Origin of the sequence: Myxococcus qinghaiensis (assembly GCF_024198215.1) — a bacterium.
In the GTDB taxonomy this organism is placed as follows: domain Bacteria; phylum Myxococcota; class Myxococcia; order Myxococcales; family Myxococcaceae; genus Myxococcus; species Myxococcus qinghaiensis.
This window is the reverse complement of the sequence record NZ_JAKCFA010000006.1, coordinates 57,672-173,014: the sequence shown is the minus strand read 5'-3', so window position 1 is coordinate 173,014 and position 115,343 is coordinate 57,672. Positions and strand designations below refer to the sequence as shown.

At 69.7% G+C, this 115,343-nt stretch carries 87 protein-coding genes (1 of these 87 only partly in view); 42 read left to right on the top strand and 45 right to left on the bottom strand.

Annotated features, from left to right (window positions below; translation table 11 throughout):
• The first annotated feature begins 233 nt into the window (after positions 1-233).
• The gene (locus LZ199_RS12785; protein ID WP_253993954.1) at positions 234-1,223 is read left to right on the top strand and encodes an alpha/beta fold hydrolase; all 990 of its coding nucleotides are present in this window, start codon (positions 234-236) and stop codon (positions 1,221-1,223) included.
• 146 nt (positions 1,224-1,369) lie between these two features.
• On the opposite strand, the gene LZ199_RS12780 is transcribed toward LZ199_RS12785, so the two are convergent.
• Positions 1,370-4,195 (bottom strand): serine/threonine-protein kinase, encoded by a 2,826-nt coding sequence (locus LZ199_RS12780; RefSeq protein ID WP_253993953.1) that lies wholly within the window; start codon positions 4,193-4,195, stop codon positions 1,370-1,372.
• A 407-nt stretch (positions 4,196-4,602) separates the two neighbouring features.
• Between LZ199_RS12780 and LZ199_RS12775 the strand changes: the two genes are divergently transcribed.
• The 7 genes from LZ199_RS12775 (at position 4,603) to LZ199_RS12745 (ending at position 15,579) form a co-directional block, all read left to right on the top strand.
• Positions 4,603-5,790, top strand: a complete 1,188-nt coding sequence (locus LZ199_RS12775) for a hypothetical protein (RefSeq protein WP_253993952.1) — start codon at positions 4,603-4,605, stop codon at positions 5,788-5,790.
• A 165-nt stretch (positions 5,791-5,955) separates the two neighbouring features.
• Positions 5,956-7,959 (top strand): HEAT repeat domain-containing protein, encoded by a 2,004-nt coding sequence (locus LZ199_RS12770; protein ID WP_253993951.1) that lies wholly within the window; start codon positions 5,956-5,958, stop codon positions 7,957-7,959.
• A gap of 59 nt (positions 7,960-8,018) precedes the next feature.
• Positions 8,019-9,128: a Hint domain-containing protein gene (locus LZ199_RS12765; RefSeq protein ID WP_253993950.1), complete on the top strand. Its 1,110-nt coding sequence runs from the start codon at positions 8,019-8,021 to the stop codon at positions 9,126-9,128.
• Complete coding sequence (locus LZ199_RS12760) at positions 9,125-9,913, top strand: hypothetical protein (RefSeq protein WP_253993949.1); 789 nt, start codon at positions 9,125-9,127, stop codon at positions 9,911-9,913. Before LZ199_RS12765 ends, LZ199_RS12760 begins: the two co-directional genes overlap by 4 nt.
• 40 nt (positions 9,914-9,953) lie before the next feature.
• The gene (locus tag LZ199_RS12755) at positions 9,954-11,486 is read left to right on the top strand and encodes a S8 family serine peptidase (RefSeq protein ID WP_253993948.1); all 1,533 of its coding nucleotides are present in this window, start codon (positions 9,954-9,956) and stop codon (positions 11,484-11,486) included.
• A gap of 38 nt (positions 11,487-11,524) precedes the next feature.
• Positions 11,525-14,101 carry an RCC1 domain-containing protein gene (locus tag LZ199_RS12750; RefSeq protein ID WP_253993947.1) on the top strand — a complete coding sequence of 859 codons (2,577 nt, stop codon included), beginning with the start codon at positions 11,525-11,527 and terminating at the stop codon, positions 14,099-14,101.
• Between the two features lie 170 nt (positions 14,102-14,271).
• Entirely contained in the window at positions 14,272-15,579 is a 1,308-nt protein-coding gene (locus LZ199_RS12745) for a sigma 54-interacting transcriptional regulator (RefSeq protein ID WP_407667193.1), read from the top strand.
• A gap of 72 nt (positions 15,580-15,651) precedes the next feature.
• Here the strand turns inward: LZ199_RS12745 and LZ199_RS12740 are convergent, their stop codons facing one another.
• The 3 genes from LZ199_RS12740 to LZ199_RS12730 form a co-directional block, all read right to left on the bottom strand.
• The gene (locus LZ199_RS12740) at positions 15,652-17,796 is read right to left on the bottom strand and encodes a putative metal-binding motif-containing protein (protein ID WP_253993945.1); all 2,145 of its coding nucleotides are present in this window, start codon (positions 17,794-17,796) and stop codon (positions 15,652-15,654) included.
• Positions 17,793-18,614, bottom strand: coding sequence for a tetratricopeptide repeat protein (locus LZ199_RS12735; RefSeq protein ID WP_253993944.1), 822 nt, complete (start codon positions 18,612-18,614; stop codon positions 17,793-17,795). Before LZ199_RS12735 ends, LZ199_RS12740 begins: the two co-directional genes overlap by 4 nt.
• 127 nt (positions 18,615-18,741) lie before the next feature.
• On the bottom strand, positions 18,742-19,710 hold the full coding sequence (locus LZ199_RS12730; protein WP_253993943.1) for a helix-turn-helix transcriptional regulator: 969 nt from the start codon (positions 19,708-19,710) through the stop codon (positions 18,742-18,744).
• Positions 19,711-19,835: 125 nt separating this feature from the next.
• Between LZ199_RS12730 and LZ199_RS12725 the strand changes: the two genes are divergently transcribed.
• The 11 genes from LZ199_RS12725 to moaD all read left to right on the top strand — a co-directional run bounded on the left by LZ199_RS12725 (position 19,836) and on the right by moaD (position 30,943).
• Complete coding sequence (locus tag LZ199_RS12725; protein WP_253993942.1) at positions 19,836-20,795, top strand: SDR family oxidoreductase; 960 nt, start codon at positions 19,836-19,838, stop codon at positions 20,793-20,795.
• A 174-nt stretch (positions 20,796-20,969) separates the two neighbouring features.
• Complete coding sequence (gene uppS / locus LZ199_RS12720; RefSeq protein ID WP_253993941.1) at positions 20,970-21,761, top strand: polyprenyl diphosphate synthase; 792 nt, start codon at positions 20,970-20,972, stop codon at positions 21,759-21,761.
• Positions 21,758-22,588: a phosphatidate cytidylyltransferase gene (locus tag LZ199_RS12715; RefSeq protein ID WP_253993940.1), complete on the top strand. Its 831-nt coding sequence runs from the start codon at positions 21,758-21,760 to the stop codon at positions 22,586-22,588. The genes uppS and LZ199_RS12715 overlap by 4 nt, the downstream gene beginning before the upstream one ends.
• An 84-nt stretch (positions 22,589-22,672) precedes the next feature.
• On the top strand, positions 22,673-24,310 hold the full coding sequence (gene rseP, locus LZ199_RS12710; protein ID WP_253993939.1) for an RIP metalloprotease RseP: 1,638 nt from the start codon (positions 22,673-22,675) through the stop codon (positions 24,308-24,310).
• Between the two features lie 9 nt (positions 24,311-24,319).
• Entirely contained in the window at positions 24,320-24,802 is a 483-nt protein-coding gene (locus tag LZ199_RS12705; protein ID WP_253993938.1) for a septal ring lytic transglycosylase RlpA family protein, read from the top strand.
• A 9-nt stretch (positions 24,803-24,811) separates the two neighbouring features.
• Entirely contained in the window at positions 24,812-25,549 is a 738-nt protein-coding gene (tsaB, locus tag LZ199_RS12700) for a tRNA (adenosine(37)-N6)-threonylcarbamoyltransferase complex dimerization subunit type 1 TsaB (RefSeq protein ID WP_253993937.1), read from the top strand.
• Positions 25,550-25,593: 44 nt separating this feature from the next.
• A complete protein-coding gene (locus LZ199_RS12695; protein WP_253993936.1) occupies positions 25,594-26,625 on the top strand; it encodes an aspartate-semialdehyde dehydrogenase in 1,032 nt (343 codons plus the stop codon).
• Between the two features lie 126 nt (positions 26,626-26,751).
• A complete protein-coding gene (locus tag LZ199_RS12690) occupies positions 26,752-27,675 on the top strand; it encodes an MXAN_2561 family MXYO-CTERM-anchored protein (RefSeq protein ID WP_253993935.1) in 924 nt (307 codons plus the stop codon).
• Positions 27,672-28,400 (top strand): MXAN_2562 family outer membrane beta-barrel protein, encoded by a 729-nt coding sequence (locus tag LZ199_RS12685; protein ID WP_253993934.1) that lies wholly within the window; start codon positions 27,672-27,674, stop codon positions 28,398-28,400. Before LZ199_RS12690 ends, LZ199_RS12685 begins: the two co-directional genes overlap by 4 nt.
• A 6-nt stretch (positions 28,401-28,406) precedes the next feature.
• Positions 28,407-30,272 (top strand): PKD domain-containing protein, encoded by a 1,866-nt coding sequence (locus tag LZ199_RS12680; protein WP_253993933.1) that lies wholly within the window; start codon positions 28,407-28,409, stop codon positions 30,270-30,272.
• The gene (gene moaD, locus LZ199_RS46685) at positions 30,269-30,943 is read left to right on the top strand and encodes a molybdopterin converting factor subunit 1 (RefSeq protein WP_323389553.1); all 675 of its coding nucleotides are present in this window, start codon (positions 30,269-30,271) and stop codon (positions 30,941-30,943) included. Before LZ199_RS12680 ends, moaD begins: the two co-directional genes overlap by 4 nt.
• 4 nt (positions 30,944-30,947) lie before the next feature.
• Here the strand turns inward: moaD and LZ199_RS12665 are convergent, their stop codons facing one another.
• From LZ199_RS12665 to LZ199_RS12655, 3 genes are all read right to left on the bottom strand, one after another.
• On the bottom strand, positions 30,948-31,607 hold the full coding sequence (locus tag LZ199_RS12665; protein ID WP_253993932.1) for a hypothetical protein: 660 nt from the start codon (positions 31,605-31,607) through the stop codon (positions 30,948-30,950).
• Between the two features lie 133 nt (positions 31,608-31,740).
• Positions 31,741-33,762: a site-2 protease family protein gene (locus tag LZ199_RS12660; protein WP_253993931.1), complete on the bottom strand. Its 2,022-nt coding sequence runs from the start codon at positions 33,760-33,762 to the stop codon at positions 31,741-31,743.
• Positions 33,763-33,778: 16 nt separating this feature from the next.
• Positions 33,779-34,201 (bottom strand): NUDIX domain-containing protein, encoded by a 423-nt coding sequence (locus tag LZ199_RS12655; RefSeq protein WP_253993930.1) that lies wholly within the window; start codon positions 34,199-34,201, stop codon positions 33,779-33,781.
• 69 nt (positions 34,202-34,270) lie between these two features.
• Here LZ199_RS12655 and LZ199_RS12650 point away from each other — a divergent pair, with 69 nt between their 5' ends.
• The 3 genes from LZ199_RS12650 (at position 34,271) to LZ199_RS12640 (ending at position 38,412) form a co-directional block, all read left to right on the top strand.
• Positions 34,271-34,750, top strand: coding sequence for a hypothetical protein (locus LZ199_RS12650; protein WP_253993929.1), 480 nt, complete (start codon positions 34,271-34,273; stop codon positions 34,748-34,750).
• 67 nt (positions 34,751-34,817) lie between these two features.
• A complete protein-coding gene (gene acs / locus LZ199_RS12645; RefSeq protein WP_253993928.1) occupies positions 34,818-36,773 on the top strand; it encodes an acetate--CoA ligase in 1,956 nt (651 codons plus the stop codon).
• A 283-nt stretch (positions 36,774-37,056) separates the two neighbouring features.
• Positions 37,057-38,412, top strand: a complete 1,356-nt coding sequence (locus LZ199_RS12640) for an aminotransferase class I/II-fold pyridoxal phosphate-dependent enzyme (RefSeq protein WP_253993927.1) — start codon at positions 37,057-37,059, stop codon at positions 38,410-38,412.
• A 283-nt stretch (positions 38,413-38,695) separates the two neighbouring features.
• On the opposite strand, the gene LZ199_RS12635 is transcribed toward LZ199_RS12640, so the two are convergent.
• From LZ199_RS12635 to LZ199_RS12570, 14 genes are all read right to left on the bottom strand, one after another.
• Positions 38,696-39,325 (bottom strand): histidine phosphatase family protein, encoded by a 630-nt coding sequence (locus tag LZ199_RS12635; RefSeq protein WP_253993926.1) that lies wholly within the window; start codon positions 39,323-39,325, stop codon positions 38,696-38,698.
• A gap of 62 nt (positions 39,326-39,387) precedes the next feature.
• Complete coding sequence (locus LZ199_RS12630; protein ID WP_253993925.1) at positions 39,388-40,023, bottom strand: hypothetical protein; 636 nt, start codon at positions 40,021-40,023, stop codon at positions 39,388-39,390.
• The gene (locus LZ199_RS12625) at positions 40,020-40,904 is read right to left on the bottom strand and encodes a ribonuclease HII (RefSeq protein WP_253993924.1); all 885 of its coding nucleotides are present in this window, start codon (positions 40,902-40,904) and stop codon (positions 40,020-40,022) included. The genes LZ199_RS12630 and LZ199_RS12625 overlap by 4 nt, the downstream gene beginning before the upstream one ends.
• Positions 40,905-41,174: 270 nt before the next feature.
• Positions 41,175-41,558, bottom strand: a complete 384-nt coding sequence (locus tag LZ199_RS12620) for a carboxypeptidase-like regulatory domain-containing protein (protein ID WP_253993923.1) — start codon at positions 41,556-41,558, stop codon at positions 41,175-41,177.
• Positions 41,559-41,601: 43 nt separating this feature from the next.
• Positions 41,602-43,056: a B-box zinc finger protein gene (locus tag LZ199_RS12615; RefSeq protein ID WP_253993922.1), complete on the bottom strand. Its 1,455-nt coding sequence runs from the start codon at positions 43,054-43,056 to the stop codon at positions 41,602-41,604.
• A gap of 12 nt (positions 43,057-43,068) precedes the next feature.
• On the bottom strand, positions 43,069-44,838 hold the full coding sequence (locus LZ199_RS12610; RefSeq protein WP_253993921.1) for a M61 family metallopeptidase: 1,770 nt from the start codon (positions 44,836-44,838) through the stop codon (positions 43,069-43,071).
• 24 nt (positions 44,839-44,862) lie between these two features.
• Positions 44,863-46,410, bottom strand: coding sequence for an RsmB/NOP family class I SAM-dependent RNA methyltransferase (locus LZ199_RS12605; RefSeq protein ID WP_253993920.1), 1,548 nt, complete (start codon positions 46,408-46,410; stop codon positions 44,863-44,865).
• A 132-nt stretch (positions 46,411-46,542) separates the two neighbouring features.
• Positions 46,543-48,186, bottom strand: coding sequence for a metallophosphoesterase (locus tag LZ199_RS12600; protein WP_253993919.1), 1,644 nt, complete (start codon positions 48,184-48,186; stop codon positions 46,543-46,545).
• A 129-nt stretch (positions 48,187-48,315) separates the two neighbouring features.
• Positions 48,316-49,101 carry a hypothetical protein gene (locus LZ199_RS12595; protein ID WP_253993918.1) on the bottom strand — a complete coding sequence of 262 codons (786 nt, stop codon included), beginning with the start codon at positions 49,099-49,101 and terminating at the stop codon, positions 48,316-48,318.
• The gene (locus tag LZ199_RS12590; RefSeq protein WP_253993917.1) at positions 49,098-49,805 is read right to left on the bottom strand and encodes a DUF4956 domain-containing protein; all 708 of its coding nucleotides are present in this window, start codon (positions 49,803-49,805) and stop codon (positions 49,098-49,100) included. Before LZ199_RS12590 ends, LZ199_RS12595 begins: the two co-directional genes overlap by 4 nt.
• A 12-nt stretch (positions 49,806-49,817) precedes the next feature.
• The gene (gene tmk / locus LZ199_RS12585) at positions 49,818-51,533 is read right to left on the bottom strand and encodes a dTMP kinase (RefSeq protein ID WP_253993916.1); all 1,716 of its coding nucleotides are present in this window, start codon (positions 51,531-51,533) and stop codon (positions 49,818-49,820) included.
• A gap of 6 nt (positions 51,534-51,539) precedes the next feature.
• Positions 51,540-52,253, bottom strand: coding sequence for a VTC domain-containing protein (locus tag LZ199_RS12580; protein WP_253993915.1), 714 nt, complete (start codon positions 52,251-52,253; stop codon positions 51,540-51,542).
• Between the two features lie 15 nt (positions 52,254-52,268).
• Positions 52,269-53,600 (bottom strand): hypothetical protein, encoded by a 1,332-nt coding sequence (locus LZ199_RS12575; protein ID WP_253993914.1) that lies wholly within the window; start codon positions 53,598-53,600, stop codon positions 52,269-52,271.
• A gap of 214 nt (positions 53,601-53,814) precedes the next feature.
• Positions 53,815-54,255 (bottom strand): hypothetical protein, encoded by a 441-nt coding sequence (locus LZ199_RS12570; RefSeq protein ID WP_253993913.1) that lies wholly within the window; start codon positions 54,253-54,255, stop codon positions 53,815-53,817.
• 292 nt (positions 54,256-54,547) lie between these two features.
• Between LZ199_RS12570 and LZ199_RS12565 the strand changes: the two genes are divergently transcribed.
• Positions 54,548-56,857: a serine/threonine protein kinase gene (locus tag LZ199_RS12565; protein WP_253993912.1), complete on the top strand. Its 2,310-nt coding sequence runs from the start codon at positions 54,548-54,550 to the stop codon at positions 56,855-56,857.
• A 16-nt stretch (positions 56,858-56,873) separates the two neighbouring features.
• Here the strand turns inward: LZ199_RS12565 and LZ199_RS12560 are convergent, their stop codons facing one another.
• Both LZ199_RS12560 and moeB read right to left on the bottom strand, forming a co-directional pair.
• Positions 56,874-57,206 (bottom strand): rhodanese-like domain-containing protein, encoded by a 333-nt coding sequence (locus tag LZ199_RS12560; protein WP_253993911.1) that lies wholly within the window; start codon positions 57,204-57,206, stop codon positions 56,874-56,876.
• An 11-nt stretch (positions 57,207-57,217) separates the two neighbouring features.
• On the bottom strand, positions 57,218-58,378 hold the full coding sequence (gene moeB / locus LZ199_RS12555; protein WP_253993910.1) for a molybdopterin-synthase adenylyltransferase MoeB: 1,161 nt from the start codon (positions 58,376-58,378) through the stop codon (positions 57,218-57,220).
• Positions 58,379-58,511: 133 nt separating this feature from the next.
• Between moeB and LZ199_RS12550 the strand changes: the two genes are divergently transcribed.
• On the top strand, positions 58,512-58,901 hold the full coding sequence (locus LZ199_RS12550) for a HesB/IscA family protein (protein WP_253993909.1): 390 nt from the start codon (positions 58,512-58,514) through the stop codon (positions 58,899-58,901).
• Positions 58,902-58,982: 81 nt separating this feature from the next.
• On the opposite strand, the gene LZ199_RS12545 is transcribed toward LZ199_RS12550, so the two are convergent.
• Genes LZ199_RS12545 through LZ199_RS12535 form a run of 3 tightly spaced genes read right to left on the bottom strand, consistent with a single transcriptional unit; the run spans position 58,983 to position 61,153 of the window.
• The gene (locus LZ199_RS12545; RefSeq protein WP_253993908.1) at positions 58,983-59,501 is read right to left on the bottom strand and encodes an acyl-CoA thioesterase; all 519 of its coding nucleotides are present in this window, start codon (positions 59,499-59,501) and stop codon (positions 58,983-58,985) included.
• A gap of 51 nt (positions 59,502-59,552) precedes the next feature.
• Complete coding sequence (locus LZ199_RS12540) at positions 59,553-60,323, bottom strand: deoxynucleoside kinase (RefSeq protein WP_253993907.1); 771 nt, start codon at positions 60,321-60,323, stop codon at positions 59,553-59,555.
• Between the two features lie 11 nt (positions 60,324-60,334).
• Positions 60,335-61,153, bottom strand: a complete 819-nt coding sequence (locus LZ199_RS12535; protein WP_253993906.1) for a glycerophosphodiester phosphodiesterase — start codon at positions 61,151-61,153, stop codon at positions 60,335-60,337.
• Positions 61,154-61,305: 152 nt separating this feature from the next.
• On the opposite strand from LZ199_RS12535, the gene LZ199_RS12530 reads away from it, so the two are divergent.
• The 3 genes from LZ199_RS12530 (at position 61,306) to LZ199_RS12520 (ending at position 66,320) form a co-directional block, all read left to right on the top strand.
• Complete coding sequence (locus LZ199_RS12530; RefSeq protein WP_253993905.1) at positions 61,306-62,376, top strand: hypothetical protein; 1,071 nt, start codon at positions 61,306-61,308, stop codon at positions 62,374-62,376.
• A gap of 206 nt (positions 62,377-62,582) precedes the next feature.
• Positions 62,583-65,354, top strand: a complete 2,772-nt coding sequence (locus LZ199_RS12525; protein ID WP_253993904.1) for a serine/threonine-protein kinase — start codon at positions 62,583-62,585, stop codon at positions 65,352-65,354.
• Between the two features lie 156 nt (positions 65,355-65,510).
• A complete protein-coding gene (locus LZ199_RS12520) occupies positions 65,511-66,320 on the top strand; it encodes a hypothetical protein (protein WP_163868340.1) in 810 nt (269 codons plus the stop codon).
• A 30-nt stretch (positions 66,321-66,350) separates the two neighbouring features.
• On the opposite strand, the gene LZ199_RS12515 is transcribed toward LZ199_RS12520, so the two are convergent.
• Both LZ199_RS12515 and LZ199_RS12510 read right to left on the bottom strand, forming a co-directional pair.
• Positions 66,351-67,580: a hypothetical protein gene (locus LZ199_RS12515; RefSeq protein WP_253993903.1), complete on the bottom strand. Its 1,230-nt coding sequence runs from the start codon at positions 67,578-67,580 to the stop codon at positions 66,351-66,353.
• Between the two features lie 84 nt (positions 67,581-67,664).
• Positions 67,665-69,230, bottom strand: coding sequence for a hypothetical protein (locus tag LZ199_RS12510; protein ID WP_253993902.1), 1,566 nt, complete (start codon positions 69,228-69,230; stop codon positions 67,665-67,667).
• Between the two features lie 180 nt (positions 69,231-69,410).
• On the opposite strand from LZ199_RS12510, the gene LZ199_RS12505 reads away from it, so the two are divergent.
• The gene (locus LZ199_RS12505; protein ID WP_253993901.1) at positions 69,411-69,809 is read left to right on the top strand and encodes a metallothionein; all 399 of its coding nucleotides are present in this window, start codon (positions 69,411-69,413) and stop codon (positions 69,807-69,809) included.
• 1 nt (position 69,810) lies between these two features.
• Here the strand turns inward: LZ199_RS12505 and LZ199_RS12500 are convergent, their stop codons facing one another.
• From LZ199_RS12500 to nadA, 3 genes are all read right to left on the bottom strand, one after another.
• Positions 69,811-70,623 carry a class I SAM-dependent methyltransferase gene (locus LZ199_RS12500; protein WP_253993900.1) on the bottom strand — a complete coding sequence of 271 codons (813 nt, stop codon included), beginning with the start codon at positions 70,621-70,623 and terminating at the stop codon, positions 69,811-69,813.
• A 31-nt stretch (positions 70,624-70,654) separates the two neighbouring features.
• Positions 70,655-71,257 carry a zinc-ribbon domain-containing protein gene (locus tag LZ199_RS12495; RefSeq protein ID WP_253993899.1) on the bottom strand — a complete coding sequence of 201 codons (603 nt, stop codon included), beginning with the start codon at positions 71,255-71,257 and terminating at the stop codon, positions 70,655-70,657.
• 92 nt (positions 71,258-71,349) lie between these two features.
• Positions 71,350-72,282 (bottom strand): quinolinate synthase NadA, encoded by a 933-nt coding sequence (gene nadA, locus LZ199_RS12490; protein WP_253993898.1) that lies wholly within the window; start codon positions 72,280-72,282, stop codon positions 71,350-71,352.
• Between the two features lie 372 nt (positions 72,283-72,654).
• On the opposite strand from nadA, the gene LZ199_RS12485 reads away from it, so the two are divergent.
• The 4 genes from LZ199_RS12485 (at position 72,655) to LZ199_RS12470 (ending at position 80,357) form a co-directional block, all read left to right on the top strand.
• The gene (locus LZ199_RS12485) at positions 72,655-75,084 is read left to right on the top strand and encodes a PilZ domain-containing protein (protein ID WP_253993897.1); all 2,430 of its coding nucleotides are present in this window, start codon (positions 72,655-72,657) and stop codon (positions 75,082-75,084) included.
• Positions 75,081-75,869 (top strand): methyltransferase domain-containing protein, encoded by a 789-nt coding sequence (locus LZ199_RS12480; protein WP_253993896.1) that lies wholly within the window; start codon positions 75,081-75,083, stop codon positions 75,867-75,869. Before LZ199_RS12485 ends, LZ199_RS12480 begins: the two co-directional genes overlap by 4 nt.
• 68 nt (positions 75,870-75,937) lie before the next feature.
• Positions 75,938-78,802 (top strand): ATP-binding protein, encoded by a 2,865-nt coding sequence (locus LZ199_RS12475; RefSeq protein WP_253993895.1) that lies wholly within the window; start codon positions 75,938-75,940, stop codon positions 78,800-78,802.
• Between the two features lie 163 nt (positions 78,803-78,965).
• Positions 78,966-80,357 (top strand): peptide MFS transporter, encoded by a 1,392-nt coding sequence (locus LZ199_RS12470; protein ID WP_253993894.1) that lies wholly within the window; start codon positions 78,966-78,968, stop codon positions 80,355-80,357.
• 118 nt (positions 80,358-80,475) lie between these two features.
• On the opposite strand, the gene LZ199_RS12465 is transcribed toward LZ199_RS12470, so the two are convergent.
• Complete coding sequence (locus LZ199_RS12465) at positions 80,476-81,921, bottom strand: POT family MFS transporter (protein WP_253993893.1); 1,446 nt, start codon at positions 81,919-81,921, stop codon at positions 80,476-80,478.
• 470 nt (positions 81,922-82,391) lie between these two features.
• On the bottom strand, positions 82,392-85,292 hold the full coding sequence (gene uvrA, locus LZ199_RS12460; protein ID WP_253993892.1) for an excinuclease ABC subunit UvrA: 2,901 nt from the start codon (positions 85,290-85,292) through the stop codon (positions 82,392-82,394).
• Positions 85,293-85,470: 178 nt separating this feature from the next.
• On the opposite strand from uvrA, the gene LZ199_RS12455 reads away from it, so the two are divergent.
• Positions 85,471-86,376, top strand: coding sequence for a DMT family transporter (locus LZ199_RS12455; protein ID WP_253993891.1), 906 nt, complete (start codon positions 85,471-85,473; stop codon positions 86,374-86,376).
• A gap of 261 nt (positions 86,377-86,637) precedes the next feature.
• Positions 86,638-89,583 carry a choice-of-anchor D domain-containing protein gene (locus tag LZ199_RS12450; RefSeq protein ID WP_253993890.1) on the top strand — a complete coding sequence of 982 codons (2,946 nt, stop codon included), beginning with the start codon at positions 86,638-86,640 and terminating at the stop codon, positions 89,581-89,583.
• 612 nt (positions 89,584-90,195) lie between these two features.
• On the opposite strand, the gene LZ199_RS12445 is transcribed toward LZ199_RS12450, so the two are convergent.
• From LZ199_RS12445 to LZ199_RS12430, 4 genes are all read right to left on the bottom strand, one after another.
• On the bottom strand, positions 90,196-90,708 hold the full coding sequence (locus tag LZ199_RS12445; RefSeq protein WP_253993889.1) for a hypothetical protein: 513 nt from the start codon (positions 90,706-90,708) through the stop codon (positions 90,196-90,198).
• Positions 90,709-90,783: 75 nt separating this feature from the next.
• Positions 90,784-93,768: a serine/threonine-protein kinase gene (locus LZ199_RS12440; RefSeq protein ID WP_253993888.1), complete on the bottom strand. Its 2,985-nt coding sequence runs from the start codon at positions 93,766-93,768 to the stop codon at positions 90,784-90,786.
• Between the two features lie 4 nt (positions 93,769-93,772).
• Positions 93,773-94,552 carry a sigma-70 family RNA polymerase sigma factor gene (locus tag LZ199_RS12435; protein ID WP_253993887.1) on the bottom strand — a complete coding sequence of 260 codons (780 nt, stop codon included), beginning with the start codon at positions 94,550-94,552 and terminating at the stop codon, positions 93,773-93,775.
• A 99-nt stretch (positions 94,553-94,651) separates the two neighbouring features.
• Entirely contained in the window at positions 94,652-95,896 is a 1,245-nt protein-coding gene (locus tag LZ199_RS12430) for a C39 family peptidase (protein WP_253993886.1), read from the bottom strand.
• A gap of 470 nt (positions 95,897-96,366) precedes the next feature.
• Between LZ199_RS12430 and LZ199_RS12425 the strand changes: the two genes are divergently transcribed.
• Positions 96,367-97,284: a metallophosphoesterase family protein gene (locus LZ199_RS12425; RefSeq protein WP_253993885.1), complete on the top strand. Its 918-nt coding sequence runs from the start codon at positions 96,367-96,369 to the stop codon at positions 97,282-97,284.
• 6 nt (positions 97,285-97,290) lie between these two features.
• Here the strand turns inward: LZ199_RS12425 and LZ199_RS12420 are convergent, their stop codons facing one another.
• Positions 97,291-98,451, bottom strand: a complete 1,161-nt coding sequence (locus tag LZ199_RS12420) for a dienelactone hydrolase family protein (protein WP_253993884.1) — start codon at positions 98,449-98,451, stop codon at positions 97,291-97,293.
• 80 nt (positions 98,452-98,531) lie between these two features.
• Entirely contained in the window at positions 98,532-99,449 is a 918-nt protein-coding gene (locus LZ199_RS12415) for a phosphatase PAP2 family protein (protein WP_253993883.1), read from the bottom strand.
• Positions 99,450-99,571: 122 nt separating this feature from the next.
• On the opposite strand from LZ199_RS12415, the gene LZ199_RS12410 reads away from it, so the two are divergent.
• Together LZ199_RS12410 and LZ199_RS12405 are read left to right on the top strand one after the other, a co-directional pair.
• Positions 99,572-101,878, top strand: coding sequence for a thioredoxin domain-containing protein (locus LZ199_RS12410; RefSeq protein WP_253993882.1), 2,307 nt, complete (start codon positions 99,572-99,574; stop codon positions 101,876-101,878).
• A 3-nt stretch (positions 101,879-101,881) separates the two neighbouring features.
• Entirely contained in the window at positions 101,882-103,213 is a 1,332-nt protein-coding gene (locus LZ199_RS12405; RefSeq protein WP_253993881.1) for an FHA domain-containing protein, read from the top strand.
• 60 nt (positions 103,214-103,273) lie between these two features.
• Here LZ199_RS12405 and LZ199_RS12400 read toward each other — a convergent pair whose 3' ends face one another.
• Entirely contained in the window at positions 103,274-104,308 is a 1,035-nt protein-coding gene (locus LZ199_RS12400) for an SMP-30/gluconolactonase/LRE family protein (RefSeq protein ID WP_253993880.1), read from the bottom strand.
• 236 nt (positions 104,309-104,544) lie between these two features.
• Between LZ199_RS12400 and LZ199_RS12395 the strand changes: the two genes are divergently transcribed.
• Positions 104,545-105,498 (top strand): LysR family transcriptional regulator, encoded by a 954-nt coding sequence (locus tag LZ199_RS12395; protein ID WP_253993879.1) that lies wholly within the window; start codon positions 104,545-104,547, stop codon positions 105,496-105,498.
• Between the two features lie 83 nt (positions 105,499-105,581).
• Positions 105,582-106,400 (top strand): GNAT family N-acetyltransferase, encoded by an 819-nt coding sequence (locus tag LZ199_RS12390; RefSeq protein ID WP_253993878.1) that lies wholly within the window; start codon positions 105,582-105,584, stop codon positions 106,398-106,400.
• Between the two features lie 7 nt (positions 106,401-106,407).
• On the opposite strand, the gene LZ199_RS12385 is transcribed toward LZ199_RS12390, so the two are convergent.
• The 5 genes from LZ199_RS12385 to LZ199_RS12365 form a co-directional block, all read right to left on the bottom strand.
• A complete protein-coding gene (locus LZ199_RS12385; RefSeq protein ID WP_253993877.1) occupies positions 106,408-107,091 on the bottom strand; it encodes a hypothetical protein in 684 nt (227 codons plus the stop codon).
• 95 nt (positions 107,092-107,186) lie between these two features.
• Entirely contained in the window at positions 107,187-107,777 is a 591-nt protein-coding gene (locus LZ199_RS12380) for an imm11 family protein (protein ID WP_253993876.1), read from the bottom strand.
• A gap of 23 nt (positions 107,778-107,800) precedes the next feature.
• Positions 107,801-108,625, bottom strand: a complete 825-nt coding sequence (locus LZ199_RS12375) for an AHH domain-containing protein (RefSeq protein WP_253993875.1) — start codon at positions 108,623-108,625, stop codon at positions 107,801-107,803.
• Positions 108,626-108,644: 19 nt separating this feature from the next.
• Positions 108,645-111,101: a TIGR02270 family protein gene (locus LZ199_RS12370; protein ID WP_253993874.1), complete on the bottom strand. Its 2,457-nt coding sequence runs from the start codon at positions 111,099-111,101 to the stop codon at positions 108,645-108,647.
• A gap of 9 nt (positions 111,102-111,110) precedes the next feature.
• Entirely contained in the window at positions 111,111-111,581 is a 471-nt protein-coding gene (locus LZ199_RS12365; RefSeq protein ID WP_253993873.1) for a DUF4150 domain-containing protein, read from the bottom strand.
• 167 nt (positions 111,582-111,748) lie between these two features.
• Between LZ199_RS12365 and LZ199_RS12360 the strand changes: the two genes are divergently transcribed.
• From LZ199_RS12360 to LZ199_RS12350, 3 genes are all read left to right on the top strand, one after another.
• Complete coding sequence (locus LZ199_RS12360; protein ID WP_253993872.1) at positions 111,749-111,895, top strand: hypothetical protein; 147 nt, start codon at positions 111,749-111,751, stop codon at positions 111,893-111,895.
• A gap of 177 nt (positions 111,896-112,072) precedes the next feature.
• Complete coding sequence (locus LZ199_RS12355; RefSeq protein ID WP_253993871.1) at positions 112,073-115,312, top strand: PD-(D/E)XK nuclease family protein; 3,240 nt, start codon at positions 112,073-112,075, stop codon at positions 115,310-115,312.
• Positions 115,309-115,343: the beginning of a UvrD-helicase domain-containing protein gene (locus LZ199_RS12350; RefSeq protein WP_253993870.1), read on the top strand. The gene runs 3,637 nt beyond the window's last position; 35 of the gene's 3,672 nt are visible here — the first part of the coding sequence; its start codon is at positions 115,309-115,311; the stop codon falls past the right edge of the window. Before LZ199_RS12355 ends, LZ199_RS12350 begins: the two co-directional genes overlap by 4 nt.

Below are 115,343 nucleotides of genomic sequence, written 5' to 3'. Positions count from 1 at the left end.
AAGGCACTCGCCGCACTGTCGAGCGAACTCTCCCGCCTCATAGCTGTCATACGGGGGCGAGGTTCTCTGACAGGTCAGATACGCGACGTTGACCGTCCAGGAACATCCGGACTCACCGTACCAAATGTTGCTCGATGAGTAGCCGGCCGGGCAGCTCACCCAGATGGGGCGCGGCGAGCTGTTACCCAGGGGCTTCCCTGGTGGTCTCCGCATTCCTGTAGTTGAGTCAGTCGATGCGAAAACTCCTCCTCCTCTGCTTGCCGTTGTTCGCCTGTGTGACGACGAAGTCCGTCCCGGTCCCGGCTTCTGCCGACTCCAGCGCGTTGCATCAGGTGAAGCGGGTGAAGGTGGCCGAGGGGGTCGAGCTCGAACTGCTCGACTTCGGAGGCCAGGGACCCGCACTCGTCTTCCTGTCGGGCCTGGGCAACACGGGCCACGTGTTCGACACCTTCGCGCCGGAGTTCACCGCGGCCCATCACGTCTACGCCGTCACCCGCCGGGGGTTTGGCTCGTCGAACTGGCCCGAGCAGGGCTACGACACCGCCACCCTGGGCGAGGACGTCGTCCGGGTGCTGGAGGGGCTGGGAATCGCGAAGGCGTCATTCGTGGGCCACTCCGCCGCCGGGCCAGAGCTCACCTGGGTGGCAACCCATCACCCGGAGCGCGTGGAGAAGGTGGTCTACCTGGACGTGAGGACCAACGGTGACCTGCTGGCGGAGCTCCTTTCGGTTCTGCCCATGCCTCCTCCGAGCGAGCCCGCTCCCGAGGACGTGGCCTCACGCGCCGCGGTCGCCGCCGCGCTCGCGCGTGACGTCGGAGGAGCGTTCCCCACGCACGAGATCGACGAGGCGAACGAGTTCGATCCGAAGACCGGGCACTACCTGCGCGCCCGCAGGTGGCCGCACGCGGAGGAGCGGGTGATGAGGGGTTTCTCGAAGGTGGACTTCGCGGCCGTGACGGCGGCCGTGCTCTTCCTCTACGTGGATCAGCCTCGGTCCGGGCGGCCGGAGGACCTCCCAGGCTTCTCCCAAATGGACCTTCCCGTGCAGGAGAAGTTGAGGAACCTGAGCACCAGGGCGCTCCAGCGGGACGCCGAAATGCTGAGCGTGATGAGCATGCCGAACTGGAAGGGCATCAAGCTCGAGCACGCTCAGCACTACGTCTGGCTCACCAACCATGACGAGGTGCTGCGCGAGATGAAGACCTTCCTCGAGACATTTTGAAAGGGCGGCGAAGGCGCGCTGGATGAGCGCATCTCCTGTTTCCACACTTCGAGCAAGCGAACACGTCCAGCGCTTTCCGTCCTGCGTAGCAGCCTGGCGAGAGTCCAATCGTGGTGTGCCCTCCGGCTCGCGACAGGCGCCGTCGCTCAGGGCTTGAACGGGGCGTGCTGCTTCAGCCACTGGGAGGCCCGCTCTGCGTCCGCCTTTCGGCCCACGCCGCTCCAGTAGTCGCGGGCCTGGGTGGCCAGCTCGATGGCGCGCGCCCTGTCTCCGTGGGAGTCCCAGAGCGCGCGTGCCAGCGGGAATTGAACCCGCGCCCTCTCATTGATCAAGGTCAGCTTCAGGGCGCCCTCGAGGAAAGGCACGGCCTCGGCGGGCTTGCCCTCGGCCAGACAGAGCCGGCCCATCCCCAGCAGGGGCCACAGGCGCCCCAGGTCGTCCGGCGCCAGGACCTTGTCCTGAAAGGCCATGGCGCGCGTGAACTTCTCCCGCGCCTCCGCGTGGCGACCCAGCTCCACCAGCGCCTCGCCTTGGTCAGTGAGCGCCCAGGCGACGAGCGGGCTCTCGGGGCCCAGCAGCTTCAGGTTCAGCTCCAGCACGCGCGTGTAGGCCTCGAGCGCCTCCTCGGCCCTCCCCATGTCGCGGAGCACGTGGCCTCGCGCGCCGATCGAGTCGGCCACGGACGGATGCTCGGAGCCCAGCACCTTCTGCTTCAGCGCCAGGGCGCGCGCCTGGGCCTCGAGCGCCTCCTCGAACCGGCCCATCTCCTGGAGCGTGGTGCCAAGGTCTCTGAGGGACTCGGCCACCCGTGGGTGCTCCGGGCCCAACACCTTCTTCCTCAGCTCCAGCGAGAGGGTATGGGCCTCGAGCGCCTCGTCCACCCGGCCCATGCTCTGGAACAGCAGGCCCAGGTTGTGGAGCGTGGAGGCCACCTCCCAGTGCTCGGGGCCCCACACCTTCTTCCTCAGCGCCAGGGCGTGCTCGAACGCCTGCCGTGCCTGCTCGTGCTTGCCAACGGCCATGAGGATGGTGCCCTCGCTGTTGGAGGCGAAGGCGCGGATGCGGTCATCGTCCGCCAGCTCCACCATGCTCTGCGCCATGGGCACCATCTGCAGCGCGTCGTGCGGCCGCCTCAGGCGATTGCCCGTCACCCAGACCAGGGAGTTCGAGGCCTGGGCCAGCGTATAGGCGTCCCTGCCACGGGCCGCCACCTCCATGGACTCGCGCAGGCCTTCCACGGTGGCTCGGTAGTCGCCTGTCCCTTCTCTCATCCATGCCACGAGGTAGAGGATCTGCGCCTCCAGCGAAGCGTGGCCTGCCGCCTTCACCTGGGGGAGCAGGGAGTCCGCCAGCGCGAGCCCCTCCTGGACGCGGTGGGTATCCAGCAGCACCCGCAAGGAGTCGACCTGCTGCTGGAGCGCCTCCACCTTCCCGCGCACCACCGGGTCCTCCGGCGGTGGCACCGCGGCGGTGAGCGCCTTGGCGTCCTCGCAGTACTCCAGCGGCGGCAGGGCCTGCACCGCCTCCACCGCCTTGCTCACCAGGGGGGGGTCTGGACTCTGGGACAACAGCTCGGTGAGCGCGCGCAGCTGGCCGCGCCTGCGCTCCAGGCAGGCCTCCTCCAGCATCAGCAGCCCTGAGTTCTTCGGGCGCCCCTCCTGGCTCGCGCTCAGGCACAGCGCGGTGCGCTGCCTCACCCAGGCTCCCGCATAGGCCTCCAGCCCCTGCACCACCCGCTCGGCGGTGGCCCGAGCGTAGGGGGCCCCCGTGGCGACCAGCCCCTGCTCCAGCCGGGCCCTGACCGCCGCATCCCAGACTCCGCTCAGCCGCAGCTCCATGCGACCGCACACCTGCTCCTGCGGGCGAGCCCACACCCACAAGGCCAGCCCCGCCGCCGCCGCCACCGCGCCGACCAGGGCCCAGCGCGAGGGCCTCGCCCGCCGCTTCTTCTCCGGGTCGTCCGCCAGCGCGTGCAGCAGCGCCTTCATGGAGGAGGGACGCTTCGCCGAATCGGTGCTCAGCCCCTGGAGGAGCGTGCGCGTCACCCACGCGGGGACCTGGGAATCCTCCGGCGGCTCCACCCTGCCCGCGCGCTGAGCCGCGCGCAGTTCCGCCACGGTGTTGCCCTGGAAGGGGAGCTGGCCGTACAGCCCCTCATAGAGGGACACGCAGAAGGCATACAGGTCGCTGCGCGCGTCTCCCCGTTGGCCTCGGAACTGCTCGTCCGCCATGTAGCTCGGCGTCCCCATCCACTGGCTCGAGCGCGTGGTCAGCGGCGCGAGCGCCACGGCCGGCTGCGCGGGGAGGACTTGCGCGGGGACCTCGCGCGGCTCGTCCACCGAGGCGGACTCGAGCCAGGCCAGGCCGAAGTCCGTCACCCGTGCCCGCCCGTCCTGGCCCACCAGCACATTGTCCGGCTTGAAGTCATGGTGGATGAGGCCCGCTTCGTGGGCGGCGGCCAGCCCCTGTCCTGCTGCCAGGTACTGCGCCAGCACCTCGCTCCACGGGCGCCCCTGCTGCCAGCGGCGCAGCGTCTGCCCCTCCACATACTCCATGGCGATGAAGAGCGCGCCGTCCTCCAGGGTCCCCGCGTCGTACACCGCCACCACCTGGGGGTGGCTCAGGCGGGCCATCGCCTGCGCCTCGCGCACGAACCGGGCCTGCTCCTCGTCGCGGCGGCTCTCTCCTCCGCTCCAGGGGCGCAGCAGCTTGAGCGCCACGCGCCGATCCAGCCGCGCGTCATACACGCTCAGGACCACCCCCATGCTGCCCTGGCCCAGCGTGCCCAGCACCGTATAGCGACCCAGCAGCGTGTAGCCGGGCTCGAGGGGTGGAGCCTTCGTGGGCTCCCCTTCATAAGGCCAGGTGGTGGGCCCCCCGTCTTCGAGCCTGGGCAGTGGCTCCCCTTCGCGGGAAGGGACCTCCTCGGCATGCCCGCCGTCAGAGGCCTTCTCCCAATGCTCGTTCCTCATTGCCGCCTCTCCCCGTACATGCTGCCCCCTCCAGCCCGGTCGGCGGCGTGGCGCGGATACTACTGGATCCAGGCGCAGGGACCGATGACGGGTGGTACCTGTTGTTACCAGGGCGCGGCTTTGACACGCGAGAGACCCGTGCCTGGAGCCCGCTCCGCGGGGGCTCATCCACGCGTCCGCCGCGTTCAGGGCCGCTGGTGTGTCGAGGCGCTGGAAACGGGTGTGATCACGCCGAGGGCCCTCCCTGGGCACACGCGTTATCAGTGACAACACTTGTTACCAGGGCTCTGGAAGAAGCCAACCCCAGGAAATCAAAGGGCTCTGCGGAAATAGAGCCATCCCAGCGAGGGTGGCGCGCTGCGTGCACAAGGGCCGCGCGCCGTAACCATTCGCTGGAGAGGCTCACCATGATGAAGGCAGCATCCAAGGCCCTGGCAATCCTGGCGCTCACTGCGTCCACCTTCGCGTCCGCGCAGGATTACCAGGACACCACGCCGTATGTCGTCGACTCGGCGAAGTACCCGTACACGCTCTATCCGTCCAACACCCAGCTGGACGACAAGACTCCGTGGGAGACGCCGGTCCTCCCGTTCAACCCGAGCAGCACCTATACGCCGCCGGAGCAGGACGCCGTCGTCCAGGGCGAGTCGGTGCTGCTCAACGCGCCCGTCTATCTCGACATGAATGACGGCATGAGGCACCTGCAGTACGGCCAGGCCACCATTCCGGAGGCCGCCACGCAGAACGTGCCGCCGCCGACGGAGACGGTGCCGCCGCAGGAGCTGTCCGGGCTGCGCTCCGCGGAGCAGGGGGCGGCGCTCACCGGGCCCGTCACCAAGAGCTACCAGCGCACCGAGCAGTTCGGTAACAACATCTTCGGCGCTGGCTACAACGTCAGCGCGGCCATCACCGCGACGCCCGCCACCGGCACCACGGCGAAGAAGCAGGAGGCGCTCACCGAGGGCCGGGTCCACGGCACCGCCTTCAACATCCAGAAGGAGCTGGTGCGCGGTCGCGCCACCGTTTGCGGGCAGCAGGGCGGCTGCAACAGCGGCACCGCGGCGCTGTACGCCATGAGCGCGATGATCTGGAGCACCAGCCTCGCCGGCAACTTCGCGCCGACCCCCATCAACTGGAGCCGGTCCTTCTTCTCCGTGTCCAAGACGTTCATGGTCGGCCCCGTCCCGCTCACCGTGAAGGCCTCGCTGACGGGCGGCGTGACGATGCGCGTGAATGGCCAGGTGAACCCCCTGGTCGCCGCGCTCACCGGCGCCGCGGGCGGCTTCGCCAACGTGGTGGCCTCCGCCGCGGTGAACGTCGCCATCGCCAGCTTTGGCGTGACCGGCACCCTGCGGCTGATCAACGCCACGGTGGAGGCCCTGGCCAGCCTCGACTGGAACTTCTGCATGGCTTCCTGGAAGCTCAAGGCGACCCTCAACCTGAACGCGCTCTCGGGCACGCTGACGGGGTTCGTGAAGATCAAGCTCCTGTTCTTCAAGAAGACCTGGAACGTCACCATCGCGAACTGGTCCGGCATCGTGAGGAGCCTGGTCCTGTACAACGCCTCCGGCTCCATCTCGGCCTCGGGCTGCTAGCCGGGTTGACCCTGCCACCGCGCCGCCGCGCCCCGGAGGCGCTGGCCGCGCGCGGGGCGGGATGACCGGGCGCTGGCTCCTCGGCTGAGAAATCGGCCGAGGAGACCGTGCCCGCCCTTCCAACCAGAACTGAAGCGGCCAGGGCCGCTGACTCGGGAGTTTCCCATGCGGAAGTCGGGGAAGTCGGTGAACGTGGGCGGCAAGCCCTTCAGCAAGGTCCTCGGGGTGGGGCTCCCCCTCCTCCTCGTGAGCATGCTGGGGCTCTGGGCGGGGGCTTCCCGGTCCGCAGCGGTGGCCCCCTCGGAGACGTCGCGGTCCCCCCAGGCCGCTCCCGCGGTGGCGGGCCTGACGCAGCCCCAGGGCGTGTCTCCCAGTCCCTCAGCGGGGACGCGGGCGTGGATCCCCGGGGTGCTCTACCGCTACGCCCTGAACGCCGAGCAGAAGATCTCCTTCCGCCCCGCCCAGCCTGGCGCGCAGGTGCTGCCCGGCATGAGGTTCATCCTCCGGGGTGAGTGGACCGTGGGGGTCGTCTCCGCGGAGGCCGAGCGCGTCGACGCGCGGGTGAGCCTGCAGCTCTCCTCGCTGACGGTGGAGGTCGGCGACAATGGCCCTGTCGCCCCCGACGTCCAGCAAAACCTTGCCACGGCGTTGCAGGTCCCCTTCTTCCTCACGCACGACAAGAGCGGTCGGGTGACGCTCACGCACTTCGAGCAGGTGGCCGACCCGCTCGTGCGAGGCATCCTCCGGTCCATCGTGGCGAGCTCCCAGTTCGTCGTGGTCGGAGCGCCGGGCGCCACCTGGAAGGCGGAGGAGTTTGACACCACGGGGCGGTACAGCGCCGGGTACCAGCGCCTGGAGCCGAGCCGCTTCGAGAAGCGCAAGCTGTCCTACTCCCACGTGGCTTTTCCTCAGGGGCTCGAGCCGCTGGGCGGGCAGGTCCGCATCGACGTGAGCGCCCGAAGCACCTTCGCGCTGGCGCAGGACCTCTGGACGAGCTCGCTCGATGCCCAGGAGCGGGTGGAGGTGGAGGCGGGCCAGACCATGCCCCCCACCACCTATGAGTCCTCTCTGAGCCTGAGCCTGCTGGAGCGCCGCGTGGACCCGACGTTGATTGGCGCATTCGTGGCGCGCCGGGCCTGGCTGAGCTCCGCCGCCATGTCCGCCTTCCAGGGCATGGAGCAGGACCCGATGGATCAGTACCGCCAGGTGCTGGGCGGCAAGGACTTCGACACGCTGGTCAAGGAGCTGCGCGCGCTCCCGGGGGAGCCCACGGCTCGTGACGAGGTGCGCTCCATTTCCCTGGAGCGGCTGCGCGCGCTCTTCATGCTCCACCCCTCCGAGGCCGCGAAGGTCCCCGACATCATCCGCGCGGGCATGGATCCGCTCGCGGCCAGCCCCATGCTCGGCGCGCTCTCCGCGGCCAGCACCCGCGAGGCCATTCAGGCCCTGGCGGAGGTCACGGGTGATCGCTCCATCCCCCATGACATCCGCATGGACTCGGTGGCCGCGCTGGGCGTGGCGAAGGATCCCACGGCGGAGGGCCTCGAGGCCCTTCGCGGCGTGGCGGGCGAAGAGGACGGGATGCTGCGCGACACGGCCAGGCTGGCGCTCGGCAACGCCGCGGCCCAACTGACCGACACCGACCCCAAGGGCGCGGAGGACCTGGTTGGCGAGCTCACCCGTGACTACCGCTCCGCCTCCACCGCGGAGGCGCGGGCGGGGGCGCTCAACAGCCTGGGCAACACCCGCTCGCCGAGCGCGCTCGCCACGCTGGAGGACGCGCTCGGGTCGCAGGATCCCCGGGTGCGCCAGGCCGCGCTCAATGCGCTGCGCATCATCCAGGATCCTCGCGCTGACCAGCTCCTCGCCAGGCACCTGCTCAAGGATCCGGCCCCGGAGGTCCGCCAGGCCGCCGTCTTCGCCAGCAACTTCCGGCCCCTGGCGCCCCTGCTGCCCGCCCTGGCGCAGGCGCTGCGCATGGATCCCGCGGACGGGGTGAGGAACGAGGTGATCCACCTGCTGGGAGATCAGCGGGCCCTGGTGCCCGAGGCCCTGCCCTTGTTGGCCTGGGCCAGCCAGCACGACGCGAACCCGGACCTCCGGCGGGCGGCCGCGGTCTTCGTCAACACGCCCACGACGAGCAACTCCACTCCGCTCGCCTCTCCGTAACGAACACTCACCGGCTTCCCGCGCCGCATGGCGCGGCATGAACAAGCAAGGACATCCCGATGTCGCGAAAGATCTGGGGGGCCATGGCCCTGGTGGTGGTGGCGATGGTGTTGCCAGCACAGGTGCAGGCGCAGCCTCTCCTGCTGGGCCGATGCACCGTCGACAACCTGTCGACGAGTGACGCGGCGAAGCTGCGAGTCGAGTGGGCTCGCAAGTGCGCGCTGAACCAGAACGTCGGGCACCCGGGGGCCGCGTTCAACACGGGCCTGAGCTCCGCGAGCGGTGGGACGCTGAAGGACTATCTGGACTCGGACCTGAATCGAAACCCGGTGGGAGAGGGCTCGTTCGCGGGCTCGAACTTCCAGGTGAACAACGCGGCCATGTTCGCGCTCTATAACGCGGGCCCCACCTATCAGGCGCTGGACACCGACGGCTACCTGCAGTGGTCACGCGACTCGTGGCGGAGGAAGGGACGCCCGCTCTACCCCACGTTCGGCACGACGCCCGACATCGCCGATGAGGACAACCGCCAGCTCTTCCCTCACAACGAGCTGGCGAACTGCAGGCTCTACTTCGACAAGGAGAGCACCCAACCGGCCTTCACCGCCTTCCATGTGAACGGCTACTGCGAGTCGGCCTGCTACACCGCCGAGCAGAAGATCCTCTTCGCCGACGGCGACCTCCCCATCCGTGAGGCGATGGAGGCGCTGCGTGAGGATCTGATCACGCTGACGCCGGACTCCACGTTCGATGCTCTCCAGCTCCAACCGAACCTCACCTACAGCTACACGCGAGAGCTCCGGGACGCGGAGCACACGCTCTCCGTCATCACCGCCCGGTCTGGCGGTCAGCTCCGCCTCACCCTCGAGCACCCGGTCATCACCGGCGAGGGCCGCATCGTGCAGGCGCAGACCCTCAAGGTGGGCGACGCGCTGGTGAAGGCCGACGGCACCCTGGATCCCATCGTGGACATCCAGAAGGCCACCTTCTTCGGCAAGGTCTACAACCTCGCGCCGGTGACGACGGATCGGGTGTCCAACATCCTGGTGGCCCAGGGCTACCTGGTGGGCTCCGTGCGGTTCCAGAACGACGAGGTGGGCTACCTCAACCGCATCATCCTCTACCGGAGCATTCCCGCCGACGTGCTCCCCCAGGTGGAGAGCCCATGAAGCGCCCGCTCTACCCGTTCGTCATCGCGGGGCTCGCGGGGCTGGTGCTCATCGCCTCGGCGCTCGACGGCGCGGAGGACGCTGCCCCCGTGACGGCGGCTTTTGCGCAGGTCTCTCCCGCACCCACCCCGCTGGCTCGTGACACGGCGCCGGAGCCCACCCCCGCGCCTCGCCCGTCCCCCCTGTCCGCGGCACCGGCGGCAGCCCCGGGGGACGACGGGGAGCCCGGCGAGTTCACCACCACCACCGACCGGGTCAAGGCGGAGATCTTCAAGACGGAGCCGGAGCTGGCTCGGTTCGACTCCTTCCGCGAGCATGTCCTCCTCGACTCCAACGGCCGCGAGGACTACGAGGCGCTGCTCGCCGACACGCGGATGCATGAGCAGCTGCGCCGGGCGCTGAGCGCCTCGACGGAGGTCGAGGAGACGCTGGAGTCCAGCTTCAAGCGCCTGATGCAGATCGACTACCTGCGCGAGGCGCTGGCCTGGAGGCAGAACCCGGCGCGCGCGCAGCTGGTGTCCACGGTCGAGCGCATCATCCTGGAGGACTCGTTCACCGCGGAGCTGTCGCCGGGCGCCAGGCGCTCGATGGCCGCGACCCGGATGGAGCTCTTCGAAATCTTCGCGGCTCAAGAGCCCGAGAGAGCGGGTGCCCTGGTCGAGGCCGCGAAGGGGACGCCGCTCGAGAAGCTGGTGCGGCACTTCGCCGCGCGCAACCAGCGTCGACTCGTGAAGGAGCGGGAGCTGAGCGTTCATGCACAGGCGCGCCGTGGCGTGACGCCCTGATGGGCCGCGCCGCCAACTCATCGGTTGAAAGGGAGAGCAGATGCGAAGCGTGAAGAGCTTGAGCAGGTTTATCACCCTGGGCCTCGTCCTGGCCTCGGTGGGGGTGCTCGCCGCGCCGCCTCAGAAGTCAGGGCCGGGCCGGTTGATGCGGGCCGACAACCCCGTGACGGGCGAGTACCTGGTGGTGCTGAAAGAGAAGCCCGGGCGCGGTCTGTCGAGCATGGCGGCGAAGGCGGGCGCGCTGGCCAGGCAGTACAGCGCGCGCGTCCTCACCACCCACGAGACCGCCTTCCGTGGCTTCCTCGTCTCCGCCAGCGAGGAGCAGGCCCAGGCGCTCGCGGAGGATGCTCGGGTGGACTACGTCCTGGAGAATGGCATCGTCCAGCCCTCGGGCGTCCAGAGCCCCGCGGACTGGAACCTGGATCGGATAGACCAGGAGGCCCGCCCGCTGGACAACAGCTACCTGGCCGAGGACGCGACGGGCGTCAACGTCTACGTCATCGACTCGGGCCTCCGGGCATCACACCTGGAGTTCGAGGGGCGCGCCCAGGTCGTGTTCAACGCCGTCCCCAACCAGACCGGGGATGACGTCACCGGGCATGGCACCGCCGTCGCGGGGATCATCGGTGGCAAGACGCATGGCGTCGCCAAGAAGGTCAACCTTCGCGCGGTGAAGGCGTTCAACGAGTTCGGGACGACCGTGGATCGCCTGGTGACGGCGCTGGAGTGGGTGGCGAACAACGCCGTCACGCCGGCCATCGTCAACCTGAGCTTCACCGCCGCGAGCGAGATCCCGGCGATCGATGCCGCCGTGGATGTCGTCGCGATGAACCCCGGGCTCGTCGTGGTGATCGCCGCGGGCAACGCGAACATCGACGCCTGCGGCTGTTCGCCGGCCCGCCTCCAGCCGGATGCGGTCCACCCCTTCAGGACGCGCATCATCACGGTGGGCGCGATCGACGAGAGCCAGGCGCGCTGGGTGGGCGTCACCAACGCGTCCAACAAGGGCGAGTGTCTGGACCTCTGGGCTCCGGGCGCGAACCTCCGCTCCGTGAGCTCGACCAGTGACACAGACTCGACCTTCTTCCCGCTCGAGGGGACCTCCTTCGCCGCGCCACACGTGAGCGGCGTGGCGGCCGTCCTGCTGGCCAACGGCGTCGCTCCCGCCGACATCCCCGCGCGACTGATCAACGACGCGAGCGTGGGGCAGGTGGAGCTGGACTTCGGTGACACGAGCTCACCCAACCGGTTGTTGTACAAGCGCCCTCACGCCACGCCCCTTGTCAACGGCGCGGGCGTGAGCGTGTCCGACGTCACGGGCGGCCGGCGCAACTTCAAGCTGGACGTCCCCGCGGGCCGGCCCTCGGTGACGTTCTCCATCTCCGGGGGCACCGGGGACGCGGACCTCTACATCCGCCACGGCCAGTTCCCGGAGCTGCACGCCTACCAGTGCCGTCCGCTGCGCAAGGGCAACAACGAGACCTGCGTGGTGAACAACCCCGCGGGGGGCACCTGGCTCATCCAACTGGGAGCCTTCTCCACCTACACCACCACCTTGAAGGGCCAGTACTGATGAGGACCCAAGCGATGAAGAGCTGGAACGTGTTGTGGATGTCGACCCTTGCGCTCGTGGTGGCGTGTGGTGTTCCCGCCGGCGAGGACGTGAGCGTGTCGGACGTGACGCTGGCCACCCAGGAGTCGGCGCTGTGCGTGGGGGTGAGCTTCGACTCGCTCGAGGTGGAGGGGATGAGTTCCTTCGCGGGAGAGCTGGCGGGAGCAGGCTCCTGGGTGGTGGGCAACGGCGCCAACGCGGTGTACCTGGAGTACTCCGTGGACGGCGCGGACCACGGCTTCGATGAGCGCGTGGGAGAGCAGGGGGAGTGGTTCTTCAGCGAGGCCGCGGCCGGACTCGGCTGTGGGGTGCATTCCTTCGTGGTGAAGGCCTCCCCCATGGTCATCGACAGCAATGGCAACCGCTCCAAATGCGGCATCTCCCGGGAGGTGCTCCGCAACTTCGTCCAGTTCTGCCAGAGCGTGAACCCGGGCGTCTCCCACACGCTGGAGGTGAAGTCGGACGGCAACGTGTGGGCCTGGGGCTACAACTACTCTGGCCAGCTGGGCAATGGGCAGCGGACCCAGCGTAACGCGCCGACGCGGGTGAGGGGCTTGAGCCATGTCGTCTCCGCTTCGGCCGGAGCCGAGCACTCGGTGGCGGTGACAGAGGACGGGAGCGTGTGGACGTGGGGCTCCAACTATTACGGCCAGCTCGGAGACGGCACCACCACGATGCGCGCGGTGCCTGTGCAGGTGCCGGAGCTGAGCGACGTCGTCGCGGTGGCAGCCGCCGGCTCGCGGACGGTGGCGCTGAAGGCGGATGGGACCGTGTGGACCTGGGGGATCAACTCCTCAGGAGAGCTCGGGAATGGGACCACCACCAACAGCGTGTCCCCCATCCAGGTGCCCAACCTCAGCGGTGTCACCAGCATCGCCGCGGGCTTGTGGCACACGCTGGCGGTGAAGAAGGACGGAAGCGCCTGGAGCTGGGGGAACAACGCCTACGGACAGCTCGGGGACGGGACCACCCTCAACAGGTTGAGGCCCGTGCTGGTGGCGAGCCTCACCGGCGTCCGCGCGCTCTCCGGAGGCGTCGTCCACACGGTCGCCCTGAAGTGGGACGGCACTGCGTGGAGCTGGGGCTACAACAGCGCCGGTCAGCTGGGCAACGGGACGACCACCAACAGCTCCCTCCCGGTGCAGGTGGCAGTGCTCACCCAAGCCGTCGAGATTGACGCGGGCGGTTATCACACCCTGGCCAGGCGGCAGGATGGCACCTTGTATGCCTGGGGCGACAACTTCTACGGCGCGCTGGGCACCGGGAACACCACCAGCAGCTCCGTGCCGGTGCAGGTCCCGCTCGCGGGGGTGCGCACGTTCGGTGCGGGCTATTACTCCTCCGTGGCCGAGCGGAAGAAGGTGATCATCACCCAGGTGCACACCCTGTTTGCGTGGGGCTACAACGCCAACGGCGAGCTCGGTGATGGGACCACCACCCAGCGCTCCTCTCCCACGGCCGTCGTGGTCAGCGGGATCGCGAAGACCGCTGGCGGCAATGCTCACTCGGTGGCCCTGGGGCGCGGTGGAGCGGTATGGACCTGGGGCTCCAATGGCTATGGCCAGCTGGGCAACGGGACGACCACCTCCGTCGTCACACCCACGCAGCTCCCGGGCGTGAGCGGCGTCATCGACGTGGTGGCGGGGGTCAACCACACGGTGGCGCTGAGCTCGGAAGGCACCGTGGCCGCCTGGGGCTCCAATTCCTATGGCCAAATCGGCAACGGGACGAACGCCAACCAGCTCACACCGCAGTCCGTGCCGGAGCTGGACGGCGTCACCGCCATCGCCGCGGGCTCCACGCACACGGTGGCGCTGAAGGCGGACGGCACCGTGTGGACCTGGGGCTCCAACCTCTACGGCCAGCTCGGAGACGGGACCTTCACCCATCGCTCCTCGCCGGTGCAGGTGCCGTCCCTCGAGAATGTCGTCTCCATCTCCGCGGGCCACTTCCACACGGTGGCGGTGAAGGCGGATGGCACCCTGTGGGTCTGGGGCTACGGCGCCCTAGGGCAGTTGGGCCTCGGGACGACCACCAACCGCTCCGTGCCGGTGCAGGTCTCCGGACTCGGTCATGCCCTCGCCATCGCCGCGGGCGGTTACCACACGGTGGCGCTGCTCGCGAGCGGCCAGGTGTGGACCTGGGGTTCCAACTCCTCCGGCCAGCTCGGCGATGCGACGACCACCCAGCGCTCCTCGCCGGTGCAGGTTCCCGGGCTCAACAATGTCATCGCGCTCGCCGCGGGTAGTTACTCCACGGCGGTGTTGAAGCGGGACGGCACGGTGTGGGCCTTTGGCTACAACTACAACGGCCAGCTCGGAGATGGGACGACGACCTCGCGCAGCTCACCCACCGCGACGCTCCTGAGCTCTGTCGTGGACCTCTCCTCGGGCGGCAGCCACATGATGGGGCTGCGCAAGGACGCCTTCGTCCGGGCCTGCGGCTACAACGCCACCGGCCAGCTCGGCGACGGGACGACCACCCAGCGCCCGACGCCGGTGCTCGTGACGAACCTCCCAGGTGATGGGAGCATCACCTTCCCCGGGGGAGGTGGCGTCGGCCTGGTCAGTCCCTGAGGCTCCAACGGAGGGGCTCCTGGCTCGCCGTGCCGTCGAGCGAGCCAGGAGACGACCCTCGAAAAACTGGGAGTTCAGCTTGGAGGGTGTTTTCTTGGGTCGGCTCCGGGTGGTAGCGTCCCCCACTACCAGTGGTGCCGGCCCCGGATGACAAGAGCCCGTCGTCGATGATGAGCACGACCCCCGATCCGGAGGTCCTGCTGCCCATGCTTCGAAGGAAGCTGGTCATCCTGTCGGGGAGCGACGCCGGCCGCAGCTTCTCGCTCCAGGTCCGCAGCTACCGGCTGGGGACGGATCCGGCGTGTGACATCGTCCTGAACGACCGGACCGTCTCCCGGCAGCACTTGTCTCTGGAGGTGAGAGAGGATCGGGTGCTGGCGCGGGACCTGGGGTCTCGCAACGGCTCGTTCTGCGAGCGCATGCGCTTCCGGGAGCTGGAGCTGCGCATGGGCGCCATCGTCAGGCTGGGCGCCACCGAGCTGAAGGTCGTCCCCAAGGAGGTGCGCGAGCACATCATCCCGCTCTCGTCGGACACCCGGTTCGGGGCGCTGGTGGGGGGCAGCCGGAGGATGCGCGAGGTCTTCACGCTGCTGCAGCGGCTGGCGGCGGGGGACGCGGACGTCCTCATCCAAGGCGAGACGGGGACGGGCAAGGAGCTGTGCGCGGCGGGCATCCACGCGGCCAGCCCGCGCAGCCGGGGGCCGTTCAGCATCGTGGACGTCGCGGGCATCACCCCGTCGCTGGTGGAGTCCGAGCTCTTCGGCCACGTGAAGGGCGCGTTCACCGGAGCCCACTCGGAGCGGCCTGGGGCCTTCGAGCAGGCGGATGGAGGCACCGTCTTCCTGGACGAGGTGGGGGAGCTGCCGCTGGAAATCCAGCCGCGCCTGCTGCGAGTGCTGGAGGGGCGCCAGGTGAAGCGGGTGGGCGCCAACGAGTACCGCACCGTGAACGTGCGGGTGGTGGCGGCGACGCACAGGGACCTGGAGGCGGACGTCAAGGAGGGCCGGTTCCGCGAGGATCTGTTCCACCGGCTCGCGGTGCTGCGGGTGACGCTGCCGCCGCTGCGCGAGCGCCCCGAGGACATCCCGCTGCTGGTGGACACGATGCTGGAGCGGCTGGGCCGGCCGCCCAGCGCGCTGTCCGAGCAGACGCGGGCCTTGCTGGAGCAGTACCCGTGGCCCGGCAACGTGCGCGAGCTGCGCAACGTGGTCCAGCGCGTGGTGAACCTGGGAGAGCAGGCGCTGCCGGAGATGTCTGCCGCGGAGGGGGCGCGCTTCACCAGCGCCGAACTGGAGATGCCCTTCAAGGAGGCCAAGGAGCGCCTCATCGATGGCTTCGAGCGCGACTATCTCAAGAACCTGCTGGAGCGCTGCGGGGGCAACATCTCACGGGCCTCACGTGAAGCGGGCCTCGCGCGGCTCTATGTGCGCAAGCTGCTCAAGAAGTACGGGCTGCACGCGAGCAAGGATTCGGAGTGACGCAGGGAGCGCTGCTCGTCTGTGGCCGTGAGCCGCTCCGGCTCCCGGTGGACCCGAAGGGGGCCACGGGGCTCACTGTGGCCAGGAGGGCCAGTGGAGGATTCGGCCACTGTTGCCCACGACCCAGAGGTCATCGGGGCCGGTGCCTGTGATGTCGTTGAGGCGCGTTCCGCCCGTGGAATGGATCTGCTGCCAGGCAGCTCCATCGTAACGATAGATGTGTCCGCTCGCGCAGGTCGCATAGGCGGACGCCGCGCCAAAGGCGATGACCGAGGTCAGGTCATGCGTGTTGGGAAACGGCAGCCTGGTCCATTGTCCCAGGTGCCAACGCAGGACGGTGCCGGAGTCCCCCACGGCGAAGGCAACCCGCCCGTTCGCCACCCAGATTCCCCGGAGCGTGTCGAGGTCTGGTGCGACGTCCTCCACGGCCTCGGTCTGCCACCAACCGGTGTTCTGGTCGAAGCGATAGATGCGCGCGTCCGTCGCAGGACCTCCCGCGAGAAAGACGGTGTCCGCCGTCGCTCCATGCACGTCGTAGACATAGTGAAAGTTGTTGTCGACGTGGTTGTAGACTGGAGCCCCGACTTCGCTCCAAACGAAGCCCGCGCCTTCGTTCGAAGACAGGCTGGCGGTCGCGCCGTAGAGTGAGAGGTTGTTGTTGTGCCGCACTCCCACCATGCCGTAGACCCACAGGTCGTCGTCATGCCGCAGGGCGCAGGTCGAAGCCGCGGGATCTTGCCAGGCCTTCCTCCCATCGATGGAGCCAATCCACGCTCGGCCTGAGCCAGGGTCCGCCCAGACGCTGGTCCACGCCGACTCCGCCGCGCCGCAATTGATGCTCGAGAGGACGGTGAACGACACCTGCGCGGGGAGGAGTCGTGCCAGACGGTTGTCGGCGCCACCAACCCAGACGCCGCCCTGAACCCAGGAGGAGGCCGAGAGCCACGTCTGGCTGATGTTGCCCACCGTGTTTCCAGCCCACGTGGGACTCACTCCTCCCGGACACAGGCTCGTGCGTTCCTTCTGGCCGTCGCAGTCGTTGTCCAGGTCGTCGCATAGCTCGGGCGCGCCGGGGTAGGTCCGCGGGTTGCCGTCGTTGCAGTCCGTGTTGTTGGCGACGTAGAGGCCCTCGGGCTTCACACAGGACTGCACTGCGCCACTGGTGCTCCCGAAGCCGTCACCGTCCTCGTCCGGGGCCCAATACGTGGCCACCGATGACGTCACGCACTCCACCGCCGTCTGGAGCCCGTTGCACTGGTGGGTTCCCTGGCATTGGAACGAATCCGTGCATGCCGTGTAGAGCGTAGGGAAACCTTCGTTCAGTTCTCCGTCGCAGTTGTTGTCTACGGTGTCGCAGAGGTCGGTGAGCCCCGGGCGGATATTGGGGTTCGTGTCGTTGCAGTCATCCGGAGCCGCGTTGGTGTAGCCGGTGGGCGTGAGGCCGCAGACGGCGAGGGGCATGGAGTCCTTCTTCCCATGGCCGTCCTGGTCTTCGTCCCGATACACGTTCCTGCTGGGCGGGGTGTCGCAGTACTGGATGCTGTCCGTCAGGTTGCAGCGGAACACGCCAGCGCAGTCCACCGACGCCGTGCAGGCATGGCCCAACTGGAAGTGGACCGAGTCGCTGATGCCGTCGCAGTTGTCGTCCACCTCATTGCATCGCTCCACCACGCCAGGGTTGATGTCGGACCGGTCATCGCGACAATCCGTTCCACCCGCGCTCGTGGCGATGTAACCATCCTGGTCCTCATCCACGCCCTGGATGCGGAGCGTGAAGGGAACCACCTGCTCGTGGGTCACCGTAACGTTCGCGTTGATGCTGCTGATGAGGTGCCCCGTGCAACCTTCCGCGAAGGCACGGGCCTCCACCTGGAGGTTGGGTCCCCAGTTCTTGGACGGAAGCACGGCCACCCGAAGGGTGAGGCTGGTGGCGCCACTGCTTCCTGGGAGGTCCTCTCGCGAGAACTCCGTCGAGAAGGCCGCATCACTCGCGCCATTCCGCGCACTGACGCGAACACAGCCGGGGATGAAGCCCTCGAAGGACACGGTGAGGTTGACGCGTCGACAGGAGTAGTCGTCGCCCAGCACGGCATGGGCGGGGCCGCCCTCGAATACCCGCGCGAGGTCGAGCGACTCATCGCAGGCATACAGCTCGTCGAGGCTCGGCACGGTGCATGACGTGGCGAACAGCAGGCACAGGAGGGCAGGGCGCATCATGGATGCACTTCCTCGTTCTCGGGTGTGGAGCCGGTGAAGTAGGTGATGACCGCGCCCGCGACGGAGGTGACCGCCACACCGAACAGCACATTGGCGGCGAGGGCCTGACCCCGGGCCGAGTCCAGGTGCTTGTTCTGTGTGTCGACCACGGCGGATGCGCGGGCATCCTGGATGTTTCCCTGGGAGCGAAGTCCGAAGTAGCTCCCGACCCCGCCCGCCACGAGCCCCGCCCCCGCGAGGACCATCGAGATGGGGCGGAGCCGAGACCGCGAGTCGCTCGTGGGCTCCAGCCGCAGCTCCGTTGCCTCTGTGGGATGGAGCGGCACCAGGGCCAGCTCGGGGACCTCCTGGGCGGGTCGCTCCGGGCGATCCGAGAGAGAAACCTCCGTCTCCGGCGTGGCGACGGAAGCGGTGCCGTCCCCACCGCCAGGCTTGGTTTGCGCACGGGCCCTCGTCACCTCCTGGCGCACGTCCTCGAAGTCGCGTTGCACCTTGGGGGACACCTTCACGGGAAGCGAGGCCAGGGGACGCAACGTCAATCCCTGGCGAAAGGCCAGGAGGGACTTGGGTCGCTGGCCCAGGTCCGCCAGCACCAGTCCTTGGTAGATCAACGCGTCGGCTCGCTCGTCCTCTGTCTTCGCCAGGACCTTGGCATCCGCGAGCGCGAGCAATGCCTGTTCGTATTCCAGCTCCTCGTAGAGCCGTGCCGCGTCGCGCATCCGTCCCTGAAAGGCATCGGGCGCGGCGGCAATCAGCATCGCCCGCGAGACGACCGGCTGCGCCGTGGCCTCTCCAGCGAGGGCCAGTGTGAGACTCATCAGTGGGATGACACTGATAAGTCTTGGGAATGAGGGCTTATCCATGCTTGGCAACGATAGCATGAGTTCCTGTGAGAGGGCTGTGTCGACGCAAGGCCTTACGAGGGCGGGACCGCAGCGCATCCGTCTACGTGTGTGGATGCGCCGCGAGGACCCCTGTTGCCAAGACAACCATTCGGGTGCGCAGCGACGCTGGTTCCACCACCTCGAAGCCGCTCCCCACCTCGAAGAGCTGTCCCAGCGCGATGGACTCCCGCTCGAAGTCCACGACGACAGTCTTTCGCCCGTCCTCCACCGTCCCCGTGTCGAACCGTGGCGCGTCCGCGGGCGGACGAATCCGTCGCAAGGCCGCCTCCGCTTCGGTCGTCAGCCGCACCGTCACTTCATACTGGGCCCTTTTCTCCGCGAAGCGCGCGCACCACTCCCGCCAGAACGCGGGCAAGTCGAACCGCGCGGGCCGCTCGAAGGTCTCCTCTCGCGGTCTTGCTCCTTCGATTCGCGAGCCCCGGTACACCCGCACTCCCTTCTCCGTCCCGCCGACCAGGTACCAGCGGTCCGCCTTGAGCACGAGCGCGTATGGGTCCACCTGGCGCCGCCCGCGCTTCCCGTCGAAGTCCCGATACGTCAGCGACACCTTCCGGTTCAGCCACGCCGCCTCGCGCAGCACCTCCAGATAGGGCACCGACTCCCGCTCCGTGAACCAGCCTGACGCATCCACGTGCAGCCGCTGTCGCGCGTACTCCAGCGCGGGTTGCTGCAACGCCGGCAGCGCCGCCGCCAGCTTCACCAGCCCGCTGCTCAGCGGCGCGGACAGGCCCAGGTCGCCCAGTCCTCCCGGCGTGGCGCTCATCGCCGCCAGCGCCTGCAGCTCCGCGCGCGTCAGTCCCGTGAGCTGCGTCTTCCACCCTTCGAGCAGCGAGACGCCTCCCGCCGAGCCGCGCGTCGCGTACACCGGCACGCCGGACGCCGACAGCGCGTCGAGGTCCCGGTGGATGGTCCGCTCGGAGACCTGGAGCTCGCGCGCGAGCTGTCCCGCCGTCCGCTTCGGACGGGTCTGCAACAACATCATCAGGCTGACGAGTCGGTCGGCGCGCATGTCGGAAACCCCACCGTGCACTGTACGCGGGCCATCATGACAACAGGTGTCATGATTCCCTCCGTAGGGTGTTCCCATCACCGGCCAGTCCACACCCCACCACCGCCGGTCCGAGGAGAGACACCATGAAGAAGCCACTCGAAGGACGCATCGCCCTGGTCGCTGGAGCCACGCGGGGCGCGGGCAGGGGAATCGCCACGAGGCTCGGCGAGGCCGGTGCCACCGTGTACTGCACGGGCCGCAGCACGCGGGGCCGTCCCGCCTCCGGGTCAAAGCGCCCGGAGACCATCGAAGAGACCGCCGAGCAGGTCACCGCGCTGGGCGGACACGGCATCGCCATCCGGTGCGACCACACCGTCACCGAGGAGGTCGCCGCCCTGTGCGAGCGCATCCAGAAGGAGCAGGGGCGGCTCGACATCCTGGTGAACGACATCTGGGGCTGCGACAACATCTCCGACTTCGGCGTGCCCTTCTGGAAGCAGTCCCCTGACCACGCGCGCACCATGCTGGAGCGGGCCGTGCTCACCCACATCATCACCAGTCGCCACGCCGTGCCGCTCATGCTGGAGCAGGAGCGGGGCCTCGTCGTCGAAATCACCGACGGCGACCACTTCGGCTACCGGGGCAGCGTCAACTACGATGTCGTGAAGATGAGCGTCATCCGGCTGGCCTTCGCCATGTCACGTGACTTGCGCCGCACCCGCGTCACCGCGCTCGCCGTGACGCCCGGCTTCCTGCGCTCCGAGGAGATGCTGGAGAACTTCGGCGTCACCGAGGCCACCTGGCGCGACGGCGCGAAAGTGGAGCCCGACTTCATCGCCTCCGAGTCCCCGGCCTACGTCGGCCGCGCCGTCGCCGCGCTCGCCGCCGACCCGAACGTCGCCACCAAGGCCGGCGCCGTCCACAGCTCCTGGGCCCTGGCCCGCGAGTACGGCTTCACCGATTTGGACGGCTCCCAGCCCCACTGGGCCGACCACTTCGAGCGCACCTACCGCGCGCCCTACAGCGTCGCCAACGCCGCCGCCTACGCCTCGTGGCACAACAGCCCCATCGACATCGTCCGGCCCAACTGGCCCCTCGAGTGAGCCCCACGCCCCCGCACCCCGCCCGCACCGGCGAGCCCGCCCACCTGGGCCTACATGGCCCGGGAGTCCCGGGCCGCTCGCACCGGGCAGGCGACCGGCCAGGGGGCTCGGGCGACGGTTGGGCCACGCGCTCGTGGACGTGGCCCCTCGCCGCCGGTAGGGTGCGCGGCTCGAATGGAACGCCCCCTAGTGGTTTCCGCCCTCGAAAATCAGGTCAAGGCCCGGCCCGTGCCGCGCCACGTGGGCATCATCATGGATGGCAACGGTCGGTGGGCGGAGTCGCGGGGTCTGGACCGGCTGGAGGGCCACCGCGAGGGGAGCTCCAGTGTGCGCGAGGTGACCCGCACCGCCCGTCGCGTGGGCATCCAGGCTCTGACTCTCTACGCCTTTTCCTCACAGAACTGGGCCCGCCCCGCCGAAGAGGTCGCCGGGCTGATGGACCTCCTGCGCGACTACCTGGAGCGCGAGCGGGCTGAAATCCTCGACAACGGCATCCGCCTGAACGCGGTGGGTGACGTGGGGCGCCTGCCCCGGTTCGTTCGCGAGCCGCTGGACAGGCTCATCACCGATTCGGCGCACAACACCGGCATGGTGCTGTCGCTGGCGCTGTCCTACGGCGGCCGGGAGGAGATCCTCCACGCCGCCAGCCGGATGGCGGAGGCCATCTCCCGGGGCGAGCTGTTGGCGGACCGGGTGGAACAGGCCGACTTCGAGTCCTTCCTGTGGACGAACGGGCTGCCCCCGCTGGACCTGGTGGTGCGCACCAGCGGCGAGCAGCGCGTGTCCAACTTCCTGCTCTGGCAGATGGCGTACGCGGAACTGTGCTTCACCGACGCCCTCTGGCCGGACTTCCGCACCGACGAGTTTCTCCGCTGCGTGTCTCAGTACCAGCAGCGAGAGCGGCGCTTCGGTCTCACTTCCGCGCAGGTCAAGCGGGAGGACACCCCCCAGCGGGCCAAGGCGTGAACGACAAGAACAAGAACCTCGTCGTGCGCATCGTGACGGCGTTGACGCTGCTGCCGCTCGTGGTGTTGCTGCTCTTCCTCGGCGGTGTGTGGAGCGCGGGCCTGTTGGGCCTCGCCGCCGCGGCGTGCGTGGGCGAGTACTACCTCATCGTCCAGAAGCGGCTGAACGCCGCCGCCTGGGTGGGCATGGCCTTCGCCGCGGTGATGCCGTTCCTGCCGCTCAAGGACGCCGCGCGCACGGGAGAGACGGCCTTCTGGCTCACCGTCGTCTTCTCGTTCTTCGCGTGGATATTCCACCTGTTCAAGGGCCCGCTCGCGGAGGCCCCCACGCGCACGGCCCACCTGGTCAACGGCTTCCTCTACGGCGCCGTGGGCCTCACCGCCCTGTCCGCCCTGCGGCTGCTCCCGGACCATGGCCTCGCGTGGGTCATCTGCGCGCTGACGATTACGTGGGCCAACGACACCGCCGCCTACTTCTTCGGCCGCTTCATGGGGCGCCACAAGCTGTACCCCGAGGTGAGCCCGAACAAGACGTGGGAGGGCTTCTTCGGCGGCATGGTCGGCTCGGTGGGCGGCATGTTCATCGCCCGGGGGTTCTTCTTCCCCGTCTTCACCGTGTGGGACTGCGTGCTGCTGGGAATCGCCGGCGGCCTGCTCGGCCCCGTGGGCGACCTGTGCGAGTCCATGCTCAAGCGCGCCTATGGCGTGAAGGACTCGGGATTCCTGATTCCGGGACACGGCGGGGTGTTGGACCGCATCGACGCGCTGCTCTTCAACGCCCCCCTGGTGTTCGTCTACGTGCAGTTCGTGCGCGGCCTGTTGCCGTAGAATCGTGAGATTTCGCTCGCCCGCCTGGCTGGCGGGCCCGGATGTGCGTTGTCCGTCCGGGGGCTCACGATTACTGTTGCCGCCATGCCCTCACTTCAGAACCTGGGGTTCTTCATCCTCCTGCTTGGCGTGCTCGTGACAGTGCACGAGCTCGGCCATTTCCTCGTGGCGAAAGCCTGCGGGGTGAAGGTCCTCAAGTTCTCCATCGGCTTCGGGCCCAAGCTCATCGGCTTCGTGAAGGGCGAGACGGAGTATCAGATCGCCATCCTGCCCCTGGGCGGCTTCGTGAAGATGGCGGGGGACCTGCCCCATGAAGAGCTGAGCCCGGAGGAGGCCAAGCGCGGTTTTCTGGCCCAGCCCCCCTGGAAGCGCGGCCTCATCGTCCTGGCGGGGCCGGCCTTCAACCTCATCTTCCCCGTCATCGTCTATTTCTTCGTGTTCCTCGGCCCGCACCAGGCCACGTCCACCCTGGTGGGCTACGTGGAGCCCGGAATGCCCGCCGCCGCCGCCGGCATGCGCCCCGGAGACCGGGTGCTGTCCGTGGAGGGCGAGTCGGTGCGCACCTTCGACGACATGCGGGACACCTTCGTCGGGCGCTTCGAGCGGGCGATTCCCATCGTCGTGGAGCGCGACGGCCAGCCGGTGACGTTGACGGTGAAGCCCATCAAGAACACGGAGACGTCGCCCATCGACACGGTGGAGCGGGGCCTCATCGGTGTGCTGCCGCTGGCCAAGCCGCCGCTGGTGGGCGTGCCCCCGGGTTCCGTGGCGGAGACCGCGGGACTGCGCACGTTCGACCGCGTGCTGAGCGTCAACGGCGCCAGCGTCCCGGACGAGGCGCGGCTGTACCAGGAGCTGGGCCGGCACCCGGAGGGCGAGCCGCTCAAGGTCGTGGTGCGACGCATGGACACCGTGGCGGCGGGCGTGGTGCAGGGGCAGGTGGCCCGGGTGGTGGAGGTGACGGTGCCGCGTCAGCCCGGCGCGGGCCTGGCGGCGCTGGGCGCGGAGCCGGCGGACCAGTACGTGGCGATGGTGATGCCCGGCAGCGCGGCCGAGAAGGCCGGGCTCAAGCAGGGTGACCGCATCATCTCGCTCGACGGCGAGGCGCTCGCGTCCTTCCGGCTGCTGGAGGTGAAGCTCAGCGGCGCCGAGGCCAAGCCCTTCTCGCTGACGTGGCGGAGCGCGGACGGAGAGCACACGCAGACGATTTCGCAGGCGCCGCTGATGGTGGAGGACGCCATGGGGCAGCAGCTCTCCAAGCTGGCCCTGGGCGCGCGCGGCTGGACGCTGGTGGACGCGGATGTGGCCAAGGCGGACGAGGTGACGGTGCACCTGGGGCCCGCGGCGGCGCTGAAGCAGGCGGCCGTCGTCGTGCCGAAGATTGTCGGGCAGATGGTGAAGGTGCTCGGGGGGCTCATCACCCGCGACGTGCCGCTGAGCACGGTGGGCGGGCCCATCATGATGTACCAGCTGGCGGCCCGCAGCGCGGAGCAGGGGCTGGACTCCTTCCTCAACCTGATGGCCATCATCTCCATCAACCTGGGGGTGATGAACCTGTTGCCCATCCCCGTGCTGGACGGGTTCGCGCTGCTGTCCGCCGCGTGGGAGGGCATCCGCCGCCGCCCCATTCCGGTGCGCGTGCGCGAGGCCGCAAACATGGTGGGCCTGGCGCTGCTCATCCTGTTGATGCTCCTGGTCTTCACCAACGACATCACCCGCTAGAGAGGACCCATGCGCGCGAGCACCGTCGTCATCCTGCTGGCGCTGGGCCTTGCCACCGGCTGCGCGTCGCGCGCGGCGAAGCCGGACTCGCGCGAGGAGTCGAACCCCTCGCCGTCGTCTCCGGGCGTGACGAGGCGCGAGCAGATGCCGCGCTCCTACGTGGGCGAGGGGCTGGCCTCGTTCTACGGCCCGGGGCTGCACGGCCGTCCCACCGCGAGCGGGGAGCGCTTCAACCAGAACGAGCTGACGGCCGCGCACCGCAAGGAGCGCTTCGGTGCGTGCCTGCGCGTGGTGAACATGGAGAACGGCCGCTCCGTGCAGGTCCGCGTGAATGACCGGGGGCCGTACGTGGACGGGCGCATCATCGACGTCTCGAAGGCCGCCGCCTCCAAGCTGGGCATGTTGGACAAGGGCGTGGTGCGCGTGCGGCTGTATCGCTGCAAGGACGCCGTGTCGGAGATTCCCCGCGCAATGTGGGCCGCGCCGGTGTAGGGAGCGCCCATGTTCCTCGCGCTGGACACCTCCACGCTGACGATGTCGCTCGCCCTGGTGGAGCGCGGTCCGGACGGCGCCGTGCGCGCGGTGGAGCACTCCGTGGTGCGCCCGCCCGTGAAGCAGAGCGAGGCCCTGCCCGGTGTCGTCGGTGAGTTGCTGGCCCGTCATGGCCTCAAGCTGGCGGAGCTGGAGGGGCTCGTGGTGGGCCTGGGCCCCGGCTCCTTCACGGGGCTGCGCATCGGCCTGGCCACGGTGAAGTCGCTGGCGTACGCGACGGGCCTCAAGGTGGCCGGCGCGTCCTCGCTGGCGGCCGTGGCGCTGGAGGGCCCGGAGGACGTGCCGCTGTATTGCCTCGCGGTGGCGCGCAAGGACGACCTGTACCTGGGCGCCTACGTCCGGCGCGGCACCACCGTGGAGGCGCTGGAGCCGGAGACGGCCATGTCGCCCAAGGACGTGGCCGCGCGCATGGCCGAGGAGCCCCGGGCGGTGGCGCTGGGGCCGGCGTTGGTGGACTACCGCGCGGCGCTGGTGTCCCACGGCGTGGCGCCGGAGCGACTGCTTTCGGGGGCGGAGTTCCCCTCGGCGGTGGAGCTGACGCGGCTTGCGCGCATGCCGGAGACGTTCTCGCTGGAGGCGCTCTTCGCCATGGAGCCGCACTACGTGCGCGCCTCCGAGCCGGAGCGAAACCCCAAGTTCCCTCCGCTGCCGGGGCCGGTGCCCACGGCGCGGTTGAAGGACGACTGAAGCGTCCGGCGCTCACGCGCTCGGGCGATGCCAAAGGACGCGCGATGAAAGACGATTTCAAGATTGCCGTGGTGGGCGCCACGGGCGTGGTGGGCCGTGAGGTGTTGGCCGCGCTGCACGCGCGCGACGTGCCCGCGGAGCAGGTGCATGCCTTCGGCTCCGAGCGCTCGAAGGGCCTGTCGGTGGAGTACGGCGAGGACTCGCTGGACGTGGAGCGCGCCGTGCCCGAGGCCTTCCGGGGCATGGGCCTGGTGCTGCTGGCCACGCCCGCGGAGGCGTCCCGCACGCTGGCTCCGGCCGCGCAGGCCGCGGGCGCGTGGGTGGTGGATGTCAGCTCCGCCTTTCGCGGAGACGGCAACGTCCCGCTGGTGCTGCCGGGCTTCAACACGGAGCTGTTGGGCGCGACGATGAAGGGGCGCATGGTGTGCCTGCCCAGCGCGGTGACGACGGCCTCCGTGCACGTCATCGAGCCCTTGCGTCGGGCCTTCGGCGTGGTGCGCGCGCAGGTGACGGCGATGATGAGCGTGTCCAGCGCGGGCGTGCGCGGCGTGGCGGAGCTGGAGAAGCAGACCGCGGATTTGATGTCCGGGCGCGAGCCGGACCCGAGCGTCTTCCCGCACCGCGTGGGCTACAACCTGGTGCCGCAGGTGGGCGGCTTCATGGTGGGCTCTCCGTGGACGGAGGAGGAGGGCGGCTGGACGCTGGAGGCCGCGCGGCTGTTCGCGACGACGCGGGGGGATGCGCCCGTGCTCGCCGGCACCGCGGTGCAGGTGCCCAGCTTCTACGGCCACGGCCTCACCCTCAACGTGCAGCTCAAGAAGGCGGGCCCGGTGGAGCAGGTGCGCGCGGCCCTGAAGACGTCGCCCGCCCTCAAGGTGCTGGACACCCCCGGTGAGCGCATCTACCCCATGCCCATGCTCGTCACGTCGGACCCCACGGTGCACGTGGGCCGGGTGCGCGCCTTCCCCCAGGCCCCGGAGTGGGTGACGCTCTTCGCCGCCGTGGACAACGCCACCCGGGGCGCCGCCCTCAACCTGGTGGAGGCCGGCCTCAAGCTGGCTGAGCGCGCCGTCTGACAAATTGGCACAAGGGCCGCGGCCGTCCTGCCTGTTTGGCTCTCCAGGACGGCCCGCGAGGGCCAAAAGTAGGCATGCGGGAACGATTTGAGTGTGGCCTCCCGCTTGCTAGCCTGCGGTTTACCCATGCGCCTCACATTCGCCGTGCTCTTGCTCTTCGCGTCGACCGCCCTGGGGCAGACGGCCCCGGTCGTGAACTTCGCAGTCCCCGGCGCCTCCCAGGGCACCGAAATCGTTGTCTCCAAAGCCACCTGTGGCGACACAAGGACCGTCACCTGGTCGAGGACGGGGACTCTTCCGTGCAGCTCGCTCGTCTTCTGGCTGTCGTCGGACAGCAACTGTTCGGGGGATCCGGGAGATGGGGACCTGGTGCTCGATTCCGAGGAGGTGCCCCAAAACAACACGACGACCCTGTCCGGCACGCTCGAACTGAAGATGAGCGACGCGCTCGCCGCGACCCCCAACCTTTCTTGCGACACCCAGGCGACGAACAAGAGCTACAGGGTCTGTGCGTCGACGAAGAAGCAGGACTCGCTTCTGGCCTGTGACGATACGGCCTCCGGCGTCGGCACGCCGACCATCGTCTTCACCCTGGACCCGGTCGCTCCCCTGGCGCCAGCGGTTCCGACCGTGACGGGGCTGGACAGCGCGCTGAGCGTCAGTGTGACGGTGCCTGGTGACACGTCGCAGATGAAGGTGCAGGTGGTGGAGCTCGTGCAGAGCGGAGACGACGGCGGCACGCCCACCGCAGGCGCAGAGAAGGTGTCGAAGGTCCAGACCACCGATAACACGGTGTTCCGGATGGAAGGCTTGGAGAACGGCAAGCTGTACGGCGTGTTCGCCTATGCCATCGACAAGGCGGGCAATCAGAGCGATCCGTCGACCCTCGCGACCGGCGAGCCGATTCCGAGCAACGGGTTCTACGCGGCCTATCGCGAGGCGGGTGGTCAGGAGACGGGCGGGTGTGGAGCGGGCGGTGGTGGGCTCGCGCTGGGCGCGGTGGTGGCGGCCCTGGGGTTCTGGATGATGTCGAGGAGGAAGCTGTCATGAGTCGGGCATGGGCCGTGAGTGTGGCCATGATGGTCGCGGCGCTGCCGGCATGGGCGCAGGACGTCGGAGTGGTGTCGACCGAGCAGTTCGAGTCGCCTCGCAGCGGCGGCATCATCGTCCGTGTGGGCGGCTACAAGCCGTTGTTGGACGACGAGAAGGCGCTCAACGGGAAGACGCCGTTCAAGGACACGTTCGGTGATTCGTCACTCCTGCTCGTGGAGCTGGAGCTGCAGCGCTATTTCTACCAGGGCATCGGCACCGCGGGCGTGGGTGTGTCGGCCGGCTACGGAGAGAAGTACGCGGCGGCGAAGCTCGAGAGCGGAGTCGACGCGGCGGAGCAGACGGCGCTGAAGGTCGTGCCGCTCGGGCTCAACCTCTTCTACAAGTTCGACTACGCCGCCTTCGAGTGGGGAATCCCGCTGGTGCCGTACGGCAAGCTGGGCCTCATCTATTCGCCGTGGTGGGTGACGAAGGGCACCGACGACGAAGTGGTCGACGGCATCCCCGCCAAGGGCGGCAAGTGGGGCTGGGGCGCGACGGGCGGGGTGTCCTTCCTGCTGGACGTGCTGCAGCCGCGCTTCGCGCGCGACTTCGACTCCGGGCTGGGCATCAACCACAGCTACCTGTTCGCCGAGTACACCTACTCGGATGTGGACAATTTCGGCAAGCCGGGCTTCGTGCTCTCCAGCCGACGCTGGATGTTCGGACTCGCGCTGGACTATTAGCGGCGGATGCCGCTTTTTCCGCGCTCCTTCCGCCCGTTCGTCGCGCTCCTCCTCTTGATGGTCGCCGTGGGCCCCTGGGCCTCCGGTTGCCGGCGCGTCGTCCGGGCGGACCTGGGCGCGGACCGCACCGTGGAAGCGGGCGTGCCCGTGGAGCTGGGCTCGGGCGAGGCGGGGGCGCAGGCCCTCACCTGGGAGCCCGGTGACGGGACGCCCGCGTCGCAGGGCACGCGGCTGTCGCATGCCTTCGCGCGCGCGGGCACGTACACGGTTCGGGCGCTGCACGAGGGCCAGGAGGTCGGCACCGTGCGGCTCACCGTGGTGCCGCGTCCGCTGCTGCGCGCGGTGCCTTCGGATGCGCGCTCGCTCTTGTGGGTGCCCCGGCTGCAGGGAAACGTGGAGCCGCTGGTGGACTTCTACGAGCGGCTCGTCGGCCCCGACGACGCGGAGCAGGCGCTGCGGGAGGCTCCGCTGGTGTCGCTCGTGCTGAGCAGCCTGACCAACGGCTCCGGCAGCGTGGTGGACCCCGAGGAGGGCTTTGGCCTCTTCATGGTGCCCGCGTTCGACGGCGTGGTGGCGCTCCTGGGCGTGACGGAGCCCGAGGCGGCGCTGGCGGCGGTGGCGAAGGAGCTGGAGGGCGTGGGGCACGACGTGACTCCCACCGGGGACGGCGCCATGCGCGTGATGCCCCTGGACTCCAGCGCGGCGATGCTGCTATTCGTCGACCGGGGCTATCTGTACCTCGCGATTCCGGACAGCGCGGATGACGACGCGGAGCCCGAGCCGGGCGAGACGCTGGAGGTGCTGGCCCAGGCCGAGGAGGCTCCGGCGGTGGTGGGCGACGTGGAGGTGGCGCGCCGCGCGGTGAAGGGCCTGTCCGGCCCCGGGCTCTCCGAGGCCACGCTGCTGACGGAGCTGCGGCCGAAGGTGGCCGAGGGCAATGTCTACCTGTACTCGGGCGCGCTGCAGCGGGACGAGGAAGGGGAGGAGGCGGGGCCGGTGCGTGGGTTCTTCGCGTCGGTGACGGTGCAGCCGGAGCGCCTGTCGTTGGATGGCTTCCTGTCGTCCACGCGGCCGTTGTTGCAGGGCGCGGATGCTCCCGCGTCGGCGCTGCTTCGGGACAGCGCGCTGGGGCCGGTGGCCGCCGCGCAGCTCTCCGTGCCTCCGGAGGAGCTGGCGAAGCTGGTGTTCGGCGCGCCGGGTTCGCCGCACCGGGAGCGCACCGTGGAGCGCTGGCGCTCGCGGGGGCTGGACGCGGAGGCGCTCTTGAAGGCGCTGCGCGGCGACGTGGCCATGCTGGTGTACTTCGACGCGCCCGCGTTCCTGCGCAACTTCGTCCAGAAGCAGCGCCCGGAACCCAAGGGCACGCTGCTCATCGACGCGGGCCTCACGTCGGCGGAGCCGGTGCTGCGGCTGCTCGATGCGCGGCTGGAGGGCACGTCGCTGCGCTTCAGTGCGGAGAAGGTCCCCGGAGGCAAGGTCTACCGGACGATGATGCGGGGGTATCCCCTCGAGCTGAAGGTGGGGCCGGACCGGGCGACGCTCGTCGCGGGCGAGTCGCTGGACGGCCGGCCGCGTGGCGACGTGGGCCGTGCCCTGCGCGAGCGGCTGGGCGGTGAGGCGTTCGGCGCCGGGCACACGGCGGTGATGGCGGACCTGGGCCAGCTCCGCGCGGACCTGGACGCGCAGCAGTCCGTGCCCGGGGTGTCGCCGGAGCGGCTCGCGTCCGCCCAGGCGCTCGTCAAGGCGGTGCTGGAGGGCGTCACCCCGCTGGACTCGGCCTTCCTGGACTTCTCGCTCGCCGAAGGGGGCGCGCGGCTCAAGGGCGAGCTGCGGCTTCGCGAGGATGCGCGGACGGGACGAGGTTGGCAGTGAGTGCGGGGGGCAGCGTCACGGTGCTGTACTTCGCCGCCGCGCGTGAGCGGACGGGAAGGGCGCGTGAGTCCGTGGAGGTGCCCGAGGGCGCGACGGTGAAGGACGTGCTCGGGTTGCTCGCGACGGCGCATCCAGGGCTCGCGGTGCTGTTGCCGCACCTGCGCGTGGCGGTGGACCAGGAGTTCGTGAGCGCGGAGGCGCCGGTGCGCGCGGGCGCGGAGGTGGCGCTGATTCCTCCCGTGGCGGGTGGCTCGCCCGGACTGTTCCGGGTGGTGGACCGGCCGTTGCGGCTGGACGAGGTGGTGGAGGCGGTTGGCGGTGATTCGTACGGCGGGCTGGTGACGTTCAGCGGCTCCGTGCGCGACCAGACGAAGGGGCGGCGCGTGCTGCGGCTGGAGTACGAGGCCTACGCGCCCATGGCGGAGAAGAAGCTGGCGGAGATTGGCGCGGAGGCCACGGCGCAGTGGCCGGGCGTGCGGCTGGCGATTGTCCACCGCGTGGGCACGCTGGTGCCCGGAGAGCTGGCGGTGGTCATCGCCGCCGCGGCCCCGCATCGCAAGGAAGCGTTCCGGGGCTGTGAGCACGCGATTGAACGGCTCAAGCAGGACGTGCCCATCTGGAAGAAGGAGTTCTTCGAGGACGGCGAGGTCTGGGTCGGGCTGGGGCCCTGACGTCTCAGCGCGCGCGGAAGGTCGCGGGGATGTGGACCTCCGGGCCCGCGTCGGTCTGTTGCTGCGAGCGCTCCGTGTCGGTGATGGGGCGCATGGGCGTGTCGAGGCCCATCGCCTTGCGGCGCGCGGCTTCCTTGTCGGCGGCCTGTTGCAGCGCGCGCGCGTTGGATTCAGCGGCGCGTTCCGGCGTGGGGCCCGCGAGGAGGAAGCCCACGGGGAGGCTCAGGAAGAGCAGGGCGACGATGACCAGCCAGCCCATGTCCTTCCACTGGAGGGGGCCGACGCGCTCCTTCACGACGGAGCTCTGCACAATCAGGGACAGGTGGCCTTCCGTCAGCCGCAGCGTCATGCCGTCCGCGAGCGCCACCGAGGTCCGCCCCTGGTCCTGGACGCGCTGGTTGTCCGGCAGGGAGGTGAAGGCGTCGCCGCGTGCCTTGTGCTCCACGTGGACGTTGGGTGGCAGGTGGATGCGCCAACCGCGCGCGGTGCGCTCGGCCATGAGGAACGGCTCCTCCGGCAGCGTGAAGCCGTAGAGGGGCAGGGGCGCCTTTTCATCGGGCGCGGCAAGCACCTTCGCCTGCTCGGGCCCGTAGCTCCAGGCCTCGGCCAGGTTCTCTCCCCAGTACAGCTCGAAATACAGCCCGCCGTCCGCCTTGGTGCTCATCTCGCCTGCAAGCATATGCGTCCTGCCGCCTCTCGGCCGCGTCATCGGGTGCGGAAGCCCACCGGTGGACATGAAACGTCCGCCCGCCTGCCGGACAACCGAGGGAGGGTTGGGGTTCTCCCGGCCCGCCAGTTCACGGGGACGTAGGGGCGCTCGCTCCAGCCGGGCCCGTGGGGAGCGGGGCGCTCGGGGACGGTGTCGCGGGGGGCGTCGGACCCGCGGGCCCTGGAGATGTGGGGGCGCCTGTTCTCGGGGGAGACTCGGGCGCGGGTGCAGGGGCCGTCGTGCCGACGGCTGTCGATGCGGCAGGCGGGACATTCTTCCCACTCATCGCGGGGGCACTCGAGCCGCCAGGCGTGGCGGCGCCCGGAGCGTTCTGCCCCTGGGGGGCGGTGGTTCCAGGCGCCCCAGGTCCGCCCTTGGTGGTGGAGGGTGGATTCGTTTCGATTGTCGCGGGGGCACTCGGCCCACCTGGCGCGGTGATGGCGGGTGAGACGGAGCCTGTCGTTCCCGCGTCGGAGGAAGGAGTGGTTCCGCCGGCAGCGGGCATGAGGCCGCCCGGGCCCGAGGGACCGGCTGCACCGGTGGCAGCAGGCGCAACCACACCGGTCAAGGCTGTTCCACTTTCGCCAGTCGCAGCGGGCGCAACCGCTCCACTCACGCCAGTCATGGCAGGTGGAATGGGCGCACCCGTTCCGGCGACAGCAGGCGCAACCGCTCCACTCGCACCGGTGACACCTGATGGAATGGGCGCACCTGCTCCTGCGACGGCAGGCGCAACCGCTCCATTCGCGCCAGTCACAGCAGGCGGAACGGGCGCACCAGCTCCCGCGACAGCAGGCGCAACCGCTCCACTCGCGCCAGTCACAGCAGGTGCAACCGCTCCACTCGCACCGGTGACACCAGATGGAATGGGCGCACCTGCTCCTGCGACGGCAGGCGTGCCTGTTCCAGCGACCCCCGGCACCATCGGACCTCCAGGGCCCGCGACGACAGGTGCGGCGATTCCTCCGGTGCCAGGGGGTGACGTCGTCGAGCCCGTGACAGCAGGCGCGCCCGTCCCAGGGGTGGAGGGCGTTCCCGTCACCGGCGCCGTCGCCGTGGCGGACTGGGTGCCCCACCTGAAGCGCTCGGGCACCGCGCCTCGAATCTCCGCGGCGGCCACCGCGACGATGACCGCTGAAATCGCGAGGAAGCCCACCGTCTGCGCCACGGTCTCCACGCGCGGCGGCAGCTTCCGACCGCTCGCCACTTCAATCATCAGCAACAGCACCCGCCCACCATCCAACCCGGGCACCGGCAACAGCGTCAGCAACGCCAGCGCCATCGACGCGGCCACCAGGGCCCGCAGCACCGAGTCCACCCCCGAGGACGCCGCATCCGACGACTCCTGCCGCACCAGCGCCCCGGGCCCCGTCGGGCCTCCATGCGGCTGGCCGCCACGCACCAGCCGCGCGAACATCGCCACGCCTTCCGACGCGAGGTTCATCGTGTGGACGAACGCGTGGCCCAGCGCCTCGCCCGGCGCATGCGAGCGATAGACGTACTGCTGACTCACGCCGATGCGTCCCTCGCCGCGCTCATCCGCGCGGGGACGCACGCTCACCGTGCGCGACTCCCCGTGCCGGTTCACCCGCAGCTCCAGCGTGCGGCCCACGCCCACCGCCACCTTCTCCACGAACTCCGTCCAGGTGCGCAGCGGCTGCCCGTCCACCGTGTCGATGCGGTCGCCCGGAAGCAGCTGTGCTCGCGCCGCCTCCGAGCCGGGCCGCACCGTGCCCACCGTCAGCGGCACCACCACGTGCGTGCCGGACGTGTACAGCGCGAAGAGAACCCCCAACGCGAACAGGTAGTTGGCCAGCGGCCCCGCCAGGATGATGAGCGCGCGTCGCAGAGGCCCCATGGCCCGGAAGCTCACGGCCTCGTCCGCGTCCGCGCGGTGCGGATTCATCCCCTGGATGTGCACGGTGGCGCCCAGCGGCACCGCGCCCACGACGAACTGCGTCCCTCCCAGCCGGAAGGACGCCATCGGAGGGCCGAACCCGAAGACGAACCGAGGCACCCTCACGCCGAGCAGCCGCGCGGCGACCAGGTGCCCCAGCTCGTGCAGGGCCAACAGCGCCCCGAGGGCGAGCAGGACAAGTGCGTAGTGCATCCGGGACTGGCGCTCCCTACAACTTCCGCCGCTGTCCGGTCCGCTTGTACGCGCGGTAGTCGGAGAGGATGGTGCCGTGGTCGAAGCACAAGTCGGTCGGCAGCGCGTCCAGCGTGAAGGTGCGCGCCTCCGCGGCGTCATCCGAGCCCTGCGGCTCGCCCTCCGCCGTGCCGATGTAGACCGTGGAGAGCGTGTGCTTCCGAGGGTCTCTCTTCGGGTCCGAGTACGTGAAGAACTGCTCCACCAGCTTCACGTCGAGCCCCGTCTCTTCCTTCACCTCGCGAATGGCCGCTGCATCCAGCGGCTCGCCTTCGTCCACGAACCCGCCCGGCAGCGCCCAGCCGATGGGCTCATTCGCGCGACGGATGAGGACGATGCGTTCCCCGGGCAGCTCGATGATGCAGTCCACCGTGGGTGTGGGGTTGCGGTATTCGGGCATGGTCCCCACTCTAACCCGACCGCCACGTCCGTACTTCACTCGATGCGTCCGTGGAGTATGGTGCGCCCCGTGTCCACCGTGAGACGCTTCCGCCTGCTCCTGCCCGCCCTCCTCGTGAGCGCCATGTCGGGCTGTCTGCCCTTCAACCAGGACGGGGGGGAATACGAATTCACTCCCGTGGAGATCTTCCGCGACGAGTGCGGACTGTTCCCCGCCAACCAGGGCCAGTTCCACGGTGCCCTCCAAGTCACGGGGCGTGTCGTGCGCCTGGACTTCGGACTGCTCGACATGCAGCTCATCGGCTACTTCCTCGCCGAGGGCGACGACTTCGCCATCGATGGCACCATCGTGAATGCGTCGGCCAGGGTGCGGGGACAGGAGTGCCTGCTCGACGAGGCCAACATCCACATCGACGCCACGACGACGTGCGCGACGCGCTTCGACGGGGTGATGCGCGTGCGCTACGAGACGACACAGCGGCCCGCCGAGTGCGCCTGCGAGCTGTGGATGCGTTTTGAAGCCGTCAAGGAAGCGAAGCGCTGCGAATAGCGCGCTTGAGCCTGGGCTCGCGGGTTCCTAGAACAGAGGGGCTGTCGCCCACTCCGTGGAGGAGCCCATGGCTGAAACGCACCAACAGATTGACTCGGTCCTGACCGAGTCCCGCGTCTTCCCACCGCCCCAGGCGTTCTCCCAGCGCGCCCACTTGCGGAGCATGGAGGACTACCAGCGACTGTGGGACGAGGCCGCCAGCAATCCGGACAAGTACTGGGGAGAGCGCGCTCGCGAGGAGCTGTACTGGAAGGAGCCCTTCAAGACAGTCCTGGACTGGAAGCCGCCGCACGCGCGCTGGTTCGTCGAGGGGCGCACCAACCTGGCCTACAACTGCCTGGACCGGCACCTCGCCACGCGCCGCGACAAGCCCGCCATCCTCTTCGAGGGCGAGCCCGGAGACCGCCGCCGCATCACCTACGGAGAGCTGGCCACGCAGGTGAACCGGCTGGCCAACGGCCTCAAGTCGCTGGGCGTCAAGAGGGGTGACCGCGTGGGCATCTACCTGCCCATGGTGCCCGAGGCCGCGGTGGCGATGCTGGCGTGCGCACGCATCGGCGCGGTGCACTCGGTGGTGTTCGGCGGGTTCTCCACGGAGGCGCTCCAGGAGCGCATGAACGACGCGGGCGCCAAGGTGGTGCTCACCGCGGACGGCGGCTGGCGCAAGGGCGCGGTGGTGCCGCTGCTCAAGAACGTGGAAGGCGCGCTGAAGAACATGACCACCGTGGAGAAGGTGGTGGTGCTGCGGCGCACGGGCGACTCGCTGACGCTGAACGACCCGAAGCTGGTCGCGTGGGACGCGCTGGTGAAGGACCAGTCCGACACCTGCGAGCCGGAGTGGGTGGAGAGCGAGCACCCGCTGTTCATCCTCTACACCTCCGGCTCCACCGGGAAGCCCAAGGGCGTGCTGCACACCACCGCGGGCTATTCGGTGATGGCGTCGCTCACCACGCGCTGGGTGTTCGACCTGCGCGAGGAGGACGTCTACTGGTGCACCGCCGACGTGGGCTGGGTGACGGGGCACAGCTACGTCGTCTACGGGCCGCTGATGAACGGCGCGACGACGGTCATCTACGAGGGCGCGCCCACGCACCCCGGGCCGGAGCGGTTCTGGGACATCATCGAGCGCTACAAGGCCACCATCCTCTACACCGCGCCCACCGCCATCCGCGCCTTCATGCGCCTGGGCGACGAGCACCCGCGCAAGAAGGACCTGTCCTCGCTGCGCCTGTTGGGCAGCGTGGGCGAGCCCATCAACCCCGAGGCGTGGATGTGGTACCGCGACGTCATCGGCGGCGGACGCTGCCCCGTCGTGGACACGTGGTGGCAGACGGAGACGGGCTCCATCATGATTTCGCCGCTGCCCGGCGCCACGCCCACCAAGCCCGGCTCCGCCACGCTGCCCCTGCCGGGCATCCACGCCCAGATTCTGGACCGCGAGGGCAACGTGGTGCCCAAGGGGCAGGGCGGCCTGCTCTTCGTCACCCAGCCGTGGCCCTCCATGCTGCGCACCGTGTACGGCGACCCGGAGCGCTACGTGCGCACGTACTTCAGCGAGCTGCCCGGCAAGTACTTCACCGGCGACGGCGCGCGCACCGACGCGGACGGCTACTTCTGGCTGATGGGCCGCGTGGATGACGTCGTCAACGTGGCCGGCCACCGCCTGGGCACCGCCGAGGTGGAGAGCGCCCTCGTCTCGCACACCCGCGTGTCCGAGGCCGCCGTGGTGGGCCGCCCCGACGACTTGAAGGGCACCGCGCTGGTGGCCTTCGTCACGCTGAATCAGGGCCACGCGCCGTCCCCCGAGCTCAAGAAGGAGCTGGCCCAGCACGTCTCCAAGGAGATTGGCGCGATTGCCCGGCCGGATGAGATCCGCTTCGCGGAGGCGCTGCCCAAGACGCGCTCCGGGAAGATCATGCGCCGCCTGCTGCGCGACGTGGCCGCGGGCAAGAAGTCCTCCCAGGACACCACCACGCTCGAGGACCTCAACGTCCTCGCCTCGCTCCAGCAGAACGACGAATAGCCACACACCCGACGGGTAGGGTGGGGGCTCCCTCCGAGCCCCGCCCTCCTCGATGGGACGTGGGAACTCGGGTGTCATAAGGGGAACCACTCAGGTCGGACACCGTCTGGATTTCACTCGACGTGCGAAGTTGAACCCGCGCTCATAATCCGAAATATTCAGGTGTTGAGGAGTTGTTGACACTGGAAGTTTGCAGGGGCATTAAAGGCCGCGCTCGACCCCCCCCGAGCCGACGCCCCAGGTTCTCTTCCGCGTCGTCATCCCTCCCCCCTCGGATGTGTTCATGGATCTCCGCGATCAGCTCGACTCGCCGCTGTTCACCCATTTCATCGCCAATTACACGCACCCGACGGGGCCTGACCTGTTGGGTCGCACGGAGGCGTTCTTCGAGTGGCAGGAGTCGCGGCGGCGCAGTGGCTTGTGGCCGTACTCGCGGAGCCTGGAGGGGGCGCCCACGGCGGAGTGTGGCGTGCGCAGCGAGACAGGGGTTGCGCGGCAGGGGCTGAACTTCGGCTCGCAAGACTACCTGGCGCTGTCGACGCATCCGTCCGTGGTGGAGGCGGCGCACCGGGCCATCCGTGACTTCGGCGTGCACAGCGCGGGCTCCGGGATGTTCGGTGGCAACACGGCGCCGTCGCTGAAGCTGGAGCAGGCGCTCGCGGAGCACCTGGAGATGCCGCATGTGGCGCTGTTCGCGACGGGGTGGGGCGCGGGCTTCGGCGCCATCGCCGGGCTGGTGCGTCCGGAGGACCACGTGGTGCTGGACGCGCTGTCTCACGCCAGCCTCCAGCAGGGAGCGAATGCGGCGACGCAGAAGGTGAGCCGGGTGCCGCACCTGAACAACCGCGCGATGCGCCGCAAGCTCCAGGAGCTGCGCGCCACCGACACGGCCAACGGCATCCTCGTCGTCACCGAGGGCCTGTTCTCCATGGACTCGGACGTGCCTCGAATCGAGGAGCTCCAGGGCATCTGTCACGAGTTCGGCGCGACGCTGTTGGTAGACGTGGCGCACGACCTGGGCGCGCTGGGGCCTCGGGGGACGGGCAGCCTGGGCGCGCAGGGCCTGCTCGGGAAGGTGGACCTGGTGGTGGGCTCCTTCTCCAAGACGTTCTCGTCCAACGGTGGCTTCGTGGCGACGCGCTCGGCGGCGGTGCGCCAGTTCGTGCGCGTCATGGGTGGGCCGCACATCTTCTCCAACGCGCTGGTGCCCGTTCAGGCCGCGGTGGCGATGGAGTCGCTGCGCATCGTCCGCTCGGAGGAGGGGACGATGCTGCGCGCGAAGGCGATGGAGAACATCCTCGCGCTGCGCGCCGCGTTCGCCGAGCGCGGGGTGAAGTGTCTGGGCGAGCCGTCCAACGTGGTGCCGGTGCCGCTGGGCGACCCGAAGGTGGCGCGCGTCGCATCCAAGCTGGTGTTCGAGCGCGGCGTGTTCCCCAACCTGGTGGAGTACCCCGCGGTGCGCATCCGCGAGTCCCGCTTCCGCATGCAGGTGATGTCGTCGCACACCGTGGAGCAGATGAAGCAGGGCGCCGAGGTGGTGCTCACCGCCGTCGAAGAGGCGAAGGCACTGCTCGCCGCGCCTCAGCCGAGTCCGTTACGGGTGGCTCGCGCCGAGACCGGGAAGCGCGCCGAGGTCTGAGTCTCTCGCTCCGAGTCGGGCGGGTGTGCTGCGTTCGATGCACGCGCCGAGTCGGGCAAGCGCGCTGAGTTCGAGGCATGCGCCGCGTGGGCGGGTGTGCTGAGTTCGAGGCATGTGCCGAGTCGGGAGGGTGTGCTGAGTTCACGGCACGCGCCGAGTCCGGCATGCGCGCTGAGCTCTGATGCCCGCGTGCCGAGTCGGGCGGGTGTGCTGATTCTGAATCGCGCGCGCCGGGTGTCGAGGTGCGCGGCTTCGTGCGGCCCCACGAAGCCAGACGTGACGCTCAGGTGTCGTCGAGGCTGTCGTAGCGCAGGTGCGTGATATCGCCCCACGTCACCAGGCGGAACGCGCCCTGGTGGTAGTCGAACTGGTTCCAGCAGGCGTTGAGCACCGAGAAGGCGCGCGGTGTGTTGGGCGGAATCCCCAGGCTGTGGCGGAAGAAGCTGCTCAACACGCCCCCGTGAGTGACGACGACGACGCGCTCCCCGGGGTGACGACTGCCCACCTCTCCCAGGCACTCCACCGCGTAGCCCAGGCGCTGGGACGTGCTCTCTCCTCCGGGGACGACGTAGTCCGGCGCGTTGCTGGAGTACGGCCCGAAGACCTCGGGGTGGCGCTGGTTCGCCTCCTCCCGCGTGAGCCCCTCCAGGATTCCCAGCCCGCGCTCCCGCAGCCGCGCGTCCGCGTGGACCTGATGCCCCGTCCTCGCCGCGATGCGCCTGGCGGTCTGCACGGCCCGGCCCAAATCACTGCTGTACAGCGCGCTGAAGGAGACAGTGGCCAGCCGCGCCGCGAGCGCGTCTGCCTGACGCAGCCCCTCGGCGCTCAAGGGGCTGTCCCGGTGGCCCTGGAGCAACCCCAGGGCGTTCCACTCCGTCTCGCCGTGCCGCAGCAGGATGAGCTCGGTCTTCATGCCCGAAGCCTGACGACAGGCCCCAGGCAGTTCAAGGACTCCGTGCGTGACGTGTCAGCGGCTCAGCGCGCCCGCTCCATGTGCGTCATGCCTTCCTCCAGCAGCGCCGCCACACCCCGGCGCACCACGTGGACCACCTTGCGGCTGTAGGCCGGGCCTCCATGGGTGTAGTGCCCGCTCACCTTGTGGTGCAGCTCCGTGGCGCCCCACACCAGCACCAGGTCCGCCCACTCCAAATCACTCCGGGCCCGGTCCGACGTGCGCCGCTCCGTGCCGTCCACCATGCGCAGGTCGATGTGGTGGCCCAGCTTCGCCTCCAGCTCCTCGCGCACCGCCGGAGAGCCGCCCACCACGACCACTTTGCGCACGCCCAGGCGGTTGCACGTCTCCACGAAGGCGACCTCCGCCCGGTGGTTGGCCGAACCTCCGCACCGCGCGCAGTGGCTGCGAGGCTCCACCCGCAGCGGCTCGCGGCCACTGGCCTGCGCCACCTTGAGGCACGCGCCATCCGCGCACACGGGGAAGAAGCGCCCGTCGAGCACCTCCGCCGCCTTCAGCAGCTTGGGCTCGCTCATGCGCACCTTGCCCGGACGCGTGAGGCCCGCATCCTCCAGCACGCTGCGGGCGCGCACGCGCGTCTCCGTCAGCGTGATTCCTCGGTCCGACAGCCAGCCGTCGATGTCTCGGTCCGTGCTCATGACTCTCTCCTCGTGGGAGACGGCACGGCGGCGAACAGCTCCGCCTGCACGGGGGAAGTTTCGGAAGGCGCCGTCACCAGACCCAGCGCTTCTCTCACCGGGCCGAAGCTGCGCCGGTGGATGGGCAGCACGCCCTTCTCCTTCAGCGCCTGGACATGGCGCGCCGTCGGGTAGCCCTTGTGCTCCGCCAGGCCATAGCCCGGGTAGCGCGTATCCAGCTCCGCCATCAGCTTGTCGCGCGTCGTCTTGGCCAGGATGGAGGCCGCCGCGATGCTCATGGAGAGCGTGTCGCCCTTGATGATGCCGCGCTGGGGCGAGGGGCACTGCGGAATCGTCCGAGCGTCCACCAGCACGTAGTCGGGCTTGAGCCCCAGGCCCTCCACCGCGCGGCGCATGGCCAGCAACCCCGCGTGGTAGATGTTGAGGCGGTCAATCTCCTCCACCTCCGCGTGGCCCACCGCCCAGGCGACGGCGTCGCGTTTGATTGCGACCGCGAGCGCCTCGCGCTTCTCGGCGTCCAGCACCTTCTTGGAGTCGTCCAGCCCCTTGAGCCGGTAGCTCTTGGGCAGCACCGCCGCGGCGGCGGTGACGGGGCCGGCCAGCGGTGCCATGCCCGCCTCGTCCACGCCCGCGATGTGCGTGTGCCCCTGCTCCCACAGCTCCGTCTCGAAGCGCAGCAGGTGGCGCAGCCGCTGGCCCTCGGAGCGGTTCCTCTCCTGGCGGGCCCGGATGCGCCGGGCGAGCGCCTGGGCGCCCCGTCGCGGATCCGCGTCGAGCGCCTCCAACAGGCCATTCGGAACGGGGTTCGCCTGGGTGACGAAGCGCTCGGTCAGCTCACCGAGGGCGCACTGCAGCCACTGTTCCCGGCTATCGATGGACATGCTTGCGGACCCGAGCGGCTACCGGAACGGTAGGACTCCCCGATGGGGGAACGCGGTTCCCACCACAACACGTCCCCACCGCCGTACACACGGGAGCGCCCGACTGGCGGGTGGCTCCGAGGACGGGGGAATGACGCGACGAGGCGGGCATGCGGGTCTGACGCATGCTGACAGCCGTACCGCAGGCGACCGGCTCAATTCAACCTCCCCGGTGCATTCTCCCGAGGAAATCCTCGCGAATCCCGGAGAAGTTGGAGGCCAGATGAGTTCCTACGGACTCAGCTCCAGCGTCAATTCGGCCGGTTCAGGTACGCAGTTGCAGGTGTCACACACCCATTCCACGCGGGATGCGGGCGACACCTTGGAGCCGGCGGTGGCGACCACCCGCACGGGGCTGGGGGCGAGCCGCTCGTTGACGGCGGTGGTGACGCCGTCGCCGTCGGTGACGCCGGAGACGCTCGCGTTGGAGGTGAGGTTGGTGGCGGTGACGGTGGCGCCACGCACCCGCGCGCCGTCCGCCGAGACGACGGCCACGCGCAATGCCATCAGCGTCGCCTCGCAGTCGTCGACGCCGCGCTCCATGCGAGGCGCGTCATCACATCCCGCGAGCAGGCTGAGTCCGATGAGCCATGAGAGTCCACGCACCCGAATCATGCGAGGAATGTGATGATGGCCGGCGCGCGCGGCAATACTTGACTCAGTCCGAAGTGAGCCTCGTGCGTTCACCTGCGTACCTTGCGGCGCTGGTGTCGGGATAGCGGTGCAGCACGTACCGGTAGACTTCCTCCGCGCGGGCCGTGTCGTTCATCCGCTCGCCCAGGACGCGCGCCAGCATCACCAGGGCGCGGGGCGCGGTGGGGGAATCCGGCGCCACGTCCGCCGCCCGCTCCAGCGCCGTGACGGCCAGTGGGAAGTTTCCTTCCACCGCCGCGGCCTGCCCGATGAACAGGTGGTGCTCCGAGGGCACTCGCGAGGAGGGAAGTTGCTCCAGGACGGCATAGAGCTCCAGGGCCCGGGGGACGTCGCGCGCCTCCACCGCCGTTGCCAGGGAGGAGAGCTGCTCGGTGGCGCCCAGGCGTGCCGCTCCGGCTTCCTCCAGAGGCGAAGCCAGTTCCGCGTCGGGCCCCGTCAAGCCCCCCATGGCATGGAGCGAGGGCGCGTCCCGCAGCGGCCGGGTGCTCCCCAGCACGGGCTCCATGTAGTCCCCAGCAGCCGCGTAGCCCACCTGGTCTCCCCGGACGTACAGGAGCAGGCCCAGCACGTGCGCCGCGAGGAAGGGGACGACGAGCGTGACGCACTCCGCCAGGAAGCGGGAGATGACCAGCCACTCCAGCGCGCGCAGCCCGCCTGCCACGGCATGGGCCACGCCCTGGAGCAGCACCAGCGCCGCGAGGGTGGCGGTGGTCAGCAGGTAGTCGGAGCCCAGGCCCCGGGCCAGGCCGAGCACCAGTCGCGGGTCCAGCATGCGCCACGGCGGCTGGTCCGTCGCGGCGAGCAGCAGCCCCATGGGCAGCCACAGGCCTCCCAGCAGCAGCAGGCCCCAGAACACCGGGTCTGAGACGAGGCCCGGCGGCGGCTTCCACTGGATGAACCAGGCGAAGGCGTCCAGCGTCGCGTGGGTGGCGCCGTGGGCCAGGTAGCCGTAGGCCAGCGCCGGCACGCTCGCGAGCACGAAGACCATCAGCCCGCGCAGGCCGGGGACGATGGCGTCGCGGAACACGTCGCTGAAGTCGGGGATGTCCAGCGACGTGTCGCCGCGCGCGGACTCCCGCACCAGGCCGAAGAACGTGGCCCAGAACAGGCCCCCGTAGAGCGCGATGAGGGGCGCGCGCATCAACAGGAAGGACATCTCCGTGAGCCAGCTCACCCCGGTGAGGAACAGGCTGAGCGCCACCAGGAGCTGGAGCCCGGCGGTGGAGAAGGGGTAGCGCCAGGCGCTCTTCAGTCGGTGCGACAGCGGCACCACGCCCCGGTGGATGCTCAGGGTTTGTGCGTCACCGCCGCACAGGCCGCACCCCACCAGCTCCACCGTCTGGATGCGGCGCCCCACGGCGCACTCGGGGCACAGCGCCGCGCCGCATGACTGGCAGCGCCAGCCGGCGAGGGCCTTGGGATGTCGCTGACAGCGGGACGGGGCGGCGGAGGCGGGCATCTGCCCGACAGCCTACGTCGTGCCGGGGGCCTCGTCCCAGGGGGCTCCGAGCCAGGCCTGGTACGCGGCCTTCTGCGCGTCGCCAGGCTTGTCCACGCGCGAAAGCCACACGGCCTCCGCGGGCTTGGCGCCCAGTACCACCGGGACTTCCAGCAGCCTGTCGCGGCGGAACACCGTCACCCGCACCGTGTCCCCGGGCTTGCGGTCCTCGCAGCGGCTCATCAGCGCGGCGCCGTCCGTCTTCCAGCCGTCGAGCGCCACCACGTCGTCCTCCGCGTACAGCCCCGCCTCCTGCGCCGGCGAGCCGTCCAGCACCGTGGCCACCGTGGCGCTCCCCTTGAGGGTGATGCCCAGCCAGCCCTTCGGCCTGGACTCCTTGCCCTTGGGAGGGGTGCCTCCGCGGTCGCTCGTAGACTCCCGGGTGCGGAAGCTCAGCTCCAGGCCGACGTGCGCCAGGACGGAGTAGTCCAGCTCCTCCGTGGTGCGCAGCGCCCGGTCGAAGAAGGGCGTCAGGTCCACCCCCGCCACCTCGCTCGCCGCCGCCTCCACGCCGTCCTCAGTCACTCCGGAGCCGTCTCCGTGGCGCCGCCACAACAGCCGCAGCACGTCATCCAGCCCGCGCGCGTCGCCGGTGGCCCGGCGGATCTCCAAATCCAGCAGCGCCGAGACGACCTCGCCCTTCAGGTAGTAGGAGATGGCGCTGTTGGGCGAGTTCTCGTCCGGCCGGTAGTGCTTCACCCAGCTCACCAGCGACGCCTCCAGCAGCGTCTGCGTGCGCCGGCCCGGCGTCGAGTGCAGCGCGGTGAGCGTCTCCCCCAGTCGCGTGAGGTAGCGCTGCGCGGACATCAGCCCCGCGCGCCGGACGATGAGGTTGTCGTAGTACGCGGTGGTGCCCTCGAAGGCCCACAGCAGGGAGGTGTAGTTCTCCTTCGAGTAGTCGAAGGGCACCAGCGCCCGGGGCTTCACCCGCTTGACGACCCACAGGTGGAAGTACTCGTGCGCGGCCAGCGTCAGCAAGTCCTCCCAGCCCCGGCCCGTGGACAGCGCCGTGCGCGGGAAGAGCAGGGCGGTGCTGGCCTGGTGCTCCAGGCCGCCGCGCCCCTTGTCCGTCAGGTAGAGCAGGAAGAGGTAGCGCTGCATGGGCAGCCCACCGAAGAGGCGCGCCTGCACCTCGCACAGGCGCTGGAAGTCCGTGCACAGCCGCTCGGGGTCCGCAGGCGTGTCTCCCCAGACGACGATGTCGTGCGGCACGCCCGCCGCGGTGAAGCTCAGCGGCGTGTGGGGGCCCACCTCGAAGGGGCTGTCCACCAGCGTGTCGTAGTCCGGCGCGATGAAGGCGCCGCCGCGCTGGCCCAGCGCGCAGAAGGTGCTCCAGCCCTGGGGGGCCTCCACCGTGACGTGGTGCTCCAGGCCGCGCGTGGCCTCCGTGTAGAGGAACACGGTGGCGCCGTTGAGGTACGCGTGCGTGCCGTCCACGTGGCTGGTTCGCACCGTCAGCTCGTTGGCGTAGACGCGGTAGCGCAGCGTGACGGCATGGCCCCCGGCATCCACGCGCCAGGTCCGCTTGTCCACGCGCCGCGCCGTCAGCGGCGCGCCCTCCTGCGTCGTCGCCGTGACGTCCTGGACGTGCCGCGCGAACTCGCGCACCAGGTAGCTGCCCGGTGTCCACACCGGCATCAGCGCCTCCAGGACGGTGGGGCCCGCCGGGAAGGTGACCTCCACATCCACCAGGTGCGAGTGGGGCCGGGGCAGGGTGACGCGGTAGCGGACGCTAGGGGACATGGCCGGGCCTTTCTTCCAGGCAGGCTACTTCGCTCGGACGAGGACGGCGCCGAAGAAGCCGTCGGTGCCGTGGAGGTGCGGCGCCAGGCGCAGGAACGGGCCGGGGCCCACCTTGGCGCCCAGCTCCGGACCCAGGAGCTCCGCCACCGGACGCACGGTGTACTCGGGGTGCCGCGAGAGGAAGTCCTCGATGACGTCCTCGTTCTCCTCGCGCAGCACGCTGCACGTGCCGTAGATGAGCCGGCCGCCGGGCTTCACCATCCGCGAGAAGCGCTCCAGGAGCGCCTTCTGCCGGGCCACGTGTTCGGCCAGCTGCTCGGGCGTCAGGCGGTAGCGCGCGTCCGGCTTGCGGCGGAACGTGCCGGTGCCGCTGCACGGCGCGTCCACCAGCACCCGGTCCGCCTTGCCCGCGAGCGAGTCCAGCGACGTGTCCGCCTCCGGCCCCTCCGCGGCGATGAGCTGGGCGCGCACGTTGTGCACCCCGGCGCGGCGGGCCCGCTTCTTGAGGTCCTCCATGCGCCGCGTGTCGATGTCCAGCGCGTGCAGGTCTCCGCGGTTCTTCATCTGCGCGGCCAGCTGGAGCGTCTTGCCGCCCGCGCCCGCGCACGCATCCACGACGCGCGTGGGGGGCGCGTCCACCAGCATGCCGAGCAGCTGGCTGCCCTCGTCCTGGATTTCGAGGAAGCCCTCTCGGAAGGTCTCCAGCGAGAAGACGTTCATGCGCGTCTCCAGGTGCAGGCCCATGGGCGACAGCGGGGAAGGCTTGGACTCCACCTCCTCGGCGGAGAGGCGCTTCGCCAGCGCGTCGCGGTCCTCCTTGAGGAGGTTGGCGCGGACGGTGAGGGGGGCGCGCTCGTTCATCGCCTCGGCGGCGCGCGCGGCGTCCTTGCCGTACAGCGCGAGGAAGCGCTCGGCGAGGAAGTCCGGCAGCGAGGCGGCGATGGGGAAGCGCTTCTTCTCCGGCAGGGCCTCCAGCGCGGCGGCGGCCTGGGGCAGCGCGCTCAGGGCGGAGGCATCCGCGGCCGTCAGCGACGAGGTGCGCGACACCTCCCCCAGCGGGTCCCCGTGCAGCACGCGCGAGGTGGCCAGGCGCAGGACGTCCTGACGGGTGGAGTCCAGCGACTCGAAGCTCAAGTGGGCGCGCGACAGCAGGAAGTCCACCGTGCGCTGGCGGCGCAGCAGGGCGTAGACGCGCTCGGCGACGGCGCGGCGCTCCGACGAATAGAGGTTCGTCTTGCGGCGCAGCGTGAAGTCCAGCGCCCGGTCCGACAGGCGCCCCTCATGGCGCACCAGCGCGTACGCCTCCAGGCAGGCCTGGAGCACCAGGTCCTCTCTCACGGCCCGAGGGGAGCGCGCCTGCTCCTTGAGCGTGGGCTTCTTGCTGTGCGGACGCTCGTTGGTGGACTTCTTCGCGGTGTGGTGTCGCGAGGTCCCGGAGGGGCGCGAGGTCCCCGACGAGCGCGAGGGCCCGGAGGAGGGGCGCGAGGTCGCGGACGAGCGCGAGGTCCCGGAGGAGGGGCGCGAGGTCGCGGACGAGCGCGAGGTGGGGCGGGATTTGGATTTCTGGGCCATGGCTGCAGGGGCCTTTGCATCCCCCGGGCGGGTTGACAAGCGGGGAAAGCAAACCCGGGTGGTCGGGGACGCTCGGTCCACCGACACACCCGGGCGGGGAACTCGCTCACCCGAGGGGAGCGAGGGAGGGTTTCAGGGGCGCCGGCTGGCGCGGCGCCGACGGAGCAGTCCGGCCGCCAGCAGGCCCGCGGCGGGGAGCAGGGCGGCGGTGGGACCCGCGGCGCAGCCTCCGCCGGAGCCGCCCTCCTCGTCGTCGGTGCCCGGCGTGCCCGTCGTCGGAGGGGAGGGGCGGTCGTTCGGGGTGCCCGTCGAGGGAGTCCCCGCGTCGGTGCCGCCACCCGTCTCGCCACCCGAGGCCGCGCTGACGGTGACGACGGACGTCGCCGTGCGCGTCACCGCGCCGAAGGCCGCCGTCGCCGTCACGGTGTACTGGCCGGCCTTGGCGTAGGTGTGCTCCGCCGTCGTGCCCTCGGCCGTGCCGCCGTCGCCGAAGTCCCACGTCACCGGGACGTCCGAGGACGTCGCCGCGCGGAAGAGGGCGCGGTGCGGGGCCACGCCGCGCTCGCCCTCCACGGTGACGGACAAGGCATCCGCCGGGGGCGGCTGTTCCACGGGGGGCAGGTCCTTGCGCAGCGTGAAGCTGTCCAGCACCTTCTCGTCCGTGGTGATGAGCTTCGCGGTGAGCACACCCTCCACCACCTCCACGTCCAGGAAGCCGTGCGCCTTGTTGTCGCGCACCTGGCTCCAGCTCGGCTGGCCCACGGAGAACGCGCGCAGCGTCGCGCCACCGCCGCCCACCACCAGGTAGGGGATGCCGCCCGAGGACGCGACGCCGTCACCCTGCATCGGCTTGCTGCGCTCGTAGTTGTGGTCATGCCCCGTCAGCACCAGGTCCACGCCGTACTTCTCGAAGATGGGGCCGAACTGGCGGCGCATGGTGAGCTGCGAGCCGTGCTCGCCGCTGGACCAGGGCGGGTGGTGGAAGAAGACGACCTTCCACGGCTGCGTCGTCCCGGCCAGGTCCGTCTGGAGCCACGCCTTCTGGTCCGCCAGCGAGCAGCGCTCCGCGGACGACAGGCCGATGGCGCAGTTGGAGTCGAGCGACACGAAGTGCACGTGCCCCCAGTCGAAGGAGAAGTAGCGCTCCGAGCCCGCCGGGTTGTTGGTGGGCATGTAGAGGTTGTCCAGGTACGGCTGCCCCTGGTCCGTCACGTACTCGTGATTGCCGGGCGAGGCGAAGAGGGGAACCTCCGCCAGCAGCGCGGCCATGGGCGCGAAGAGGTGGTCCTGGAAGTCGGCCTCGGTGCCATCCGGATAGGCGTTGTCGCCCAGGGCCACGAACAGCTCCGGCTTGCGCGCGAGCATGTCGGCGGCCACCGCCTTCTGGTCCGAGCCACCCGTGCCGAAGTCACCCACCGCCGCGAAGTGCACGCGGCGCGTCCCGGGCTCGGGCGCGGTGGTGAAGCGCTTGGTGGGCGTCCTGAGGCCGCACGCGCTGACCTCGTAGGAATACTCCGTGGCGGGCTTCAGGCCGGTGAGCACCACCGCATGGACGCGGCCGGAGGCCTCCGAGCGGGCGACCTCGCTCACCGCTCCCACGCCATACCGCACCTCGGGCGAGCAGTTGGCCGCCAGTCGGAACGCCACCAGGGCGGTGTCCGGTCCGACTTTCTGGAGGTAGGGGTCGCGGGCGAGGACGCCCGCGGAAGCCACGCCCGACACCAAGGTCAGGGCCACGGCCAGGGGAAGCGGGTTGAAGCGGGTCTTCCGATGCATGCAGCCTCCTCCCGAACCATTTCGGGACGGAGGCCCAACCGTTCACTCAACGACCTTCATCCGGTGAGGGGAACAGGCGCCAGGCGGCGAGGCAGGCCCTCGCTCGCCCCACGCCTGTCCCACCGGGCACTACTTCTTGATGTCGTAGGACGCGAGGTCCTCGGTGCGCTCACCCTCCTCGCGCACCTTGCCCACGCCGGGCACCAGCCAGTACGTGCGCTCCTTGCCTTCCTTGACCTCGCCCGCGTCGTTGAGCTTGTCGCGGCGCACCTTGATGGCGTTGGTGAAGGTGCCGGCGCGCGTCTGCACCGTCACGCCCACCTCCAGCACGCGCCACGTATAGGTGGGGTCGCTGTCCTCCTTGCTGCCGTCCCCCATCACCGTCAGTTCCTGCACGGCGCTGGTGAAGGACCAGGGCAGGGCGCTCGGCGCGCGCGCCAGGGACTTCACCGTGGCGGGAGCCCACGTGGTGGTGCGCACCTGGACGCCGTCCCGGTGGTCCTCCTCGCGAAGCCGGACCACCAGCCCGTTGCTCTGCTCGGCCTGCCAGGAATACTCCTCGTAGAGGACGCCGGTGGCGACGCGGTCCTGCTTGCTGTGCACCAGCACGCCCGTCGTTCCCGCCGGAGCCCCCGGCACCTCGCGCGGCCCCTGCACCGTCACGTGCTTCTGGAAGTTGCCATGCACCGGGTCCTGGATGTCGTAGACCCACGTGGAGCCCGTCGTCAGCGGCCACAGCGTCTTCGAGGCCGCGTCATCCGGGCCGTTGTCGTTCGGGTCCTTGTCGCCCGGCAGACCCACGTCTCCGCCCGGCCCCGAAGGACCCGGTCCATCTCCGCCTGGCAGGCTCCCGCCCCCACCACAACCCACGAGCAACCATCCGGCCGCGAGCGCGACCACCCACCTGCGTGTCATGTCAGCTCCTCCCGTGTCCCCTTGGGGCTTACCGCCGTCCACCGCAGCCCCCGCAGGGGCGTGCCCTCCGTCCGTCCCAGCGCCGCCGTCAGCGAGCCAGGCACGGGCTCCTCCACTTCCAGCTCCAGCCGCCGCCCGTCGAAGTCGAGCGCGCAGCTCTTCACCAGCACATTGCGCTCGCCCAGCGCGCTCCTCAGCGACGCCTCCGCGCCCACCAGGTCATCGGCCTGCGCGGACACCAGGAGCCGCTGCTTCGCTGGCGCCGCGGGCGCCTCCCGGTTGAACAGGTCGATGACGAACAGCAGCGCCGCGACGAACAGGGTGCCCACGCCCGCGAGCCCCAGGCTGCCGTGGCCACACGCCATGCCCAGGCCAATCATCAGGAACAGGATGGCCGCGTCGCGCGGGTCCTTGAGGCCGGAGCGGAAGCGCACGAAGCCGCCCAGCCCCACCAGCCCGAAGGCCTTGGCCACGCTGTCGCCGATGACGGCGGTGATGACCGCCGCCGCCGCGCACAACAGCACCTGCGCCTGAATCATGTCCGCCTTCGGCAGCGCCCGGCGCATGAGAAACCGCCAGGGCCGCAGCGACAGCACCGTGCCGATGAACGCCGCCGCGAGCATCCGCGGCAGCATCACGGTGATGGACAACGCACTCAGCTCCGCCTTGGCGCTCTCGAAGAGCGCCGGAATCGTGGCCTCCATGTCGGGGCTCCTTTAGAGCTCGACCAGCTGTGTGGCCGCTTCCGCGACGACGCGGCTCGGGCGGACCGTGGTGCCCCGGGCGTCGAGCGTCGACGCCGTGGCGATGACCGCATAAGCGTTGCGCAACACCGGCAGACTCGTGGGATGTGCCTCCAGTACCCGTGAGATGAGCGTGCGTGCCTCGGGCCCCAGCGGCAGCCCCTTGAGCGAGGACAGCACGGTGGCGGGCCAGCGCTTCGCATGCTCCACCCGCAGCTTCCACGCCCGCGGGTCGTTCATGCCGTCCACCGAGTCCAGCGCCTCCTTCGTCTTCTTCGCCCCGCGCTCACGCAGCGCCCAGGCCTCCTCCGAGTCGAGCCCCGTCAGCGAGCGCAGCACCAGCTTCAGCGCCTTGCCCGCCAGCGCCTCGCGCAGTCCGCGCGCCACGGGCGTGTCCAGCCCCTGGGTGCCGCGCAGCACCGCCAGCCTGTCGTGCGGCAGGAGCGCCTCGCGCAGCGCGTCCGCCCGCGCGTCCGTCAGACCTCCCAGGCTGCGGGCCACTTCGGCGTACAGCGAGCGCTGCATTCCGGCCTCGCGCACCAGCCAGGACTCCTCGCCGTCCACGCCGGAGAGCCCCAGCAGCACGTCGACCAGACGTCCGTCCTTCATGCCACGCTCGCGCAGCGCCCACGCCTGGGGGGAGCTGTCGCCCTTCAGGCCCTGGAGCACCTCCGACGGGGCCTGGGCATGCAGCCGCTCGCGCATCATCGACGCTCGCGCGCCGGTGATTCCCGCCAGGCCGAGCGCCACCTGCGCGGGGGACAGCGGCGCCAGCACCTCGCGCAGCGTCCACGCGGCGTCGTCGCTCAGGCCCTGGAGGCCCCGCGCGGTGAGGGCGGGGAAGCGCTCCACGAAGGCCAGCCGACGCTGGTGCGCCATGAGCCCGGGAAGGCCGCCCAGCATCCACACCGCGAGCGACGGCTCGCGCACCTCCACGGTGTCCAGGGCCTGGAAGAAGCGCGCCTCCACGTCCTCCACCGCGACGGGGCCCGAGTGCACGGGCGTCGTCGGCACGGGGACGATGCGCTGCACGGGCGTGTCACGCCCCTCCAGCCGCGCCACCACCGCTTCCACCAGACGCTGCTCCAGCACGTGCAGCGGCGCGTCGTTGTTCTCCAGGATGAGCCAGCGCCGAGGGTCTTCCTTGGCCAGGGCCAGGAAGGACTCGCGCACGCGCACCGCCAGGCCCGCGCCCGCCAGCCCCTTGCGGCTGTCTCCGTCCGCGCTTCGCCCCGACTGGGCCTTGCCCAGCCGCTTGCGCCACCGCGCCAGGTCCGGGTCCACATCCACCAGGATGACCAGGTCCGGCCACAGCCCCTGCGAGGCCAGCTCGCACGCGGGCCGCAGCTCCGACATGGGAAGTCCCCGGCCACCGCCGCTCAGCGCGAGCTGCGAGTACAGGTAACGGTCGGTGATGCAGACCTCGCCCCGTGACAGCGCGGGCGCCACCACCTCCTCCAGTTGCTGCGCGTCGCGCGCCAGGTTGAGAAAGAACTCCGCGCGTGGCGACATCTCCAGCAGGCGCGCATCGCGCGTCAGCTCCCGTACGCGCCGGGCCGTGGACGAGCGCAGCTCGCCTCCTTCCCGTGCGTGCGCCACCCGGTAGCCGAGCTTCTTCAGCCTCCCGGCCAGCAGGTTGGAGAGCGTCGTCTTGCCGCTGCCGTCAATCCCCTCGAAGTCGATGAACACGGTGCCTTATCCCCTCGCGACCCCATCCGCGGCGAAGGCGTGAACCCTCGCCATCCCCTCAGCGAACTTGCTGTACGTCGGCGCGCCGCCCGGATTGAGCGACGACAGCCAGTCGGGCAGCTCCTGCCCCAGGTGCTTCACCTCCACCACCACGCGCTCTTCGTTCCAAAGCGGCGGTCCCAGTCGCTCCGTCGTCAGGGCAAGCTGGGACATGGCCAGCTCCGGGGCAATGTGGTGGTAGCCGATGTCCCGGTCCACCGTCACCCGCCACGCCTGCGACGCCTGATACACGTGCCGCTGGTACGTCACCGCCAGCACCGGCATCAGGCTGCCTCCAGTGATGAGCGGCAACAGGCGCGCGCCCCCTCGCAACACGCGCCCCAGGTCCGAGCGCGGCACCCAGACCCGACGCTTCTGCGTGAGGCCGTGACGCTCGCGCTTCACCTCCAGCACCACGCGCTCCACGCCGCCCGAGCCCACGTCCGGCGAGTACTCCTTCGTGCGGACCTTGAGGCAGTCCTCCGGCGAGCGCAGCGCGCGCGACGCCAACGGACAACCTGGCCGGTCGAAATAGACGGACACGATGCGCGTGGGCAACGGCGCCTGTCCCCCCAGCTCCATCGACAACCGCGCGCACAGCGCGAGCGCGGTCTGCTCCCCGAGCACCAGCTTGAACTCACGCCGGAGTCGGGTCACTTCTCCCTCGGCGAACGAGAGCATGACGTGTCTCCGTGACTAGAAGCGGGTGGCGAGCTGCAGCGAGTACTCGAGGCCCGGCGCCTCGTCTCCCGGCCGCAACGCGCGCTCCACCTGGAACTGCCCCCGAAAACGACTCCCCAAGAGAAGGTTGAGACCCCCGAGCAGCGAGTGGCCCCGACCTTCCACATCCCCTCTCAACTGCAACCCCTCCGCTCCGACAACAGGCTGGAGCGCCCACTCCGTCGTCACCGGCACCGTCCAGCTCGCCAGCAGGAGCTGCGCGGTGAACGGCCCCACGGGCAGCCGTCCCGTGACGACTTCACCCGTCACGTTCAGCCCGCCGAACTTGAGCTCCGCGTCCGCCGCCACCGCGTGCCGACGCGCCCTGTCCAGCGCCTCCGCCACATACGTGCTGACGCCCAGGGTGAGCATCTTCTTGAGCGGACGCACGCTCACGCGCCCGGCCAGGTCCTCCTTGGTGCGCACGCCCAGCTCGTCCTTGGAGCCCTGGAACACGCCCGCGGACACGCGGACATCCCAGAGGCTCTTGAGCCGCACCTCGCCCATCAGTCCCATCCGACGGCCGCCCAGCTCGTGCACGTCCCCCAGGTAGTCCTCCACCAAGCCGCGTCCCTGGATGGGCAGGCTCCACGAGCCCTCCAGCCGGCGCTGGAGGAAGGGGGCCTTGAACTGGCCGCCATAGAGGCGGAAGCGCTTGCCGTCATCCGCCAGGCGCACGAAGGCGTCCTTGAGGATGTTGGAGTCCGCGAGGTCCGCGCTCACCTCGGCCTCCAGGTTGGGCAGCGACGTGCCCACGCCCACGCGCGCGGAAGGGATGCTCAGCGTGCGCTGGTACTTCGAGCGCTCGTCCGCGTTGGCGCGTGCGTAGACGCGGCCGAAGACGCGCACCGTCTGCACCTCGTCCGCGGGCGTGTCGTCCAGCGCGGTGGCGTCCTCGCCCAGCGAGTCCTCCTGCTGCGCGCCCGGCTTCGACTTCTTCTTCTTCTTTTTCTCCTCCGGCGAAGGCTGCGCGGCCGTGGGCTGCGCGCCCGTCGGCGGCACCGGCTTCACCGCGTCGCTCGGGTCTCCCGGCTGGATTCGCGGCGGCATCGCCTGCGCCAGCGCTCCTTCCGGGAGGGTGTTCTGGGAGGGCTCCAGGGGCTCGGAGCCCTCCGGTGGTCCGCTCTCGGGCGCGTCGACTCCATCCACCACGCCGCCCGAGAGCGGATCCTCCACGGCCACCGCATCACCGGTGTCCAGCCCCATGCCGCTCGCCGAGGCCTGGGCCTCCGCGAACGCTGGTCCACTCAGGAGGACCGCGATGAGGAGGCCCCGCCTCCCCAGATCATCCAACCGCCACCCGCCCATGTTCCCCGCCTCCCCATCGCAGCCGGGAGAGCCCTTGTGCAACTGCGGTGCCCGAAGCGACAACGTCGGGTGCAGGACGGCGGTGGACGGCGAGCGCCCGTGCCAGGGCGCGAAAACGTCGTGACGAGGTCGTTACCTGCCCACGGGTGGGAACGAAAGTTCCACTGCGTGGGCAGCCGGGCCTGTACGAATGTCGATCAACCGGTGGAAGGAGTTACCGGTTGGACGCCGCATCCGCCGCCGGGGCGGTGGAGTCGCTCGACCCGGTGGGTGCGGTGGGCTCCGCCGAGGTCGCCGGCGCCTGCGCCTCGGCGCTGTCGGGCGTGCTCGCGGGCGAGGTCGGGCCCTTCAGCCGCCGTATCGCGCCCCGCACACCCCACACGAGCGCGGTGCCGGAGGCCAGCACGAGCAGGCCCCAGCTCAACCCCTGCGGCAGCGGCTGCGAGGCCACCGTGACGTAGCCCGTCAGCACCTTGAGGTGCGTGTTCTGGTAGCGGACCTCCAGCTCATAGAGGCCCGGCTCGTCGAAGGTCAGCTCCGTGTGCCAGTTGACGCCGTCGCGCGTCAGCGTCTTCGTCACCTGGGCGGGCGAGTCCTTCAGGTGCACCGTCAGCGTCAGCGGGCCGGTGAACTCGGCGCCCTGGAACGCGCCCACGTGGAGCGACAGCAGCGCGGGCTCGCCCTCACGGGGGAGGGCGGGGTGAAGCGTACCCTGCAGGCGCTCCTCGGCATCCGCCCAGCGCAGCTCCAGGACGTCGCCGCGCCTCTCCAGGCGGAGTTGATCCGCACCCGGAGTGACTGCGAGCGCACCCGTAGCCAGCAGGCAGGCAATCAGCGCGCCGACCGAATTCCGTGCGAGCCACCTTTGCCTCGGCGGCCGCTGTCCCCTAAGATGGCGACCCCTAGCGCATTCCATCTGAGCCAACTCCCCCGGCCAGAGTACCGGGATGAACCCTCAATCATTCGGGAAATATCAGCTCCTGAAGAAGCTCGCCACCGGCGGCATGGCCGAGGTGTGGCTGGCGCGTCAGTCGGGCATCGAGGGGTTCCACAAGAACCTCGTCGTCAAGCGCATCCTTCCGCATCTGGCGGAGGACCGTGAATTCGTCGAGATGTTCCGGAACGAGGCGCTCATCGCGGCGCGCTTCAACCATCCGAACATCGCGCAGGTCTACGAGTTCGGCGAGGCGAACGGCACCTACTACATCGCCATGGAGTTCATCCACGGCGAGGACCTGGGCCGGGTCATGCGCAAGGCGGCCAGCGCGGGCCAGTGGATAGCGCGCCCCCTGGCCATCCGCATCGTCGCGGCGGCGTGCGAGGGGCTGTACTACGCCCACAGCCGCACGGACGACGCGGGTCGGCCGCTGCGCGTGGTGCACCGCGATATCTCGCCGCAGAACATCCTCATCAGCTTTGACGGTTCGGTGAAGCTGGTGGACTTCGGCATCGCGAAGGCCGCGGACCAGGCGTCGCTGACGAAGTCGGGCGCCATCAAGGGCAAGTTCGCGTACATGGCGCCCGAGCAGGCCGCCGGCAAGCCGCTGGACGGGCGCGCGGACATCTTCGCCATCGGCCTGGTGCTCTACGAACTGCTCACGGGCGTGCGCCCGCTGAAGCGGGACTCGGAACTGGCCACGCTCCAGGCCGCCATGGAGTGCGCCATCCAGCCGCCGTCGCAGGTGGCGGACGTGCCGGAGGAGATGGACCCGGTGGTGATGCGGGCCGTCACCAAGAACGCGGATGACCGCTACCGGGATGCGCGGACGTTCCAGACGGCGCTGGAGGAGATTCTCGTCGGCCAGCGCTGGGTGGCGGGCTCGGTGCAGATCTCCGAGCTGATGGAGACGCTGTTCGCGGACCGGCTCGCGGACGAGAAGGCCCAGGGTCAGGTCGTCCCGGTGGACGACGATGCCTCGGGCGGCTCGCCGGCGCCGCCTCCGCCTCCTCAAGAGCGGGGCCGGGGCCGTCCGTCGTCCGCGGACATGAGCTGGGATGCGCCTCCGGGTGAGGCGTCCGCGCCTCGTGAGCGAGGCCGTGCTCCGCCCTCGCGCTCCGCGCCGCCTCCGCCTCCGCGTCGCACGGGTGCGTCCGCGCAGCCTGTCATCGAAGAGGACCCGGGCGAGTGGGACGCTCCCTCGGGCGATGTCGAGGTGCCGCCGCGCCGCCGGCCCGCGACGTCCGACTCGATGCGCCGGCCCAGCAGCGCGAATGCCACCCAGGTGGCGCGCACCAGCTCCCGCTCGGACCTGCGCAGCGCCGTCACCAATCCTGGGGAGCCGCCGCCCGCGCCGCGCCGCTCCATGACGCGGGCCTCGCCGGTGGTGGATGTGGATCCGCCCCCGCCGCCGCGATCGCGCACGTCCGCGCAGTTGGATTTGGACGAGCGCACGCGCATGGAGGACGACGAGGACGACGAGCGGACCATGCTTCCGCCGCCGGAGCCCTCGCCGCCGCCGCGCCGCCGCACGGGGATGCAGTCGCAGGTGTCCGCGCCGGAGCCGCCGCCGCGCCGGCGCACCTCCAGTCGCGCGGAGATGCCCGCGCCGCCGCCGACGCGCTCCCGGGCCTCGCTCTCCGCTGCGCCCGCGGTGCGGGTGCATGACGACGTCGACCGCGCCATCTCGGACGACTCCCGCCGCACGCGCCGCACCATGGCCACGCGCAACGTGGCCACGCTGGGCTTCATCGTGGGGTTGCTGGCGGTGGTGGCCATCTTCCACAAGCCCATCCTCGCGGTGCTCAGCGCCACCGCGTCGGACGGGCAGGGCGTGCGGCTCACCATCAACACCAACGAGCGGGTGAAGGTCTCCGTGCGCCACACGAATGGCTGCGGAGGCTCGCAGCTCGTCACCGAGCTGGGCATGACGCCGCTGACGCTGGTGTCCGGCGCGCACCTGCAGGACACGCTCATCCTGGAGAACGAGCAGCAGGGCATCTACAAGGAGGACACCGACACGCTGGCCTTCGGCGAGCCGGGTCAGGCCAAGGTGCTCACCCAGGAGTTCCGCCGGGGACAGTTGCTGCTGCTGCTCAAGCCGGACAGCGTGCGCGGCATCACCGTGCGCCGTCGAGACCAGGACGTCGGCCTGTACCAGGGCGGCAACGGCAAGGGCCTCAAAATCGAGCTGATGGAGGGCAAGCACAAGCTCGAGCTGAACGGTGGCCCGCTGAAGGAGCCGTTCCACTTCGAGGTCGACATCAAGCCCAACAGCATCAACCGGGAGACGCAGGACCTGTCCGCGTTCCTCGGCTGAGCCGCCGCGCCCCGCCTCAGTAGCGGGGCAGGCTCGAGTCCACCTGAAGCGAGTACAGGTCGATGCCGCCTCGCAGCGACACGGCCTGCAACCCACGGGATATCAGGTAGGCCGCGCCGTCCAGGCTGCGCACGCCGTGGTGGCAGTAGACGACGACAGGCCGGCCCCGCAGGGCCTCCAACTCGTCGGCGCGCTCGTCCAGCTCCGGCAGGGGGATGAGCACCGACTCCGGCAGCGCGACGTACTCGTTCTCGTGCGGGAAGCGCACGTCCAGCAGGGCGGGGCGGGACTCGGCGGGGCCCGCGAGCAGCTCGGCGAGGCGGGCGGGCGTGATTTCGGGGATGGGCATGGGGGCTTTCGTCAGGCAGTCACGGCGCAGAAGCGCTCGTAGTCGATGAGCTCCACCTTCGCGCCCGGTGAGCACACCGGACACCCGGCGTCCCGGCGCAGCTTCAGCTCCTGGAAGCGGGTGGCCAGCGCGTCGAAGGTGAGCAGCCGGCCGACGAGCGTCTCGCCCTGGCCGAGCAGCAGCTTGAGGGCCTCGTTGGCCTGGAGGAGGCCGATGATGCCGGGCAGCACGCCCAGCACGCCGGCCTCCGCGCACGACGGCGCCAGCTCTGGGGGCGGTGGGGCGGGGTAGAGGCAGCGGTAGCACGGGCCCTGGCCGGGCACGAAAGTCGTCACCTGGCCCTCGAAGCGGAACACGGAGCCGTGGATGTTGGGCAGGCCCTTCATGAGGCACGCGTCGTTGAGCAGGTAGCGGGTGGGGAAGTTGTCTCCTCCGTCGAGGACGAGGTCGAACCCCTCCAGCACGCGCAGGACGTTGTGCGAGGTGAGCCGCTCCTGGAAGGGGATGACGCGGACGTCCGGGTTGAGGGCTTCAATCGCGGCCTTCGCGCTCACGACCTTGGGCTGGCCCCGGCGCTCCTGGGTGTGCAGCACCTGTCGCTGGAGGTTGCTCAGGTCCACCACGTCCGAGTCGACGATGCCCAGCGTCCCCACGCCCGCCGCCGCCAGGTACAGCGCCGCCGGTGAGCCCAGCCCGCCCGCGCCCATCAGCAGCACGCGCGACTTCAAGAGCTTCGCCTGCCCCTCCTCGCCGACCTCCGGGAGGATGAGGTGCCGGCGGTAGCGCTCCTTCTGTTCGGCGCTGAGCACGAAAGGCTTCTCCACCGGCAGCGCCGCGTCGCTCCAGCGGTTGTAGCCCCCCGCCAGCGAGGCCACGCGCGTGTAGCCCAGCTCCTTCAGGCTCTTCACCGCCAGCGCCGAGCGCGTCCCTCCAGCGCAGTAGACGACGAGCTCCTCGTCGCGGCCGGCGCGCTCCTCGATTCGCAGCTCCAGGTAGCCTCGGGGGATGTGCACGGCGCCGGGCAGCCGCCCGCCCGCGTACTCGTCCGCCTCCCGCACGTCGATGAGCTTCACGGCGGCCCGGCTGTCCAGCAGCCGCTTCACCTCGTCCACGGTGACTTCGCGAATCTCCTGTTTCACACCGGCCAGAAGCTCACGGAAGGTAGGCGCCATGGGGCGGGGTATAACCCGACGCCCGGGCGGCTTCCGCGTGGGATGAAGCGTCCTGGGCGCTCGGGCGGCCGGTCCCATGGATTTTCCGGCCCCGGGCGTTATAAAGGGCCGTTCGAGAGGAGATTTTCCCGACATGGATACGACGACCACGACCCCCGCCCCGGTCACCACGACGGCCCCCCAGTCCGCCCCGCCCGAGGCCGTGCGTTTGACGGAAGGCGCCATCCGGCAGGTGAAGGAGGTCATCAAGGCCCAGGGCTTCGAGGGCTACTTCTTCTCCATCCGCGTCGTGCCGGCCGGCTGCAGCGGCCTGGGCTACGACTTGAACCTGGTCAAGGAGTCGAAGGCCGGCGACAGCGTCTGGGAGCAGGACGGCGTGAAGCTCGCCACCGACGGCATGAGCGCCCAGTACCTGGCCGGCACGGAGATCGACTACGTCTCCGCCATCACCGGCGCGGGCTTCAAGTTCAACAACCCGAACGCGAAGTCCTCCTGCGGCTGCGGCACCTCGTTCACCACCTGATTCGAGTCGCCGGATGACTCAGGTCCGCGAGGGTGGGTGTACCGCCCTCCCTCGCGTTCCTCCCGCGCCGCGCGGGCCTGCTCAGGCCCCGGCGATGGGCTGCATCACCTTCAACCAGGACTGGTTCTCCTTCTGCCGAGCGAGTCGCTGGGCGCGCCGCGCCTCGGCCTCCCGGAACGACTCGCGCTCCGTCTCCGTCTCCATCAGCAGCGGCGGCACCGGGACACGGCTTCCGTCCTTGTCGATGGCGACGAACGTCAGCAGCGCGCTGGTGGTGAGCGTGCGCTCGCCAGTGAGGGGGTTCTCCGCGTGCACCGTGACGCCCACCTCCATGGAGGTGCGGAAGGCGGCGAGCACGCGCGAGTGCAGGAGCGCAATCCAGCCGACCTTGATGGGCGCGTGGAAGTGCAGGTCATCCATGGACGCCGTCACCACGACTTGCCGGCAGTGACGCTGGGCGGCCACCGCGCCGCAGATGTCGATCCACTCCATCACCTTCCCGCCGAACGCCGCGTTCAGGTTGTTGGCGTCCGGAGGCAGGATGAGCTGGGTCATCACCACCTCCGTGTCCTTGGCTCGCTTGGGCGTCATGTCAGCCATCTCACACCTTCCATCCTGGGACTGGGGCCACGTGCGTGGGGCCCCGGTGCCTCATGCCAGGAAGGTGGAGACGCGGTCCAGGAACTCCTCGCGGCCCCGGCCCCGGCGGATGTCCTGGCGTGACACATCCATCACCAGGCACTCCACGCCGTACTTCTCCTGGAGCACCTGGGGGAAGGACGCGTAGTAGCCGTTGAGGCCCCGGAGGAACTGCGGGCGGATGCCCTTCTCCTCTTCGCGGCCCCGGGTGCGGATGCGGTCCAACAGCACGTCCACGCTGCCGACCTCGAAGCAGATGACCTTGTCCGGGCGGATGATGTGGCGCGACAGGCGCTGGAAGTACTCGTAGTACAGGTCCAGCTCCGCGTTCGTCAGGTGCCCCAGGCCGTGCAGGTACTTGGCGAAAATCTCCGGGTCCTCGTACAGCGTGCGGTCCTGCACGCAGCTGCGGCGGTACGAGTGGATGAGCTCGTGGTGCTCCACGCGGCGGATGAGGAACTCGAGCTGGAGCGTGAAGGACCAGCGCGACATGTCCGAGTAGTAGTCGCGCAGGAAGCGGTTGTCGATGACGGGCTCGTCGAACAGCTCGTAGCCGAAGCTCTGGCTGAGCATCTTCGCCGCCGTCGTCTTGCCCGCGCCGATGTTGCCCGACAGCGCCACGAAGCGCCGTCCCTTGGGCGCCTTCACCTTCGTCTTCTCCTTCACCTTCACCGAGTTCTTGGCGCGTGAGGCAGGGGCCTCGCGCCCGGGTGCTTCCGGAGAAGGCTTCGGGGCGGCGGCCGGAGGAGGGGACGGGCGCGAGCGCGAGGTGGTACGAGGCATGGATCCGGGGCTTAACCCGGCTTGGTAGCGTCGTCCATTCGCTGCCTCAGCAGGTCCGGCCGGTCCGTCATGATGCCGCCGACGCCTTCCTCCAGCAGTGCGCGCATCTCGTCCGGGTCATCCACCGTCCAGACGTTGACCCACTTGCCGCGCGCCGCGCAGTCGCGCAGGAACTGCGCGTCCACCAGCCGCACCTCGCCGAAGTACAGCGGCATGTCGAGCACGGTGAAGCGAGGGTCCTCCGGCGGCGATTCTCCACCACGCAGCGCGATGACGAGCGCGGCCAGCGCGTCGCGGGGATAGAAGTGACACGCGTGGGGCAGCCGGGCGACCAGGCGCTCGCCCACCGCGTCCTGCTCGCTGCCCATGCACACGCGCTCCACCGCCCCTTCGTCCTCCAGCAGCCGCGCGAAGACCTCCTCGTGGCCGGGCACGTCTGGCTTCAGCTCCACGTTGAGGCGCAGTGATGGAAAGGCGCGCAGCACCTCGCGCAGCGTGGGCATCCGCACGCCCTGGCCCCGAAAGGGGAACGTCCGTCCCTCGTCCAGGGTGAAGCCGTACCCCGCGTCGAGCTTCTTCAGCTCCGCCAGCGTGTGCCCCGCGAGCGGGCCAAAGCCATCCGTGCAGCGCTCCAGCGTGTCGTCATGCGCCACGACGACTTCGCCGTCCCGCGTCACGTGTACGTCCAACTCCAGCATGTCCGTGCGGAAGCCCTCCACCGCCTGCTGGAAGGCTTCCAGCGTGTTCTCTGGGGCCAGCGACGCGCCTCCTCGGTGCGAGATGTGCAGCGTAGGCCGCAGTCCTCGGAGGAAGGCGGGAAGGGCATTCATGGCTTCCTCGAATTCACGCGGGTGTGACCGACCCCGGAGGGGGGGCTTCCTTGCCGGCCCCCGCTGGCCGCCGGTATAAGGCCGACATCCTCGGACCGACCGGCGTCGACTTCAACCCTCGTGACGCCGCGACAAGAATGGAGAGACTAGACATGCAACTGCGCAAGACTCTTGGCGCGGCGGCGCTGATCACCGCGGCGGTTTTTGCTTCGGCGGCGGGCTGCTCCGGTCGTGATGATGACGACGGTGAGACGCCTGACTCCGGCCCGGGCTGTACCGGCGCGTGCGGCACGGATGCCGGTACGGATGCTGGCACGGACGGCGGCCCCACCACGCTGAACTGTCCGGATCCGCTCCCAGCCGTCGGCCCCATCGGCACCCTTCGCACCACCGGCCAGCGTGGCGACAAGGCCACCCTGACCAACGTCGTCGTCACGGCCGTCAGCAACGTGTCCCGCGGCAGCCTGGGTGACTACATCGCCCGCTTCTGGGTGGTGAACCCCTGCTTCCCGAAGGAGGGCATGTACGTCGACAAGTACTTCACGGATGTCACCACCAACTACGAGCCCGTGGTGGGTGACGTGCTCACCGTGTCCGGCGTGTTCCGTCGCTTCAAGGCGGACGCCACCGACAACCTCCCCAACAACCGCGACGCGTACCGTCCCGTGTTGAAGAACGACTTCCTGCTCGCGGTGCAGGGCAGCAGCGGCAAGGTGACCATCACCAAGCTCAGCTCCGGCCCGGCCCTGCCGGACGTCACCAACCTGCCGGCGAACTTCGGCAACTCCGAGGGCGGCACGACCAAGCCCAACGCCGACTATGCCGGCGCGCGCGTCCACATCCCGGGCCCCCTCACCATCACCAACGCGACGCCCTTCGCCATGAAGCAGCGCCCGGAGGATCCGGACAGCGGCACGTACCTGGGCTTCGAGGTCACCGGCGGCGTGCTGGTGGGGAACTACAAGACCTTCTCCTCCTGCGACCTGCGCGTGACGGCCGAGGACGGCGGCACGGTGACGTTCCCCAACGGCATCCGCGGCGTGTATGAGACCTACACCAACCCGCCCTGCACCGACGGTGGCGTGGTGGCGGCCGACGGCGGCAGCAGCTTCCGCTGCAACGCGTACGGCGAGGGCATCATCCCGGGCACGACGAACGACTACACCTATGTCGTCTACCCGATGAACTGCGACCCGGACATGGTCGGCTCCGCGGCGCCGTGATTCAGGCCTTCATCCCCGTTCGGATGATCCGCTGAGTTCGCCGCCCCTCGCCCGTGTCGGGAGGGGCGGCTTCTTTTTGGACGCGAGCCCCAGGTCGGTGTCCGCTACCAGTCGATGTGGGCCCCCGGCTCCCCCAAGCGTTTGATTGTGGGTAAGCTCCGGAAAAGTCCAACCTGTCCCACCCTGTCAGTCGCCTCGTTCCTTCCGTGAACTCCCCCCAGACGGCCATCCCGTTCGGACAGTACCTGTTGATCAAGCGGCTCGCCGTGGGTGGGATGGCGGAGCTGTTCCTGGCGCACCGTCCGCCGGATCCGGAGCTGGTGGTCCTCAAGCGCATCCTCCCGTATCTGTCGGAGGAGCCCGAGTTCGTTCAGATGTTCCTGGACGAGGCGCGCATCGCCGCGCAGCTCAGCCACCCCAACATCGTGCAGGTGCATGAGCTGGGGAAGGAGGGGGACAACATCTTCATCGCCATGGAGTACGTGGAGGGCGTGGACCTCCGCAAGGTGGTGATGGAGGAGCTGAAGTTCGGCGCCACGGTGCCGTGTGGCGTGGCGGCGCGCATCTGCTCGCTGGTGGCGGCGGGGCTGGACTACGCGCACCAGAGTCGGGGCGTGGATGGCCGGCCGCTGGAGCTCATCCACCGGGACGTCAGCCCGCAGAACGTGATGATTGCCTATGACGGCCGCGTCAAGCTGGTCGACTTCGGCATCGCCAAGGCCGGCGCGTTCATGGAGCGCAGCAAGCCGGGCGTCATCAAGGGCAAGTTCCTCTACCTGGCGCCGGAGCAGGTGTCGCAGGAGCGCTTGGACCACCGCGCGGACATCTACGCGCTGGGGACCATGCTGTACGAAATCACCACCGGCAAGCAGCCCTTCTCCAAGCCGACGACGGAGGGGATTCTCTACGCCATCCGCTTCGAGGACCCGACGCCGCCGCACCTGCTGCGGCCCGACTATCCGCTGGAGCTGTCGCGCATCGTCATGAAGTGCCTGACGAAGGACCGCAACCTCCGCTATCCGCGCGCCGCGGTGGTGCACGAGGAACTGGAGGCGTTCCTCGAGTCGGGCGAGCTGCGACAGAGCCTGGACGTGTCCGAGTACATCGCCCGGCTGATGGGGGAGGAGGAGGAGCGCACCATCCTCCACATCCCCGTGTCCAAGCCCGTGGGCCGCACCCAGGCCACCGTGCCGCTGGTGGCCAACCGGCTGCTGTCGGCGCCCCCGCCGCGACTGGCTCCGCTGGAGGTCACCGCGCCGACGCTGTCGTCCACCACGCCCATGGCGGAGCCCGCTCCAAGCTCCGTCACGGCGGTGCCGGGCCTCACCGCGCGGCCCACTCCGCGCCGAGTCTCCGCGGAGGCCGTGCCGGCGGCGCGCTACGCGGACGAGGCGGAGCCCGCGACGCAGATGGCGCGCCCGCGAGAGCTGCCCACCGGGCCTCGGGGGGGAGCGCGCGACGACGAGGACTCGGAGATGTCCACCGCCGTCCGGACCGCGCCCACCGGCTACTCGGTGCTGGTGGATCCGGATGAAGAGGACGCGGGGGACGGGGAGTCCACCATTCCCCAGCGGGGCCGGGGCCGCGCCCCCGTCACACCCCCTCCGGGCCCGCCGGTGCGGCGCTCCAGCACGAACATGGAGTTCCCTCCGACGCCACGAGGAGGGCCGTCGGTGGTGGAGCCCCTCACCGCGCCGCCGACGCCGGTGCGCCGCTCGGGCATGTCTCCCGCCGAGCCGCCGCGTGCCGTCGCTCCGCTGGAGCCGCCACCGTCGCCTCGCGCGGCCGTCTTCGCGGAGGCGCCCGTCCTCAAGACGCCCCCTTCGCCGGTGGATACGCGCAACCGCCGCCCGTCGCCTCAGCCGGCGTCCGCCGCAGCGTCGCCTCGCAGAGTCCCGACGCCCGTGCCGCAGGACCCTCGGGACGTGGACATGGGCGAGCTCTCCGGCGACATGACGATGCCCATCCGCCGCCAGTCCATCCTGGACGTGGAGGCGTCGGTGTCGCTCACCACGCCCATGCGGCGGATGTCGCCGCTGGACGAAGAGGCCTCCCAGTCCATCTCGCTCACCACGCCCATGCGGCGCATGTCGTCGGTGGACGTGGAGGAGGCCTCCCAGTCCATCTCGCTCACCACGCCCATGCGGCGCATGTCGTCGGTGGACGTGGAGGAGGCCTCGCAGTCGGTCTCCATCACCCCGGCCACGGTGAGCCACCGCCATGCCTCCCGGCCGATGATGCCCGCATCCCGGGGCGGCCCGGCCGTGGGCGATGAGGACGACCACTTCCACACCGACTCCAGCATGTCGGGTGCGCTCACCAGCCCCACGGCCTCGCTCCGCGATGACGGCGAGGACGACGAGTCCACCGCCGGGTACGCCGGCTACGGCTACCCGTCCACGATTGCCACGCCCACGCGCACGAACTCGCGCGGGCTGCTGCTGGCGGTGGTCGGCGGGTTGCTCCTGTTGGTGCTGGGGGCCGTGTTGATCTGGGTCCTCTACAGCCGGTTCCGCGGCCCCGTGCCCATGTCGTCGCAGGACCTGTCCAGGCGGGCCCTCGAGGAGCAGCAGGGGAATCCGCCGCCGGTGCGGGCCACTCCGCCGACGCCCCAGGCACAGCCTGTCGTCGCCACCCCGGCGCCCGCGCCGCCTCCGCACATCCCCGAGGCCATGCCTTCGTCGCCGGAGCCGACGCCAGCTCCCGTGGCTGGCCCGCCGAACGGGGGTGCCGACGTGCCTCCCGCCGCTCCCTCGCTGGTCGAGGTGCGGTTCGAGGCTCCGGCCAAGACAGTCCTCCGCCAGGAGGGGGGCTCTCGCCTGCCTGTCAACAGGCTTCTGACGCTGCCGCCGGGTCCCATCAAGGTGGCCTACGACTGCCCAGGACGGCGCGCACCCAGGGGGTCAGTACCCTACCTCATCGAGCAGGCAAGCCCCGGTCCCCAGGTCTTCCAGGTCCCCTGCAAGGCACGGCGCTAGTCCCGACGGGCACTTGCCCGTATGCGCGGGCCTCCCCCTGGAACGGACACGTGGGACTGGGTGGGCTTGAGTGCCCTTAAGTCGTTGGATTTCCTAGCTTTTCCGAGTCGCGCGCGCATTGCGCATGTCAGACGGGGCCGTAGAATCCGGCGCTCCATGGCGCGCCTCAAGAAGCAGAAAAACATCGTGACGAAGAGGAGTTACACGGCCGGACGGGTAGTGCGACAGCTGCCTGTCGCGCCCGAGCCGAACCGGCTGGTGAAGGTCTGGAGACGCGTGCTCGAGCGCCGCCTCCGCACGCGCTTACGCGCGAAGGTGGCGGTGGAGGTCCACGACAACACGCACACGATGCTGACCTTCCAACGTCACAGGACGATGTGGCGGCTGCGGCTGCACCACATGTTCCTGGCGGCGCCGGATGACATCGTCCAGGCCCTGGCCAGCTTCGTGCGCAAGGGGGACCCGGAGGCGAGTGTGTTGTTGGACCGCTACATCGAGCGCAACAAGATGTACATCCGGCGGCTGTCGCCCGCGCAGATGCGCAAGCGCATCCGGCTGGAGCCCTTGGGTCAGCACCATGACCTGGAGCGCATCTTCGAGCGGCTCAACGAGCGCTACTTCAGCACCCGGCCCATCGACGCCGCCATCACCTACGGCCCGGCGCCTCGGGTGAAGGGGCCCCGCAAGAGCATCAAGATGGGCTCCTACTCGGCGGACTCGAAGGTCATCCGCATCCATCCCGCGTTGGACCAGCCGGTGGTGCCCCGCTACTTCGTGGAGTGGATCGTCTTCCACGAGATGCTCCACCACATCTACCGGACGCGGAAGGGCGACGACGGGCGGCGCTGCATCCACCCGCCGGAGCTGATGGAGCACGAGAAGCGCTTCCACGACTACGCGCGGGCGCAGGCGTGGGAGCAGGAGAACCTGGACCTGCTGCTGCGCGCCCGCGTCTCGCCGGACTGAAGTCGCCTGGCGGCCCGTCCTCCCCAGGGCTCAGGGGAGGATGAGGCCACCGGGACTGCGCCGCTCCTGGGTGGGGGCGGCCTCCGCGGGCGAGGGGGCCCGGGTGCCTGGCGCGCCCGCCTCTCGCCGGGCCGCGGCCTGCTGCCGGGCTCCCGCGGCGGCGACCAGGCCCACCACCTTCTCGAACAGGTGCTCGGCGAAGCGGGAGTAGGGCTGCGTGGCGCCGTGGAAGAGGCGCCGGGCCTCGCCCCGGGCCACGTCGGCCTCGCGGGGACGGCCGGTCCGCTCGAAGAAGTCCGCCATCCTCCACAGCCGCAGGGCGTAGCGCCGGGACATGTCGGGGGTGAAGTACTCCTGCGTCACCGCGCGCACGGCGCCCTGGAGCTGCTCCTGGCGCTGCACGTCGCTGAGGGCCAGGGGACTCACCACGACCTCGTCCAGCTTCGCGAGCAGGCGCTGGGTGATGGACTCGGGCGGCAGCCACGCGGCCAGCTCCGGCGTCTCGTGCAGCACGTCTCCCTCCATGGCGCGGCGGACGTCCTCCGGCTCGGGCGGGGGGAGGGTGGTGGGCTCGAGCTGGGGCTGCACGCCGAAGTGGCGCAGCGCTACGTCGAGTCCCTCGGGAAAAGGTGTGTGAGTGCGCAGGTTGAGGCCCGCGGCCTCGGCCAGCAACGCGGCGGCCTCGTGCAGGGGCAGCTCCACCGCGCCTCCCTGCTCGAGTCCATCCTTGATGATGCGGCGCCAGGTGCCCCGGCTCGTCTCCTGGAGCTCGAGTTGGAGGACGCCCTGCTCGTCGGAGAGGAGGGCCTGCGCCATCTCCACGCCACCGCCTCGCAGCACGCGGCCCAGGACGAGGGCCCGTTCTCCTCGGCCCGTTATCGTGCTGGTCAGGGCCGGCAGTGCCTCTGGCGTGGGAGCGGGGCGGGGGGCTTCCGGAGGCGCCGCGCGGGGGGACTCGGGGATGGAGACGCCGCGTGAGCGCAGGCGGTACAGCGCCTTCTTGGCGAGCTTGGCCAGGGGCTTCACGGCGGAGGCGGCCAGCGCCTCGGGCAGCGCGGCCTGTCCGTCCAGCACGGCGGCTTCCAGGAGGGCGGCGGCGAGCGGCTCCGGGAGGGCCTCGACGCGGGCGGGCGTGGCGGTGCCCAGGTCCTTCGCGAGGGCCCGCGCGGACTCCACCGCGTCGGCGGGGAAGTCGGGCAGCGAGGTGCCTGCGCGCAGCGCGTCCAGCAGGGAGCGAGGGTCCGAAGCGGAGGATTTCATGCGGGGACTTCTACTCCGTGATGAAGGCCCCGAGGCATCACCTGTCCGGGTGCCCCGCCCACCAGGCCACACTCGCGCGCGGCCTCAGCGCCTGCGCACCAGCCAGCTCCGGCCCGACTGTCCCACCACCGACAGCTCGGACTGGAGGCGCGCGCCGAACACCTGCGAGGGGTGGACGCCGCGCACCACGAAGGTGTCGTACCAGGCGCCCTGCGTGTCCAGGTTCACGTCCTGGGGGCGCCACTCGGACGGGAAGGTGGGGGGCACTTCTCCCCGGTAGCGCAGGGGCGAGTGCGGCGTGGAGGCGAAGGTGAAGTTCGGCACGCCGCCGCGCTCGCGCGCCAGCACCGCCGCCGAGTGGATGAACACCGGGAAGCGCACCACGCGCGAGCCCGGGTCGTAGATGAGGCCCATGACGCGGGGCTTCTGCGCGGTGGCCGCGACGAGGCCTTCCCACTCCGCCGCCTCGCGGGAGAACGCCCGGAAGCCCCGGCCCAGCGTGAAGGCCAGCACCAGCGCGCACGCCGCGGCGGCCCACTTCAGGGGCACCCGCCACTCCGGAATCGTCGCGGGCGCGGTGGCCACCAGCAGCGCGGCGGCCAGGTGCGCGTAGCGCGTGTTGAGGTAGTAGACGTAGCCGCGGATATCGAACGGCAGCAGGAAGTAGAGCGCGAGCGCCAGCACGCCGAGCCCCAACAGCCGCGCGCGCGCCACCGGACCTTGAGTGCCCGTCGAGCCCGGACGCACGAGCGCCGCCACCCAGCCCGCGAGCGCCACCGCGCCCACCGCGTACAGCGCCCACCGGTCCGAGCCGTCGCGCAGCGTGTTGGCGAGCACGTCGAACAGCTCCGCGCGGTTCTGCGCGAAGCTCTTCCACCCCAGGTTCTGCGGGGAGAACGTGGGGCCCCACGCCTTCCACGGCGCGCCGGGCTGGATGTCCGGCGGCTCGCCGAAGCGCAGCACCACCCAGCCGAGGAACAGCGCCACGCCGGGCACCACGCCCAGCAGGGCCGGCACCCGGGGCCGCAGCCGCGCCGCGAGCCCCCGCGCGGCGGAATCCTCCGGCACGGCCGTGGTGAGCAGCAGCCACGGCAGCCCGAAGGCGAGGAACCCGAACGCCTGGACATGGAACAGCAGTACGGCAACGAGGCAGCCCGCCAGCGCCCACGACCAGGTGCGCCGTCGGGGCACGTCCTCCAGCGCTCGCACGAAGAAGCCGCAGCACAAGAGCGTCAGCGGCAGGGCCGCGCAGTAGTTGATGAAGCCCCAGCCGAAGCTGTCGCCGTACGCGAAGGGCAGGGCGAGCAGCGAGGGCCACGTGGGCCGCTTCAGCGAACGCAGCAGGAAGCCCAGGCTCAGCGGCAGGCCCACCACGTACGCGGTGAGGAAGACGCGGTTGGCCAGGTCCAGCGGCAACAGCCAGTTCAGCGCGCTGACCAGGTAGTAGTAGCCCAGGTAGGGCGTCAGCGCGTGCCGCGCCTCGAAGAGCTGCGGGTACAGCGTGCTCGGGTCATCCAGCCGGTGCAGCACGGAGATGAGGTACAGGTGCTGTGGCAGGTCCACCATGGGCAGGTGGCTCGACACCCAGAGGGGCAGCGCTCCCAGCACCAAGGCGGCGAGTTGAATAAAGCGAGCGTTGGGGTTCGTCACGAGAGGTGCCGGACTGTATGCGCCGCTTCCCTGCCCGGCGAGCAACCGACACGAGGGCTCTGGCCCACCGCGTCGGGGTAGACAAAGGTATGGCCGTCGACCTTGGCAGTCGACGGGGGCTGCGCTATAGGCGCCGATGAACGGGAGCCGAGGCCGAGAGTCTCCCGAAGGAGAGCACACATGACACGCAACGCGACGATGGTGGCCGCGGGTCTGCTGGCCAGCGGTCTGCTGCTGCTCGCCCCCCGGGCGGCGAGCGCCTGTGAGGCCCACGCCCAGGCGGCACGGGCGAAGTCCGAGGAGGCCGCGAAGCCCGCTCCCGAGGCGGCTCCCGCCCCCGAGAAGGCGCGGGCCCCGGGCGGCGAGGTGGACCGTCCTCTGGACGCGCTCGACTCACTGATGGCCGCGAAGTGTCAGTGTGGCAGCAAGGCGGACTGCACCTGCAAGAAGGGCTCGTGCGAGTGCTCCAAGTGCCAGAAGCCCAAGCGGCAGGTGATGGACGCGCTGCGCGGCCGTCCCGCCGAGCTGAAGCTGGACGAGGCGCGCCGCTACGACGCCTCCGCCGGCATCTTCATCTGATTCAGCGGGGCACCTCGGCGGAGCCCTTCTCCGCCTTGAGGACCAGCAGCGGCGGCAGGGCCACGCGCTCGAAGCGCACCAGTCCCGCCGCGCTGGCCGCCGCGCGCAGCGTCGCTTCGCCCCGAGGGTGAAGTCCCACGCGGCGGTGCAGGACACCGGAAGCGGAGCCCGGCGGCGCATACGTGCTCGCCACCCAGCGGCCCCCTGGACGCAGCACCCGCGCCACCTCCAGCATCAGCCGGCCCAGGTCCTCGAGGTAGTGCAGCGAGTCGGCCATCAACACCGCGCCGAGCGTGCCGTCCTGGAAGGGGAGCGCGGGCGCCTGCGCGCGCAGGAAGTCCACCGTCGCGCCCGCCTCTCGCGCCTGGGCCACGCCTTCCTCCAGCATGGCGGGGGACACGTCCTGGCCCACGACGAGGGGAAAGGCCGGCTCTCGCGCCAGCCGCCGCGCCACCAGGCCCGTGCCACAGCCCAGGTCCAACACCGGCCCCTCGGGCGTGCCCAGCAGGCTGCGGTAGAGGAGGTACTCGCTGTCCGTGTCGAGCGGCCGGCGCAGGAGCGCGCGCTGGAGCGCGGGGCGGACATAGCGCTCGTAGGAGCGCGCCACCCAGCGACTCTCCAGGCCGCGCTGGAGTCCTCCGGCGGCGGCGTGCTCCAGGAGGAGGTCCGCGACGCCCTCGGCCACCGGATAGCTGGCGCGACACTCCGGGCAGCGAAGGGGCCCGAACATCAGCACCGGCGCGGGCGCCTCCGGACGGAGGGCGCCACGGCGGCAGCGGGGACAACGCAGGAGTTGGACGAGCGCGTGCCGCATGAGGTGTAAGCGGCGGTCCTCGGGCGGCGGCTCAGGCCGACGGGCCCGGGTCCGCCAGCACGCGACGGTCCTCGGCGACCAGGACGGGCCAGCCTCGGGCCATGGCCTCGCGGAAGAACGACGCCAGCTCCTTGCGGCTGTGGTTCACCGCGCCCTGGAAGGGGTCGATGAGGGCTTCCTCGCCCAGGCTGCGGGTGGCGTTGAGCTCCACCGGCGTCCCGCACCGCTCACAGCGGATGGACACCTGACGCACCAGGGCCACGGGCACCGCGTACCGGGCGCCGCAGTCGCCGCACTTCCACACCAGCGCGCGCTCACCGGCCTCGCGCCGGGCCAGGCCTTCCAGCTCGTCCGCCAACCTCAAGAGCGCGGGCAAATCCTGGGGAGGCTGGGCGAAGACCGCGGAGGGACCAAACCCCGTTTCGGGGGCTCCCAGCTTGGGCGGCTTGTCGCCCTGAAGCAGGGCGCGCATGCGGTCCTTGGCGCGGACATCGCGGAACTCGGCGCCCGCCAGGGCGCGCTCCACCGCCTCGTGGACCGGCGGCAGGTCCGGCTCGAGGCGCTCATCTACCGGCAGCGACTGGGGGTGGTCCACCAGCCGGTGCGACGGAACTGCGAGAAATCGGAAGGCCACGGATGGCTCCATTGCACCCCGGCCTTTCCGGCGCAAGACGCGAGTTGGCAAATGTCCGCTGCGACGACACATTCCGCGCTACGGATTCCGCTCTATCTGGACCACTCCAGCATGCGCTGCAACGGGGCACGAGCGGCCTCCCGCAAGCCCTCCGGCATGGTCAGCTCCGGCGTCCGGTCCTTCATGCACTTCCAGAGCTTCTCCATCGTGTTGAGCCGCATGTACGGGCACTCGTTGCACGCGCAGCCGTTGTCGGGCGGCGCGGGGATGAAGGTCTTCTGGGGCGCGCCCTTCTTCATCTGATGGAGGATTCCCGCCTCCGTCACGATGATGAACTTCTGCTTCGGGCTCTTGATGACGTACTCGAGCAACGCCTTCGTGGAGCCGATGAAGTCCGCGTGCCGCAGCACCGACTGTTCGCATTCGGGATGGGCCACGACTTCCGCGTCAGGGTGCTCCACCTTGAGCCCCACCAGCTTCTTCTCGCTGAAGATCTCGTGGACGATGCAGCTGCCCGGCCACAGCACCATGTCCCGGCCCGTCTCCTTCATCACGTGGCGCCCCAGGTGCTGGTCCGGGGCGAAGAGGATCTGCCGCTCCTTGGGCACCTGGTTGACGATGCGCACCGCGTTGGAGGACGTGCAGATGACGTCGCTCATCGCCTTCACCGCCGCGGAGCTGTTCACGTAGCTCACCACGAAGGCGCCCGGGTGCTTCTCCTTGAAGACCTTGAAGGCCGCCGGAGGGCACCGGTCCGACAGCGAACAGCCCGCCTTCAAATCCGGCAGCAGCACCTGCCGGGTCGGATTCAGGATCTTGGCCGTCTCCGCCATGAAGTGCACACCGCAGAAGACGATGACGTCCGCTTCCGTGCGCTCCGCCGCCTGCGCCAACGCGAGGCTGTCCCCGACGAAGTCCGCGACATCCTGGACTTCGCTCTCCTGGTAGTAATGCGCAAGAATCACAGCGTTCATGGAACGCTTGAGCTCCTGGATTTCCTGCGCGTAATCCACCTCGGTGCTCATGGCACCTCCTTGCCTGGTCGACACTTAACTCGGCCGCCGGGGCCAGGCCACATCGTCGGAAGTCGGCTGCCGGGCGGACGGACAGCGGGCGCTGGCGTCCCCTGGGTCGACTCTGCCACCGTCCCCCTTCGTGCAAGCGCGATGCATGCTCGCATCACCTGACGGCGCGGAGAGGGTAGACTGCGCGCAATCCTCCGGGTCGGCCCGGAGGGAGGCAGTCGCCTTGCTGTCAAGCTTGGACAAGCCACACATTCGGGGTCGAGAACACGCGATCGGCTGGTGGAGAGGGGGCGGCACCGGACCTGTGGCCTTGGGCAGGCAGTTGAAGCTGCCCCTTCTCCATTTGAACGCCTTTCCCGTTGAGGAGAGAGCATGAGTGTCCCCACTCAGGACGTCCTGATTGTGCATCCGAACGAGGGCCGGCGCGCCGCGCTGGCCGAGGTCCTGGGCGTCCACCGTGTCGTGGCGGTGGAGTCCCAGGTGGAAGCCACGCGGAGGATGGAATCCAACGCGCCCACCCTCATCATCGCCCCACCGGAGAACGCGCGACGTTTCCTGAGACATGTCGACCGGGCGGCCCCGGAGGCCGTGCGCGTCTTCGTGTGCGCGCAGTCGGACCGTCAAGGACTGGAGGAACTCGTGGAGACGGCCGCTGAAGGGCACGTCTTCAACACGCTGGATGACGGCCTCAGCACGACGGAGCTGGGCCGGCGCATCACCAACATCCTCCAACTGCGCTCCTCCGCGCGGGTGGCGCCCAACTCGCGCATGGAGGCGGGCTTCCGGCTCCAGGGCCGGGGCTACACCGCGCGCTGTCTGGACGTCGGCAACTTCGGCGCCGCGCTGCAGGTCCCCATGGATGCATCGGTTGGGGCCTTCCTCCCCGGCGCCGTGCTGGATGACCTGCACATCGAACGCGACGGCCGCTGGGTGCTCCAGTCCCGCCGGGCCCTGGTGCGTCACGTCAGCCCGGTGCGCAACGGCGCGGAGCACGCACTGCGGCTGGGACTGTCCTGGACGGGCGCCCTGGAGGAGACCTCCGCCACGCCCCTCGCCGTGGTGAGGGACCCCGTGAGCGTGCTGGCCGCGCTGCGCAAGGCGGTGCGCCGCGGCTCGGCCCTGTGGGTGCACTACCCCGACACCCCCTCGGTGCAGTTCATACTGGAGTCGCCCCAGGTGGACCTGGTCGATGGCCGCTCGGTGCTGCGCGGCGCCAACGTCGGCGACTGTCCGGTCTCCGGTGGCGACGTGCTGAACCTCTCCTTCGAGGTGAGCGGGCAGAGCTACCTGGGCGTCACCAGCGTCCTGTACAGCGCGCGGGGCGACGTCACCCTGAGCGTTCCGCGCACGCTGGGCGTGCAGAACCGGCGCGGCCTGCAGCGCTTCCGTCCCGGGCCCGACCACCGCTTCCTCGTGTCCTTCAGCGCGCCCTTCAGCGGCAAGCCGATGACGCGCTCCGTGCTGGACCTGAGCAGCCGCGGCCTGTCCTTCGCGTTCGACGCCTCCTGCGAGGTGCTGCCCGCGGGCTCCCAGCTGGACATGTCGCTGCTCCTGCCCGACGGCAGCGAGGTGCCCTGTCGCGCCGAGGTCCGCTCGGTGGATGGGGTCTCCTCTGGCGAGGGCGCGGAGAACCCGCTGCGGCCCTACCGCTGCGGCGTCCGCTTCCTGGAGGTCCCCGCCTCGGTGCGCAGCGCGGTCCACTCCGCCTTCATCTCCGCGCGCAACCAGACGGTGGCGGACGGCGGGCTGTTCGCCTTCCGCGACATCTGGCGGATGATGGAGGCGGCCCACTACGGGTTCCATCCGGACTATCCCTTCGGCGGCGAGGCGAAGTACCTCGACGCGCTGGAGCGCACGCACCATCACCTGTGCGCGTCAGGGGAGCTGGGCAGCTCGCTCGTCTACAACGACGCGGACGGCGTGCAGGGGCACGTCGCGGGCCTGCGCATCCACTCGCGCACGTGGCTGGTGCAGCACCTGGCGGTGCGGCCGGGCTTCCACCGGCAGGACCAGATTGCGCACGAGCTGTCCGCGCTGGCCATCGAGCTGGGCGAGGCCCACGAGGACATCGACTTCATCCGCTTCTCCTGGCGCGAGGACAACCGGTGGCCGAGCCGGCTCGGCACCTGGCTGCTGCGCGTGATGGACAGCCATGGGCTGAGCTGGCTGCGCCACTTCCAGTACATGCGCCTGGAGCTGGACGGCACCGAGCCGCCGTCTCCCACGGAAGCGCTGCCCGCGGTGCGCGAGGCCTCGGACGTGGACTGCGCGCGCCTGGAGTTCTTCTTGCGGGAGAAGGGCGAAGTGGTGCGCGTGCTCGCGGAGGACCTGCAGGCGGACCAGATGCGGCTGGAGGCGCTGTCGTCGCGCTACGCCGCCCACGGCCTGCACCGGCTGCGCCGCGTCTTCGTCGTGGACGGGGAGCACGGCCCGCTGGCCATGGCCCTCCAGGAGGAGGGTAGCCCCGGCATCAACCTCATCGAGAAGACCAACTCGTTCTGGTTCGTCGTCCTGGAGCCTGGGCATCCGGGGGAGGGCGCCGCGGTGCGCTCGCTCATCCAGCGCTGTGTGGAGCACGCCCGCGAGCATGGGCGCGCCGCCGCGGTGGCGCTCGCGGCCGATGAAGACATGGCGGCGTTGGAGGCCGCGGGCTTCAAGTCCCACGGCCGCTTCTCCGAGTGGTTCTTCCACCGCTCCATGGTGCGCCGGTGGGTGGAGTTGTTCCGCTCCATCTTCGAGCGCGTCCAGCGCACCGGAGGAGAGGCGCGAGCGCGGGGGCGCGCGGCGCGGGTGAAGGCGTGAGCTACATCATGGAGTCGGAGGCGGAGACACGTCGGCTCCTCCTCCAGGAGGAGGTCGATGACGCCCGCGCGTTGTTGCTGACCACCGGGCTGACGCCGGGAGCGCGGGCGCTGGACGCGGGCTGTGGACCGGGCGGAATCTCGCGGACCATGGCCCGCATCGTCGGCGCCTCGGGCAGCGTCGTGGGCGTGGACATGAGCGAGGTGCGGCTGGCCGAGGCCGTCCAGCGCTGCGCCGGGCTGCCCCAGGCCCGCTTCATGAAGGGCGACATCCGCCGCACGGGGCTGCCCGACGCCTCGTTCGACTACGCCTGGAGCCAGTACGTGCTGGAGTACCTGTCGGACCGGGACGCGGCGCTCGCCGAGCTCATCCGCGTCACCCGGCCGGGAGGCCGCGTGGTCGTCTCCGAAATCGACGGGCAGGGGCTCAACAACTGGCCGCTCCCGGAGGGGCTGGAGGAGGGCGCGCGGTGCTTCGAGCGGGGCCTTGCCTCCCAGGGCTTCGACCTGTTCGTCGGGCGCAAGCTGTTCCAGGCGTTCCGTCGTGCCGGCCTGCGCGACGTCCAGGTCCACGTGACGCCGCAGTATGTCATCGCCGGCACGGCGGACGACCGCTTCCTGGCGGACTGGGAGACGCGCTTCGCGGCGCTGGCGCCCGTGGTGACGCCGGCCTTCGGCTCCGAGGCCGCCTATGGTGAGTTCTGCCGGGCGTACCTGCGGATGCTGCGGGATCCAGATACGCTCAAGTATTCGGTGCTGGTCGTCACCGAGGGAGTGCGTGCTTGAGCGAAGGGATAGGGGAAGCCGTGTCAGGCGGAGGGCAGGAGGCGCCCGACAATGCCCCCGAAGTCAGCGTGCGCACGACGTCCACGTTGCTGCTGTACTTCGAGCGCACCTATGGCGCGGAGCGCCTGCAGGCGCTCTGGGCCCGGAACGAGATTTCCCTGTCGCTCGAGTACCTGCGCACCCACGCCAACTACATCTCGCTGCGCTTCCTGGAGCGGTTCTCCACGCTGCTGATGAAGGAGTCCGGCGACCCGCACTTCATGCGCAACGCGGGGCTCTTCCTGGCCACGCCGGAGGCGATGGGCTTCGCGTTCTACCTGCTGCGGGCGTTCGGCTCGCCGCGCATGTGCTACCTGAAGACCATCGAGCTGGCGCCCAGCTACAACCGCGTGGGCAGCTTCCACGTGGAGTTCCTGGAGCAGAAGCAGCTGGTGCTCACGTACTCCAGCAAGACGCCGGAGACGAACCGGAACATCTGCGAGCTGCGCATGGGGCAGTTCGCCTCCATCCCCACCATCTGGGGCCTCCTGCCCGCGGAGGTGCGTGAGTCGGAGTGCCAGGTGCTGGGCGCGCCCGCCTGCCGCTATCACCTGTCGTGGGCGGACCCGATGTCGCAGTGGGGCCATCACCTGGGCCTCCTGCTGGGCACGGTGAGCGGGCTCGTCGTGGGCGCGCTGGGCTGGGCGCACCCGCTCTTCGGCGTGGCCTCCCTGGCCGCCGCGGGCTTCTCCATGGGCGGCTGGCTGGACGGCCGGCGCGAGCTGAAGCGCAAGGACGAGGCGCTGCGCTCGCAGAACCAGGCCATCATGGGCTCGCTGGTGGAGCTGCAGCAGCGCTACGACGAAATCTTCCGCGCCAACGTGGCCTTGGAGGACCGCGTCGCGGAGCGCACCCAGGCCCTCAAGGAGGCCAACGGCAAGCTCGGCGACGCGCTGGTGCGCCAGCAGGAGCTGGACCGCCTCAAGAGCGAGTTCTTCGACAACGTCAGCCACGAGCTGCGCACGCCGCTCACCCTCATCCTGCTGACGCTGGAGTCGCTGGAGCGCCGGGGCGCCGAGGACATCAACCCGGAGGTGGTCCTGCAGCATGTGACCACCATGGAGCGCAGCGCCCAGCGCCTGCTGCGCCTCATCAACAACCTGCTGGACCTGGCGCAGCTCGAGTCGGGCAAGGCGCGCCTGCGCTACCAGCCGCTGGAGCTCAACGGCTTCTTGAGCACCGTGCTGCCGCCGTTCCACGCCATGGCGGACAGGCAGGGGGTGTTCCTGCGCCTGGAGGGGCGCGAGGTGACGCCCGTGGAGGTGGACCACGAGCGCATCGACATCGTCTTCCAGAACCTGCTGTCCAACGCGCTGAAGTTCACCCAGACGGGCGGGGTGACGGTGCGCGTGCTCGAGGACGAGAAGGACGTGCTGGTGGACGTGGAGGACACGGGCCAGGGCATCTCCCAGCAGGACACGCAGGTCATCTTCGACCGCTTCGCGCAGGCGGACAACAGCGGCACGCGCCGCTTCGGCGGCACGGGCATCGGCCTGGCGCTGGTGAAGGAGACGCTGGAGCTGCACTCGGGCGGCATCGCCGTGACGAGCGAATTGGGCAAGGGCTCCATCTTCCGGGTGCGGCTGCCCAAGGGCCGCGCGCACATCCGCGAGGACTTGCGCGAGCGACGCCGCGCGGAGATGCCGGTGCGCCGGGAGCGCCGCATCTCCGGCTCGTTCCCCTCGCTGGACACGGGCGTGCCGGACAACGGCCGCGCCTCCATGGTGGCTCCAGCCAGGGACCACGCGGGGCCGGGGCCGGATGCGCCCCGCATCCTCGTGGTGGAGGACGACGTGGAGATTCGCGGCTTCATCGCCGGCCTGCTCAAGCAGCACTACCGGGTGATGGAGGCCGTCAACGGCGAGGAGGGCCGGCAGCGCGCCATCGCCGAGCGCCCGGACCTCATCGTCTCCGACGTGATGATGCCGGTGCTGTCCGGCCTCCAGATGCTGGTGGCCCTGCGCGAGCAGACGGCGACGGTGGACATCCCCGTCATCCTGCTCACCGCGCGGCAGGAGGTCTCCGCGAAGGTGGAGGCGCTGGGCACGGGCGCCAACGACTACCTGGGCAAGCCCTTCAGCCCGCGCGAGCTCCTGGCGCGAATCGAGACGCAGCTGCGCCTGCGCGAGGCGGCGGTGCGCTCCGCGGAGAACGAGCGACTGGCGGCCATCGGCCTGTTGACGTCCGGCTTCGCGCACGAGGTGCGCAACCCGCTCAACGGGCTGATGAACGCGCTGGCGCCGCTGAAGGAAGTGCTCGCGGACAACAGCAACTCGCCGGACGCGGAGATGAGCCGCGCCATGGTGGAGGTGATGGAGGAGTGTGGCCAGCGCATCCGCCACCTCGCCGAGTCGCTCCTGTCCTTCACCCGCACCTCCGACACGCCGATGATGCTGTCGCTGGACTCGCTGCTGGACTCCACGCTCGGCGTGCTGACGTGGAAGGTGCCCTCGGGCGTCGTCGTGGAGCGGGCCTACGAGTGCACCCTGCCCGTGCAGGGAGACCCGGGCTCGCTCAACCAGGTGTGGCTCAACCTGCTGGACAACGCCCTGCGCGCGGTGGGCGAGCACGGCCGCGTCCGCGTCGCCACGGCCTGCCAGGGCGACGAGGCCGTCGTCACCATCAGCGACAACGGCGTGGGCATCCGCTCCGAGGACATGGAGCGGCTCTTCCAGCCCTTCTTCTCCACCCGCGCCGCCGGCGAGGGCACGGGGCTGGGGCTGGCCCTGAGCCGCCGCATCATCCTGCGTCACGGCGGCCGGATTCAGGTCCACAGCACGCCGGGCAAGGGCACCCAGGTGGAGGTGCACCTGCCTCTTCGGCCCCCGGGCCGCTCCTCGTCAGGCAATGGCGGGGACGGGCAGGGGGAGTCGCGCGTGGGCCGGCTCGGCTGAGCTGCGGGCTCCTCGACGCGCCCCGACGCGAGCAGGGCGGCCCAGGGGACTGGGGAATTCTCGGCCGCCTCTGCTGTCCACTTGCGCACGGCTCTGGCGCTGTCTGCTACAGTCAAGTGCTCTTTCCGTCACACCCGACCACAGAAGCGAAGGAAACCACGGCATGCAAGGAACCGTAGCCGCGGGCGCTGCCCGCCAGGGGCACCCGCGAGGGTTGTATCTCCTGTTCTTCACCGAGATGTGGGAGCGCATGTCGTATTACGGCATGCGAGGCCTGCTCGTCCTCTTCCTCACGAGCAAGGTCAACGGTGGTTTCGGGTGGACCACGGGCGAGGCGCTCAGCCTCTACGGCACGTACACCGGCCTGGTGTACCTGACGCCCATCCTCGGCGGCTTCATCGCGGACAAGTTCATCGGCCAGCGAAAGGCGGTGGTGCTCGGCGGCACGCTGATGATGATTGGCCACCTGGTCCTTGCGCTCCCCAACGTGACGATGTTCTACGCGGGCCTGGGCTTCCTCATCATCGGCAACGGCTTCTTCAAGCCGAACATCTCCACCATGGTGGGTGGGCTGTACGCGCCGGGGGATGGTCGTCGCGACAGCGCCTTCACCATCTTCTACATGGGCATCAACCTGGGCGCGATGCTGGGCAACTTCATCTGCGGCACCCTGGGTGAGAAGTACGGCTGGCACTGGGGCTTCGGGTCTGCGGGCGTGGGCATGTTCCTGGGTCTCGTCGTCTTCATGCTGATGCAGAAGAAGCTGCTGGGGCCCGTGGGGCTTGCGCCGGTGAAGCCCACCGTTGAAGAGCGGGCGCAGGGCACCGCGGAGAAGAAGGGGTTCTCCAAGGACGAGGTTGACCGCATCGTCGTCATCTTCATCATCGCGGCGTTCGTGGTGGCGTTCTGGACGGGCTTCGAGCAGGCCGGTGGCCTGATGAACCTCTACACGAACGAGAAGGTCGACCGGACGATGTTCGGCTGGGAGGTTCCCACCACGTGGTTCCAGAACTTCAACTCGTTCTTCATCGTCGCGCTGGCGCCGGTGTTCGCGGGGCTGTGGAGCTGGCTGTCGATGCGGGGCAAGGCGCCGAGCATCCCGGTGAAGATGGGCCTGGGGCTCGTCTTCCTGTCCACGGGCTTCGTCTTCATGCTGGGCGCGTCGAGCCAGAGCGAGACGATGGGCAAGGCGGCGGCGCACTGGGTCATCCTGGCCTACCTGTTCCACACCATGGGGGAGCTGTGCCTGTCGCCGGTGGGCCTGTCGATGGTGTCCAAGGTGGCGCCGGCGCGCATCGTCTCCGCGATGATGGGCGTGTGGTTCCTGGCGAACGCGGCGGCGAACAAGCTCTCCGGCGTCATCGGCGCGTACTCGGAGAAGTTGGGTGAGTTCGACGTGTTCCTCTACATCAGCCTGGGCACGGGCGTTTCGGGCCTCATCCTGCTGGGCGTGGCACCCATCCTGAAACGGATGATGCACGGCACGGATGAAGAGAAGCCGCCCGCGTCCCAGGGCGAGTCGACGCAGGGTGGCTCTTCCGTGGCCGCGGCCTGAGTCGAAACGAACAGAGGCGCGCTCCCGGGCTCTTTCGATGGGAAGCGCGCCTCTTCGGATTGAAGCACCTGACGCCGGAGCTCCTCCAGGATTCGAGGGCTCCGGCGTTGCTCTTTTCTCAGGCCGACCGGGCGGTGATTCCCGCGGCGTTGCGCTCCTCGGTGGGGAGGGGCGCGGACGTCTGGAAGTAGTCGCGCACCACGTAGCGGCGGGCGACCAGCATCATCCCCACGGCGGCGATGAGCGCCATGCCCGCGTAGAAGAAGAACTGGCCGGAGCCGGAGAAGATGTTGAGCGCCGCGGAGATGGCCACCGCCACGTTGGCCAGCGTGTTCGTCACCAGCCACACGCTCTGGATGGTGCCCTTCATCTCCCGGGGCGCCTGCGTGTACGCGAACTCCAGGCCCGTGGTGGACATCAGGATTTCGCCCAGCGTCAGCACGATGTACGGGAGGATCTGCCAGGAGATGTTCAGCACCGTGCCGCCCTCCATCGCCACCTGGAAGAAGCCGGCGATGATGAACGACACCGCGCCGAACACGAGCCCCAGCGGCATGCGCCTGAGCGGCGTCAGCTCCCAGCCGGAGCGCTGGAACAGCGGGTAGACCACAGCCGTCAGCAGGGGGATGAGCAGCATCACCAGCAGCGGGTTGATGAACTGCATCTGGCTGGGCTGGAAGGCGAACCCCAGGACGTTCAGGTCCATGGAGCGCGCCTGCACCACCCACGTGGACGCCTTCTGGTCGAACAGCATCCAGAAGAAGGGCACGAAGGGCAGCATCAGCCCGCTCACCCGGAACACCGCCTTGACGCCCTCCACCGACTCCGCCGGGTGCGCCGTCTTGGCGCCGTCCAGCCAGTGGCCGCCCTGGCCCCGGTTCTTCAGCGCGCTGCCCACCACCTTGAAGAACGAGTGCGGGTTGGCCCCCGTCGGCGGGACGATGACGTAGTGGCGCCGGCCCAGCCAGAAGATGATGGTCGCGATGAACATCAGCACGCCGGGGATGCCGAACGCGACGGACGGCCCGAAGTTCTTGAGCAGCAGCGGGATGAACAGCGACGCGAAGAACGAGCCGAAGTTGATGGTCCAGTAGAAGATGGCGAAGAGCTTCTTCACCAGGTGGCTGTTGGACTCATTGAACTGGTCGCCGGCCATGGCCGCGACACACGGCTTGATTCCGCCGCTGCCCACCGCAATCAGCGTCAGGCCCGCGAAGAAGCCCGTGGCGTTGTTCTCGAAGAAGGCCAGGAACGCGTGGCCCACGCAGTACACGATGCTCAGCCAGAGGATGGTGCGGTACTTCCCGAAGAAGCGGTCCGCGAGATAGCCACCGATGAGCGGGAAGAAGTACACCCCCGCCATGAAGGTGTGCATCAGGCTCTTGCCCTGCGCCTCACGCAGCCCGGAGTCGGGCACCGCGTTCTTCAGCAGGTAGTCGATGAGGAACACCGTGAGGATGTTCCGCATCCCGTAGAAGCTGAAGCGCTCACACGCCTCGTTGCCGATGATGAACGGTATCTGCGGCGGGAACTTGTTGTTCTGCGCGGCGGGACTCTCAGCCATGAGACGGGGTGCTCCCTGGTGGAGAAAGGTGGGGGCTCCAAGATGACAAGGGGCCCAACCCTACCCAACGCGAGGCCCGGACTCCACCGAAGCCCCTCATGACGCAACCTCACGTCCAGGCCGGCTGCCCGCCCCTCCACGACCAGGGCGGCTCCCAGACGGCCTCGCGGTCCGCCTGCCTTCAGCCGGTGCGGGCTCCCTGCTTGCTCGCCACCACGCAGTCGCACCGGAAATCTCCTGGCTGTCCAACGCCGCGTTCCGGTGACAGTGCGTCTTTATCGATACACCTTAAGCGGTCTGCGCTGGTTTGACAGGAATTGAGAGGGGCCTAGAATGAGACACACGGTTGAAACTGATTTCGCGTCTCAGACCCCTCCTGTGAAGGCTTCCTCCAAGGTGGACGGGGGGTTGGGGTGAATGAAGGCACCCCTGCCCCCCGCTCCATGTCTTGGAAGAAGCGGCTGGAGTGGTCAGCCCAGCGCGCCGTGTTTCAGGGGCGTGGAGCCGTCCACGCGCTTTCCGACGCGCGCGCGGCGTGACTTGCCCAGCACGTGCGCCAGGTAGCGGCCGGTGTGGCTGCCCGGGACTTTGGCGACGCTCTCCGGCGTGCCCACGGCGAGCACCTGTCCGCCGCCCGCGCCGCCCTCGGGGCCCATGTCGATGAGCCAGTCCGCGCTCTTGATGACATCCAGGTTGTGCTCGATGACGAGCACGCTGTTGCCCGCGGCGACCAGCCGGTTGAGCACGGACAACAGCTTGCGGATGTCCTCGAAGTGCAGGCCGGTGGTGGGCTCGTCGAGGATGTAGAGCGTGCGGCCGGTGGCCACGCGCGCCAGCTCCCGGGCCAGCTTGATTCGCTGGGCCTCGCCGCCGGACAGGGTGGGGGAGGGCTGTCCCAGGCGGATGTAGCCCAGGCCCACATCACCCAGCGTCTGGAGCACGCGCATGATGTCCTTGTGCGCGGCGAAGTGCTCCATGGCCTCGCGCACGCTCATGTCGAGCGTCTCCGCGATGTTCTTCCCCTTGTAGCGCACGCGCAGCGTCGCCTCGTTGAAGCGCTTGCCGGCGCACACCTCGCAAGGCACGTACACGTCCGCCAGGAAGTGCATCTCCACCAGCTTGACGCCGTCGCCCTCGCACGACTCGCAGCGGCCGCCCTTGACGTTGAAGCTGAAGCGGCCCGGGCCGTAGCCGAACGTGCGCGCCTCCGGCGTCATCGCGAACACCTCGCGGATGGCGTCGAACAGCTTGGTGTACGTGGCGGGGTTGCTGCGCGGGGTGCGGCCGATGGGCCGCTGGTCGATGTCGATGACCTTGTCCAGGTGCTCGAAGCCCAGCACGGCCTTGTGCTTCCCGGGGGACTCGCGGCTGTCGTACAGGTGCTTGGCGAGCGCGGGGTAGAGAATCTCGTTGATGAGCGTGGACTTGCCCGCGCCCGACACGCCGGTGACGGCGGTGAAGACGCCCAGCGGAATCACCGCGTCCACGTCGCGCAGGTTGTTCTCCTTCGCCCCCTGAATCACCAGCTGGTGCTTGGGATTGGGCGCGCGGCGCTGCTCGGGGATTTCAATCTCCAGCCGTCCGGACAGGTAGCCGCCCGTGGTGCTGTTCTCGTCCGCCATCACCTGCTTGGGCGTGCCCTGGGACACCACTTCGCCCCCCAGCTCACCGGCGCCCGGGCCGAAGTCCACCAGCCAGTCCGCCTCCTCCATCGTCTCCTCGTCATGCTCCACGACGATGACGGAGTTGCCCAAATCGCGCAGGCGCTTGAGCGTGGTCAACAGCTTGCCGTTGTCGCGCTGGTGCAGGCCGATGGAGGGCTCATCCAGGATGTAGATGACGCCCGTCAGCTCGCTGCCCATCTGCGACGCCAGCCGGATGCGCTGGCTCTCCCCGCCCGACAGAGTGGACGCGGTGCGGTCCAGCATGAGGTAGCCCAGGCCCACGTCGACCAGGAAGGACAGGCGGCTGCGAATCTCCTTCAGGAGCTCCGTGGCGATCTTCCGCTCCTGCGCCGTCAGCCCCAGCTCGCCCAGGAACCCGAGCGCGTCGGAGATGGTCAGCCGGCTCAGCGCGACAATCGAGTGCCCGTGCACCTTCACCGCGCGGCTCTCCGGCCGCAGGCGCTCGCCCGCGCAGGTGGGGCAGGGCTTGTTGCTGAAGTACTTCTGCAGCTCGGTGCGCCGGGCCTCGGACGTCGTCGTCTTGAAGTTGCGCATCAAGCGCTCGACCAGGCCCTCCCACTCCATCTTGTACTGGCCGCCCTCGCCCCACTCGACGGTGAAGCTCTTGCCCTTGCCGCCGTACATCAGCGTGTCGCGCTCGCGCTTGGACAGCTTCGCGAAGGGCACGTCCAAATCAATCTTGAACGCCTTGGCCAGGCTCTCCACGAAGTCCGCCGTCCAGCCCTCGCCGCGATTCATGCCGCTGGCCCAGGGTTCAATGGCGCCGTCGCGGACGCTGCGAGACGGGTCCGGGACGATGAGGTCCGGGTCCATCTCCGGCCGCGTGCCCAGGCCGTTGCAGTCCGTGCACATGCCCAGCGGGTTGTTGAAGGAGAACGACGCGGGCGTCAAATCGCCGAAGGAGATGCCGCAGGCGGGGCACGCGTTGAGCTCGCTCATCACCCGGTCCGACGTGGACGCGCCCGTCTCGTCGGTGATGATGAGGGTGCCCTTGCCCTCGCGCAGCGCCGTCTCCACGGAGTCGGTGAGCCGCGTCTTGATGTCCGCCTTGAGCACCAGCCGGTCGATGACCAGCTCGATGTCGTGCTTGGACTTCTTGTCCAGCTCGACCCGCTCCTCCAGGCTCTTGAGCTTCCCGTCGATACGGGCGCGGGAGAAGCCGCGCTTCTGCGCCTCGGTGAGCAAATCCTTGTGCTCGCCCTTGCGGTTGGTGACGAGCGGCGCCAGCACCTGCACCTTGCTGCCCGCGGGCATCTTCAGGATTTCGTCGACAATCTGCTGGGCGCTCTGCTTGCCCACCTTGCGCCCGCAGTTGGGGCAGTGCTGCACGCCGATGGAGGCATAGAGGACGCGCAGGTAGTCGTGCACCTCGGTGACGGTGCCCACCGTCGAGCGCGGGTTGTTGCTGGCCGCCTTCTGCTCGATGGAGATGGTGGGCGACAGGCCCCGGATGGTGTCGTACTTGGGCTTCTCCATCTGCCCGAGGAACTGGCGGGCATAGGCGGAGAGGCTCTCGACATAGCGCCGCTGACCTTCCGCGTAGAGCGTGTCGAAGGCGAGCGAACTCTTGCCGGACCCCGAGACTCCCGTGAAGACGACCAGCTTCTTCTTTGGGATATCCAGGGAGACGTTCTTGAGGTTGTGCTCCTTGGCGCCTCTCAGGGAAATGACGTCGGGCTCGGACATGATGGGCGGGCGATCTACCACTGAATAGGTGTTCCGGTAGTGGGAAAACTCGGGAGGGTGGGTAGATGGTCCTCAACGCGCGGCGTTGCTCCCACACTCCCACCTGGGCAGGACACCGGACGGCCGGCTCTGGCGCACTGGAGGGCGGGCCGGGAATCCGATAGAGGGGGCGCTCTCCATGACACCCCGCTGGGTCCTCCCCGTGCGTTATCGCGGCGCGCCGCTGCTCGTCTTCTCGAGCGTGCTGTTCGCGGTGATGGCGCTGTGCACCCGCCTGCTCTCCGGCCGTCTGTCGCCAGGGCAGGTGGCGTCCGGCCGTTTCCTCATCGGCCTGCTCTTCCTCGCCGCCTACTACCCGGTGCTGGGGCGCAGGCCGCGCTTCGGTCGCCTGCCGCTGTGGGTGCTCCGAGGCGTCTTTGGCGGCGCGGCCGTCTACCTGTACTTCGTCGCCATCGACCGGATGACGGTGGGCCCCGCGGTGCTGCTCAACGCGTGCTGGCCCATCTACGCGGCCATCATTGGATGGGTCTTCTTGAAGGAGCGGGTGACGGGGGCGCTGCTCGCGGGGCTCGTGCTCACCACCGTCGGCGCGGGGCTCGTCATGTGGAGCACCATGGAGGGCGGGGTGTCGCTGTCGCTGGGGCTGGGCGCGTGGGCGGGCATGGGCTCGGCGGTGCTGGGCGGCGCGGCCGTCGTCGTGGTGCGCGCGCTTCGCCACGGGACGGACGCGGCCACCGTGTTCCTCTCCTTCTGTCTCTTCGGTCTGCTCTTCAGCCTGCCCTTCGCGCTGCACGACTGGAGGCCGCTCGGCTGGGATGTCGCGCTTCCACTGCTGGGCGTGGGTTTGACCTCCGTGGTGGCGCAGATGACCTTCACGTATGCCTTCGGCTACGTCACCGCGGTAGCGGGCGGGGTCGCCACGCAGCTCACGCCCGTCTTCTCCTGGGTGCTGGGCGCGGTGCTGTTGGGCGAGGCCGTCTCGCCGCTGGCCGTCACGGGTGCCCTGGTGTGCATGGTGGGTGTGCTCTGGGGTACGGGAATGCTGGAGCGCTGGCGCTCGACGCCGGCCCGCACCGCGCCGTGAGCCGCGGGCGGGGGACCGGTTTCTCCTGATTGCTACCCGCCGTTCCTGAAAGAAATTCAGTCCCACCCGCGCACGAGGAAATGTCGTTCCCACCGCGGGGAACTCCGTTTCCCAGGCAGGCCCAAGGCTTGCCACGTTGGCCGGTGGACTTCGCCACCCCCCCATGAACGGGCACTCGGGTTGCAAAGCGCCCCCTCCGCCGGAATCGCGCGGTACGAGATCGCGCGGGTCCGGGCTCGGGGAAGTCGTGGGGAGGCTGGTATGCGACGTGTGTTCTGGGTGGCGTGGGTGGCGGCGGCGTTGGTCCTGGGGATGGGCTGTGAGCGCCCGTCGTCGCAGCGCGCGAAGAGCGCCTTCCTGGTGCGTCCAGAGACCATCGACTTCGGCGCCGCGGCGCTGGGGCGGACGAAGAGCTTCAAGCTGAAGCTGACCAACGGTGGCCGCGCGGCGTACCGCGTGGAAGGCGCCCTCTCCAGCATCCCCAATGTGTCGGTGCCGCCGTTCGAGCCCTTCACCCTGGGCGCGGGCGCGGAGCGCGAAATCGAGGTGCACTTCAAGCCCGACGTGGAGGGCTCGGTGCAGGGCTCGCTGGAGCTCATCACCGACGCGGACTCGCGGGGCGAGGTGCCGGTGTCCGGGCGGGGCGTGAAGGCCTTCCTGGAGGTGCCTGACACGGAGCTGGACTTCGGCAACGTGTCCATGGGCTTCGTGGAGATGCGGCAGGTGACGGTGCGCAACACGTCGGACGTGGACACGCCGCTGGCGGTGTCCGTCCAGGGCGCGGACGCGGACCAGTTCACCGCGGAGCGCGGCGAGCCGGAGATGCTGGCCCCGGGTGAGCAGCGCGTGCTGTCGGTGGCCTTCGCGCCCCGGCGGCTGGGCTCGGCGACGGCGGAGCTGCGCGTCGTCGTGTGCGAGGGTTGTGAGCCGGCCGTGGTGCCGCTCAAGGGGACGGGCGTGGCCTCCAAGCTGGAGGTGACGCCGCTGCGGCTGGACTTCGGGCGCGTGGCGCTGGGGGCCAGCGCGGAGCAGTCCATCACCGTGCGCAACCAGGGCACGGAGCCGCTGCGCTGGTCGGGCGTCGAGCTTCAGGCGAACCCCGGTGGTGTCTACCGCGTGGTGAGCGAGCCGGTGCTGAGCGGCGGCATGCTGGCGCCGAGCGCCAGCGTGGAGATTCGCGTGGCCTTCACGCCCGTCGTCCTGGGGCGCGCGGGTGAGGGCCGGGTGGAGGTGGGGGTGCGGGAGCAGGGCTCCACCGCGCCGGGCCCCAAGGTGTCGCTGACGGGCGAGGGTGGCACGTCGTGCGTGGCGGTGCTGCCGCGCAAGGTGGACTTCGGCGTGGTGGCGGAAGGCATGACGGCGACGCGCTCGGTGGAGGTCGTCAACCGCTGCCGTGACAGCGTGCTCGTCAACAACCTGCGGCTGGACACGGCGCAGGGCGGCTACTTCACCCTGGCGCAGGCGCCGGCCAGCGTGACGGTGCTCTCCGGTCAGTCGGCCTTCGTGGGGGTGACGTTCAGCCCTCGCGTGGGCTCGGTGGGCGTCAGTGAAGGCCAGCTCGCCGTCACGGTGCGCGCGGGCAGCACGACGTCCACGGAGGCGGTGTCGCTCAAGGGCGAGGGGCGCGCCTTCCAGCCGTGCCAGTACGCGCTGCCGTCGCAGCTTCGCTTCGGCAAGGTGCCGGTGGGCGCGGAGGTGTCGCTCGGCGTGTCGCTGCGCAACACCGGCACGGAGGCGTGCTACCTGGCGTCCATGCAACTGGTGGCGGGCTCGGACCCGTCCTTCGTGGCCACGGCGGTGCCCAACGGGGTGCTGCTGCCCAACCAGAAGGCCACGCTCGTCGTGCGCTTCAAGCCGGAGGCGGAGGGCGCTTTCGAGGGGCTCGCGGAGGCGTGGGTGAACCACCCGTCGCTCGGCCACCCGCTGGTGACGCTGGTGGGTGAGGGTGTGAAGGGCTGCTTCGCGGTGCAGCCCACCACGGTGGACTTCGGCATCACCAAGCTGTCGTGTGGTCCGCGCACGCGGGAGTTCCTGGCCATCAACGAGTGCATCGGTCCCGTGAAGGTCGCGGGCATGGAGCTGGAGCAGACGGGCAGCGAGTTCGAGGTGTCGTCGGCCAGTCCCTTCCCTGCGACGATCGCGGCGGGCGCCCGGGTGAAGCTGACGGCGCGCTACACGCCGGTGGACGACGGGGATGACGCGGCGGCCGTGCGCTTCCGGCTGGAGGATGGCGGCGAGTACACGGCGGGCCTGGTGGGCCGGGGCGTGACGAAGGCGGAGCAGACGGACCGCTTCTTCCAGGAGTCGAAGGCGAAGGTCGACGTGCTCTTCGTGGTGGATAACTCCGGCTCGATGATGGAGGAGCAGCAGAGCCTGGGGCAGAACTTCGCGGCCTTCCTGAGCGCGGCGAGCGCGGCGGCGGTGGACTACCGCATCGGCGTCACCACGACGGGCCTGGACTCGTCTCCGGGGGGCTGGTCCGAGTGCCCGGGTGGCGCGCAGGGCGGAGAGAACGGGCGCCTGTTCCCGGTGGATGGCTCGCGGGCCCGCATCATCACCCCGGACACGCCGGACGCGGCGGGAGTCTTCGCCGCCAACACGCAGGTGGGCGTGTGTCACTGGAACGAGCAGGGCCTGGACGCGGCGCACCGCGCCCTGTCGGACCCGCTGCTCTACAACCAGGACGACGGCCGCACCCCGCTGCCCAACGACGGCAACGGTGGCTTCCTGCGCGAGGAGGCGAAGCTGGCCATCATCTTCCTCTCGGACGAGGAGGACTTCAGCTCGCAGCCGGTGTCCTTCTACGAGACGTATTTCCTGGCGCTGAAGGGCAACGACAAGTCCAAGCTCAGCATCAACGCGATTGTCGGCCCCATGGACCTGGCCACCTGCCCGACGTCGAGCAGCTCCGGCAGCCGCTATATCCAGCTGGCGAGCGCGACGGGCGGCGTGGTGGAGAGCATCTGCACGCCGAACTGGGCCGCGTCGCTGGAGAAGCTCTCCAACAGCGCCTTCGGTCCCAACCGCAACTTCCCGCTGTCGGAGATGCCCGCCGACTCCACGCGCATCGTCGTCGAGGTGGACGGCGTGCAGGTGACGTCCGGCTGGCACTACGATGCTCGCACCAACACCGTCATCTTCGACCGTGACGCGGCGCCCGCGCCGGGCTCGCTGGTGGAGGTGACGTACCCGCTGGGCTGCAACTAGGACTTGCTCGCGAGGCAGTGACGGCGCCGCGCTTCACCTCCGGGTGGGGCGCGGCGTTTCGCGTCAGGGGCTTCGCTACGCGTTGCACCGTCGCTCGAACTGGTCGACGCAGAGGAACGTGTGCAGGAGGCTGGCGGCGAAGATGACCGGCGCGATGCAACACCAGCAGAAGGGGATGGCGTTGCAGCACAGCATGGAGAAGACGAAGCGCGGTGGTTGGACCGGACCGCGGCGTCATGGTGCATCCGGGCCACCTCGACTCCAAAGCCCAGCACCTGGGCCCGGTCTGACCGATTCAGGTGCTCCAAGGCTCGCCCCGCCTCGGCGATGACCTCCTGGCCCTGCTCGATGACTTCCTTCAAGCCGACTGACGCGAGCAGGTCGGCGACCTGCCTCTCGTCTCTGTGCGGGGAGTCGGAATCAGCGCATGAACATCCCATGGTCGTCCTGGCCTTTCCTGGCGCCGTAGACGTGGCTGCCATGCTTGATTCGAGTCCTGTCGCCTCGGACGTGACTTGCTCCGTCCGGCGGAGCTGACCCGACCAGGAAGCCCTTGGCTGCTCCAAGGGCAGGGGCTTGCTCAGGGTCCTCGTTGCCGGAGCCGACAGGGCTTCAGCGAAGGAGCTCGTCCGGATTGTCTCGGTGCCCTGAGCCCCTCGCGCTCTCGGGGCTCGAGCCGTCCGCGCCGCCGTCGGGGGTCTTGCGGCACGCATGCTTCTTCGGACCCGCGCGGAAGGCCATCTGCTGGTCGCCCGTCCCACCGTCCGCCATGCCCCGGCTGCTGCTGGGGCTGTCGGGGTCGGCGCTCGGGTCGGAGCGCGCCGTCTCCTGGGGCGGGAAGAGATTGGGGAAGACCCTCTCGAGGAACATCCGGATATAGGGCGGAATCACGGGACCGCCCTGGGGGCGCGAGCTGGTGGGGCTGTCGCCATCCGTGCTGGGGTCTCCGCCCCGTGCGACGCGCGCGAAAGAGTCGACCGTCGAGCGGCCCGTCAGTGTCTGTCGAAGCGGGGCCGCTCCGTGCTGCCGCCGGTCCACGGCTGGCTGGGAGGGCTTCGGAGGCGGCTTCACCGCGACGGCGAGACGCCGCAGCGCGACCGCCGCATGACGCAAGGGAGGCAACATGGGGGAGCTCCTGACTTCGGAATTCAGGCTTGCTTCATTCTCCAGGAAACCAAGCGGAGAGTTGCCGATGCGCGCTCAAGGACTGGAGCGGGCTTGTTTCCAGAGGGCCACCTCGCGGGCCTGGGCTTGTTTGGCTTTGCCCGCGGAGGTGAAGGCCGCGAGGGCCTCGTCGGCGAGCGCGAGCGCCTGGGGCCGTGAGGATTTCGTGGCCCAGAGGGCCTGGGCCAGGGTGAACTGGAGCTCCGCCCTTCGAGTGGGGCTCCACCCCAGCGGCTGGATGATGTCGAGCGCGCGCTGGGCGGCGACGCGGGCGTTTTCGGGCTGCTTCAACTCCAGCCAGGTGCGCGCCAGCTCGACGAGCGAGGTGACGAGCCGGGGCTGACGCGGGCCGCCATCCGCCTCCTTGCGAGCGAGCACCGCTTGCACCTCCACCAGGGCTTCACGCGCTCTGCCCGCCTTGCGCAGCACCGCCGCTCGCTCCTCCCGCGTGCGCAATGTGGAGGCGTCCTTCTCCCCGAGCAGCCGCGTCTGGAGGGCCAGCGTCCGCTCATACCCCTTCAGCGCCGCGACGAAGTGGCCCTGTCGGTCCTCGAGCGAGGCCAGGGCCTGGAGGGACCTGGCGTACTCCGCATGCTCCTCACCGAAGGCGCGTGCCGTCAGCGCCAGGGCCTTCTCGTGGTGCACCCGGGCCGAATCAAAACGCTCCAACTGCTCATGCAGGCGCCCCAGGTCATTGTGGAGCCGGATGGTGTCCAGGTGCGTGTCGCCGAGCGTGCCTTCGCGAAGAGCGAGGGCCTGCTCGTAGAAGGAGACCGCGGCCTCGGGGCCCTCCAGCAGTCGGCGGGCATCTCCCAGGAGGATGAGGGTGTTGGCGACCAGGGGATGTCCCGCGCCCAGCTGGCGTCGCTGGATGGCGAGGGCCCGGTCGTAGAGCGAGACGGCGTCGGCGGGGCTTCCCTGTCGCGTGCGCACGAGGGCGAGGTTGGTGAGGACCTTGGCGGTGTCCAGGTGCTCGGGGCCGAGGACGCGCTCGCGCAGGACGAGGGCGCGCTGGTAGTGCTCCAGGGATTGGGGGAGCTGGCCTTCGCCGAAGTACACCAGGCCCAGGTTGTTCTCCAGCCGGCCCGCGCTCTCGTCATCCGAGCCCACGCGCTCCATCAGCGCCCGCGCCTGGGCGGCCTGCTCCAGCCCGCGCTTCATGTCCTCCAGCTCGTAGCCGATGACGAAGACCAGGTCCGTCGCCGCTCGCAGGGCCAGCCGGTCATGGCGCCCGGCGAGCCCGGCCCGTACGGCCTCGGTCCAGGAGCGCTCGGCCTCTTCGTTCCGAGCGAGCCGGTGCTCCAGCCAGCCAGCGACATGGAGCACCTCCGCCTCCAGCGGGCGGTAGCCGAGCGCACGGGCCTCCTCCAGCGCGGCCGTGGCCTCCGTCCGTCCCTGCGCGTAGCGCCCCGTCTCCAGCAGCACCTGGGCCCGTGACAGCCGCAGCCGGGTCTGCTCCAGCCGCGCGCGAGCAGCGGGGTCCTGGGGCTCGGGTGCGAGGGAGAGGATGGACTCCACGCGTGAGCAGTCGGAGACGGGGGGAAGTCGCAGCGAGGCCTCGGCGGCCTTCTGCACCAGGGCCGCGTCCGCGCGCTCCAAGGCGTCAGCGAGGACGTCAAGGGATTGGCGGCGGGAGTCCAGGCAGGCCATGCGCAACGCGAGCACGTTCTCTGGTTGCTCGTGGCGCACGTGGGTGGCCTCGCACGTCTCGGTGTAGCCGGCCTCCCAGGCCCGCGCGTAGTCGGAGAGGTGTCGGGCCACCGCGTCCATGGTGGACCCCGCCAGGGATGCGCCCGTGGCGAGCATCGCCGCGCGCACCCGTGCCTCGCGGGGAGCGCTCCACACCGAGGCGAGGCGGGCGCTGGCGCCGGTGCAGGGCGCGGGCTCGGCGAAGAGCCGTGGCAGGGTGGCGAGGGCCGCCAGTCCCGCGACGGCGCCCACGGTGGCCCACAGCCGGGTGCGCCGCCGGGCCGGGTCCTTCCCGAGGTCCTCCAGGAGCGCATCCATGGAGGCATACCGGTCCGCGGGCGAGACGCTCAGCCCGCGCAGCACCACGCGGCGCACCCACGCGGGGACGTCCGTGTCATGCGCGGGGGACTGGAGGTGCTGGAAGTCGGGAGGGTGGCCCTTGGCGAAGGGGCGGATGCGGAAGAGCGCCTCGTACAGGGTGACGCAGAAGCTGAACTGGTCCCCTCGGGCATCCATGGGCTCGCCGCTCCATTGCTCGGGCGGCATGTAGGCCGGTGTTCCCACCAGCGAGCCCGTGCGAGTCAGGGGCGCGGCGTCGTCGTCGGGGAGGTTCGCGCGTGGAGGCGTGGGCAGGGCGGGCGCGGTGTCCTGGAGGCGCGCGAGTCCGAAGTCCGTCACGCGGGCGCGGCCCTGGGCATCGACGAGCACGTTGTCGGGCTTGAAGTCGCGGTGGATGAGCTGCGCGGCGTGCGCCGCGGCGAGGCCCTGGCCCGCCTGCTTGAACAGGTGCAGCACCTGTCGCCACGTGCGAGGGGTCTCCTTGAGCCACTGGCGCAGCGTGGGGCCTTCGACGAACTCCATCGCCATGAAGAGTCGGCCGTCCACGGTGCCCACGTCGAAGACGGTGATGACGTGGGGGTGTGAGAGCCGGGCTACGGCCTGGGCCTCGCGAAGCAGGCGTTGCTCCAGCTCCCTGGCGCCCGCGCCGTCCAGCGCGCGCACCAGTTTGAGGGCGACCCTGCGGTCCAGTCGAGGGTCATAGGCGCTCAGCACCACGCCCATGCCTCCGGCGCCCACGCGGTCCAGGACCACGTAGCGGCCCAGCTGGGTGCCTCGTCCGGGCGCGGACGCGGGGGCTGTCGGCTTGTCGGTGCCGGGCTTCGCCTCGGGGACGTCCACCACCGTGGTCTGCGCGGGGCCTCGGGCCGCTTCACCCACCAGGGCGAGGCACGCCGAGCATTGGTCCAGGTGTGCTTCCACCGCCTGCGCCTGGGAATGCCCCAGGGCACGCTCGCAGTACGCCAGGAGGGTGTTCTCGTCGGGGCAGTCCATGGTCTCAGCGCAGCAGGTGCCTGACGCTCAAGTCCAGGCCGCTCAGGAGGGTGCGGGCCAGACTGTCCAGCTCGGAGTCTTCGACCTTGAGTCGCCGGCGCAGCTCCGCGTGGGTCCGTTCGGCGAGCGTGTCCCTGGCGGCCTTGAGCCACCGCGTCATCGTGGCGCGACTCACGCCGTGCACGCGGCCGATGTCCTCCACGCCCACGTTCTCCACCAGGTGCAGTCGGAGGAAGGCGCGCTCGCGAAGCTCCATCGACGCGAGGGCGACGGCGATGGCTGCCTCGATGTCCGCGTGGTGGCGGTGTTTGAGCGCGGCGAAGGAGGCGTCCTGGACGGGCAGCAGCGCTTCTTCCAGGGGGATGGGGCGGGCGGCGCGCTCACGCAGCTCCGTGAGCGCGAGCCGCAGGGCGACGGTGCGGACCCAGGTCTCCAAGGGGCCGCGCCCGTCGTATTCGGCCAGACGGGGCGGGGCACCCTCGCGGGGAAGCAGCAGCCTTTCACGCAGTCGCTGCATCGCTTCGTCCACGACGTCGGGGGCCATGTGCCGCCGGGTCAGGGCCTGACGCGCGGTGGGGAGGAGGCGACGCTCGAAGTGGGCGAGCGCCGCCGGGAGCCCGCGAGCGCAGGCACACGCCAGATACAGGTCCTCCACGTGGCGGCCCGGTGTCGTCCCGCCGCGTGCGTTCAGATGGGAGCGGAAGACGTCCCGATTCAGCTCCACGCCGGGCCAGGCGGAGCTGGCCCTGAGGTACGCGTCCTCGTCGGGGCGGGGGAGGTCCATGTCCCTGGGAGTGTACAACGCTGGCTCCTGTTCCAGTCCGAGGCGCGAGAGCCAGGGACTGAGCGGTGGTGGACCGGGTGGACGACGTACCGCGTCGAGTCATCCCTGGGGCGGGCGGATGGCCGTGGCGAAGCCGCCGGCGTGGTGCTCGGCGAGGAAGCGTGAGAGCTGGTCCGGAGTCAGCACGCGGCAGGTGCTGGACGGGTCGTGGACGATGAAGTTGCCCTCGGGCGTCATGCCCGTCACGGCAATCCAGTGGCCGCCGGAGAAGTTGCCGGAGGCGTTGGGCGGCTGCTCGTTGGCGAGCATGACGCTGCTCTCGCCGTTGACGGCGACGAGGTTGCCGGCTTCGAGCTGCTGCTGAATCCACGCCGTATCGGAGCCGGCGCGAGTCTCGGAGGTGAGGCCCTGGTTCGCCGCCATCTGTTCGATGCCGACGTAGCCGGTGCCTTCCGCGCCCATGCCGATGGAGTTGGCGAGCTGGTTGATGAAGGCGCCGTCGGACATGCCGGCGCCGAGCCCGAAGCCCTTGAGAATCATCGCCATCGTGGTGGGGCCGCAGTTGGAGAAGCGGTTCCAGTCGTCCTCGGCGCCCTCGGAGTTGATTTGATTGATGTACGGCACGGGGTAGCGCTCGCCCGGCGTGGCGGGGGACTGGGGAGTGGAGCCGGGAGTCGGAGCGGAGTCCTGTGGGGGGACGCCGGGAGCGGGGACACCCTCGGGGCTCGTCGGAGGCGCGGGGACCTGGAGCGTGCTGCCAGCGTGGATGAGGTCCGGATTCTCCAGGCCATTGAGCTCGACGATCTGCCGGGCGATGTCCTCGACCGGGCCCGGCACGCCTTGCTGCATCAGGCTCCACGAGATGTCGCCCACGGTGTCGCCGGGCTGTACCTGCCAGTCGGTGGTCTGCGCCTCGGGAGCGGAGGACTCCAGGTTGTTTCGCAGCGCCTCGGCCACGCGAGTGCCCACCGCTTGCAACTCGCGCTGCTGGAGCGCGGTCTTGAGCTCTTCAAGCTTCCCTCCCGCCGCCGCATCGCCGAGTGACTCGCGAAGTGCGTGCCGCTGGAGCGCGGTCTCAAGGGCCTTGAGCTTCTCGCCTCCCGCATCGCTGAGCGCCTCGCGAAGCGCGTGCTGCTGGAGCGAGCTCTTGAGGTCGTCGAGCTTCCCGCTTCCCGCCGCGCCCAGGAGCAGCCTGGCTCGCACCGCCGCGCCCATATCTTCGAGCTTCTCGTCGCGTCGTGCCCGCTCGGCGGCCTCGCGGAGCTCCGGGCCCACGGTGCGCGCGAGGTGCTTCAGGTCCTCCGTCTTGCGCGGCGCCGGCCCCCGGGCATCGAAGGAATCCATGCGATGCCTCGGCGCGGGGTGTCCGGCGGGCGCCCTTCCGGACGCAGTCGACGTGTCGTGGGACGGCTTCCGCACGGGACGCGCGGCAACAGGGTGAAGGAGGGAACGGATGGTCATTTCGTGCTCCGCTGAGAGTGTTTGGAATGTTTGTCGATAGAGTGCGAATAATTGTTTCGTGTGTCCGTGAGGTTTCTCACGACGCCCCCAATCCCCCGGAGGAATGGAGAAAATCAGTGAATCCAGTGGGTTGTGGCTTCTTGGAGGAAAATTGAGCCACTAATTCTCCGGGCCACGTCTACCGGGTGAAAGGGTGCGTGAAACATTGTATCTGTCTGTGATTGAGCCCCGGGCCGGAGGTAGGGCTCACGGGGGGCACGCGCCCTGAAGTGTGGGTTTTCTGTCAGCGGTCGGTCCCCTGGGGCACGGATGACTCGACAGGGTGGGTGAGCGGGTGCACCCTTTCGGGCGCGATGCCGGAGACCCTCTTGGTTGCTGCCCTGGGTGATGTCCACGGTCGCTTCCACCGCGTGGAGACGTGGTTGGACGCGCTGGAGGAGTCGCGTGGGCGGCGCGTGGGAATGGTGCTGGCGGTGGGAGACGTGGAGGCGTTCCGCCGCGCGGATGACCATCGCCGCAAGGCCGCCAAGCGGACCATGCCCGCGGAGTTCGCCGAGTACGCGGACGGCCTGCGTCTCGTGAAGCGACCGCTGTACTTCATCGGCGGCAACAACGAGGACTTCGAGGCGCTGCACGACTTCCTGGACGGAGGCGAGCTGGCGCCGGGCGTCTCCTATCTGGGGCGCGCCGGCCTGCGGGAGTTATGTGGGCTCCGCGTGGCTTACCTCTCCGGCATCCACGCGCCGCGCTTCATCGACCAGCCCCTGAAGCGCCCCATCACCCAGGACCTCATGAAGCAGGCGGGGTACTTCCGCGCGGCGGAGGTGGAGCGGGTGATGGCGATGCGGGACGTGGACCTGATGCTCGTCCACGAGTGGCCCCGAGGCATCGTCCAGCGCGCCCGGGAGGAGAACCCCACGCCCCCCAGGCCCCTGCCTTCGTACTGGATTGGGAACGCCGTGACGCGGCGCCTGGTGGACACGGTGCAGCCGAAGTGGCTGCTGTGTGGCCACTCGCACAAGTCCTTCGCGGTGACGCTGGAGGGCGTCGGGCGGCCGGCGACGCGCATCGCCTGTCTGGACCAGGCCACCCGCCCGGAAGAGTCGGTCTTCTGGCTGGAGTACGAGGGCACCACCGTCCAGCGCGTCGGGTGGGGCACCTCCGGCCAGGTGTCATGGGAAGCAGGCCAGCGCTGGGACATGTCGGCGCTGCCGCCCATTCCCGTGGAGAGCGAGTCCAACGGCGATGACGCTCCCGTTGGAGTGATGTAGCGCCGCTCAGGGCTGTCCCACGTCCCAGTGCGTGAGCGACCACTGCGCATCCGGCGCCGCGAGCGGGCTCGGCGGAGGCGGCGGGGCGCCGGGGATGATGGGCCTGCGTCGCACGTTCGCATCGAGGAACCCACGGGTGGCACTCGCCATCGTGGCCCAGCCCCGGGCGATGTCCTCGGCGGCCCCCGCGGGTGCGAGGCCCGGGGTCAGCACCGAGGCCGCGCCCACGCTGGTGAAGTCCAGGTGGCGCATCCCCGTGATTCGAAGCCGCCACCGCTCCGCGCCACGCAGTGACTCCAGCAACCCGAAGTCGGGCACCATCGCGGCATCCCCCTCCTGGTACACGTGGAGCAGCGGGACGCGGTAGTTGTCCGCATGGAACTCCGGCAGGCCCGTCAGCCAGTCCTTGCCCGTGTGATTCGCGAGCCCTCCGTCCAGGCTCACCAGGGCGGCGGACTCGGGATGCGCGAGCACGAAGAGGAACGCGGCGCGAGCACCCAGGCTGTGTCCCACCACCGCCACGCGTGACGCATCGATGCGGCTGTCCGACTGGAGGAAGCGCAGCACCCGCTCCAGCGCGTGCGCCTGGGCCCGCGCGGTGGCGAGCACGTCCAGGTCCGGCCCCGGTGGCGCGCGACGTGTCGTCGACGGTGTGGTCGCCACGACGTAGCCGTGGCTCGCCAGGTACTCGGCCAGCACGGCCTGATGATGGGCGGACTGGTCTCTCCCCTGGACCATCAACACGAGCGGGAAGCGGCCTGGCGCGGGCGGCGCATCCGGCACGGCGGCCATGAGCGAGTCGAGCCAGGCGCTGGTGCTCTCCTCGGGAACGCCGTGGTCGATGAGGCCTTGCTCGTACTGCGTCACCGCGTCGTTCGCGAGGCGCGCGTCGCCCGTGGCCTCGGGATGCTCCTCGGTGCTGCTGAGTCCCACGTAGTCTCTGTAGTGCACGCGGAGCGCCGGGTCTCCGCCGCGCGCGGGATACCAGAGGGTGAGCTGGAGCGGCGACGCGTCCGCCGTGTCCGGAGGGATGGGCCGCAGGCGCAGGCCCACGTTCCACGGCCCCATTTCGAGCGTGCCCCAGAGGGGCGGCGTCACCGCCACCGGCTCCGGAGGGACCAACAGGTAGGTGGGCGCGAACTGTCGCGCGGACTGACAGCCCGTCACGAGCAGCAGCGCGGCCAGGCCTCCGAGCCACGCGAGGCGAGTAGCTTGGGCGCGGGGCCGTCCCTCTGGGGCAACGGGACTCAGAAGATGCCCGAGATGCCAGCCATGCGCGCGCCGGCGACGGGCATCAACCGGGCGGCGGACGAAGATTTGCGAGAGGCATCGGCCTCCACGGTGCCGGTGCGCCCGTGCAGCAGCAGGGGCACCGCCACCCCGAAGGCCGCGCCCAGCACGGCCCCGGTGGCCACGTCGGTGAGGTAGTGCTTGTCCGCGCCCATGCGCAGCAGGCCCACGGACGTCGCCAGCGGTATCCCCACCGCCCAGATCCACCCCTGATGCTCGTACCCGCGCAGCGCGGCCACCGTGCCGGCGGACACCACCAGCGAAAAGGCGAGGTTGGTGTGTCCGCTATAGAACGACAGGTTGTTGTCGCTCGGGTGTTCGGTGAGGCCCTTCTGGTCCTCCGGCAGCACGTGGACGAAGGGGCGCTCGCGACCGGCGAGGAACTTCACCGTCTGGTTCGCCAGCGTCGCCAGCATGGCGCTCTCCAGGATGATGGTCGCGTCCTGGGCGAAGAACCGGTCCGGGCTGTCCGACGCGCGCCCCATCGCGAACTGGAGGCCCATCACTCCGACAGGCAGGACGCCGAAGCCCAGGATGTTGCTCCACGTCCCCGCCCGGTGTCGCGAGGCCTCCGTGTCTCCCGCGAGGCCCCGGCCCCAGCGGTCCACGCGGTTGAGGGTGTCCGTCCCATCCGGTGCCCGGTCGCACCAGCGGCACGTCGCCGGCGCCAGGTCGCTCTTGAAGAAGGCCTCGCTCGAAATCCAGAGCACGGCGGCCGAGCCGGTGATGACGCCATCTCGAGCCCAGTCGAACCGCAGCTCATTCAGACGGGGGGCATCCTTGGCGGACTGCGCCAGGGCTTGCGTGGAGGGAGCGAGCGCGAGGAGGACAGCCAGCGCGAGACTGGAAAAGGACGGGCGCACGGTTCGCAGCATAAGGGGCTTCGTCTCGATTTCGAAGAACCGGATGCGAGCGTGGGAGGGGCAACCGTCGCTGGCGCAAGGCAATGGGTTTGACTACAAGCAGCCGACTTCCATTCGCATTCCGAGGCACCATCGTGAGTGAGCACCCCGTCGATTTGACGGCCGAGACCTTCGAGCAGACGACTGGCAAGCCGGGTCTGGTCCTGGTGGACTTCTGGGCGGAGTGGTGCGGCCCCTGCCGCGCCTTCGCCCCCACCTATACGGCCACCGCGGCGAAGCACCCGGACGTCGTGTTCGGCAAGGTCGACACCGAAGCGGAGCAGGAGCTGTCGGGCCGGTTCGAGATTCAGTCGATTCCCACGCTCATGGCGTTCAAGGACGGCGCCGTGGTCCACCGCTCGAGCGGCGCGATGTCGCCGGCGCGGCTGGACATGCTGGTCAAGTCGCTGAAGACGCTGGACGCCGCCGTGGCCCGTCAGGCCGAGGAGAACAAGAAGCTCACCGAGCAGGGCATCGTCCCTCCCGGCGTCCATCCCGACGCGGAATGGGATGACGGCGACAGCGAGTGGGTCCACGGAGGCAAGGACGCCAAGGGCCGCAACCACGGGCCCTATCGGTACTGGCGCGCGGACGGCACGCTCTGCAACGAGTGCACGCTCGAACACGGCAAGCCGCACGGTCCCTTCAAGCGCTTCCACGAGAGCGGCGAGGTGTCCCAGGACGGCGAGTTCGTGAAGGGCGAGCTGCACGGCCCTCGCACGTGGTTCGCCTCGGACAAGTTCACCACCGAGCGCATGCACGAGAACGGCGTCTCGGAGAAGGTGCGCAAGACGGTCATGACGTATGACCATGGCCGCGTCGTCGGAGTGCAGCACTTCGACGGCGAGGACCGCCGCGTGGTGCCGTCGACGGGGGAGCTGTACCCGGACCGTCCCGCCGGGGTTCCGGTGGAGGCGGAGCTGCGCGAGGACCTGAACCAGTGGTCCCACGTGCACCTGAACGCCGCGGGCGAGCGCCACGGACTGGCGCGGTTCTGGACGCCTGACGGTGAGCTGCTCTGGGAGGGCGAGTTCGTCGATGGCAATCGCCATGGCGTCTACCGCTCGCTGGCGAAGGACGAGTACCTGGACCCTCGGGTGATGTTCGACGAGGGGCGGTTCGAGGGCGACGACGCCTGCGGCACCTGGACGTTGTTCGACAAGGACCGTCAGGTGGTGCTGACGCGCGACCTGGGAGTGGCCCAGGGCGAAGAGGAGATGAAGGCCTCGCCGGTCTTCTCCAACCTGCCCCGGTCGGCCGAGGCGTGGCACGAGTACGCGGGCACGTGCATCGCGGCGCGCAAGTACCGCGAGGCCCTCCTGGCGCTGGCCCGCGCGGCGTCGAGCGACCAGCAGGTGGGGCCGCTGAAGGAGTGGGTGGAGCGAGTGGCGCTGCCGCGCACGCCGGAGAACGCGCGGGCGACGGCGGGTCAGGTGCTGGAGAAGGCGTCGGGCTCGTGGGCGGCCATGTCGGAGACGCTGGTCCACGGTGGCGACGTGGCCATGTTGTTGCGGGGCTACGCGGTGCTGCTGGACCAGACGGACCGGCCTCGGGCGGCGCTGGACTTCATCAACGCGGCGCTGCTGTTCGACCCGACGCAGACGGCGTTCCTGTTCACGCGCGGCCTCATCCTGCTGAACCTGGGGCTGGACGAGCATGCGCTGCTGGACGCCGACGGGCTGGCGAAGGTGGAGCCTCGCACGGCGGACTTCCTGCGGGCCTATGCGCGCTGCCTCTTTCCCCGGTTCGATTTCTGGCCAGCGAAGGAGACGCCGCACTCGACGTACGACAGCCTGCCGGAGAAGCCCGCGCAGCAGCTCAAGGCCATCCAGCGCGTCATCCAGAAGTACGCGACGCGGCTGCAGATGCTCCGCGCGGAGCTCCTCAAGCGCTTCAAGCCGGGCGCGTCCATGCCCTGGATGCCGCCGGACGTGTCGGCGCTGCTGCCGGACGGGCCGGTGGAACTGGCGGAGGATGAAGTGGAGATTGGCGAGGACTCGGTCTCCGTGGACGAGTCGCTCGCCGTGACGACGCTGGGCCTGCCGGACCTGGTGCGCACGGCTCGCGCGGACTGGGCCGCGCTGACGTGGCTGCTGTGGGCGTGTGGTGAGACGCAGCTCGCGATGCCTCGGAAGTTGTCGCCGCCGAAGGACTTCGGCCACGCGGCGGGCATGGCCAGTCAGCGACTGTGGCGCGCGAGGGATCGCCGCGTGACGGGTGGCCGGGGCGCGAAGGCATCGGGCGCCGCCAGCTTCAAGTTCGAGGGAATCGACATCGACGAGGTCCACCCCAACCTGGTGGGCATCGTCGAGCAGCAATATGGCGAGGTGCAGGCGATGTTCTACTGGATGGCTGACAGCGACAATGTGTCTCCCTGGCAGGACAACCTGAGGGGGAGCTGAGTCATGAACAGGACTCCTCGAAAGGTCGAAATCGCGGACCCGCTCTGGACCGCGCTGGAGACGATGAGCCGGGAGATGGGCGTGGACCGCGACGTCCTCGTCAACCAGGCGGTCTTCTCGCTCGCGCGTCAGTTCGGGTTCATCCAGCCGACGCAGATCAGCCTCACGGATGCGGTGGCTGTCGCCGCGCCCGCGCCCGTGGCTCGGCCGGTGGCTGTCGTCGCCCCCGTGCCCGTGGAGCCGGTACCGGTCGAGGCGAAGCCCGCCGCCAGCGAGGGCACGCCTCCGAGCGTCGAGGTCGCCGAGCGCGTCCGGGAGCTTGTCCGCGACGTCGAGCAGAAGGTGGAGCCGAAGCCCGCGCCCGCGCCCGTCGAACTGGCGGATGCGGAGGAGGACGAGTCCAAGACCGGGGAGCATGAAGGCGCGCCGGTGGTGGATGAGGCTGCCGCGAGTGATGTGGCGCCGGAGGAGTCGACGGCGGCTGTCGTCGCGGAGGCGCCAGTCGATGTGGAGGCGCTGCGAGCGGCGGTCGCGGATCGAGTCCGGGACCTCGTGCGCGACGCGGACCAATGGGTCGAACCCGTGGACGCGAAGCCGGAGGTCGACTCGGACGAGGAGGATTCGGACGAGGACTCGGATGATGAGGACTCGGACGACGACTCCGACGAAGAGGCCTCGGACGACGACGCGAATGACGCGGACTCGGATTCCGACGACGACTCGGACGACGCGGACTCCGACGACGAGAGCTCGGACGACGACTCGGCTGATGCGGACGACGAGGACTCCGACGACGAGGAAGCAAGGGCTTCGGACGAGGCTGCTTCGGGCGAGGACTCCGACGACCAGGCCGCGGATGAGTCGTCGGGCGACTCCGATGATGAGGCGTCGGGGGACGAGGACGAGGACACCGGCGAGGTCGCCGCTGCGTCCGCTGCTCCTGCGCTGGCGGATGAGGATTCCTCCGAACTGGTGACCCAGGCGAAGGACGAGCGGAAGTCAGGTGCTGGTGTCAGGCCGGACAAGACCATCATCGTCCAGGCACCGCCTGAGCTGAAGGTGACCGTCAAGCTCGACGAGGGCGAGCCCGTGCTCGTCGCGCGAGAGCGGTTCATCATCGGCCGTGGGCCGAGCGCGGACCTGATGGTGAAGTCCGCGAGGGTGTCCCGCGAGCACGCGGCGATTCTGCGAGACGGTGACGACGTCTTCATCGAGGACCTCAAGTCCTCGAACGGCACGTGGTTCGACAACACCCGCATCAGCCGTCGGCAGGTGGCGGATGGTGAGGAGTACCTGCTGGGCGGCATCCGCATCACCTTCTCGCTGACCACCTGAGCGGCGAGCCGCGCCCTCCGCCTCCACGGTCCTTCGGGACGGTGGAGGCGGTCGTGGGCTTCAGCGAGGCAGTGACACCGAAGAGACCCAGAAGCGCTTGGGCAATGGCGCCGTGGTTCCTCGGAGGATTCGGTCGCGCAGGCGGGCCTCGGTCACCCACACCGTGCCCTCGTTCGACACGGTGAGGTTGACGGGCGACTCCAGTCCCGAGGCGAGCACCTCCAGCATCCTCGGGCCCTTGGACTTCCCGAGCACGTCGATGCGGATGAGCCGTCCGTCGCCGCTCTGAATCGAACCCTCGACGAGCAGCAGTCGTCCATCCGGTGCGAAGCGCATCCCATCCGGGTTTTCGAGACGACGAGGCAGCTGCACCTCGGTGACGCCAGGCGACGCGCCGGGCCGAATCAAGAAGAGCCGGCCCGGCCCGAAGGTATTGATGGCGAGCGTGCGCCCATCTGGAGCGAGCGCGATGCCAGCGGGGCCGACGGTGCTCATGCCCGTGCCCTGCGCCTTGAAGCGCGGGTCGGTCACCGAGGTCTCCAGATGCTCACTCCCGGGCCGCAGATGGAGCACGGAGCCACGGACGCTCTCCGTGACGAAGATGCCGCCATCCGGCGCCACGGTGAGGTCATTGCCGAGCGCGCCTTCCGGCAGGAAGACGACTTTGCGCAGCTCACCGGTGCGGGCATCGAGCGCGAAGATTCGAGCCGTGCGCGCACCCACGGCACCCTTGGGGCGCAGCAGGCCCATGGCATCGGGAGATGTCCCCCACAGCAGGTTCCGAGGCGCATCGAGGCGGAGGCTCGTCACGGAGAACACCTGCTCCGAGCCGGCAAACAGCTCTGTCCATGCGCCGCCGGGCGCGCGTCGGAGCACCCGACCATCCGCCACGGAGCCGACGTAGAGCGTCCCGTCCTGTGCGTGGGCGATGCCGTTCGGAATCGTGAAGCCGGCTGGGAGGGGCAGTTGCTCGGACGAGGAGGGACGCGGTCTCGCGCTCATGCCGGAAGCCGAGGTGGAGGACGCGAGAGGCGGCGCCGCCGGAGTGGAGGTGAGCAGCAGGGTGGTCAATGCACCAGCGAGTGGCGAGTACATCCGGGGACTCCCAAGGCAAGGAGAGGGGACTTCGTCGAGCCGCACCGTGCGGATTCGCGGAGGAGCACAAGGCCCGTGGGCACCGCCGTGCTTCTTCGCCACAGCGTGGCTGGAGGTGAGGACGGTGTGTCCTGTGCCTCGCGGGTACAGGAAGGAAGTAACCCGGGAGCGGCGTCCCATCATCGAGAGTGGGCGCACTAGACTCGTGCGGAAGTCGCAACAATCGGAGGTCGGGCGTGGAGCGCTTGGAGTTGAGGGACCGACTGGAGGACATGCTGGGCTTCTCCGCGGTGGCGAAGGCGCTGAGCTTCGCGGATGCGGCGAGGGAGCTGAGGGTGAGCTCCTCCACGCTGAGCCGGCGGGTGGCTCGGCTGGAGGCCGCGCTGGGCACCGCGCTGCTGCGCCGGACGACTCGCCGTGTCTCGCTCACCGAGGCGGGCGCGCTGTACCTGGAGCGTTGCACGGATGTGCTCCAGCGCGTCGAGGAGGCGGAAGCGCTCGTGTCCGGGCTCGGAGGTGACCCGAAGGGAAGGCTTCGCGTGGCCCTGCCCAACCTCTTCGGTCAGCTCCAGCTCGCGCCGCTCATCCCGGACTTCATGCGGCGATATCCTCGCATCGAGCTGGAGTTGACCTTCCAGGACCGTTACGTCGACCTCGTCGAGGAAGGCATCGATGTCGCCATCCGGATTGGCGCGTTGCCGGACTCCAGCCTCGTGGCTCGACGCCTGGCCACGGTGCGGCGCCTCCTGGTGGCGTCGCCTCGCTATCTACGAGGGCGAAAAGCGCCGGTGAAGCCACAGGACCTCGCGTCGCATCCCTGCCTCCAGTTCAGCCACTTCGCGGACGGGGAGACCTGGACGTTTGCGAAGGGGGCGGAGTGCGCCACGGTTCGAGTGAGGCCCGCGCTGAGGGCGGACAACGCGGAGGCGCTGCGGCTCGCGGCGCTGGGGGGCTGTGGTGTCTCGGCGCTGGCGACCTTCCTGGTGGGAGAGGATCTGCGGGCAGGTCGGCTCGTGAAGGTGTTGGAGGACTGGTCGATACCGGAGGTGGGGGTGTTCGCCATCCATCCGCCGGGGCGACTGGTGGCGTCGAAGGCACGGGCGTTCGTCGCCTTCATGGCGGAGCGGCTCGCCGGTGAACCGTGGGAGGAGGGGCGCTCCACGGCGCTCGGTGGGCGGGCGCGTGAGTGATAGGACTGGGGCCGCCGGATTCCGGAAGCGTCATCGCCGTGGCGCGGAATGGACCGCGACTCCCGGAGTTCGAGCGACCTCTCATGGACCTCATTCCCGCCGCGGAGTTTCCGTTCCTGGCCTTGTCCACGTTGTTTGCCCGTTCGTTCGAGGGCTACTTCGTCCCGATTCCCGACTCACCGCAGGCCTTCGATGCGCGGGTGCGGAGCGATCACATCTCGCTCCTGGAGAGTCGGGTCGCCCGTGTGGACGGTGAACTCGCGGGGCTGGTGTTGATGGCGAGGAGAGGGCAGGTCAGTCGCGTCGCGGGCATGGGCATCATTCCCAGCCGACGCGGACAGGGCCTGGGCGGTGCGATGTTGCGGCCGTTGCTGGAGGCGGCGAGGGCTCGAGGGGATTCGCGGATGGTGTTGGAGGTCATCGAGCAGAATGCGCCCGCGATGAAGCTCTACGAGAAGCTGGGCTTCCGTCGCGTGAGGAGACTCGTCGGGTTCGTGGGGATGCCGACGCCGGAGGCGGGGGCACTGGAGGAAGTGGCCTTGAGTGAGTGCGCCAGGCTGCTGCCGGACGGGTTGCCATGGCAGCTCGAGGCAGCGACGGTGCACGGACTGTCGTCTCCGGTGAAGGCGTTCCGCTTGGGGCCGGCCTGCGCGGTGGTGGCGGATGTGTCCGCGCCGGCGCTGGGACTGCGGTCGTTCGTGGTGGAGCCCGCGTCACGAGGTCAGGGCGCGGGACGGAGGTTGCTGCGGGCCCTGGCGGCCGCGCACCCGGGCAAGACAGTGTCGGTGGGTGCCATCGTCCCAGAGGGACTGTGCGAGCGCTTCTTCCTGGGGGAGGGCTTCACGCATCCTTCACTGTCTCAGTGGGAGCTCGAGCTCGACTTTTCGGCGGACGCGAAGTGAGTGTGCCTCAGGGTTCGCGCCAGGCTTGCTCTGGGAGAGGCTTGAAGCTCGAAAGGAGCGCGAGTCGCGGGATGAGGACATCATGCTCCCGGCCTGGCAACCCCCGCGACTCCGCGAGCCGAAGGAGCGCGAGCCCGTTGATGTAGACCTTGCCCTCCGTGGCGTACAGCTCGCGGTCGAAGTCGAGTTGCTTCCGGTACTCGCGCATGAGGGTCTGCCGTGCGTCGAGCATCTGCGTGAACGAGGCGTGAAATCGGGTGGACTCGTTCTCCAGCAGCGACTCGCACACCTGGAAGAAGGGCGAAGGGCTGTCTGCTTCGAGCTGCCGCCAGCGCATCAGGACCTGACGAAGTCCCGCTTCTTCGGGCGCGGGGTGGACCATCCTGTGAAGGCAGTGAAAAAAGATGAAGTCCTCTTCATCCTCCCAGCCGGGGGTGGCGGTGCCTGGGGAGAGTGCCGCGATGCGCCGGGCTGTTTGCAGGTCGCCCGCCGCGAGTGAGGCGAGGAAGCCCACATCGTTGCTTGCGGCCATGGCCCTGGGGCTGACCTGCAAGCCGGTGGTCGAGCGCTCCAGAAGATGCAGTCGGACCTGGCCTGCCTTGCACAGCAGCTCCCCGAATCGATTTGAATCGGCCTCGCGCAACAACGCGCAGAGGGCGAGGACGCGATAGGCCACGGAGATCGACGCCAACGTGTCTCCGGTTTCCTTTCCTTGTGTTGTCGTGGCGAGGGCACGTCGGAGCTGAAACAGGGCGTTGGTCTGCGCCAGCTCGAGGGGGTCGTGCCTCATTGGATATCGACCTTGACGCCCAAGCCGTGGAACACGGCGCCCGTCATGCCGGCTCGCTCGAAATGCTCTCGCAAGTCCTCGCGCATGAGGATGAGCTTGGGCATGGCTCCGAGTCGGAAGAGGTTGGTGGAAGGGTCCACCGCATCATCCCGGAGATAGAGGCGCCGGATGCGCTCGAACTCGCGTTCCCCCTCGAGGCTGGTCCTCCGGGCACCGAAGCTCCGGTCGATATCCGCCCAATCCCGAGTCCCCAGGACGTTGACGATATGGAGGTCGTCGGCCACGACGCGGCCCTTGGTGTTGAGCAGGGAGAAGGGGAGGTACTCGATGTCCGCGGTGGCGTGCTGGGAGAGCAGCTCCTTCATCCGCTTCGACACCATGAAGTAGCCCAGGGCATTGGGCACCACATCGGCGATGAGGTTCCCCTTCACCTCGGGGGCCATCTGGAATCGCAGGCCAGCCGGATACTCCGAGCCCATGGCGATGCCTCGGCTGGGTCGATGAAACTTGGGCAGCGCTGTGGGGAACTTCCAGATCTGGCAGAAGGCCTCATTCGTGCTGTCGCCTTCGAGAATGAACCAGTTCATGTTCGTCGCGCCCATGGAAGGTGTCACCGTTTGAATGCGGTGGGCAGGTCGTTGATGTGCGTTCCGAGATGGGTCCGGCCATATCTGACGATGAGCCAGTACTCCTCTTGTTGCCACTTCTCGAGTGCGGACTTCATGTCGGCGGCGACCTGCTTCTTGGTGTTCTTGCAGCCCGTGTCCTTGATGACGGAGAGCTTCTTCTTGAACTCGTTCAGCTTGGTCGTGCACCGCTGAGCGTACTGGGTATCCTTTCCGTGGCGGCCTTGATGCACCGGCAGTCCGAGCACTTCGGCGATGGCTTGGGTGCAGGGCAGGATGATGATGTTCTTTCTGGAGTTCAGGTTGTATTTGACCTCGTCCTGGAGAATGACGAGCTCATCGTGGTCCAGGCACTCGAAGACGGTCTCAGCGGGAAGGATGTGGTGGTACTCGTTGAAGAACGGGCGGATGGCCTGTTTGTAGTTCTGACCCTCGAAGTCCCATGCGCCCTTTTTGTCCGTTGGGTTCACGGGCTGGTGCTCATCCCGCTTCCCGCTCTTGGGCATGCGCCCCTCCGCCACCTGGATTGCGAACGTGACTCCCTTCAGTCGCTCCGCGGCGGTTCGAAAGGTCCCAGGCCCCGTCTTCCAGGCGCCCTTCCTGGGGTCGCTGGTGTCCAGTTCGTAGAGGTTCTTCTTGGCGCTGAGCCCCTTGGTTTCGTCATAGCCATTGGCCTTGAAGGCGCAGGCCGGGTATTGCTTGCTGGGTTTGTGGTCGTTCTTGTGCTTGTAGAGACAGCCCGTGGAGGAGTCCTTCTTGGGGTGCTTCTCCGCGGCGTCGAGTTCCCGCCAGTGCTTGCTGGACGTCATTGGCACACCTCGATTGCATTCACGGGCGACTGAGATGGAGCGCACCTCTGCTGCCATCGTCGCCGCTGACCCAGAACAGGACTTTTTCCTCGGAGACATAGCCGCGCTCCAGGCCACGTACGCCCATGCAGATTCCCGCCGCGCCGCTCGCCGCGCCCAGCTCCCCGAAGGTGGCTGCGGGGTACCACTCGCGGGAGTGATTCAGGACCTTGTTGGCACGGAGTTGTACGAGCGCGTGCCCCCAATCGTTGGCGCGGTAGGCATCACCATTGAGCGTCGCGATGACGAGCCGAGGCGCTTCACCATGGTCCGGCAATGGCTCCAGCGTATCGCGGATGCACTTCGCCAGACCCCGTCCCAGGCTGGGAGTTCGTGACAGGCGGTGAAAGGGTTCGGCATGCCCATGGGAAGAGTCGAGGATGGCCAGAATCCTGGCTCCGCGACGAAGAGCGGCCTCGGCTCGTTCGAGGAGGATGAAGCCCGCGGCTTCTCCTGGAAGGAAGCCCACCGGATTGTCCGGTCCCTTCAGCAGCCCGAGCGCGTCGAGTGCCTCGGCGTGCCGTGCTTCCACCAGACTGTCGACCCCTCCGACGATGCAGCTGTCCACCGCTCCCGCCTCGAGCTGGTGCGCGGCGTGTTGGAGTCCTTGGACGAATCCCGCCTCCCCGAAGAAAAGGGACTGTTCCTGAAGAGGCGCTGGAAGCGGGGTGGTCGCGAGGATTCTCTGAAGCAGCCCGTGCTGGAGTTGTTCTCGGCGAAAGGTGTGGCGTGAGGGAAGCTCCTCCCGTTCCTCGAACCGTTGCCAATAGAAGTCGCTGGGCGCCGCGAGAAACAGCGCGCAGCGTGACTTCGCGTGAAGCCCCGTGCGCGGCAGTAGGTCGAGCAATGCTTGCGAGGCAAGCGCAGTCAGGCGCGCGAGGCCGGAGAATCCCTCGGTGACCCAGGGGATGGAGTGGCCTCTGGCGGGCTCGAGCTCATGGTGCTCCGAGTCCCAGAGCTGGACGTCCTCCAGGGCGCTGATGCGGACGACGCCCGCTCGACTGGCCGCGCAACTGGCGACGACGCCATCCCCAATCGACGACACCATTCCCAGCGCGGTGATGCCGAGCTTCCCGTTGAGCCGTCGATTCGGCGTGTGGGACTCCGGGATGCGTCGCGGCGTGGGCGTCTCGAACGCGGGGCGCGCGGTGTCGCTGAGCTCCTTGAGTGGGCGATTCAGGTTCAGCTTCTTGTCGAAGGCTTGCGCATCCTGAAGCGCCGCGCGCTGGCTGTCGGAGAAGGCCCGAGAGGGGATTTGAAGCCGGCCTCGGCTTCGCAAGTGAATCTCCTGGGCGAGCACATGACATCGCCTCATGGGCACCCAGGAATAGGATTCGAAGAGCCCGGCGGGAGTCAGCGGCCTCCCCAGGAGGTATCGGGTGTTCTTCTGGAATCGCGAGCGGTGTGTCTCCCACCAGTGACGGACAGCCTCGGGGGCGGCGAACGGGAGCTCGTCTTCTGGACTGCTCGCCTCGACTTCGCTGTCGTCGAGTTCCCGTCCGGAAGTGGGGGCCAGGAAGTGTTGCTCGAGTCGGAGTCCGGTGATGGCGCAGAAGGACTCCGCCGCCCGACTCCCCAGCGCCTCGTGTGAGAGCAGCTCCAGGCATTGCTCGGCTGCTTCAATTCGACCGCTGAAACCCAGTGCCCACAAGCACGACGGGCCGATGTCCACGGACGAGGCGCGCTCCAGCAGGAAGCGCAGATCCGCATCGTCACCTCCGAGTCCCAACAGGAGTCGCGGAAACGCACCGCCCTCCTGGGTGGGGACGGAGAGCCTCCGACAGTGTGCCCATGCCGCGTCCACGCCAAGAACGAGCGCGGTGATGAGGGCGTTGTCCCGCAGGAGTTCATTGTCCCCAGCCAGGGCCACATTCACGGCCCTGGATTCAACGGGCTCCTTCGTGAAGCGCGCGGCTTTCAGGGCGGCGCAGCGCACCTCGGACGAGGCATGGACCAGGAGTGACTTCAACAGCGGCCCGGGCTCGGCATGCCAGGCTACGAGCACCTCCATCGCGGCGGCCTGGAGGTGCGGTTCACTCGACTCGAGCAAGGCGTGAAGGCGAGGAACGCAGCATGGAAGGGGACGCAGCTCGAGCGCCCGTTGGAAGCACGCCCGCTCTTCATTTTCCGCGTGTTCGAAGTGCTCCAGGACGCAGTGCCTGTCACTCTCGGCGCCTGTGGCCAACAGCACCAGGGCAGAGGCCGTGAGCGTCTCCGTGTCTTCCTGTTCGAGTGCGGGGTAGAGCAGCCTCCTCGCGACTTCGGGTCCGCCCAGAGCGAGGGCGTCGAGGTGCGCGAGCAAGCGACGCTCGATTCCTGCTGCCACTTCCTCCAGGGTGAACCTGGGCGAGTGAAGCGCCCGCTCCCACTGGGTGAGCAGGAAGCCCGCCTCGTGGAGATGGTCTTCGAATACTTCCCATTGGAGCCTGGAAGGCATGGGAGGTCATCACTCGTCGACGGGGTTCCTGCAGCACAGACACCTGGGCTCTTCCTGGGTGCCTCCCTGGGCCACGGCGGGGGGCTGGATGAGCGGCACGGGCGGCGTGTTCTTGTCGTTGTGCAGCATCAAGTCGAAGGCTCGCGCGACGTTCTGGCCTTCCACCTTCACGTCGAAGGAGAAGTTGATGAACTCGGCCTTTCCCTTCGTCTTGCCGGACGCCACGCCCCCGCCGGCCGTGCCCGCCTCGTCGCCGGTGCTCGTGCTGAAGTGCGAGTCCTTCAGGCACATGGGATTGCCTTCGACGCTGACTTGCTTGCTTCCCTTCGCGGTGTCGCAGGACTGGGCGACATTGGGATAAGGGATGGGAATCGGTCCGCCGGGACTCGGCGTCTTGCAGAGGTCTGGCATGGCGACGCTGACGCCGTCGCTGTCCTTGGTCACGACAGACATCTTGTTGACGCCCACGGTGGTGGCCATTGGGTCCTCCCTTGCGGCGTCCCCCCGTGAGGCGCGCGGCGCATTGGAGGCGTCAGGGTAGGTCGGTGCCGGGAGGTCCAGCGCGGGGCGAGGCGGGTCTTCGTCGGCTACCGAACGACCTTCGCTCCCCATGCGCTGTTTCGAACGTCATTCGAGTCGGGGTGACGATGAGAAGGAGTTCGCCCAAGGAGCAGCGCCGGAAGCGGGAGGAAGCCATCCTCCCTGAGTTCCTGGCGGAGAGTCCGCCGCGCCTGGCCCCCGAGATGGAGGCCCTGGCCTCCGGTCAGGACGTCTTCCGGGGGCGTCCCGAGTGACGAGCCCGGCGCCCGGATGCTCCGGGGCTTCGGGATAAACCCGGCACGGAGGTGAGATTCACTCGCGAATCGGGTGAATCAGGTGGGCAGGCAGGCGGGCTCGCGAACACACTGGGCGGCGAGCGCGGAATGGAGCATGAAAGCGACCCCTCTGGTCGTTCTACACTCCGCACATCCATGGCCCGCCCCGTCCGCACCCTCCACGTGTTCCCCGATGCCGGTCGGCGTCAGGCCGCCTTGCGGGCGGAGCGGAACGCTCGGGGCCTGGCGTTGGGGACGGACCTGCTCACCTGGGATGAGCTGCTGGGGGCCCTGGGCGGCGCACGCGAGCTGAATCGCCGTCCCTGCCCGGCGGTGGGCGCGCGTGCGGTGCTGGCCTCGCTGGGCCCGTTGCTGGGGCCCACGCACTTCGGGGAGTACGTCCGGGAGCCGGCCTTCGCGCGCGCGGGGCTGGAGGTGCTGCTGGACCTCAAGGCGGGGCGCCTGTCGCCGCGCGAGCTGCAGGACGCGGTGGAGGTCCTCCCGCCCGAACGGCAGAAGCACGTGCGGGTGCTCGCCCGGCTGTACCACCTGTACGAGCAGAAGCTCGCCGAGCTGGGGCTCGCCGACCGCGAGGACGTGCTCCGGGGCTCACGCGAGGCGCTGGGGCGCGGCGAGTGGCCCTCGAGCTGGGATGGCGTGGGCACGCTCGTCCTGCACGGCGTCTACGACGTGCGGCCCTCGGGCCTGGAACTGCTGCTGGCGCTGGCGGCCGCGTGTGAGTCGCGGCGCGTGACGCTGCGGGTGGAGACGCCGGTGGGTGGCTCGCCGGTGGCGGACGCGGCGCTGGCCTCGCTGTTCCGTGCGTTCGAGAACCGTGGCGAGACGATGCCGCACGTGGACCTCTTCAAGGCGGACGTCACCTTCGAGGCCCGGCCCTTCATCGACCTGGGGCGCTTCGTCTTCTCGCCCCGCGCGCCGCGCGACGTGCTGAAGGACGCGCAGTTCCAGCCTCGCGTGTGGAGCGCGGCCACGGCCCGCGACGAGGCGCGGCTGGTCGCTCGGGACGTGCGCAGGCTCATCTCCGATGGCGCGTCGCCCGCGGACATCGCCATCGCCTACCGTGAGCTGGGCCCGGAGGCCGGGTGGCTCGCGGAGTCCCTTGGGGAGCTGGGCGTGCCGGTGCGTCTGCCCTGGGGCGAGCCGCTCGCGCTGGCGGGGCCGGTGCGCCTGGCGCTGGACCTGCCGCTCCTGGTGGAGGATGGCTTTCCGGCCGAGCGCGTCGCGGAGCTCGTCGGCAGTCGCTATGCGCCGACGCTGTCGCGCGGAGGTCCGGAGGCTCCCGCGAGCCTCTTCGCGCTGGCGGCCGTGCGCGATGACCGGCTGGGCGCCTCGCGCGGACGCGGTGCCTATGACGTGCGCCTGGAGGGGCTCGCGCGTCGCCTCCAGGCGTTGCAGAGCGCGCAGAAGAAGGACGCGAACGCGCGCATCCACGCCGTGCGCCTGCTGCGCGAGCGCTGCCAGTTGCTGGTGGATTACTGCCGACGGATTCCCGAGAAGGGCACCGTCGCGGAGCTGCTGGCCACGTGGTGGCACGTGGTGGAGCGGCTGGGGTTGATGGACTCCGAGGGCGTGCTGGAGGCTCGTGACGAAGGCGGGCTCGCGGCGCGCGCCCTGGATGCGCGAGCCCGTGACGAGGCCGCGCGCGAGGCGCTCCGGCAGCGCGTTCAGGGGTTGCTGAGGACGATGAAGTCGGTGGGGGGCGGTCCGGTGCTGCGCCGTCGCACCTTCGGCCGCTGGCTGCGCGATGCGATGGTGGACGCGCACCTGCCCGCGCGGGGACCTCGTGGCGCCGCGGTGGAGGTGCTGGAGGCCGCCGAAGTCCCGGGGCGCTCGTTCCGTCACCTCTTCCTCGCGGGGCTCACCGAGGGGCGCTTCCCTGGCCGCAATGCGCCCTCGCCGCTGCTCGGGGACGCGGAGCGCTCGGCGCTCAACCAGCACCTGGGGCGGGATGTGTTCCGGCTCACGGGCGGCGAGTTCGAGGAGCGCGCGCCATGGCGGCTCACCGAGGACCGGCTGCTGTTCGCCAGCGCGCTCGCGGCGGCGGAGGAGACGCTGAGCCTGTCGTTCTCGATGGAGGGCTCGGGAGGGCAGGAGCAGGTGCCGTCCTCGTTCCTGGAGGAGGTGCGCCGGCTCACCGCGCTGACGTGGCAGCCGCGCTCGTTGCCGCCCATCCCTCCGCTCGACGAGGTGCTGTCCGAGTTCGAGCTGCGTCGCTGTGTCGCGCTGGAGGCCCTGTCGCCTCCTCGGCTGCGCGTCACCGAGCCGGACGCCGCGGCGTCGCTGCTCAAGAGCCACTTCGACAAGGAGGCCTGGTACTCGGGCGCCAGGGAGTTGTCGCTGGTGGAGGTGGAGCGGCTGTACTTCTTTGGCGACAAGGACAAGCAGCCGGGGAACTACACGGGCTCGGTGGACAGGAACACGCTGCGCGCGTCGTTGCGCGAGGCGTTCCGGTTCGACCTCACGCGGCCGTTGTCCGCTTCCGCGCTCGCGCGCTTCGGCAACTGTGGCTTCCAGGGCTTCCTCACGTACGGCCTGAAGGTGCCCGAGCCGGACCGCCCGGGTGAGGAGTTCGACGCGCGAGGGCGTGGCACCTTCTGGCACCGCGTCGTCGAGGAGGTGTTCCAGGCGCTCAAGGAGCACCAGCTGCTGGGCAAGGCGCCGGAGGATGTGCCGGACGAGGTGCTCGACACGGCGCTCCAGTCCGCGGTGGCGCACTTCGAGAGGTTCCACCACGTGGGGCACCCCGCGCTGTGGAAGCTGGCGCACGAGAAGGCGCGGGCGATGGCCCGTCGCATCCTGGTGGATGAGCGGCGCGGGCTCCCATTCGAGCGGATGCTGCCGGAGGGCTTCGAGCTCAAGTTCGGTCCCGCCGCCCAGGACGACCGCTGGCGCAGCGTCATCCTCCCCATCGAAGGGGACGCCATCGTCTTCGAGGGGACCATCGACCGGCTCGACGTCGCGGGCTCCGAGGTGGGCGTCATCGACTACAAGTCCGGGCGCCTGGACAAGAACGAGCTGAAGAAGAAGCTGCTCACGTCGGACTTCCAGTTGCCGCTGTATCTCTTCGCGGCCCGGGAGAGCGGGCATGCGACGGCGAGCCAGGCCGCGTGGTTCTCGCTGCGCACCGGCAACACCATCCACCTGTCGGAGGTCGTCCCCGCGCAGGAGCTGGAGGAACTGCTGTCGACGGACCCCGAGGTGCGGGCGAAGGTCGCGGCGAAGGAGGGCGGACGCAACCTGCCCAACGCGGTGGAGTCGCTGGTGAAGACGCTGCGAGCGGGCCAGTTCCCCGCGCGTCCGCAGGACTGCGGCGCGTGTGGCTTCCGCGCCGTGTGCCGCATCACCGACCGCCAGATGACGGAGGAGGGGGGATGAGCGCGGAGCCCTCCCTGCTGGCGCTGGAGCG

Bases quoted from the DNA above. Each gene is read 5' to 3' on its own strand.
- LZ199_RS12600 (WP_253993919.1), bottom strand. From the start codon at position 48,186: ATGCATCGGAAGACCCGCTTCAACCCGCTTCCCCTGGCCGTGGCCCTG.
- LZ199_RS12375 (WP_253993875.1), bottom strand. From the start codon at position 108,625: ATGACGTCCAGCAAGCACTGGCGGGAACTCGACGCCGCGGAGAAGCAC.
- LZ199_RS12620 (WP_253993923.1), bottom strand. From the start codon at position 41,558: ATGATTCGGGTGCGTGGACTCTCATGGCTCATCGGACTCAGCCTGCTC.
- LZ199_RS12745 (WP_407667193.1), top strand. From the start codon at position 14,272: ATGAGCACGACCCCCGATCCGGAGGTCCTGCTGCCCATGCTTCGAAGG.
- LZ199_RS12355 (WP_253993871.1), top strand. From the start codon at position 112,073: ATGGCCCGCCCCGTCCGCACCCTCCACGTGTTCCCCGATGCCGGTCGG.
- LZ199_RS12660 (WP_253993931.1), bottom strand. From the start codon at position 33,762: ATGCACTACGCACTTGTCCTGCTCGCCCTCGGGGCGCTGTTGGCCCTG.
- LZ199_RS12465 (WP_253993893.1), bottom strand. From the start codon at position 81,921: ATGGCTGAGAGTCCCGCCGCGCAGAACAACAAGTTCCCGCCGCAGATA.
- LZ199_RS12725 (WP_253993942.1), top strand. From the start codon at position 19,836: ATGAAGAAGCCACTCGAAGGACGCATCGCCCTGGTCGCTGGAGCCACG.
- LZ199_RS12695 (WP_253993936.1), top strand. From the start codon at position 25,594: ATGAAAGACGATTTCAAGATTGCCGTGGTGGGCGCCACGGGCGTGGTG.
- LZ199_RS12430 (WP_253993886.1), bottom strand. From the start codon at position 95,896: ATGGATTCCTTCGATGCCCGGGGGCCGGCGCCGCGCAAGACGGAGGAC.
- LZ199_RS12440 (WP_253993888.1), bottom strand. From the start codon at position 93,768: ATGGACTGCCCCGACGAGAACACCCTCCTGGCGTACTGCGAGCGTGCC.
- LZ199_RS12380 (WP_253993876.1), bottom strand. From the start codon at position 107,777: ATGAACTGGTTCATTCTCGAAGGCGACAGCACGAATGAGGCCTTCTGC.
- LZ199_RS12450 (WP_253993890.1), top strand. From the start codon at position 86,638: ATGCGACGTGTGTTCTGGGTGGCGTGGGTGGCGGCGGCGTTGGTCCTG.
- uppS (WP_253993941.1), top strand. From the start codon at position 20,970: ATGGAACGCCCCCTAGTGGTTTCCGCCCTCGAAAATCAGGTCAAGGCC.
- LZ199_RS12625 (WP_253993924.1), bottom strand. From the start codon at position 40,904: ATGTCCATCGATAGCCGGGAACAGTGGCTGCAGTGCGCCCTCGGTGAG.
- LZ199_RS12630 (WP_253993925.1), bottom strand. From the start codon at position 40,023: ATGAGCACGGACCGAGACATCGACGGCTGGCTGTCGGACCGAGGAATC.
- LZ199_RS12685 (WP_253993934.1), top strand. From the start codon at position 27,672: ATGAGTCGGGCATGGGCCGTGAGTGTGGCCATGATGGTCGCGGCGCTG.
- LZ199_RS12425 (WP_253993885.1), top strand. From the start codon at position 96,367: ATGCCGGAGACCCTCTTGGTTGCTGCCCTGGGTGATGTCCACGGTCGC.
- LZ199_RS12705 (WP_253993938.1), top strand. From the start codon at position 24,320: ATGCGCGCGAGCACCGTCGTCATCCTGCTGGCGCTGGGCCTTGCCACC.
- moeB (WP_253993910.1), bottom strand. From the start codon at position 58,378: ATGGCGCCTACCTTCCGTGAGCTTCTGGCCGGTGTGAAACAGGAGATT.
- LZ199_RS12560 (WP_253993911.1), bottom strand. From the start codon at position 57,206: ATGCCCATCCCCGAAATCACGCCCGCCCGCCTCGCCGAGCTGCTCGCG.
- LZ199_RS12455 (WP_253993891.1), top strand. From the start codon at position 85,471: ATGACACCCCGCTGGGTCCTCCCCGTGCGTTATCGCGGCGCGCCGCTG.
- LZ199_RS12370 (WP_253993874.1), bottom strand. From the start codon at position 111,101: ATGCCTTCCAGGCTCCAATGGGAAGTATTCGAAGACCATCTCCACGAG.
- LZ199_RS12365 (WP_253993873.1), bottom strand. From the start codon at position 111,581: ATGGCCACCACCGTGGGCGTCAACAAGATGTCTGTCGTGACCAAGGAC.
- LZ199_RS12515 (WP_253993903.1), bottom strand. From the start codon at position 67,580: ATGAAATCCTCCGCTTCGGACCCTCGCTCCCTGCTGGACGCGCTGCGC.
- uvrA (WP_253993892.1), bottom strand. From the start codon at position 85,292: ATGTCCGAGCCCGACGTCATTTCCCTGAGAGGCGCCAAGGAGCACAAC.
- acs (WP_253993928.1), top strand. From the start codon at position 34,818: ATGGCTGAAACGCACCAACAGATTGACTCGGTCCTGACCGAGTCCCGC.
- LZ199_RS12655 (WP_253993930.1), bottom strand. From the start codon at position 34,201: ATGCCCGAATACCGCAACCCCACACCCACGGTGGACTGCATCATCGAG.
- LZ199_RS12735 (WP_253993944.1), bottom strand. From the start codon at position 18,614: ATGAGTCTCACACTGGCCCTCGCTGGAGAGGCCACGGCGCAGCCGGTC.
- LZ199_RS12445 (WP_253993889.1), bottom strand. From the start codon at position 90,708: ATGTTGCCTCCCTTGCGTCATGCGGCGGTCGCGCTGCGGCGTCTCGCC.
- LZ199_RS12635 (WP_253993926.1), bottom strand. From the start codon at position 39,325: ATGAAGACCGAGCTCATCCTGCTGCGGCACGGCGAGACGGAGTGGAAC.
- LZ199_RS12595 (WP_253993918.1), bottom strand. From the start codon at position 49,101: ATGACACGCAGGTGGGTGGTCGCGCTCGCGGCCGGATGGTTGCTCGTG.
- rseP (WP_253993939.1), top strand. From the start codon at position 22,673: ATGCCCTCACTTCAGAACCTGGGGTTCTTCATCCTCCTGCTTGGCGTG.
- tsaB (WP_253993937.1), top strand. From the start codon at position 24,812: ATGTTCCTCGCGCTGGACACCTCCACGCTGACGATGTCGCTCGCCCTG.
- LZ199_RS12535 (WP_253993906.1), bottom strand. From the start codon at position 61,153: ATGAATGCCCTTCCCGCCTTCCTCCGAGGACTGCGGCCTACGCTGCAC.
- LZ199_RS12415 (WP_253993883.1), bottom strand. From the start codon at position 99,449: ATGCTGCGAACCGTGCGCCCGTCCTTTTCCAGTCTCGCGCTGGCTGTC.
- LZ199_RS12580 (WP_253993915.1), bottom strand. From the start codon at position 52,253: ATGCTCTCGTTCGCCGAGGGAGAAGTGACCCGACTCCGGCGTGAGTTC.
- LZ199_RS12760 (WP_253993949.1), top strand. From the start codon at position 9,125: ATGAAGCGCCCGCTCTACCCGTTCGTCATCGCGGGGCTCGCGGGGCTG.
- LZ199_RS12520 (WP_163868340.1), top strand. From the start codon at position 65,511: ATGGCGCGCCTCAAGAAGCAGAAAAACATCGTGACGAAGAGGAGTTAC.
- LZ199_RS12390 (WP_253993878.1), top strand. From the start codon at position 105,582: ATGGACCTCATTCCCGCCGCGGAGTTTCCGTTCCTGGCCTTGTCCACG.
- LZ199_RS12405 (WP_253993881.1), top strand. From the start codon at position 101,882: ATGAACAGGACTCCTCGAAAGGTCGAAATCGCGGACCCGCTCTGGACC.
- LZ199_RS12605 (WP_253993920.1), bottom strand. From the start codon at position 46,410: ATGGCCCAGAAATCCAAATCCCGCCCCACCTCGCGCTCGTCCGCGACC.
- LZ199_RS12400 (WP_253993880.1), bottom strand. From the start codon at position 104,308: ATGTACTCGCCACTCGCTGGTGCATTGACCACCCTGCTGCTCACCTCC.
- LZ199_RS12530 (WP_253993905.1), top strand. From the start codon at position 61,306: ATGCAACTGCGCAAGACTCTTGGCGCGGCGGCGCTGATCACCGCGGCG.
- LZ199_RS12575 (WP_253993914.1), bottom strand. From the start codon at position 53,600: ATGGGCGGGTGGCGGTTGGATGATCTGGGGAGGCGGGGCCTCCTCATC.
- LZ199_RS12485 (WP_253993897.1), top strand. From the start codon at position 72,655: ATGAGTGTCCCCACTCAGGACGTCCTGATTGTGCATCCGAACGAGGGC.
- LZ199_RS12545 (WP_253993908.1), bottom strand. From the start codon at position 59,501: ATGGCTGACATGACGCCCAAGCGAGCCAAGGACACGGAGGTGGTGATG.
- LZ199_RS12540 (WP_253993907.1), bottom strand. From the start codon at position 60,323: ATGCCTCGTACCACCTCGCGCTCGCGCCCGTCCCCTCCTCCGGCCGCC.
- LZ199_RS12640 (WP_253993927.1), top strand. From the start codon at position 37,057: ATGGATCTCCGCGATCAGCTCGACTCGCCGCTGTTCACCCATTTCATC.
- LZ199_RS12730 (WP_253993943.1), bottom strand. From the start codon at position 19,710: ATGCGCGCCGACCGACTCGTCAGCCTGATGATGTTGTTGCAGACCCGT.
- LZ199_RS12785 (WP_253993954.1), top strand. From the start codon at position 234: ATGCGAAAACTCCTCCTCCTCTGCTTGCCGTTGTTCGCCTGTGTGACG.
- LZ199_RS12615 (WP_253993922.1), bottom strand. From the start codon at position 43,056: ATGCCCGCCTCCGCCGCCCCGTCCCGCTGTCAGCGACATCCCAAGGCC.
- LZ199_RS12665 (WP_253993932.1), bottom strand. From the start codon at position 31,607: ATGAGCACCAAGGCGGACGGCGGGCTGTATTTCGAGCTGTACTGGGGA.
- LZ199_RS12565 (WP_253993912.1), top strand. From the start codon at position 54,548: ATGAACCCTCAATCATTCGGGAAATATCAGCTCCTGAAGAAGCTCGCC.
- LZ199_RS12680 (WP_253993933.1), top strand. From the start codon at position 28,407: ATGCCGCTTTTTCCGCGCTCCTTCCGCCCGTTCGTCGCGCTCCTCCTC.
- LZ199_RS12435 (WP_253993887.1), bottom strand. From the start codon at position 94,552: ATGGACCTCCCCCGCCCCGACGAGGACGCGTACCTCAGGGCCAGCTCC.
- LZ199_RS12470 (WP_253993894.1), top strand. From the start codon at position 78,966: ATGCAAGGAACCGTAGCCGCGGGCGCTGCCCGCCAGGGGCACCCGCGA.
- LZ199_RS12780 (WP_253993953.1), bottom strand. From the start codon at position 4,195: ATGAGGAACGAGCATTGGGAGAAGGCCTCTGACGGCGGGCATGCCGAG.
- LZ199_RS12755 (WP_253993948.1), top strand. From the start codon at position 9,954: ATGCGAAGCGTGAAGAGCTTGAGCAGGTTTATCACCCTGGGCCTCGTC.
- LZ199_RS12610 (WP_253993921.1), bottom strand. From the start codon at position 44,838: ATGTCCCCTAGCGTCCGCTACCGCGTCACCCTGCCCCGGCCCCACTCG.
- LZ199_RS12775 (WP_253993952.1), top strand. From the start codon at position 4,603: ATGATGAAGGCAGCATCCAAGGCCCTGGCAATCCTGGCGCTCACTGCG.
- LZ199_RS12770 (WP_253993951.1), top strand. From the start codon at position 5,956: ATGCGGAAGTCGGGGAAGTCGGTGAACGTGGGCGGCAAGCCCTTCAGC.
- LZ199_RS12765 (WP_253993950.1), top strand. From the start codon at position 8,019: ATGTCGCGAAAGATCTGGGGGGCCATGGCCCTGGTGGTGGTGGCGATG.
- LZ199_RS12690 (WP_253993935.1), top strand. From the start codon at position 26,752: ATGCGCCTCACATTCGCCGTGCTCTTGCTCTTCGCGTCGACCGCCCTG.
- LZ199_RS12505 (WP_253993901.1), top strand. From the start codon at position 69,411: ATGACACGCAACGCGACGATGGTGGCCGCGGGTCTGCTGGCCAGCGGT.
- LZ199_RS12590 (WP_253993917.1), bottom strand. From the start codon at position 49,805: ATGGAGGCCACGATTCCGGCGCTCTTCGAGAGCGCCAAGGCGGAGCTG.
- LZ199_RS12750 (WP_253993947.1), top strand. From the start codon at position 11,525: ATGTCGACCCTTGCGCTCGTGGTGGCGTGTGGTGTTCCCGCCGGCGAG.
- LZ199_RS12550 (WP_253993909.1), top strand. From the start codon at position 58,512: ATGGATACGACGACCACGACCCCCGCCCCGGTCACCACGACGGCCCCC.
- LZ199_RS12740 (WP_253993945.1), bottom strand. From the start codon at position 17,796: ATGATGCGCCCTGCCCTCCTGTGCCTGCTGTTCGCCACGTCATGCACC.
- nadA (WP_253993898.1), bottom strand. From the start codon at position 72,282: ATGAGCACCGAGGTGGATTACGCGCAGGAAATCCAGGAGCTCAAGCGT.
- LZ199_RS12360 (WP_253993872.1), top strand. From the start codon at position 111,749: ATGAGAAGGAGTTCGCCCAAGGAGCAGCGCCGGAAGCGGGAGGAAGCC.
- LZ199_RS12500 (WP_253993900.1), bottom strand. From the start codon at position 70,623: ATGCGGCACGCGCTCGTCCAACTCCTGCGTTGTCCCCGCTGCCGCCGT.